This is a genomic window from Phyllobacterium sp. 628, assembly GCF_014189505.1.
Classification (GTDB): domain Bacteria; phylum Pseudomonadota; class Alphaproteobacteria; order Rhizobiales; family Rhizobiaceae; genus Phyllobacterium.
Genome location: NZ_CP050301.1, coordinates 2,125,150 through 2,238,828, shown reverse-complemented (window position 1 = coordinate 2,238,828; position 113,679 = coordinate 2,125,150). Strand labels below are relative to the sequence as shown.

Annotated in this window: 115 protein-coding genes, 3 tRNA genes and 2 pseudogenes (2 of these 120 cut by a window edge); 47 read left to right on the top strand and 73 right to left on the bottom strand. The window is 53.9% G+C overall.

Annotated features, from left to right (window positions below; all coding sequences use genetic code 11):
* Window positions 1–922: the 5' portion of an MFS transporter gene (locus tag HB779_RS12615; RefSeq protein WP_371823848.1), read on the bottom strand. Its footprint begins 143 nt before the window's first position; the window shows 922 of its 1,065 coding nt (coding positions 1–922); the start codon lies at window positions 920–922; its stop codon lies beyond the left edge, outside the window.
* Window positions 923–1,019: 97 nt separating this feature from the next.
* Window positions 1,020–2,117, bottom strand: a complete 1,098-nt coding sequence (locus HB779_RS12610; RefSeq protein ID WP_188342733.1) for a COX15/CtaA family protein — start codon at window positions 2,115–2,117, stop codon at window positions 1,020–1,022.
* A gap of 182 nt (window positions 2,118–2,299) precedes the next feature.
* Here HB779_RS12610 and HB779_RS12605 point away from each other — a divergent pair, with 182 nt between their 5' ends.
* Window positions 2,300–2,515, top strand: a complete 216-nt coding sequence (locus tag HB779_RS12605) for a DUF2842 domain-containing protein (protein WP_188342732.1) — start codon at window positions 2,300–2,302, stop codon at window positions 2,513–2,515.
* A 2-nt stretch (window positions 2,516–2,517) separates the two neighbouring features.
* On the opposite strand, the gene HB779_RS12600 is transcribed toward HB779_RS12605, so the two are convergent.
* The gene (locus tag HB779_RS12600) at window positions 2,518–3,534 is read right to left on the bottom strand and encodes a polysaccharide deacetylase family protein (protein ID WP_244642630.1); all 1,017 of its coding nucleotides are present in this window, start codon (window positions 3,532–3,534) and stop codon (window positions 2,518–2,520) included.
* 169 nt (window positions 3,535–3,703) lie between these two features.
* On the opposite strand from HB779_RS12600, the gene HB779_RS12595 reads away from it, so the two are divergent.
* Window positions 3,704–4,834, top strand: coding sequence for a GNAT family N-acetyltransferase (locus tag HB779_RS12595; RefSeq protein WP_188342730.1), 1,131 nt, complete (start codon window positions 3,704–3,706; stop codon window positions 4,832–4,834).
* A gap of 3 nt (window positions 4,835–4,837) precedes the next feature.
* Here HB779_RS12595 and HB779_RS12590 read toward each other — a convergent pair whose 3' ends face one another.
* Window positions 4,838–7,048 (bottom strand): GumC family protein, encoded by a 2,211-nt coding sequence (locus HB779_RS12590; RefSeq protein WP_188342729.1) that lies wholly within the window; start codon window positions 7,046–7,048, stop codon window positions 4,838–4,840.
* Between the two features lie 257 nt (window positions 7,049–7,305).
* Between HB779_RS12590 and HB779_RS12585 the strand changes: the two genes are divergently transcribed.
* From HB779_RS12585 to HB779_RS12575, 3 genes are all read left to right on the top strand, one after another.
* A complete protein-coding gene (locus HB779_RS12585; RefSeq protein ID WP_188345907.1) occupies window positions 7,306–7,827 on the top strand; it encodes a polysaccharide biosynthesis/export family protein in 522 nt (173 codons plus the stop codon).
* 9 nt (window positions 7,828–7,836) lie between these two features.
* Window positions 7,837–8,979: a glycosyltransferase family 4 protein gene (locus HB779_RS12580; protein WP_188342728.1), complete on the top strand. Its 1,143-nt coding sequence runs from the start codon at window positions 7,837–7,839 to the stop codon at window positions 8,977–8,979.
* 159 nt (window positions 8,980–9,138) lie between these two features.
* On the top strand, window positions 9,139–10,047 hold the full coding sequence (locus tag HB779_RS12575; protein WP_188342727.1) for a helix-turn-helix domain-containing protein: 909 nt from the start codon (window positions 9,139–9,141) through the stop codon (window positions 10,045–10,047).
* A gap of 12 nt (window positions 10,048–10,059) precedes the next feature.
* Here the strand turns inward: HB779_RS12575 and HB779_RS25605 are convergent, their stop codons facing one another.
* On the bottom strand, window positions 10,060–10,194 hold the full coding sequence (locus HB779_RS25605; RefSeq protein WP_256440600.1) for a hypothetical protein: 135 nt from the start codon (window positions 10,192–10,194) through the stop codon (window positions 10,060–10,062).
* Window positions 10,195–10,708: 514 nt separating this feature from the next.
* On the opposite strand from HB779_RS25605, the gene HB779_RS12570 reads away from it, so the two are divergent.
* The 3 genes from HB779_RS12570 to HB779_RS12560 all read left to right on the top strand — a co-directional run bounded on the left by HB779_RS12570 (window position 10,709) and on the right by HB779_RS12560 (window position 14,048).
* Complete coding sequence (locus HB779_RS12570; protein WP_188342726.1) at window positions 10,709–12,250, top strand: undecaprenyl-phosphate glucose phosphotransferase; 1,542 nt, start codon at window positions 10,709–10,711, stop codon at window positions 12,248–12,250.
* A complete protein-coding gene (locus HB779_RS12565) occupies window positions 12,247–13,527 on the top strand; it encodes an O-antigen ligase (RefSeq protein WP_188342725.1) in 1,281 nt (426 codons plus the stop codon). The genes HB779_RS12570 and HB779_RS12565 overlap by 4 nt, the downstream gene beginning before the upstream one ends.
* Before the next feature lie 308 nt (window positions 13,528–13,835).
* Window positions 13,836–14,048, top strand: a complete 213-nt coding sequence (locus tag HB779_RS12560) for a hypothetical protein (RefSeq protein ID WP_188342724.1) — start codon at window positions 13,836–13,838, stop codon at window positions 14,046–14,048.
* Here the strand turns inward: HB779_RS12560 and HB779_RS12555 are convergent.
* From HB779_RS12555 to HB779_RS12540, 4 genes are read right to left on the bottom strand one after another with little or no spacing between them, the layout of a single operon-like run.
* Window positions 14,026–14,826 carry an ABC transporter ATP-binding protein gene (locus HB779_RS12555; protein ID WP_188342723.1) on the bottom strand — a complete coding sequence of 267 codons (801 nt, stop codon included), beginning with the start codon at window positions 14,824–14,826 and terminating at the stop codon, window positions 14,026–14,028. The genes HB779_RS12560 and HB779_RS12555 overlap by 23 nt on opposite strands.
* A 10-nt stretch (window positions 14,827–14,836) precedes the next feature.
* Complete coding sequence (locus HB779_RS12550; RefSeq protein WP_188342722.1) at window positions 14,837–15,535, bottom strand: ABC transporter permease; 699 nt, start codon at window positions 15,533–15,535, stop codon at window positions 14,837–14,839.
* Between the two features lie 9 nt (window positions 15,536–15,544).
* Complete coding sequence (locus tag HB779_RS12545) at window positions 15,545–16,267, bottom strand: ABC transporter permease (RefSeq protein ID WP_188342721.1); 723 nt, start codon at window positions 16,265–16,267, stop codon at window positions 15,545–15,547.
* A 29-nt stretch (window positions 16,268–16,296) separates the two neighbouring features.
* Window positions 16,297–17,136 carry a transporter substrate-binding domain-containing protein gene (locus tag HB779_RS12540; RefSeq protein ID WP_188342720.1) on the bottom strand — a complete coding sequence of 280 codons (840 nt, stop codon included), beginning with the start codon at window positions 17,134–17,136 and terminating at the stop codon, window positions 16,297–16,299.
* A gap of 241 nt (window positions 17,137–17,377) precedes the next feature.
* On the opposite strand from HB779_RS12540, the gene hutC reads away from it, so the two are divergent.
* Entirely contained in the window at window positions 17,378–18,112 is a 735-nt protein-coding gene (hutC, locus tag HB779_RS12535) for a histidine utilization repressor (RefSeq protein ID WP_244642358.1), read from the top strand.
* A 3-nt stretch (window positions 18,113–18,115) separates the two neighbouring features.
* Here the strand turns inward: hutC and HB779_RS12530 are convergent, their stop codons facing one another.
* The 5 genes from HB779_RS12530 to HB779_RS12510 all read right to left on the bottom strand — a co-directional run bounded on the left by HB779_RS12530 (window position 18,116) and on the right by HB779_RS12510 (window position 23,105).
* Window positions 18,116–18,940, bottom strand: coding sequence for an SDR family oxidoreductase (locus HB779_RS12530; RefSeq protein ID WP_188342718.1), 825 nt, complete (start codon window positions 18,938–18,940; stop codon window positions 18,116–18,118).
* A gap of 21 nt (window positions 18,941–18,961) precedes the next feature.
* Entirely contained in the window at window positions 18,962–19,717 is a 756-nt protein-coding gene (locus HB779_RS12525; protein WP_210302590.1) for an SDR family oxidoreductase, read from the bottom strand.
* A gap of 9 nt (window positions 19,718–19,726) precedes the next feature.
* Window positions 19,727–20,800, bottom strand: a complete 1,074-nt coding sequence (locus tag HB779_RS12520; RefSeq protein WP_188342717.1) for a phosphotransferase family protein — start codon at window positions 20,798–20,800, stop codon at window positions 19,727–19,729.
* A gap of 43 nt (window positions 20,801–20,843) precedes the next feature.
* On the bottom strand, window positions 20,844–22,076 hold the full coding sequence (locus HB779_RS12515) for an acyl-CoA dehydrogenase family protein (RefSeq protein ID WP_188342716.1): 1,233 nt from the start codon (window positions 22,074–22,076) through the stop codon (window positions 20,844–20,846).
* A gap of 75 nt (window positions 22,077–22,151) precedes the next feature.
* Complete coding sequence (locus HB779_RS12510) at window positions 22,152–23,105, bottom strand: LysR family transcriptional regulator (RefSeq protein ID WP_188342715.1); 954 nt, start codon at window positions 23,103–23,105, stop codon at window positions 22,152–22,154.
* Between the two features lie 361 nt (window positions 23,106–23,466).
* Here HB779_RS12510 and HB779_RS12505 point away from each other — a divergent pair, with 361 nt between their 5' ends.
* A complete protein-coding gene (locus tag HB779_RS12505) occupies window positions 23,467–24,468 on the top strand; it encodes an NADP-dependent oxidoreductase (RefSeq protein WP_188342714.1) in 1,002 nt (333 codons plus the stop codon).
* Between the two features lie 85 nt (window positions 24,469–24,553).
* On the opposite strand, the gene HB779_RS12500 is transcribed toward HB779_RS12505, so the two are convergent.
* A tRNA-Pro gene (locus tag HB779_RS12500) sits at window positions 24,554–24,630 on the bottom strand.
* A 294-nt stretch (window positions 24,631–24,924) separates the two neighbouring features.
* Here HB779_RS12500 and HB779_RS12495 point away from each other — a divergent pair.
* Window positions 24,925–25,389 (top strand): hypothetical protein, encoded by a 465-nt coding sequence (locus HB779_RS12495; protein WP_188342713.1) that lies wholly within the window; start codon window positions 24,925–24,927, stop codon window positions 25,387–25,389.
* A gap of 58 nt (window positions 25,390–25,447) precedes the next feature.
* Here HB779_RS12495 and HB779_RS12490 read toward each other — a convergent pair whose 3' ends face one another.
* A complete protein-coding gene (locus tag HB779_RS12490) occupies window positions 25,448–26,050 on the bottom strand; it encodes a hypothetical protein (protein WP_244642357.1) in 603 nt (200 codons plus the stop codon).
* Between the two features lie 744 nt (window positions 26,051–26,794).
* Between HB779_RS12490 and HB779_RS12485 the strand changes: the two genes are divergently transcribed.
* The 3 genes from HB779_RS12485 (at window position 26,795) to HB779_RS12475 (ending at window position 29,537) form a co-directional block, all read left to right on the top strand.
* A complete protein-coding gene (locus HB779_RS12485) occupies window positions 26,795–27,445 on the top strand; it encodes a glutathione S-transferase family protein (protein ID WP_188342711.1) in 651 nt (216 codons plus the stop codon).
* Window positions 27,446–27,761: 316 nt separating this feature from the next.
* Window positions 27,762–28,868, top strand: coding sequence for a porin (locus HB779_RS12480; RefSeq protein ID WP_188342710.1), 1,107 nt, complete (start codon window positions 27,762–27,764; stop codon window positions 28,866–28,868).
* Window positions 28,869–29,357: 489 nt separating this feature from the next.
* Window positions 29,358–29,537: a hypothetical protein gene (locus HB779_RS12475; protein WP_188342709.1), complete on the top strand. Its 180-nt coding sequence runs from the start codon at window positions 29,358–29,360 to the stop codon at window positions 29,535–29,537.
* Between the two features lie 87 nt (window positions 29,538–29,624).
* On the opposite strand, the gene HB779_RS12470 is transcribed toward HB779_RS12475, so the two are convergent.
* Entirely contained in the window at window positions 29,625–30,116 is a 492-nt protein-coding gene (locus tag HB779_RS12470; protein ID WP_244642628.1) for a fasciclin domain-containing protein, read from the bottom strand.
* Window positions 30,117–30,363: 247 nt separating this feature from the next.
* Here HB779_RS12470 and HB779_RS12465 point away from each other — a divergent pair, with 247 nt between their 5' ends.
* Both HB779_RS12465 and HB779_RS12460 read left to right on the top strand, forming a co-directional pair.
* On the top strand, window positions 30,364–30,615 hold the full coding sequence (locus tag HB779_RS12465; protein WP_188342707.1) for a DUF883 C-terminal domain-containing protein: 252 nt from the start codon (window positions 30,364–30,366) through the stop codon (window positions 30,613–30,615).
* 17 nt (window positions 30,616–30,632) lie between these two features.
* The gene (locus tag HB779_RS12460; RefSeq protein ID WP_188342706.1) at window positions 30,633–30,938 is read left to right on the top strand and encodes a hypothetical protein; all 306 of its coding nucleotides are present in this window, start codon (window positions 30,633–30,635) and stop codon (window positions 30,936–30,938) included.
* Between the two features lie 148 nt (window positions 30,939–31,086).
* Here the strand turns inward: HB779_RS12460 and HB779_RS12455 are convergent, their stop codons facing one another.
* From HB779_RS12455 to HB779_RS12430, 6 genes are all read right to left on the bottom strand, one after another.
* Window positions 31,087–31,644, bottom strand: a complete 558-nt coding sequence (locus HB779_RS12455) for a MerR family transcriptional regulator (protein WP_188342705.1) — start codon at window positions 31,642–31,644, stop codon at window positions 31,087–31,089.
* 129 nt (window positions 31,645–31,773) lie between these two features.
* The gene (locus HB779_RS12450) at window positions 31,774–32,094 is read right to left on the bottom strand and encodes an integration host factor subunit alpha (protein ID WP_091883889.1); all 321 of its coding nucleotides are present in this window, start codon (window positions 32,092–32,094) and stop codon (window positions 31,774–31,776) included.
* 124 nt (window positions 32,095–32,218) lie between these two features.
* Complete coding sequence (locus HB779_RS12445) at window positions 32,219–33,190, bottom strand: beta-ketoacyl-ACP synthase III (RefSeq protein ID WP_188342704.1); 972 nt, start codon at window positions 33,188–33,190, stop codon at window positions 32,219–32,221.
* Window positions 33,191–33,199: 9 nt separating this feature from the next.
* Window positions 33,200–34,279, bottom strand: coding sequence for a phosphate acyltransferase PlsX (gene plsX / locus HB779_RS12440; protein ID WP_188342703.1), 1,080 nt, complete (start codon window positions 34,277–34,279; stop codon window positions 33,200–33,202).
* 222 nt (window positions 34,280–34,501) lie between these two features.
* Complete coding sequence (locus HB779_RS12435; protein WP_188342702.1) at window positions 34,502–35,065, bottom strand: DUF177 domain-containing protein; 564 nt, start codon at window positions 35,063–35,065, stop codon at window positions 34,502–34,504.
* Window positions 35,066–35,078: 13 nt separating this feature from the next.
* Window positions 35,079–35,639 (bottom strand): ubiquinol-cytochrome C chaperone family protein, encoded by a 561-nt coding sequence (locus HB779_RS12430; RefSeq protein WP_188342701.1) that lies wholly within the window; start codon window positions 35,637–35,639, stop codon window positions 35,079–35,081.
* A 123-nt stretch (window positions 35,640–35,762) separates the two neighbouring features.
* On the opposite strand from HB779_RS12430, the gene HB779_RS12425 reads away from it, so the two are divergent.
* Window positions 35,763–36,269: an outer membrane protein assembly factor BamE gene (locus HB779_RS12425; protein WP_188345905.1), complete on the top strand. Its 507-nt coding sequence runs from the start codon at window positions 35,763–35,765 to the stop codon at window positions 36,267–36,269.
* 80 nt (window positions 36,270–36,349) lie between these two features.
* On the opposite strand, the pseudogene HB779_RS12420 reads toward HB779_RS12425, so the two are convergent.
* From HB779_RS12420 to HB779_RS12370, 11 genes and pseudogenes are all read right to left on the bottom strand, one after another.
* Window positions 36,350–38,504: pseudogene (locus HB779_RS12420) on the bottom strand (sodium-translocating pyrophosphatase).
* Between the two features lie 573 nt (window positions 38,505–39,077).
* Complete coding sequence (gene nusB / locus HB779_RS12415) at window positions 39,078–39,584, bottom strand: transcription antitermination factor NusB (protein WP_188342700.1); 507 nt, start codon at window positions 39,582–39,584, stop codon at window positions 39,078–39,080.
* Between the two features lie 4 nt (window positions 39,585–39,588).
* On the bottom strand, window positions 39,589–40,065 hold the full coding sequence (locus HB779_RS12410; protein WP_188345904.1) for a 6,7-dimethyl-8-ribityllumazine synthase: 477 nt from the start codon (window positions 40,063–40,065) through the stop codon (window positions 39,589–39,591).
* Window positions 40,066–40,376: 311 nt separating this feature from the next.
* A complete protein-coding gene (locus HB779_RS12405) occupies window positions 40,377–40,991 on the bottom strand; it encodes a riboflavin synthase (protein WP_188342699.1) in 615 nt (204 codons plus the stop codon).
* Window positions 40,992–41,001: 10 nt separating this feature from the next.
* Window positions 41,002–42,111 (bottom strand): bifunctional diaminohydroxyphosphoribosylaminopyrimidine deaminase/5-amino-6-(5-phosphoribosylamino)uracil reductase RibD, encoded by a 1,110-nt coding sequence (gene ribD / locus HB779_RS12400; RefSeq protein ID WP_188342698.1) that lies wholly within the window; start codon window positions 42,109–42,111, stop codon window positions 41,002–41,004.
* Between the two features lie 5 nt (window positions 42,112–42,116).
* The gene (gene nrdR, locus HB779_RS12395) at window positions 42,117–42,599 is read right to left on the bottom strand and encodes a transcriptional regulator NrdR (protein ID WP_105735609.1); all 483 of its coding nucleotides are present in this window, start codon (window positions 42,597–42,599) and stop codon (window positions 42,117–42,119) included.
* Between the two features lie 325 nt (window positions 42,600–42,924).
* A complete protein-coding gene (glyA, locus tag HB779_RS12390; RefSeq protein WP_188342697.1) occupies window positions 42,925–44,235 on the bottom strand; it encodes a serine hydroxymethyltransferase in 1,311 nt (436 codons plus the stop codon).
* A gap of 181 nt (window positions 44,236–44,416) precedes the next feature.
* On the bottom strand, window positions 44,417–45,694 hold the full coding sequence (locus tag HB779_RS12385; RefSeq protein WP_188342696.1) for a murein L,D-transpeptidase: 1,278 nt from the start codon (window positions 45,692–45,694) through the stop codon (window positions 44,417–44,419).
* A gap of 321 nt (window positions 45,695–46,015) precedes the next feature.
* Entirely contained in the window at window positions 46,016–46,531 is a 516-nt protein-coding gene (gene ldtR, locus HB779_RS12380) for a transcriptional regulator LdtR (RefSeq protein WP_105735615.1), read from the bottom strand.
* Window positions 46,532–46,680: 149 nt separating this feature from the next.
* Window positions 46,681–47,109, bottom strand: coding sequence for a DUF6163 family protein (locus HB779_RS12375; protein ID WP_188342695.1), 429 nt, complete (start codon window positions 47,107–47,109; stop codon window positions 46,681–46,683).
* On the bottom strand, window positions 47,106–48,161 hold the full coding sequence (locus HB779_RS12370; RefSeq protein ID WP_188342694.1) for an enoyl-CoA hydratase/isomerase family protein: 1,056 nt from the start codon (window positions 48,159–48,161) through the stop codon (window positions 47,106–47,108). The genes HB779_RS12375 and HB779_RS12370 overlap by 4 nt, the downstream gene beginning before the upstream one ends.
* A gap of 179 nt (window positions 48,162–48,340) precedes the next feature.
* Between HB779_RS12370 and hemB the strand changes: the two genes are divergently transcribed.
* The 5 genes from hemB (at window position 48,341) to HB779_RS12345 (ending at window position 52,596) form a co-directional block, all read left to right on the top strand.
* On the top strand, window positions 48,341–49,378 hold the full coding sequence (gene hemB, locus HB779_RS12365; protein ID WP_188345903.1) for a porphobilinogen synthase: 1,038 nt from the start codon (window positions 48,341–48,343) through the stop codon (window positions 49,376–49,378).
* Between the two features lie 301 nt (window positions 49,379–49,679).
* Window positions 49,680–50,093, top strand: coding sequence for an RDD family protein (locus HB779_RS12360; RefSeq protein WP_371823924.1), 414 nt, complete (start codon window positions 49,680–49,682; stop codon window positions 50,091–50,093).
* 47 nt (window positions 50,094–50,140) lie between these two features.
* A complete protein-coding gene (locus HB779_RS12355) occupies window positions 50,141–50,590 on the top strand; it encodes a hypothetical protein (RefSeq protein WP_188342692.1) in 450 nt (149 codons plus the stop codon).
* A 75-nt stretch (window positions 50,591–50,665) separates the two neighbouring features.
* Window positions 50,666–51,412, top strand: a complete 747-nt coding sequence (locus HB779_RS12350; protein WP_188342691.1) for an arginyltransferase — start codon at window positions 50,666–50,668, stop codon at window positions 51,410–51,412.
* A gap of 284 nt (window positions 51,413–51,696) precedes the next feature.
* On the top strand, window positions 51,697–52,596 hold the full coding sequence (locus tag HB779_RS12345) for a DMT family transporter (protein WP_188342690.1): 900 nt from the start codon (window positions 51,697–51,699) through the stop codon (window positions 52,594–52,596).
* A 6-nt stretch (window positions 52,597–52,602) separates the two neighbouring features.
* Here the strand turns inward: HB779_RS12345 and HB779_RS12340 are convergent, their stop codons facing one another.
* The 4 genes from HB779_RS12340 to parC all read right to left on the bottom strand — a co-directional run bounded on the left by HB779_RS12340 (window position 52,603) and on the right by parC (window position 60,119).
* Window positions 52,603–55,755 (bottom strand): efflux RND transporter permease subunit, encoded by a 3,153-nt coding sequence (locus tag HB779_RS12340; RefSeq protein ID WP_188342689.1) that lies wholly within the window; start codon window positions 55,753–55,755, stop codon window positions 52,603–52,605.
* Window positions 55,752–56,954 carry an efflux RND transporter periplasmic adaptor subunit gene (locus HB779_RS12335; protein WP_188342688.1) on the bottom strand — a complete coding sequence of 401 codons (1,203 nt, stop codon included), beginning with the start codon at window positions 56,952–56,954 and terminating at the stop codon, window positions 55,752–55,754. The genes HB779_RS12340 and HB779_RS12335 overlap by 4 nt, the downstream gene beginning before the upstream one ends.
* A 60-nt stretch (window positions 56,955–57,014) precedes the next feature.
* Window positions 57,015–57,725 (bottom strand): TetR/AcrR family transcriptional regulator, encoded by a 711-nt coding sequence (locus HB779_RS12330; protein ID WP_188342687.1) that lies wholly within the window; start codon window positions 57,723–57,725, stop codon window positions 57,015–57,017.
* 111 nt (window positions 57,726–57,836) lie between these two features.
* Window positions 57,837–60,119 carry a DNA topoisomerase IV subunit A gene (gene parC, locus HB779_RS12325; RefSeq protein WP_188342686.1) on the bottom strand — a complete coding sequence of 761 codons (2,283 nt, stop codon included), beginning with the start codon at window positions 60,117–60,119 and terminating at the stop codon, window positions 57,837–57,839.
* 226 nt (window positions 60,120–60,345) lie between these two features.
* Between parC and HB779_RS12320 the strand changes: the two genes are divergently transcribed.
* On the top strand, window positions 60,346–61,545 hold the full coding sequence (locus tag HB779_RS12320) for a hypothetical protein (RefSeq protein ID WP_188342685.1): 1,200 nt from the start codon (window positions 60,346–60,348) through the stop codon (window positions 61,543–61,545).
* A gap of 106 nt (window positions 61,546–61,651) precedes the next feature.
* On the opposite strand, the gene aspS is transcribed toward HB779_RS12320, so the two are convergent.
* Complete coding sequence (aspS, locus tag HB779_RS12315) at window positions 61,652–63,442, bottom strand: aspartate--tRNA ligase (protein WP_188342684.1); 1,791 nt, start codon at window positions 63,440–63,442, stop codon at window positions 61,652–61,654.
* Window positions 63,443–63,678: 236 nt separating this feature from the next.
* Here aspS and rnd point away from each other — a divergent pair, with 236 nt between their 5' ends.
* Together rnd and HB779_RS12305 are read left to right on the top strand one after the other, a co-directional pair.
* Window positions 63,679–64,839 (top strand): ribonuclease D, encoded by a 1,161-nt coding sequence (rnd, locus tag HB779_RS12310; RefSeq protein WP_188342683.1) that lies wholly within the window; start codon window positions 63,679–63,681, stop codon window positions 64,837–64,839.
* Window positions 64,840–64,956: 117 nt separating this feature from the next.
* Window positions 64,957–65,878, top strand: a pseudogene (locus HB779_RS12305) (DMT family transporter).
* 8 nt (window positions 65,879–65,886) lie between these two features.
* Here HB779_RS12305 and ppx read toward each other — a convergent pair.
* Together ppx and HB779_RS12295 are read right to left on the bottom strand one after the other, a co-directional pair.
* A complete protein-coding gene (ppx, locus tag HB779_RS12300) occupies window positions 65,887–67,398 on the bottom strand; it encodes an exopolyphosphatase (RefSeq protein ID WP_188342682.1) in 1,512 nt (503 codons plus the stop codon).
* Window positions 67,395–69,599, bottom strand: a complete 2,205-nt coding sequence (locus tag HB779_RS12295) for an RNA degradosome polyphosphate kinase (RefSeq protein WP_188342681.1) — start codon at window positions 69,597–69,599, stop codon at window positions 67,395–67,397. Before HB779_RS12295 ends, ppx begins: the two co-directional genes overlap by 4 nt.
* Window positions 69,600–69,939: 340 nt before the next feature.
* Here HB779_RS12295 and HB779_RS12290 point away from each other — a divergent pair, with 340 nt between their 5' ends.
* Window positions 69,940–70,185: a zinc-finger domain-containing protein gene (locus HB779_RS12290; protein ID WP_188342680.1), complete on the top strand. Its 246-nt coding sequence runs from the start codon at window positions 69,940–69,942 to the stop codon at window positions 70,183–70,185.
* Window positions 70,182–71,462 (top strand): FAD-dependent monooxygenase, encoded by a 1,281-nt coding sequence (locus HB779_RS12285; RefSeq protein ID WP_188342679.1) that lies wholly within the window; start codon window positions 70,182–70,184, stop codon window positions 71,460–71,462. Before HB779_RS12290 ends, HB779_RS12285 begins: the two co-directional genes overlap by 4 nt.
* Here HB779_RS12285 and HB779_RS12280 read toward each other — a convergent pair.
* From HB779_RS12280 to HB779_RS12255, 6 genes are all read right to left on the bottom strand, one after another.
* On the bottom strand, window positions 71,423–72,154 hold the full coding sequence (locus tag HB779_RS12280; protein WP_188342678.1) for a TIGR02117 family protein: 732 nt from the start codon (window positions 72,152–72,154) through the stop codon (window positions 71,423–71,425). The genes HB779_RS12285 and HB779_RS12280 overlap by 40 nt on opposite strands.
* The gene (locus tag HB779_RS12275) at window positions 72,151–72,954 is read right to left on the bottom strand and encodes an amino acid ABC transporter ATP-binding protein (protein WP_188342677.1); all 804 of its coding nucleotides are present in this window, start codon (window positions 72,952–72,954) and stop codon (window positions 72,151–72,153) included. The genes HB779_RS12280 and HB779_RS12275 overlap by 4 nt, the downstream gene beginning before the upstream one ends.
* A 12-nt stretch (window positions 72,955–72,966) precedes the next feature.
* A complete protein-coding gene (locus HB779_RS12270; protein ID WP_188342676.1) occupies window positions 72,967–74,124 on the bottom strand; it encodes an amino acid ABC transporter permease in 1,158 nt (385 codons plus the stop codon).
* Between the two features lie 2 nt (window positions 74,125–74,126).
* Complete coding sequence (locus HB779_RS12265) at window positions 74,127–75,323, bottom strand: amino acid ABC transporter permease (protein ID WP_188342675.1); 1,197 nt, start codon at window positions 75,321–75,323, stop codon at window positions 74,127–74,129.
* Between the two features lie 110 nt (window positions 75,324–75,433).
* Entirely contained in the window at window positions 75,434–76,465 is a 1,032-nt protein-coding gene (locus HB779_RS12260; RefSeq protein WP_188342674.1) for an amino acid ABC transporter substrate-binding protein, read from the bottom strand.
* A gap of 231 nt (window positions 76,466–76,696) precedes the next feature.
* Window positions 76,697–77,368: a phosphatase PAP2 family protein gene (locus HB779_RS12255; RefSeq protein WP_188342673.1), complete on the bottom strand. Its 672-nt coding sequence runs from the start codon at window positions 77,366–77,368 to the stop codon at window positions 76,697–76,699.
* A 249-nt stretch (window positions 77,369–77,617) separates the two neighbouring features.
* Between HB779_RS12255 and HB779_RS12250 the strand changes: the two genes are divergently transcribed.
* From HB779_RS12250 to HB779_RS12240, 3 genes are all read left to right on the top strand, one after another.
* Window positions 77,618–78,793, top strand: a complete 1,176-nt coding sequence (locus HB779_RS12250) for a cystathionine beta-lyase (RefSeq protein ID WP_188342672.1) — start codon at window positions 77,618–77,620, stop codon at window positions 78,791–78,793.
* A 56-nt stretch (window positions 78,794–78,849) separates the two neighbouring features.
* Window positions 78,850–79,218, top strand: coding sequence for a hypothetical protein (locus HB779_RS12245; RefSeq protein ID WP_188342671.1), 369 nt, complete (start codon window positions 78,850–78,852; stop codon window positions 79,216–79,218).
* A gap of 61 nt (window positions 79,219–79,279) precedes the next feature.
* A complete protein-coding gene (locus HB779_RS12240; RefSeq protein ID WP_188342670.1) occupies window positions 79,280–79,669 on the top strand; it encodes a DUF305 domain-containing protein in 390 nt (129 codons plus the stop codon).
* 62 nt (window positions 79,670–79,731) lie between these two features.
* Here the strand turns inward: HB779_RS12240 and HB779_RS12235 are convergent, their stop codons facing one another.
* Window positions 79,732–80,079, bottom strand: coding sequence for a hypothetical protein (locus tag HB779_RS12235; protein ID WP_188342669.1), 348 nt, complete (start codon window positions 80,077–80,079; stop codon window positions 79,732–79,734).
* A 381-nt stretch (window positions 80,080–80,460) separates the two neighbouring features.
* On the opposite strand from HB779_RS12235, the gene HB779_RS12230 reads away from it, so the two are divergent.
* Entirely contained in the window at window positions 80,461–80,790 is a 330-nt protein-coding gene (locus HB779_RS12230; RefSeq protein ID WP_188342668.1) for a hypothetical protein, read from the top strand.
* A 64-nt stretch (window positions 80,791–80,854) separates the two neighbouring features.
* Here HB779_RS12230 and HB779_RS12225 read toward each other — a convergent pair whose 3' ends face one another.
* Window positions 80,855–81,652, bottom strand: a complete 798-nt coding sequence (locus tag HB779_RS12225) for a hypothetical protein (protein WP_188342667.1) — start codon at window positions 81,650–81,652, stop codon at window positions 80,855–80,857.
* 708 nt (window positions 81,653–82,360) lie between these two features.
* Here HB779_RS12225 and HB779_RS12220 point away from each other — a divergent pair.
* The 4 genes from HB779_RS12220 to HB779_RS25600 all read left to right on the top strand — a co-directional run bounded on the left by HB779_RS12220 (window position 82,361) and on the right by HB779_RS25600 (window position 84,090).
* A complete protein-coding gene (locus tag HB779_RS12220) occupies window positions 82,361–82,549 on the top strand; it encodes a Flp family type IVb pilin (RefSeq protein WP_188342666.1) in 189 nt (62 codons plus the stop codon).
* 245 nt (window positions 82,550–82,794) lie between these two features.
* Window positions 82,795–83,268 carry a hypothetical protein gene (locus HB779_RS12215; protein ID WP_244642356.1) on the top strand — a complete coding sequence of 158 codons (474 nt, stop codon included), beginning with the start codon at window positions 82,795–82,797 and terminating at the stop codon, window positions 83,266–83,268.
* A gap of 79 nt (window positions 83,269–83,347) precedes the next feature.
* Window positions 83,348–83,716: a hypothetical protein gene (locus tag HB779_RS12210; RefSeq protein WP_188342664.1), complete on the top strand. Its 369-nt coding sequence runs from the start codon at window positions 83,348–83,350 to the stop codon at window positions 83,714–83,716.
* Between the two features lie 245 nt (window positions 83,717–83,961).
* Entirely contained in the window at window positions 83,962–84,090 is a 129-nt protein-coding gene (locus HB779_RS25600) for a hypothetical protein (RefSeq protein ID WP_256440587.1), read from the top strand.
* Between the two features lie 13 nt (window positions 84,091–84,103).
* On the opposite strand, the gene hutH is transcribed toward HB779_RS25600, so the two are convergent.
* The 9 genes from hutH to HB779_RS12165 all read right to left on the bottom strand — a co-directional run bounded on the left by hutH (window position 84,104) and on the right by HB779_RS12165 (window position 92,969).
* On the bottom strand, window positions 84,104–85,582 hold the full coding sequence (gene hutH / locus HB779_RS12205) for a histidine ammonia-lyase (protein WP_188342663.1): 1,479 nt from the start codon (window positions 85,580–85,582) through the stop codon (window positions 84,104–84,106).
* Window positions 85,579–86,580 (bottom strand): ornithine cyclodeaminase family protein, encoded by a 1,002-nt coding sequence (locus tag HB779_RS12200; protein ID WP_188342662.1) that lies wholly within the window; start codon window positions 86,578–86,580, stop codon window positions 85,579–85,581. The genes hutH and HB779_RS12200 overlap by 4 nt, the downstream gene beginning before the upstream one ends.
* A 14-nt stretch (window positions 86,581–86,594) precedes the next feature.
* Complete coding sequence (locus HB779_RS12195; RefSeq protein WP_188342661.1) at window positions 86,595–87,917, bottom strand: LLM class flavin-dependent oxidoreductase; 1,323 nt, start codon at window positions 87,915–87,917, stop codon at window positions 86,595–86,597.
* Window positions 87,914–88,996, bottom strand: a complete 1,083-nt coding sequence (locus HB779_RS12190; protein ID WP_188342660.1) for an LLM class flavin-dependent oxidoreductase — start codon at window positions 88,994–88,996, stop codon at window positions 87,914–87,916. Before HB779_RS12190 ends, HB779_RS12195 begins: the two co-directional genes overlap by 4 nt.
* On the bottom strand, window positions 88,996–89,736 hold the full coding sequence (locus HB779_RS12185) for a DUF427 domain-containing protein (protein ID WP_188342659.1): 741 nt from the start codon (window positions 89,734–89,736) through the stop codon (window positions 88,996–88,998). The genes HB779_RS12190 and HB779_RS12185 overlap by 1 nt, the downstream gene beginning before the upstream one ends.
* 49 nt (window positions 89,737–89,785) lie before the next feature.
* Window positions 89,786–90,718: an ABC transporter ATP-binding protein gene (locus HB779_RS12180; RefSeq protein ID WP_188342658.1), complete on the bottom strand. Its 933-nt coding sequence runs from the start codon at window positions 90,716–90,718 to the stop codon at window positions 89,786–89,788.
* The gene (locus tag HB779_RS12175; RefSeq protein ID WP_188342657.1) at window positions 90,715–91,356 is read right to left on the bottom strand and encodes an ABC transporter permease; all 642 of its coding nucleotides are present in this window, start codon (window positions 91,354–91,356) and stop codon (window positions 90,715–90,717) included. The genes HB779_RS12180 and HB779_RS12175 overlap by 4 nt, the downstream gene beginning before the upstream one ends.
* A 10-nt stretch (window positions 91,357–91,366) precedes the next feature.
* A complete protein-coding gene (locus tag HB779_RS12170; RefSeq protein ID WP_188342656.1) occupies window positions 91,367–91,984 on the bottom strand; it encodes an ABC transporter permease in 618 nt (205 codons plus the stop codon).
* A gap of 103 nt (window positions 91,985–92,087) precedes the next feature.
* Window positions 92,088–92,969 (bottom strand): glycine betaine ABC transporter substrate-binding protein, encoded by an 882-nt coding sequence (locus tag HB779_RS12165; RefSeq protein WP_188342655.1) that lies wholly within the window; start codon window positions 92,967–92,969, stop codon window positions 92,088–92,090.
* Window positions 92,970–93,706: 737 nt separating this feature from the next.
* On the opposite strand from HB779_RS12165, the gene HB779_RS12160 reads away from it, so the two are divergent.
* Both HB779_RS12160 and HB779_RS25595 read left to right on the top strand, forming a co-directional pair.
* Window positions 93,707–93,898, top strand: a complete 192-nt coding sequence (locus HB779_RS12160; RefSeq protein WP_188342654.1) for a hypothetical protein — start codon at window positions 93,707–93,709, stop codon at window positions 93,896–93,898.
* 679 nt (window positions 93,899–94,577) lie between these two features.
* Window positions 94,578–94,706, top strand: a complete 129-nt coding sequence (locus tag HB779_RS25595) for a hypothetical protein (RefSeq protein WP_256440582.1) — start codon at window positions 94,578–94,580, stop codon at window positions 94,704–94,706.
* A 69-nt stretch (window positions 94,707–94,775) separates the two neighbouring features.
* Here HB779_RS25595 and HB779_RS12155 read toward each other — a convergent pair whose 3' ends face one another.
* Window positions 94,776–95,225, bottom strand: coding sequence for a thiol-disulfide oxidoreductase DCC family protein (locus tag HB779_RS12155; RefSeq protein WP_256440581.1), 450 nt, complete (start codon window positions 95,223–95,225; stop codon window positions 94,776–94,778).
* A 247-nt stretch (window positions 95,226–95,472) separates the two neighbouring features.
* Here HB779_RS12155 and HB779_RS12150 point away from each other — a divergent pair, with 247 nt between their 5' ends.
* From HB779_RS12150 to HB779_RS12140, 3 genes are all read left to right on the top strand, one after another.
* The gene (locus HB779_RS12150) at window positions 95,473–95,688 is read left to right on the top strand and encodes a hypothetical protein (RefSeq protein WP_188342652.1); all 216 of its coding nucleotides are present in this window, start codon (window positions 95,473–95,475) and stop codon (window positions 95,686–95,688) included.
* Window positions 95,689–95,784: 96 nt separating this feature from the next.
* A complete protein-coding gene (locus HB779_RS12145) occupies window positions 95,785–96,591 on the top strand; it encodes a Stf0 family sulfotransferase (RefSeq protein WP_188342651.1) in 807 nt (268 codons plus the stop codon).
* A gap of 114 nt (window positions 96,592–96,705) precedes the next feature.
* Window positions 96,706–97,083 (top strand): VOC family protein, encoded by a 378-nt coding sequence (locus tag HB779_RS12140; RefSeq protein WP_188342650.1) that lies wholly within the window; start codon window positions 96,706–96,708, stop codon window positions 97,081–97,083.
* A gap of 22 nt (window positions 97,084–97,105) precedes the next feature.
* Here HB779_RS12140 and HB779_RS12135 read toward each other — a convergent pair whose 3' ends face one another.
* On the bottom strand, window positions 97,106–97,426 hold the full coding sequence (locus HB779_RS12135) for a contact-dependent growth inhibition system immunity protein (RefSeq protein WP_188342649.1): 321 nt from the start codon (window positions 97,424–97,426) through the stop codon (window positions 97,106–97,108).
* Between the two features lie 2 nt (window positions 97,427–97,428).
* A complete protein-coding gene (locus HB779_RS12130) occupies window positions 97,429–98,286 on the bottom strand; it encodes an RNase A-like domain-containing protein (RefSeq protein ID WP_188342648.1) in 858 nt (285 codons plus the stop codon).
* Between the two features lie 293 nt (window positions 98,287–98,579).
* Here HB779_RS12130 and HB779_RS12125 point away from each other — a divergent pair, with 293 nt between their 5' ends.
* Complete coding sequence (locus tag HB779_RS12125) at window positions 98,580–99,290, top strand: hypothetical protein (protein ID WP_188342647.1); 711 nt, start codon at window positions 98,580–98,582, stop codon at window positions 99,288–99,290.
* A 325-nt stretch (window positions 99,291–99,615) separates the two neighbouring features.
* Here the strand turns inward: HB779_RS12125 and HB779_RS12120 are convergent, their stop codons facing one another.
* A complete protein-coding gene (locus tag HB779_RS12120; RefSeq protein ID WP_188342646.1) occupies window positions 99,616–100,236 on the bottom strand; it encodes a response regulator transcription factor in 621 nt (206 codons plus the stop codon).
* A 386-nt stretch (window positions 100,237–100,622) separates the two neighbouring features.
* On the opposite strand from HB779_RS12120, the gene HB779_RS12115 reads away from it, so the two are divergent.
* Together HB779_RS12115 and HB779_RS12110 are read left to right on the top strand one after the other, a co-directional pair.
* A complete protein-coding gene (locus tag HB779_RS12115; protein WP_188342645.1) occupies window positions 100,623–101,138 on the top strand; it encodes an AAA family ATPase in 516 nt (171 codons plus the stop codon).
* Window positions 101,139–101,382: 244 nt separating this feature from the next.
* Window positions 101,383–102,393, top strand: coding sequence for a PAS domain S-box protein (locus tag HB779_RS12110; protein WP_244642355.1), 1,011 nt, complete (start codon window positions 101,383–101,385; stop codon window positions 102,391–102,393).
* A gap of 122 nt (window positions 102,394–102,515) precedes the next feature.
* Here HB779_RS12110 and HB779_RS12105 read toward each other — a convergent pair whose 3' ends face one another.
* Window positions 102,516–102,989 (bottom strand): VOC family protein, encoded by a 474-nt coding sequence (locus HB779_RS12105; protein WP_188345902.1) that lies wholly within the window; start codon window positions 102,987–102,989, stop codon window positions 102,516–102,518.
* 451 nt (window positions 102,990–103,440) lie between these two features.
* Here HB779_RS12105 and HB779_RS12100 point away from each other — a divergent pair, with 451 nt between their 5' ends.
* Both HB779_RS12100 and HB779_RS12095 read left to right on the top strand, forming a co-directional pair.
* Window positions 103,441–105,159, top strand: coding sequence for a Hint domain-containing protein (locus tag HB779_RS12100; RefSeq protein WP_188342643.1), 1,719 nt, complete (start codon window positions 103,441–103,443; stop codon window positions 105,157–105,159).
* Window positions 105,160–105,282: 123 nt separating this feature from the next.
* On the top strand, window positions 105,283–105,759 hold the full coding sequence (locus tag HB779_RS12095) for a hypothetical protein (RefSeq protein WP_188342642.1): 477 nt from the start codon (window positions 105,283–105,285) through the stop codon (window positions 105,757–105,759).
* On the opposite strand, the gene HB779_RS12090 is transcribed toward HB779_RS12095, so the two are convergent.
* The 7 genes from HB779_RS12090 to HB779_RS12060 form a co-directional block, all read right to left on the bottom strand.
* A protein-coding gene (locus HB779_RS12090) for an IS5 family transposase (RefSeq protein WP_371823908.1) occupies window positions 105,718–106,484 on the bottom strand; the annotation gives its coding sequence in 2 pieces (ribosomal slippage) (window positions 105,718–106,163 and window positions 106,163–106,484; 768 coding nt in all). The two genes, HB779_RS12095 and HB779_RS12090, sit on opposite strands and share 42 nt — an antisense overlap.
* Window positions 106,485–107,122: 638 nt before the next feature.
* Window positions 107,123–107,199, bottom strand: a tRNA-Arg gene (locus HB779_RS12085).
* Between the two features lie 56 nt (window positions 107,200–107,255).
* Entirely contained in the window at window positions 107,256–107,561 is a 306-nt protein-coding gene (locus HB779_RS12080) for an ETC complex I subunit (protein WP_188342641.1), read from the bottom strand.
* Between the two features lie 74 nt (window positions 107,562–107,635).
* Window positions 107,636–107,712: transfer RNA gene (locus HB779_RS12075), tRNA-Pro, on the bottom strand.
* A 128-nt stretch (window positions 107,713–107,840) separates the two neighbouring features.
* Entirely contained in the window at window positions 107,841–108,533 is a 693-nt protein-coding gene (gene hdaA, locus HB779_RS12070) for a DnaA regulatory inactivator HdaA (protein WP_188342640.1), read from the bottom strand.
* 34 nt (window positions 108,534–108,567) lie between these two features.
* Window positions 108,568–109,743 carry an AI-2E family transporter gene (locus tag HB779_RS12065; RefSeq protein ID WP_188342639.1) on the bottom strand — a complete coding sequence of 392 codons (1,176 nt, stop codon included), beginning with the start codon at window positions 109,741–109,743 and terminating at the stop codon, window positions 108,568–108,570.
* Window positions 109,724–110,272 (bottom strand): CDP-alcohol phosphatidyltransferase family protein, encoded by a 549-nt coding sequence (locus tag HB779_RS12060; RefSeq protein ID WP_188342638.1) that lies wholly within the window; start codon window positions 110,270–110,272, stop codon window positions 109,724–109,726. Before HB779_RS12060 ends, HB779_RS12065 begins: the two co-directional genes overlap by 20 nt.
* A gap of 417 nt (window positions 110,273–110,689) precedes the next feature.
* On the opposite strand from HB779_RS12060, the gene purM reads away from it, so the two are divergent.
* Together purM and purN are read left to right on the top strand one after the other, a co-directional pair.
* Window positions 110,690–111,751, top strand: coding sequence for a phosphoribosylformylglycinamidine cyclo-ligase (purM, locus tag HB779_RS12055; protein ID WP_188342637.1), 1,062 nt, complete (start codon window positions 110,690–110,692; stop codon window positions 111,749–111,751).
* Window positions 111,748–112,371 carry a phosphoribosylglycinamide formyltransferase gene (purN, locus tag HB779_RS12050; RefSeq protein WP_256440575.1) on the top strand — a complete coding sequence of 208 codons (624 nt, stop codon included), beginning with the start codon at window positions 111,748–111,750 and terminating at the stop codon, window positions 112,369–112,371. The genes purM and purN overlap by 4 nt, the downstream gene beginning before the upstream one ends.
* 5 nt (window positions 112,372–112,376) lie before the next feature.
* On the opposite strand, the gene HB779_RS12045 is transcribed toward purN, so the two are convergent.
* From HB779_RS12045 to HB779_RS12035, 3 genes are all read right to left on the bottom strand, one after another.
* Window positions 112,377–112,682: an addiction module antidote protein gene (locus tag HB779_RS12045; protein ID WP_371823847.1), complete on the bottom strand. Its 306-nt coding sequence runs from the start codon at window positions 112,680–112,682 to the stop codon at window positions 112,377–112,379.
* Complete coding sequence (locus HB779_RS12040) at window positions 112,679–112,984, bottom strand: type II toxin-antitoxin system RelE/ParE family toxin (RefSeq protein ID WP_188342636.1); 306 nt, start codon at window positions 112,982–112,984, stop codon at window positions 112,679–112,681. Before HB779_RS12040 ends, HB779_RS12045 begins: the two co-directional genes overlap by 4 nt.
* Before the next feature lie 80 nt (window positions 112,985–113,064).
* A protein-coding gene (locus tag HB779_RS12035) for a molybdopterin oxidoreductase family protein (RefSeq protein ID WP_188345899.1) crosses the window boundary here: on the bottom strand, window positions 113,065–113,679 show its 3' portion. 1,497 nt of this gene lie beyond the right edge of the window; the window shows 615 of its 2,112 coding nt (coding positions 1,498–2,112); the start codon falls outside the window, past its right edge; the stop codon is at window positions 113,065–113,067.

Below are 113,679 nucleotides of genomic sequence, written 5' to 3'. Positions count from 1 at the left end.
ATGGCATTGGTGTGGGCACGATCAACATCAGAAATGACAGCGGAATCAGAGCCGTCGACAATATCGCAATCGACATCGCCGAGAGCTTGTCGCCAAAGACCATATTCACTAGACGCGCAGCGAACTGCGACGGGCCGAAAAGTCCGCCAACCAGCACAGCCGAGGTGCCGACCCCCACGGCCGCAAGCACCGGCACCAGATGCACCAGCATGGCTGACAGCGAAAAGCTGGCGAAGGAAAAGGCCGTCATGATCAGCAGCAATGCAGTACGCCTGCTTTCCAGCGGCAAAGACCCGCCGATGACCTTTGATGGTTCTTCCACTGGCTCCCCGTGCAGTTTGGGCGAGCGTCGCGTCAGCCGCGACAGCCAAAAATGGATCGGGAAACAGATGAAAAACTGCAGCCCGGCGTAGAAGATGTAGATGTCACGCCAGCTCAATACAGTCAGCATGCGGGTTGCCAGCGGCCAGAACAAGGTCGAGGAAAATCCGGCGATCAGTGTCAGATAGGTGATACGACGCGGCGCCATCTGCGGGTCGATCTGGACGAGCACCGCAAACGCCGTGTTGTAAAGAATGAAGGGCGTTGCCATGCCGGTCGTCACCAGAGCCGGAGCGAACCACAACCAGTTCTGCGACAGGACACACAGGAGAAGGGACAAAGTGGCGGCCAGCGAGCCAAAAGTCATGACGCGCCCTGCCCCGAACCGATCAGCCCAACGGCCGGACCATGGGGAGACGATACCACCAATCAGGAGCGTGCCCGAGAATGCCGCATAGAGCCATTCACGCGACTGGCCGAACTCCTGCGCCATGGCGGGCTCCAGGATGCTGAAGCTGTAATAGAGTGTGCCGTAGCTGACGATCTGCGTGACTGCCAGACCTGTCACAGCGGCCGTGGAGCGTCTCGCACTTAAGATCATGGGTCTGGCTTTCGATACGGCGGGAAGCCGCGCCGACCTTAGTCAGCGAAGCTCTCAAATCACTACACCGAGTCTCGATGCAAATACAGATTGAGCATTACCGGCCTGAACTGATTTGCGTTTGCAAGGGATAGGCGCCCTTGGTGGCACGCCAATGCGCGACCGAGAAGCCCAGAATGACGATGGCAAAACCCTGATGCAGCAGGCCAAGGCTCATCGGCACCTGCATCAGCAAGGTTGTAATGCCGATTGCCGCCTGCAGAAGCACCAGCACAACCAGAAATATGGCCCGGCGGGCATGGGTTGTGCCGGGCGAACGGCGCACCGTGGAGATGGCCTGCAAGAGTGCCGCCAGCAATACGAAATAGGCAAAGCAGCGATGGATAAACTGGACGGTTTTGGGATTTTCGAAGAGATTGTGCCAGATCGGCTGGATAGGAAACAGGTCGCCCGGAATGACTGATCCATCCATTAGCGGCCATGTATTGTAGGAAAGCCCGGCATCAAGTCCGGCGACCAGCGCACCGAGATAAATCTGGATGAAGACGAAAACCACGAACCAGCCGGCAAAGCGCTGCGTGCTTTTGTCGGCGGATCGTTCAGAATAAACGGCCAGCCCCCGCGCCACATACATGACTGCGGCAAAGATGATGCAGGCCAGCGTCAGATGTGTCGCCAGTCGGTATTGGCTGACATCGACGCGTCCGGACAGGCCCGAAGCCACCATCCACCAGCCAACGGCACCCTGCAGGCCGCCAAGCGCCAGGATAGCGATCATGCGGGGTTTCAAAAGCTGTTCAAGACGGCCGGTGGCCCAGAAGAAGATCAGCGGAATCGCCACGAGAAAGCCAACGCCCCGCGCCAGAAAGCGATGTGACCATTCCCACCAGAAAATCCGCTGGAATTCGCCAAGGCTCATGCCCTTGTTCAGTTGCTCGTACTGGGGAATTTGCCGGTATTTGTCGAATTCTTCCATCCACTGATCATAATTCAATGGAGGAATGATGCCGTGAATGGGTTTCCACTCAGTAATGGAGAGGCCCGAGCCCGTCATACGCGTTGCACCGCCAACCAGTACAATCGTTGCAAGCACGATCAGCACCAGATAGAGCCAAAGGCGGATCAGCTTGCGATTGCGGGCTTCCTGATCTCGGGCGGAGGACACAGCCCCTTCGGACAATGTGTGGGCGGCCATTCAAAACACTCCTGTAGGGTGGCCGGATAGGTGCAGCATTAGCGCCGGGATGACAAGCCGGACTTACGCGACAAGCCGTCGCGTTTTCGGGGCCTCAAGGGCTTTTTTGCTTTTCGCGTGTAGTTTTACCGATTAGATGAGTACTTCAAATACATTGGAACTCGCATCTGGAATGGATTGATATGCCTGTAAGGCTCAAGAAACTCATCGGAACATTCCTGCTGGTCACACTGGTTTGCGTCTATGCCATCGTCGCTACGCTCTTCGCCGTTGTGCTTCTGGCCAATGCCAGCCCTTGGATCCATCTTCTGTATTTTCTGGGAACGGGCCTGCTTTGGGTCATTCCGGCCATGTTCATCATCAGTTGGATGGAAAAGGCGCCCAAAAAGAAGATTTGAGTTCAAGCCTGTATGACGCGCCGTCCCGCATTGGCGATCGGCGTTGTGACGCCGCTCATCATCGTCTGCGCATAAATCAGTTTCTGAAAACGTCCATTGATGGAAATTCGCGGCAGAGCATGCAAATTGTTGCGGTGCTCCGCATGAATGGTGCCATGCCGCGTGGTTACACCAGAAAGAAAGCCTTCGCTTGCGGCGATTTCTGCCTCGCGTCGTGCGGCTGCCTTGGCTGAACCATAGGGATAGGCAAAATGCTGCGGCCGTGCGCCAAGCTTGTCCTCGAGCATATCCGCTGACAGCTGCATCTCCTGCGCCACCATATCCGCGGTCAGTTTCTTCAGATTATAGTGGTGAACCGTGTGAGCGCCGATGGTGCATAACGGGTCGCTGTTGATCTGGCGAACCTCATTCCAGCTCATCACGTCACGATCCTGCGCCACGCCGCAAACGACACCATGCACCTCGCACAGATGACGCAGAACCGGCATCTGCTCCAGTTCGGTCAATGTATAGGAGAAATAGCGCATCATGGCATGAAAGGCCGCGCGCTTTTGAAAGAGCGTTCCGCAGCGCCATTCAGGACCGTTCGGGATCTTGATGTGATCGGCTTTGACGATAATGCTCTCGACAACTTCCCACCAAAGGACCGTTGCGCCCTCGATAAAGCCCGGCGCAACATAGACGGTGAATGGAACAGAATGTTTCTGGAACACGGGATAGGCGTGGTTCAGATTGTCGTTGTAGCCGTCATCGAGGGTAACAGCGACAAAACGCCGGTCTGAACGCTTTCCGGTTTTGACGTGTTCAACCACTTCATCCATGGAAATCAGCTCGGTTCCTTCGGCTTTCAGCGCGAGGATGATCTGTTCCAGAAATGCAGGTGTGATCGAAAGGGAGCGGGTTACGCCGAGCGGGCTGATACAATCCGGGCGTACACGATGCAGCATAATGACAGACCCGAGCCCACCGAAATGGTCGCGCGCAGTGGTGGCGAAACCGGTGTGCCACGCCAGTCGCATCACGGCCTTTCGTATCAAGTCGGCCGCGTGGACCATTCCTTCACCAATTCGCGCTATTCAAGCATTATGAGATAAGGTTATGACTGCCATTTCTTGCAGCCTAAATGTTTATATATGGTTGATCAACGTATCCCAATTGTCTGTAACGCTTCTTTCAATGGAACCAGCAATGCCGCTCCCGCAGTTTGAAGCAAAAATTGTTGCTGAGCCCATTGAGGCAGCGAAATCGTGGCAGGCGCTTCCAGAGGGATATGTTTGCGGTCCGGCACAAACGGCCGACTGGTTTTCCCTGTGGCAGGCCAATGTCAACCGGGACTGCCTGGTCGCGGTGCTCTCTTCGGCGGAAACAGCGGCTTTTGTTCTGCCGTTGGAGATCAGCCGGTCTGGACCGTTTTCCATCGCGACCTATCCCGGTGGACCCCATGCCAATTGCAATTTTCCTGCCGTTTCCCCTGCCCATCCGATCAGCACAGACGACTTGAACCGGTTGTTTGGTGCCCTGCATCAGGTGCGACCGGATATCGATCTGGTGGCTCTGGGGCGGCAACTTCCTCAACTGGGTGATTGCAGAAATCCACTCCTGCAACTTCCGAGCGGTAAAAACGCCAATGTCAGTCTTGCTATCGCGCTGGGTGGGGATTTCAGCACGGTACTTGAGCGCCACAGTGCCAAGCGCAAGAAAAAGAAACACCGGAGCAGCGCCCGGCAATATGACGAAGCTGGCGGTTTCCAGATTATCACCGCGGCCTCATCTGTTGAAACAGATGCGATGCTTGAAACCTATTTCACCAACAAAGCGGAACGGTTGGCCAAGGCCGGGATCAGCAACACCTATGAACCGGCGGGGATCAAGAATTTCTTCCAGCAACTTTTTGCCCGGCACGTGGACGGCAGACCTTCCCTTTTTCAGCTGAAAGCGCTGGAAGTTGCGGGGCGGCATCGCGCGGTGCTGGGAAAATCCTATGCCGGAACCCAGACATTCATCGATTTCATCGGCATTGTCGAAGACGAGTTGGTCAGTGCTAGTCCTGGCGAGTTCCTGTTCTATGAAGATATAGAAGACAGCTGCGCGACTGGTCGTGCCATTTACAGCTTCGGCATCGGCGATGAACCTTACAAGCGCGGCTGGTCCGATATCGAGACACCCACCTATGATACGCAGGTGAATCTTACAGCCAAGGGAAAGGCTTATGCCCTTTACCTCACTGCGCGCAGAACTGCGGTTCGAAAGATCAAGAGCAATGACAAGGTTTGGGCTGGCGTGAAGAAGCTGCGGTCCCGTATGTTCGGGCGGCGCTGATTTCTATGAATGAAGCGGCGCTCGCACATCTGCACGGCTGATCACACCGTCATCCAGAAGCAGAGCCCCGTCCTTGAATGGCGTCAGCAATTCGGGCTTGAACATTCCGGCGTCAAAAATTGCCATGGACGTATCTTTGACGTCTTTATCGTCGGGATCGACCAGACTGAGTATGATCTCAGTGCTGTCATTGACCAGATGATCCAGCTCGGCAGCCGTTGCCGGACCACTATCGACCATGACGAGATCATAGGCGGATTGCAGGGCATTGAGGATCATGGGCAGCCGCCCGATGGACTTCATCGCCTTTGCCGGATCGTAAATGCCGAGAGGAATGACTTCCGCCTGGGAATAGTGATCCGCATGGATGACGTCGCTGAATTGCTTTTCCGCAGCGAGAAGATCCGTAACACCCGCGAGATTCTGGCCATCGAGCATTGATTTGCCGATTTCGCCGGAACCGGTCATATCCAGCAGCACAATGCGCACCCCGCGATCCGCCAGTTCACGCACTAGAAGAATGGTCAAGGCAGATGCTTCATCACCTTCCGGCGAGACAACGACAGCCCTGGCTGCGCCGCTTGCCATCAACTTGTCGGCAACGGCGGATATGCCCGAGTGATCCGCGTGGTGGTCATGGCTTTCAGCGGCAGCTGTAAACACCGGTGTTGGCATAACAGGCAGCGGCTGCGGCTCTACTCTTGGCGCCATTACCACGACTGCTGGTGCGATGTTCTCCTCTGCAACAACCGTCGCCGGCTTTGTGGCAACAGGTCCTGTATCCGCCTTGATAGCTTTGACATCGGCAACATGAGCCGGGCGCAATGCGCGGCCACTGAACAATGCACTCAAAAGCGTGCCGATGCTCAGGGCCAGAAGCGAGGCGACGAAAGCTGCGATTGTCATCGGCAGTACTTTGGGGAAATAGGGCTCAACCGGCTTATCGGCACGAGAGAAGATACGGACATCCGCTGGCAGATACCCACGATCCGTGCGCGATGAAGCTTCGCGATAACGGGTGAGATAGGATTCGAGCAATTGACGCTGAGCGGCGGCCTCCCGTTCCAAAGCACGCAGTTCGACTTCTTCTTCGCCTGCTTTTGAAGACTGTGCCTTCAAACCATTCAAGGAGCGATTCAATTCAGTTTCACGCGCACGCGCGGTCTCTGCTTCGCTTTCCAGACCCGCAAGCACTTTACGCGCTTCCAGGCGTATCTGCTGGTTGAGATCAGCGAGCTGCGAGCGCAGCGCCTTGATGCGTGGGTGACCATCCAGCAGAGACGCAGACAGGTCAGCAATATCATTGTTGAGTTGTACCTGACGCTCGCGCAACCGCTGAATCAGCGGTGACGCCATGACGTCAGGCAATGTTTCGACCGGCGCGCCTTTGGCGAGCGCCGAGCGCACGCTTGCCGCCTTGGCTTCGGTGGCCGCCTTGTTGGCGCGCACGCGGGAGAGTTCCGACGAGAGTTCGGACAGTTGCTGGGTTGCCAGAACCGCATTGTTCTGGCCGATCAACAGGTCGGAGGAGCTCCGATAGGCGGCAACCTTGCCTTCTGCATCCTTTACCCGCTTGCTGAGATCAGCAATCTCCGGCTCCAGCCAACCTGTGGCATCGGCGTTCGATTGCGATTTCGATGCCTGCTGCGTTGATACATATTCATCTGCAATGGCATTGGGCAAGGAAGCTGCCAGTACGGGATCCTTGGACGAGAACTGGATAACAATGACGCGGGAGTTTTGGACGCTGTAGACAACGAGACGGTCACGTACAGCCTGCAGGATATAATCGTCACGGGCAGTCGCATCGGGATCCTTGGCAAGCCCAACACTGGCTAATATGCGCACGAGGGTCGATGGATCGGCATTCGCGGTCAGTTCGGGTTTGTTGCCCAGATCAAGCTTGGCAATCACCCGCTTTAAAAGATCGGACGAACCGATAAGCTCTACCTGGCTCTTAATTCCCTCCTGATCGAGAATTGGCCTGTCATCACCCTGATCGCCGCTCGGACGAGTGAAGACAGATTCGCGGGTCTCGATAAGAATACGGGTCTCCGCACGATATTTCGGCGAAATCAGCGTCAGAATGAGAAAAGCGACCAGCGTCAGAACAATGGCGCCGAGAAGAACGCGCACTCTGTTCTGCCATAGGCTGGCGAAAAGAGCACCGATATCAATATCTACGTCGCTATCGACAGAGCCAGCCCGAGGCATTCGTCACTCCACTATGAATGCCGCAATGGTAAAGACCTATGGTAACCAGCGGGTTAAAATATGCAAAACGATGCCAGCCCATGGTGCACACAACATTATAAACGCCTCGCAGCCGGCGATTGCTGCATGGTTTACCAGCCATTAACCCTAATGAACTGATAATCCCGCACAGAGTCGAGCAAATTCGTCGCAATTGTTGCAAGGGTTTTACGGTGTTCAGCAAGCAAATCTTCCTGGTGGCGATCAGTGTTGTGTCCATGACGCTTGGCGGCTGCGCTAGTTATCGCCCTGCCCCTGCTGCATTTCACGAGGCGCTCAACAAGCCTTACCTACTTGATGCCGGTGACCGGGTGCGCCTCACGGTGTTCGAACAGGAAGGGTTGACCAACACCTATAGTATCGATCAGGCCGGTTATATTTCTGTGCCATTGATTGGCAGCGTGCCTGCCCGAGGCAAGACCATCCAGCAGATCGAAGCGCAAGTGGCGGCGAAACTGCGCAAGGGTTATCTGCGCGATCCCGATGTTGCCGTTGACGTTGACCGCTACCGTCCGATCTTCGTCATGGGCGAAGTTGGCGCAGCGGGCCAGTATTCCTACGTGCCGGGATTGACTGCTCAAAAGGCCATCGCGATTGCCGGTGGCTTCAGTGCCCGCGCCAACCAGAAGGACGTGGATATTACACGCCAGTTCAACGGCGAAAGCCTGACAGGCCGCGTTACAATTTCCGATCCGGTGCTTCCTGGCGATACTGTCTATGTACGCGAGCGTTTCTTCTGATCGCTGGAGATGAGCGACAAACGATCCCTTCGTATCGTTCACTGCTTTCGCGCTCCGGTCGGCGGAATATTTCGTCATGTGCGTGATCTTATCGAAGCGCAAGTAAAGGCCGGACATCGGGTCGGCGTCGTATGCGATGCATCCACGGGCGGGGATTTTGAAGAGGCCTTGCTTGCGGAGATGGAGAGCAAGCTCACACTGGGATTGAAACGCCTTCCCATGCAGCGGCGGATTGGTCTCCGCGATATTGTCACAGCTGTTCGCACCTACCAGACAATCAAGCAAATGCGTCCTGACGTTTTGCACGGTCATGGGGCAAAGGGCGGCGCCTACGCCCGGATGTTCGGCTCGATCGTGCGGATGCGGGGAATACGGGTTGCACGATTCTATTCCCCCCATGGCGGCAGCCTGCACTACGATCCGGCGACCACCGCGGGACGTGTGATTTTCCAGATCGAGAGAATCATGGAGCGGATGACTGACCGCATCATCTTTGTATCGAAGTTCGAACAGGATACCTACAAGCGCAAGATCGGCGAGCCGCGTTGTCAATCAACTCTCATCTATAACGGTCTGGCGGATAGCGACTTCGACCCGGTAGTTCCCGGCGAGGGAGCTGCAGATTTTCTTTTCATCGGCGAACTGCGCGACCTGAAAGGCCCTGATATTTTTATCGATGCCCTGAAAAAAGCTAGCAATGCAGGCGGGCGAATCCTGACGGGCATTATGGTTGGCGATGGCAAGGAGCGGTCCGCCCTCATTGCACAAGCTGAAGCGCTGGGTATAAGCGAGCATATACGCTTCCTGATGCCCATGAAGGCCCGGGAAGCCTTTCGCCTCGCCAATATCGTTGTCATTCCATCCCGCGCGGAGGCCCTGCCCTATATCGTGCTCGAAGCTCTTGCCGCCGGGCGCCCTGTTATCACCACGCGAGTCGGCGGCATTCCGGAAATATTGGGCGAGACTTCGCCTGCTCTTGTTCAACCTGAGGCAAACCAGCTCTGCGAACGAATGATAGCTGTTCTCAGTGCCCCTTCGACCTTTAAAGAAGCCCTCCCCGACGTGGATATACTCAGGCAAAAATTCAGCATCGAAACGATGGCAGCCAAGCTGGAAGCGGAGTATTTTGCTGCACTGAACAAACCAGCGTAGCAGCAAAGCGCAGTAGCAAGCGATTAGTTCTATTCGCTCTGGTTATAGTTGCCAGAAATTAAAGTCATTTTCCACGGCGCGTGTTTGCATCTATTTCCACGTGACCTGTCGGTTTCCTGGAAATCTCGATGCGTAAACCTCTAGCATTTTGAATGACATATGGCTGTTGAAGCACAATTCGAAGGTAACTGGGTTTCAGGCGGTGCTCACGACAGCAATGGGTCCGGCATCCTTTCATGTGACGTTTGCAATCTCACGCAGACCAGCATCACCTATGCCGAAAACATCGGTTACGTTGAGATAACGGCCTGCGGGCAAACGGAGATGCTCAATGTCGTCATTCTCATGAATGGCGCACTGACCGTTTGTTTTAATGAGGACGTCCTCCACACGCTTGCTCCCGGAAACGCAGCTTGTTTGCCAAACCATGCCGGGATGAAAATCAAGATTCATCCGGGAAGCCGTTGGATTAACTTTACGATTCCAATCAATGCCTTACGCAAGACTTTTGAAGAATGGACACAGAAGCCACTGCCAAGAGAACTCTATGTGCCATATTTCTACACATTCTCAAAAAATACTGTTTTAGAGCTTGGCCAGACATTCCAGCAGGCTTGCAATGAAGTGCGCAATGCCCAACGAGCCGAACGGAAGGCACTTGCGGACGTTTATGAGCGGTTGCTTCTCATAAAACTGTTCGCCTCAAGATCAGATGGTGAGGATATCGACGCTGGTCTACCACCTTCAGTAGAGCGCGCAGAGACATTTATGCGCGCTAATCTCTGCAACCCGATTACCATTCACGACGTTGCAACAGCGGCGCGCTGCAGTCCGCGAACACTGCAACGGCTTTTCATGAAATATCGCGGCACACACCCAATGAATACTTTTCGTTATCAGCGGCTCTCGGCTGCCTACGAGGCCATTATGCGTGGTGAGCTGTACAGTACCGCCGCAATTGCCGGACGGTTCAGGTTTTCCAGTGTCAGTCGCTTTTCTGCTCTTTTCCGTGAAGCTTACGGCACGACACCGTCTGAAATGATCCGGTTTTACCGTACCAGAAACTAGGATTAGGCCCTATTAAGCTTTCCATTCAACAAGTGCACGCTGCACGCTTTCCGCAATCGAGATGATTGCGGACGTAATCTCTCTATCCTCCCACCCGGCAATGGATGCTTCGCATACCAGATCGAGCAGAGTGTCCTCCACAGCCATCTGGCATTCTCTCACTCTCCGCGGATCATTCTTCAAATGTCTTGGTTTTGGTACAGCCATATTTGTCCCCGTGTCCTGTTTGACCAATTGCAATTGAAAATCAGAGGTCCTCAAGTGCCATTTGGCATTACTCAAAGGAACAACCGCCGGCGGGTACTCTGGGTCCAATTGCTCTTTAAAATCGCAAGCAATTTAAAGCCTTTGTCGCCTCTCCCGGGTAAAATCCGGCAGCGACGTGTTTTAGCAATCGCGTGTGAAACAAAGTGTTCGCAGCCCTCCACGCTTAAAAATACGACAGCACACAAGACCAAAGTCTAATGCCACCGTTGTTGCCAAATAGGCACAATCACGCGCCTGTGAAAAATGATTTTAAGTTATAGAAATCATAGCTTGAGGGAATAAACCTTAAACGCGAGAGCAACACGCGCCGCTCCCTCGTAAGTTGTATTTTCACGCAAGCCTTTTTTAGCTCATCCGTGTTATGACAAATGAATAGAATTCATTAGGGTGGAGCATGAAAGACCGAAAAGGCGAATCCAAGTTTTCGCGCGATGTTGTTCGCAACCTCGCAGCCGAATCTGCGTCCAAACCGGTGCAAAAGGCTACCCTGAGCCCTGTTGCCCATCAGATTGCATCGCAATATGCGCGCAACAGCAATTCGCCTGTCATGGTCAGCGGCACCATGCGCATCCTCGAGTTCCTGATCATCGTCCTGACCGGTATTGCAGTTTTCCTGATCTATGTGGGTCCGACATCGACCGCTATCTTGAGTTACTCCGTGGGAATCCTCGCAACTGCAGTTGTGGGCGTGCTGATTCTTGAACTCACCGACAGTTACCAACTCTCGGTGATGCGCAATCCATTCGCCAAGTTCGGACGCCTGCTGCTTGCCTGGTCGAGCACTTTTGCGCTGATGGCGCTGGCCGCATTCTTCATGAAGATTTCCGAAGCCTATTCGCGTGTCTGGCTCGTCGGCTGGTACGTGTCAGGCCTCGTTCTTTTCGTTGTATTTCGAGTCATCATGTCCCGGCTCATTCGCCGCTGGGCCAGAAATGGCAAGATGGAGCGGCGCGCAGTGATTGTCGGCGGCGGCAAACCCGCTGAAGATCTGATCCGTTCCATCGAACAGCAGCCATACAACGATATCCGCATCTGCGGCGTGTTCGACGATCGCGACGCCAAGCGTTCGCCGCCGATTGTTGCAGGCTATCCAAAGCTTGGAAACATTTCGGAGCTGATTGAATTTGCGCGCATCGCCCACATCGATATGTTGATCGTATCACTGCCGATTACTGCTGAGGAACGCGTCCTGGCGCTTTTGAAGAAGCTTTGGGTGCTGCCCGTGGATATCAGACTGTCGGCGCACAACAACCATTTGCAGTTCCGGCCACGCGCCTATTCCTATATCGGCTCGATTGCCATGATCGACCTGTTCGACAAGCCGATCAATGATTGGGATTCGGTTGCCAAGCGGGCATTCGATATTTTCTTCAGTCTGTTCGGCATCATCGTTTTCAGCCCGGTCATGCTGGCCACGGCCCTTGCAATCCGATTGGAAAGCAAGGGTTCGGTCATTTTCAAACAGCAGCGGCACGGCTTTAACAACGAAATCATAGAGGTCTGGAAATTCCGCTCGATGTATACGGAAATGTGCGACCCGACTGCCCGCAATGCGGTGGTAAAAAACGATCCGCGCGTGACCCGAGTCGGGCGCATCATCCGCAAGACTTCGCTCGACGAACTACCGCAATTTTTCAACTCCTTGATGGGTACGCTGTCGCTTGTGGGGCCACGGCCGCACGCTATTTCGGCGCATACGCACAATCTTCTCTATAACGAAGTTGTGGATGGTTATTTTGCCCGTCACAGGGTCAAACCCGGCGTTACAGGCTGGGCGCAGATCAACGGCTGGCGCGGTGAAATCGATACGGAAGACAAGATCAAGATGCGCACGGAATTCGATCTTTATTATATCGAAAACTGGTCATTGTGGTTTGATCTGAAGATCCTGTTCCTGACGCCGGTGCGCTTGCTCAACACGGACAATGCCTATTGAGCACCGCGGTCCAAAGTACCGGTTTGAATGGAGTTGGCGGGGCCGAAAGAAACCGCGCGTTGGGCAGGCTTGCCTCATCAGCCGCCGTAGCATTCGGCATCTTTCTCAGCGGCTTTGTCATCAATGAACCCGCACCCTACGACCTCTTCATGGCGGGGCTTATCGTTATCTGGGCGCTGTTTGGCCTGCGTTTCTCCCGAACGGGCGTTGTGCTGCTCGCTATATTGATTGTCTTCAATCTGGGCGGCTGGTTATCCGTGGCACAGATGCCGGATCTGAAGACAGCGCCGATGTATATGGCAGTCTCGCTGTTCCTTGCGTTCACATCGGTCTTTCTCGCAGCCATTATCGAGAGTAATCACCGGCTTTTGCCCGTGATTTTCAATGCGTATGTTGCCGGTGCCGTGGTAACGGCGCTGCTCGGTATTCTTGGCTATTTCAATGCGTTTCCCGGTGCCGAGGTGTTTACGCGCTATGGGCGTGCCATGGGCGCCTTCAAAGACCCCAACGTTTTCGGGCCGTTTCTCGTTCTTCCCATCGCATGGCTCGTACACGGCATATTGGCGGGCAATCTGCGGGCATTGCCCGTCCGCCTGATCCCTACCCTGATCCTCACTCTGGGTGTTTTTCTTTCGTTTTCCCGCGCCGCATGGGGAATGGTGGTTATTGTTATCGCAGGACTCGCGCTGGCGCTTTTTATTAGAAGCTCCAGCCGCATTTTCCGCCTGAGGATTATTCTTCTATCCGGGCTTGCTGTTGCTGTTCTTCTGGTTGCCATTCTGATTGCCCTGCAAATCCCGAGTGTCGCGGAGCTGTTTACGGCGCGCGCGCAACTGGTGCAGGACTATGATGATGCGCAGTTTGGCCGGTTTGCCCGCCACTGGTATGGCCTGCTCATGTCCATCGACCATCCGCTTGGCATTGGTCCTTTGGAATTCGGACCGATCTTCGGTGAAGACACGCACAATATCTGGTTGAAGGCCGCGCTGGATTATGGCTGGATCGGCTTCATCAGCTATCTCACACTGACTATGCTGACACTTGGATTGGGATTACGCATCCTCTTTCGGGAGCGACCGTGGCAACCCTTTCTCCTCTGCGCCTATCTGACGTACGTGGCACAGGTTGTGATCGGTAATGTCATTGATACGGACCATTGGCGGCATTTTTATATTCTCGTTGGAATCATATGGGGCTGCGCTGCACTGGAGGCACGCCATGGCCTGCAACCATCATTCGCCATCAATAACACTTCTACTAAACCGCCGATTGAATAAATGTCGCAAAGTGTTCTGCATCGCCGGAATTCGATATAGTTATTCTCATCCATCTATTCATCGCCGATAAATTTTATTCATATAAGAAAAGAAGAAGCAATCCATAATATAGATTTAATATACTCTCCCTGTGCGCATTGAAAACCCACCGCTCTCCATGTAAGATCATGTCATTATTAGAAAAACTCATCCCAATATGAGTTTTATTCTATTGGTATGTCACTGCACTGGAGAAGAATGGGTGGAAATCGTAGTTGACATTTTTAGATGCCGATAATCCCAATTATTCGAAAGCCGATGGAGAGCTCATGCAGCAGGCGCTGGATGAGGCGGCGAAAAAACTGAAAATTAACAATGAATCGGATCCGGAGCGCAAAGTACTTGCCCGGTTTATCCGCGCAGCTTTCATTATCGGCAACAGAGATGCGGAAGCTATGGCGAGTTTTGCGGCAGATGCGGTTCTGGTCAGACGCAGGGCGGCCGAAAGCAGCAGCCGGTTTAACCTCGGAAGCTACCGATAAACTGACGAAACGCCGGGGATGCAGCATCGCTAAACATTGTTTCCGGCGCGCCATCGCTGTCGATCTGGCCTTCCCGCATAAAGATCACACGGTTTGAAACGTTGCGGGCGAAACTCATCTCGTGCGTAACCACAAGCATTGTCATGCCTTCTTCGGCCAGTGAGCGCATCACCCTAAGCACCTCGCCAACCAGTTCAGGATCAAGTGCCGATGTTGGCTCGTCGAAGAGCATGACCTTGGGCTTCATTGCCAGTGACCGGGCTATGGCGGCCCGCTGCTGCTGACCGCCAGAGAGATGTGCCGGATAGGCATGGCGTTTCTCGGCAATCCCAACCTTTTCGAGGAGCGCTTCAGCTTCGGCGATGCATTCAGCTCTCGGCCGCTTCAGGACATGCACCGGTCCTTCAATCAGATTTTGCAGGATGGTCATATGCGACCAGAGATTGAAGGACTGGAACACCATGCCAAGTTCAGCACGGATATGATCCACCTGCCTGGAACTGACAGGGATATTCTTTCCCTGCTTCTTGACCATCTGGATTTGCTCGCCATCCACCCAGATTTCGCCTTCATCCGCAATTTCAAGCAGATTGATACACCGCAGGAATGTGGATTTTCCCGATCCACTCGATCCGAGAATGGAAATGACATCGCCATCATGCGCTTCAAGAGAAATGCCGCGCAGAACTTCCAACTCACCAAAGCTCTTGCGGATATTGCGAACCGAAAGCCGGTTGGCAGTTGCTGTCGCGTTGTCGATCTGCTGGTCTTGCAACATGGTTTAATCCTTACGGCAAACGCGGAGCGGCGCGCCGGTGGCGGGAAAGACGGTGCTCCAGCAGCGCTGTCGCCTGCAGGATCAGAAAATTGAGCACGAGATAGATTGCTGCAGCACAAAGAAATACTTCCATGGTGCGATAGGTCTGTGAGATCAGCCGTTGGGCTACACCTGTCACTTCCCAGACAGTAACAAGGCTGGCTAGCGCTGTCGATTTCACCATCATTACAATTTCGGTTGAATAGGCCGGAAGCGCATGCCGGAACGCAATCGGTCCGATGATGCGCCTAACAAGAAGAAAGCCTGACATGCCAATAGATCGGGCGGCTTCGATTTCCCGCGCTGGCACCGCCCGCAAACCGCCGCGGAAAATTTCGGCGGTATAACCACCGGTGCATAAAGCCAGTGAGAGGACAGCACAGACAAATGGCTCACGCAGGAAAGGCCAAAGAAAACTGTAACGAATGAAACCAAACTGCCCGAGACCGTAAAATACCAGAAACATCTGGATCAGCAGCGGCGAGCCGCGAAACACGAAGATATAACCCTTGGCGAAATTGCGCACGACCGGGTTTTTGGCAACACGCATCCAAACGATCAGGAGTGCCAGCAATCCGCCGAAAAAGATCGACAGAAAGAACAGTGCCAGCGTCATCGGCACCGCCGCCAGCAAAGTCTTCATGGTTTGAAAGAGGAACGCAAAATCCATGACCGTGCCTCAGGCCTGACTGAATGAGGAAGGCATGCTGCGATTGGCACGCCTTTCAGCCCCGGTGAAGAGACGATCAGAAAGGGCAGTCAAAACGAGATACAGGCAGCCACCGACGACGAAGAACAGAAGGTATTGCCGCGTTGAGCCTGCTGCGACTTGGCTCGTGCGCATAAGATCGGCCAAGCCTGTCACCGAAACCAGAGCCGAATCTTTGAGGCTTAGCTGCCAGACATTGCCTATGCCGGGAATAGCAAACCGTAGCACCTGTGGTGCGATGATACGCCGGAAGCGCAGGCCGCGATGCATGCCGATAGCTTCAGCCGCTTCCAGTTCGCCTTTTGGGATGGCCAGAAACGCGCCGCGATAGACCTCAGCCTGATAGGCGCCGGAAATAATCCCCACCGCCAGTGCACCTGCGGCAAAGGATGGCAGGCCGAGAAAGCCTTCGTAGCCGAGGTAACGGCCTATTGCCGTGACTGCACCTGAGCCCCCGAAATAGATCAGGTAGATGATCAGGAGCTCAGGAACACCACGAAAGACCGTCGTGTAGATATTTCCCAGCGTTCGGAGAAACTTGTTGCCGGAAAGCTTAGCGGCAGCAACCATCGTACCAAGGATAGCCCCGATGATAAGGGCAACCGTCGTTACACAAAGCGTCATCAGGGCAGCGACGATCAACAGACCGCCCCAACCCTTTTGACCAAATCCGAGCACTTCGAATATCCACATCAGCAGACGTCCTGTCTCGCGACCAGCGGTTACGGGCTAACGTCCGTCTTGAACCACTTCATCGACAGGGTTTTGACGGTACCGTCGGCGAGTGCCGCTGTAATGGCCTTGTCAAACATTGCCTTCAAATCCGTATCGGCTTTGCGCAACCCGAGACCTTCACCAATACCGAAGATCGTACCGCCGAATTCAGGGCCTGTGAAAACCAGCGCACCATTGGCTTTTTCGAATGTGGTGCCGAAATACACGGCATCATCGAAAGCCAAATCAATGCGGCCGGACTCAAGGTCCAGATCGCGTTCCGCGCCGGTCTTGTATTCACGTACAGTCGCGATACTGCCGAAATTGTCATAGATGAACTTGGCATAGACCGTGGCAGCCTGAATACCGATGGTCTTGCCTTTGAAGGCGGTCTTCATTGCTTCAACTTCCGCAACACCGGTCTGGCCCGGGGTAAGCTTCAGAACTGACCCGGTTCCGGCAGCATTGGCCAGCGGACTGTCTTTTTGCGTAGCGAAACCCGCATGGGTATTGGCATAAGGAATTGAAAAATCGATGACCTGTTTGCGCTCTTCCGTTACCGAGAGCGCATCCATGATAACGTCAAACTTACCGGCATTAAGCGCTGGAATCATGCCGTCCCAATCGGAAGCGACGAGTTTGCACTCAACCTTCATCTGGGCGCAGAGATACGCTGCAAGCTCAGGCTCAAAACCGCCGAGCGTTCCATCGGGATTGGTAACATTCCATGGCGCATAAGCGCCTTCGAGCGTGATGGTGACGGTTTTCCATTCTTTTGCGTCAGCAGCAGACATGGAAAGTGCAGAGAGCGCCAGCGCTCCCGACAGCAAGAGCTTGTACAATTTCATCAGCCTTCTCCTCTTGAGGTTGGCATTAATATGAATCCCATGTTCCCGTGCCACGCTCCGGTGGCTTCTGGATTTTCCTGTCCAATATTGCTGGCTGGAAAATCGCTTTTGTCTGTGCTCAAGTTGTATATGGTACCTTATGATATCCCTTGTGCTGTGCAAGAGGGAAAGTCACGACAGAGGCAAAATTTAATCCTGCACAAGGAATGAGCATATGAAAGGCAGTGCGATGACAAATGCCATGCTCAAGCGACGACCTGCTTTCGATGATCATGCGCCGGTTTATGCCGGTGTGAAGCAGATGATCCTCAGCCGTATTCACAGTGGTGAATGGCCGCCGGAACATCGTGTCCCCTCGGAAAATGAGCTTGTTGCTGGGTTGGGCGTCAGCAAGATGACGGCCAACCGCGCCTTGCGGGAACTCGCCAATGAGGGCGAACTGGTGCGTATTCGCGGGGTTGGCTCCTTTGTTGCTGCGCGCAAAGGGCATTCAACATTGTTTGAAGTGCGCAACATCGCCGACGAGATCACCGAGCGCGGCCATGTTCATCAGGCAACAGTCGTTCTTCTGGCAAAGGTCCGGGCTTCATGTGCCGTAGCCGATGCGCTGGAATTGCCGGTCGACGCTCCCGCCTTCCACTCGCTGGTGGTGCATAGCGAGAATGGCATTCCGGTGCAGATCGAGGACCGTTTCGTCAATCCTGCGGCGGCACCGGAATATCTCATGCAAGACTTTACCGCATCGACACCCAACGTTTATCTCTCGGCCAATGCGCCGCTCAGCGGATCAGAACATATTGTCGAAGCAGCCATGCCAACATCCGAGGAATGCCGGTTGCTCGATATTTTGCGGACCGAACCGTGCCTTGCCATCCGCCGCCGCACCTGGTCGGGAAAAACCGTGGTATCCTTGGTTCGGCTGATCTATCCGGGAAAACGCTATCGGCTGGAATCGCGAACGGGCAAGACCGGTTAGCATTCACTTTGCCTGTTGTGACGACCCGAGCTGGCGGAACCCGCGGGTCTTCTTGGTCATGAACTTGAGGTAGGAACCCACTGGCATCAGCCGCTTGAACCAGTACGCCTTGCGATCACCGGAATGCGGCAGGACGAGGTACTGGTTTCTCTCGACCGCGCGATAGATGCGATCAGCAATTTCAGCGGCAGTGATCGGCGCTTTTTCGAACAGCCGTTCAATCTTTTGCACAGCGGCTGGGCTGTTGCTGCGCATGGATTCGGTAAGGTTTGTGCGAAAGAATGACGGACACACGACCGTCACACCGATGTTATTGGAGGCAAGTTCGATACGCAGCGTTTCGGAGAAGGCGACGACGGCAGCCTTAACCGCGTTATAGCTGCCCATCATCGGCGGATGAACAAGCCCGGCCATGGATGCAGTATTGACGAAATAGCCCTTACCCTGCGCCTTGAAAACGGGAGCAAAAGCCTGACAGCCGCGCACGATGCCCAACAGGTTGATGTCGAGCACCCACTGCCATTGTTCGATGGGTTCACTTGCAAGCGCACCGGCGGTGGCAACACCAGCATTGTTGAACACGATATCAACGCCGCCCCACGTGTGCTGCAACTCTTCAGCGACTGCCTGTAGGTCCCGCATCTTCGTCACATCGCAATGACGATAGATGCCCTCGCCGCCGACCGCGGAAATCAGAGCAAGCGTTTCCTGCCCTCGTGCATCATTCAGATCCCCAATGCAGATGAGTGCGCCTTCACGTGCCCAGCGCAAAGCAATCTCCCGGCCGAGCCCTGACGCGCCACCAGTGACAAAGATACGCTTTTTCATGGATTTCATCCTTTGCTGCAATCAGGTGAGTTTGACGACGACGCTCAATGGCAGAATGCGCATGAGAAAGCCCATGGGTCCCCATGGCCACCAGGGAACGGATGCTTTGGCCGGTTCGCGTTCGATTGCCTTGACCAGCAATTGGGAACCGGTCTTGGCGTCGACTTCAAACGGCAGTTTCGGTGCGCCTTCGTTGATTTCTGTGCGGATATAGCCGGGGAAAATCGTGCTGACCTTGATCGGCGTCGCCATCAACTCCGCATGGATACCCTCTGAGAGTGATGCCAGACCGGCCTTGGTCGCAGCATAGGTGGTCAAATGTTTAGGCAGTCCCCGCACGGCGCTCATCGATGAGATGGTAACGAGATGACCGCTGTTCTGCTTGCGAAAAATTTCGACCGCAGCTTCGCATTGCGCCAAAGCAGCGACGAAATTTGTCTGGGCCGTCTGGACATTCTGGCTGAAATGGCCGGTGCCGATGCGCTTGCCCTGCCCTACACCTGCATTGACGATAATGCGATCAATCGATCCGAACTCCTCCTGCACCTCGCGGAAAATGCGGAACACTGTGTCATATTCATTGACGTCGAGCGCCTTGACGATGACCTTTATGCCCGGATGCTTGCTCTCCAGCTCGGCTTTCAAAGCGTCCAGCCGTTCCGTACGCCGGGCACAGAGGGCGAGATTGCGTCCCATCGCGGCGAACTCCCGTGCCATGCCATCACCCAAGCCGGAACTGGCACCTGTGATCAAAATCGTTTTGCGTATGCCCATCATGAACAGCCCCTAATTTCCGCTCTGGCGGATAATGCGCCGGCATCGCCAATCAAAATAATTCACCATGATCCAGATGTTCTTGAAGGCCGGATTGCGTGTCTGGCGGTGGTAATAGCGGTAATAAATCTGCTGCGCGATGACAGCCAGCCGGAACAGTCCGAACACTTCGTAGAACGCAAAATTGCTGACATTCAAACCGCTCTTGCGCAGATAATAGTCAACGACTTCGGTACGCTTCATCATGCCCGGCATAGCCGTTGGCTGGCGTTGCGTCATCTTCATGAAGTAGCCGTCCCCCGACTCCACCCAATAGGCGAGCATGCCGCCAAGATCCATGAGCGGGTCGCCCAACGTCGCCATTTCCCAATCGAGCACACCGATAATGTTGGTCAGGTCCTGCGGATCGAGCACGAGATTGTCAAAACGCCAATCATTGTGGATCAGGCATGTGCCGGTATCCTGCGGGATATTGGCTTTGAGCCAGGCTCTGACATAGCTGAAGGATGGCGTGTTCCACGTATGCGCCTTGACGCATCGTTCCGACCAGCCAAACACCTGTCGTTGCACATAGCCATTGCCTTTGCCGAGTGAGCTGAGGCCAGCCGCCGGCACATCGATCCGGTGAAGCTCGACGAGTTTGTCCAACATGTTCTCGCACAAATACCGGGTGTCGGTTGCAGCAAGCTTGACGCCATCGGGCATCCTGCGGCGCGGGATAATACCTGCGATACGCTCCATGACATAGAATTGCGCGCCGATGACACTTTCATCGTCGCACAGGCCAACCATTGTAGGCACAGCGGGGTAAAATGGCTTCAACGATTTCTGTACGGTGTATTCACGCCCCATATCGTGGGCGGATTTCGCCTTGGTGCCCGATGGCGGTCGGCGCAGGATCAAATCATGCTGTGGATATTGAAGCCGGTAGGTCCAATTCGATGCGCCGCCGGAAAACTGTGTCACCTCCGGCACACCCTCTACGGGCACGCCAAGCGATTGCAACCAGAGGCTCACTGCTTCGGCGTTCAGTTCCTCACCCGCACGCACCTTGCCCGCATGATCGACAGCACCTGAACCTGTCATAGGGGCCTGTGGTTATATTGGAGGCCTGAGATTACTTTTTCAGTCATTTCACAAATCCGTGCTTGGCCAGTTCAATCCGTGCAATCAACCCCTTGTGCACCTCATCCGGCCCGTCCGCGAGGCGCAATGACCGGGCCTGAATGAAGAACTGCGCCAGCGGTGTATCGCGAGATACACCCGTTCCACCATGAATCTGTATGGCGTTATCGACAACACTTTGTAGCATGTTGGGCGCAATCACCTTGATAGCGGAAACTTCGGCCATGGCTCCCATCGGTCCCAGCACATCGAGTTTCCATGCGGCGTGCAGGGTTAGAAGCCGGGCCTGATCAATCGCGATGCGGGCATCAGCCAGACGTTCGCGGTTGCCACCCAGATTGATGATCGGCTTGCCGAATGCAACCCGCGACATGCCACGGGCGATTGTCAGGTCAAGCGCCGCTTCGGCGGCTCCGATACAACGCATGCAATGGTGAATGCGTCCGGGGCCGAGACGTCCTTGGGCAATTTCAAACCCTGCACCCGGCGCCTTGACGACATTGGTCAGCGGCACCTTCACATTGTTGTAGTGCACCTCGCCATGCCCATGCGGTTCGTCAAACTCGCCAAATACCGATTGCATACGCACGATCTCGACACCGGGCGTATCCAGCGGCACCAGCACCATGGAATGTTGATGATGACGATCTTTGGTATCATCCGGCGTCCGGGCCATGGCGATAGCGACCCTTGAGCGCGGATCGCCAAGACCGCTGGACCAGTGCTTTTTGCCGTTTACGACGATCGAATTTCCATCGACGATGGCTGTCGCCTGCATATTGGTCGCATCACTGCTGGCAACATCAGGTTCGGTCATGCTGAACACCGAGCGTATTTCCCCGGCCAGCAATGGCTTCAACCAAAGCTCCTGCTGGTGTTCGGAGCCATATTTCCACAACACTTCCATATTGCCGGTGTCAGGCGCATTGCAATTGAAAATCTCGGGCGCCATGAAGCTGCGCCCGGTCTCTTCGGCCACAAGCGCATATTCGAGGGTCGAAAGACCAGCGCCGAGCTTTTCGTCAGGCAGGAACATGTTCCACAGGCCTTCGGCCTTGGCCTTGGCTTTTAGCTCCTCAACGACAGGTGAAATCTGCCACCGCTTCCAGTCATTGCCATGACCAGCGGAAGCAATATCGGCCCAATATTGTTGCTCGACAGGCTGGATATGCGTGCGCATGAACGCCTTCACGCGCTTGACGAAATCCTGAGTTTTGGCGCTCGGCGTGAAATCCATCGATAATCGGTCCCGTCTTTTCTGACACGAGACTATCGCCATGCAACACATCAAACAAATTATATGTCTTTATGATCAATCATGAACTGCACTTATATCTTTGGAGAGGGATGCTCCGCCGCCGTACTTGCTCATCACCTCGGCAAAGAGATCCCGCATCCAGCGATGGCCCTGATCCTCATCGCGTGCGGCGTGCCAATACATGACAAGATCAATCGGCGGGATAGCCAAGGGCGCAGCCAAAACATCAACGGCAAGTACCGCCGACAGTTCAAGCGCATAGGTACGCGGCATGGTCAAAACCCAGTCGGTTTCGGCAATTACCTTGCATGCTGCAAAGAAATGCTGACAGCGCAGACCCACCTTGCGGCCCTGCCCCTGTTCCGCGAGAATATAGTCGATGGGCTCCATGCCTTCGATGTGCGTCACAAGCACATGGGTGGCAGCAACATAGTCCGCCTGCGTGATTTTGCGGCTGGAAAGCGCATGGCCTTGTCTGACCACCACCGCATTGGGTTCACGCAGCAACGTCTTTTGCCGGATATGCGGGCCAACCTTGATCTTGCGATCAATTGCCAGATCAAGACTGCCCGACGCCAGCTCTTTCTCGAAGATTTCGCGCGCCACACGCCGGCTGACCACACAAACACCCGGCGCTTCGCTCGCAAGCTGGCGGATCAGCGGCGAGAACGTCGCCGATTCAAGCACATCGCGCAGTGCAACCTTGAAATCCATGCTGAGCCGCGCAGGTGAAAAATCCGTGGCGGTCTCAACGGCGGCATAGAGACCGTGCAGGCTGCGGCGAACGTCGGCGATGATGCCGCGTACCCGCTCCGTCGCGACCATCCTGTTGCCCTGACGCACAAACAGCTGATCGCCAAACATGTCACGCAATCTGGCGAGGGAATGGCTGATAGCAGGTTGGGTCAGATGCAATGCACGCGCTGCACCGGAAATGCTGCCATTGGCATGAATTGCATCCAGAACGCGGAACAGGTTCAGATCAAGACGGTTATCAAAATTGTTCATAGGCAGACATTAGAACTGATCATATGATTTATACTAGGTCGTACACTTATAAATCTGATTGAAATGGTATGCGGCCATTTGTTCGGATACAAGGAGCAAAGGCGATGGGAATGTTTATCCATTCTCAAGCCTTTGCGACGCAGTAGCCGGGCAAATGGACCATATCCTCTGGACGCCGAAACGGTTGCAAGCTGCAGTGTCGAGCCGCTCAGCCGGGGGAAGGGCCCCGCCCTTCGCGTCTCTCCTCGCATCTTCTTGCCGTTTCAGGCGCCATTTCGATCATATTTATAAGTGTACGACCTAGGCCGTACATTTATAAATCCGTGTTTTGACACCGATAAGACATCAATGGAGGCACCCCATGAGCGCGACCAACAACCGCCAGATTATTTTGCGCGAAAAGCCCTCAGGCAAACTTCAGCCGGACCAGTTCGGGCTCGTCGAGAACGCGCTCCCCGAACCGCAGGATGGGGAAATATTGGTGCGGGTACTCTACATTTCGCTTGATGCGGCCAACCGGGCCTGGATGCAGGGCGCGACCTATCGCGCGGCGGTCGAGCCCAATTCTGTCATGGCAGGTGCCAGCATCGCCGAGGTTGTAACGTCAAAGGCGCCGAATTTTGCACCCGGTGACATCGTTTTTGGCGATACAGGCTGGCAGGATTTTGCCGTGTTGCCAGCAAAACACCTGCTCAAGATGCCGCGGATAGAACCCCTCACCCATCTTCTCAGTGTCTATGGCATTGCAGGCCTGACGGCGTATTTTGGCCTGCTTGACATAGGCCGGGCGCAAGCGGGCGAGACTGTCGTGGTTTCAGCTGCGGCAGGTTCCGTAGGCTCACTCGTCGGCCCGATTGCAAAGATCAAGGGCTGCCGCGTCGTTGGCATCGCAGGCGGACCCGAAAAATGCGACTGGCTTACATCGCATCTCGGATTTGATGCGGCGGTTGATTACAAGGCCGGTAATCTCTTCCACAATCTGCGCGCGGCTGTTCCCAGCGGCATCGACGTTTATTTCGACAATGTCGGCGGCGATATTTTCGAAGCCTGTCTGGCGCTTATGAACAATCACGGGCGGATTGCCTGCTGTGGGGCTGTTTCGCAATATGACGGCTCGCCATCGGCCAGCGGACCACGGGGGGTGCCGGGGCTCATCGTGGTCAAACGTCTCACCGTGCAGGGCTTTGTTGTCATGGATTATTTCAACCAGCGTGAGCGGGCCCTTGCCGACCTGCAAGGCTGGGTCGCATCGGGCAAACTGAAGGTTGAGGAAGACATTATCAATGGGCTCGAGAACACGCCCGCCGCGCTGATCGGACTGTTGGCCGGTGAAAACCGCGGCAAGCGCATCGTGAAGGTTTAGCGGCCCGCAAACAAAAAAGCCAGACCCGTGAAGGCCTGGCTTTTCCGTCAGAGAGTTCCAACTGAATGGTGATCCAGCTGGTTTTTGGTCGGAGTGGCCGGATTCGAACCGACGACCCCTTGACCCCCAGTCAAGTGCGCTACCGGGCTGCGCTACACTCCGTCATCTCTCTTCCGGTGCCGAACCCCTAAATTACCGGGGTTTTTTTGGCAATAGTCCGATCGTTAGAAAAAAAGAAACTGCACACAAATGCATGACAGCGAAGCTTTTCGGCACTCCTCCGCGAATGGGGATGGCAGCGACGGTCAATCGTTACCGGGCGGAGACGTCTCCCAGCAAAGTGGCAATTGTATCAGGACGCCAATAGGGACAAGACCGGCCCTATACGGGTGTTGGTGATCACTATATTCTTCCTGAAAAGTTCGCGGATAAAACCGTGCATTTAGGGGAAACAGCATGACCGGGAAGGTTCAAGACAATAACAGAGCCCTGATAAGGCTGGTCTACGAGAAAACACGCAAAGGCGGGCCGGAATCAACCGCGCCGCTGCTTGACAGCGAGTTCGTCGCCCGCATCGGTGACAGCGTGCCCTGGGGCGGTATTTATCAGGGACCGGACAATTATCTCGGCCCTTGCGTGCACAAATATTCGCTTTATCTCGATCCGACTTCCGTTGTCTATGAAACGCTGAATTGCGAAGAAGATGAGGTGCAAGCGCTTGTGCATCTCAAAATGCATGACGGTGGTAAAACGGTGCCGTTTCTTCACACCTGGACGGTGCGGGGTGAAAAGGTAATCCGTCTCAATTCGGTATGCTTACAGCCCGGCCTGCTTTCAGTCCTGCCTCTGCCTAGCAGGCAAAAACGCCCCAAACGCCTCAAATTCTATGAGCATCTCATGTTGATGCGGCGCCCACGCTGACAGAAAGGGCTTATGCCTACGTTTCTTGGAATGGTACAATGGTGCTGTTAGCGTTCCGCTAGTCAATCACAATTAGGCGGCCGGTTTCAACCTTGCTTTTCACCCACTGCTGTTCGTCGGCCCAGGCATGACGTTTCCAGCCTTGCCAGCTGAATCCACAAACTGAAATGTCCCAGTTGGCGAACTGCTTGTGATTGAGGACATAGTAAATTCCGAAATATCCGGTGCTGGGAAAAACCTTACCCATCTGAGCTTCGGGCAATCCCAATTCCCTGCATCCATTCAAATAAAACTGTACGGGGAGAATTGTATTGGCTTTCCCAACGGCGCCGAGAGCTTTCACAGTTTCCATGGTCCAGTCTGAACGGCGTCCCTTGATTTGCGACAGGGGATTGGGTTTTGGAAAATACCGCGCGATGATGTGCGGATGGTAGGCCAAAATGACCTGTTCCGCCGCCTGCAGGATAGGCGATTGGAGGAAAAGGGGGTCTGACAAACGCCGTTGCATAGGCTTGCCGGCGTTGCACATGAACAGAATATCGGTCCTTGTACCCGACATGCCGATAGAACATTTGGGTTCGTTGAAACGAACGACAAAGTCCGAGGCATCTATCGCGGCCGACAGATCTGCGGCAATCGGTCCATTGCCAACGATGTGCATCTTTTGATTCATGGCATACTGGTTTTGAATGATGAGATTGATATCAACGAAAGCGTCCGTCAGGTTGTATTCGCACCCCGGGACATTACTTTCTGCTACCTCAAGCTGAAATAGAGGTCAAACGATATCAAGCTCCAGATATTATCGCGCAAGGTCAAAAAAGCTCGCGTAGCCGATCAAGGACGATCTATCTATTCAAATAAAAAAATGTCAGAAGACCCTGCCCGCAAGGGCACGGCGCGACTGCTATCAGCTTTAGGATAGGGTCGGGTGGGCTGATTGACGTCTCTCCCGCTGCCACGAAAGGACGTGGCCGTCTTTAATTCCCATTCTCGAGCAAATGCTCGCTGCTAGGAAACGTCGCTTAGCATCTGGCCGCTCGGCATCCATTTTAACAAAATCGGAACAGCGTAATTACCTTGCAATCTACGTTTGGCAATTTCCGGCCGAATTGTCGAAAATGGTCAAGAACGTCATGCGCAGTGATACAAGCAGGAAAAGTTTAAGCGGAATCACAGTGCTTGTTCTGTGGTTCATTGCGTTGGGAGAACTGCTGCTTTTCTCTCTCTTTGATATTCTGAATTAAACAGAGCCGGTTCTGAAACGCTTTAACTGATGTCCAACAACAGCGGAGACGCCTCGTTGAACTACGTTTGAAGTGACCACGGGAATTTTCTCGAGCACAGAATGTCGGATTCCCGCTTAGCCAATCGTCTTCAATGCAGCAAGCTATGGAGAACAGCGATGACGATTACCATTACAGTCTTTGAACGCTCCCCCGATCAAGGCAAAGGTCTGGCGCGTGACATGCGCGTTCGCTGGGCGCTTGAAGAAGTGGCTCAGCCCTACGATGTCCGTCTTGTATCCTTCAAGGCAATGAAAGAACCCGCGCATCTGGCGCTGCATCCTTTCGGGCAGATCCCGACCTATGAGGAAGGCGATCTCACTCTGTTCGAGTCGGGGGCGATCGTATTCCATATCGCACAGCGCTATGCGGGCCTGTTGCCGGACGATGCCAATGCGCGGGCACGCGCGATCACATGGATGTTTGCCGCAGTCGGCACCGTGGAGCAGCCGATCATTGAGCGTCAAGTTGCCATGTTTGCGGAGGGAGACAGGAGCTGGACCGCTGAGCGCCTGCCTCTCATTGACGACCGCATCAGGGATCGGCTGGGCGAACTTTCCACCCGGCTCGGTGATGCCAACTGGCTCGACGGCACGTTCAGCGCCGGTGACCTCATGATGGTTCACGTGTTGCTCAGGCTGAGACGATCGGGAATATTGGCGGAATATCCAAATCTTGATGCCTACGTGGCACGCGGCGAAGCACGGCCCGCATACAAGCGCGCCTTCGCGGCTCAGCTGGAGGTTTTCACTGCGGAATCTACCCGCTGAGAAAAGCTCGCACCGGATCGACAGCTAGCGTTCAGCGCACCCTTGGCCGCATTCTAAACAGCGGAACAACATGGGAAGTTTTTCGGTATATTTTAAATGTTCATCACATTTTTGTTACAATACCGTGATATATCTACTTATTTAAGTACTCTTGTATAATTACTTTATATTTACTTGAACTAATCTTACAGTTGCAAATTCGCAACAATAATAAAACGTTCGTTGCCAACATTACGGATTTGTAATTTGACGTTTGACTCTACGACCAAAGTCGCGGAATACCAAATTGTCACTACCAATCTCATGGAGAGCAACAATGAATATCAAGAGCCTTCTACTCGGCTCCGCTGCAGCCCTGGTTGCAGTAACTGGCGCACGCGCTGCCGATGCAGTTGTCGTCGCTGAACCAGAAGCCGTCGAATATGTTCGCGTTTGCGATGCATACGGCAAAGGCTTCTTTTACATTCCAGGCACCGAAACCTGCCTGAAAATCGGCGGCTATCTGCGCGCTGACGTCAAGGGCGGCGACAGCGTTTATACTGGCGGTCACGTCAATCAGGGCAGCGATCCTGAGAGCGATGGCACTTACTACTTCCGCACACGTGCGACAGTACGTTTCGATGCCCGTTCGGAAACCGAACTCGGCACATTGCGTTCGTACATTGAAACCCGCTTCCAGTACACGAACGGTGCCAATGCAACAGAACTTCCGCAGGCTTACATTGAGCTCGGCGGCTTCCGCATCGGCGTTAGCGATGCACTGTTCGGTTCGTGGACAGGCGCTGCTGGCAAGGTCATCAACGACGACGTGATCAACTACCAGTCTGGCGTAAGCAATCAGGTCAGCTACACGTTCAATGCTGGCAATGGTTTCTCGGCAATCATCGGCGCTGAACAGGGCCGTGTACAGGATGCCAGCTATTTCAGCTACGACTATCGTATCGACGACTACATGCCACATGTTCTGGCAGGTGTGAAGTTCGAGCAGGCTTGGGGTGCAATCTCCGCTGTTGGCGGTTATGACTCCGTTGTTGAAGAATTCGGCGGCAAGGTTCGTTTGGATGTGAAGTTCACAGACACCGTTTCTGCCTTCGTCATGGGTGGCTATCAGTCCAACTACGACGATGCACCACGCGGCAAGCGTAACTGGTACGGCACCTGGGAAGGTGATTGGGCTGCTTGGGGTGGTCTCTCCGCCAAGGTTTCGGACAAGGCAACTGTCAATGCACAGGTCGCCTACGAATCCGAAGGCACCTACGCTGCGACAGCAAACGTTGCATACGAACTGGTTCCTGGCTTCGTTATCACGCCTGAAATCAGCTACACCAAGTTCGATGGCGCCCGTAAGGACTTCGCTGAAAGCCGCATCGGCGGCAAAGACGATGCATTCGGTGGCATGATCCGCTTCCAGCGCAACTTCTAATCCTTTTGGGGATTTGAAGACAGATCCGGGGGCCTGCCCCCGGATTATCAGGCCTTGGCCCAACAAACATTTTGTTTGGTAATGGAGAAGGACTGCATTGCCAAACTGGGATGATGAGATCTCCAGTCACGTCATTTTTTAAACGGTGAGCTTAACGGCTCACCGTTTTTTATTTTGCGATCACCCAAAACCGCCGCTCTACATGTTGTGATTTGGATAGAGGCATATTTTACGATAAGCTCCCATGAGAATGCAGGAGGTTACGGATATGCGTGATCTTGATATCTTGCTTGCAGTCATTGCGATCATCTTGCTGGCATACCAAGCGAAACATTCGCACTGAGTTTAAAGCCCGGAAGGCCCGACTGACACTCTATCAAATGCGCTGCACAAGCTTTTAAGCATCGTACAATTTGGACACGCCTGCAAAATACCCATCGAGTCTTTGGCACAAGCCAAAGGCGGTTGGCCGTCAGGGAGTGACAGACTATGGGAGAAGCGATTCTTCATCATACCCCACACCATGCAAAGCCTGCTTCGCCAAAGACGATGCAGAAGGTGAGCGGACAGATTCCAAAGGCCGCTTGCGATCCAACAAAACTCTCTTCAATCCTGCGTCTGGCCAAGGGTGGTTTCAGCCACAGGCGCTTCAAGGAGCACGTCAAGTAACGAAGAGTTTCAATGAAAAAGCCCGCCACCGTTTCTTCGGCAGCGGGCATTCGTTGTGACATGCTCTTGGCAGCGTTCTGCGCCGTCTTATTTTGGCAGAAGAACCTTGTCGATGACGTGAATTACGCCGTTTGACTGCTTGACGTCGGCAATCGTGACGTGAGCCACGTTGCCCTTTTCATCCTTGATGGAAATCTTTCCACCCTTCTGGCTGACTGTCAGGACACAACCGCCAACAGTCTTTACCTTGTGTGCCCCACCATCATCCTTGATCATCTTCTTGATGGTTGCTGACATGGCATCAGCAGCCACCACGTGGCAGGTCAGGACCTTTGTGAGCGTTGCCTTGTTTTCCGGCTTCAACAACGTATCAACGGTGCCCTTGGGCAGCGCGGCGAAAGCTTCATTTGTTGGTGCAAAAACTGTGAAAGGGCCCTTCCCCTGAAGGGTTTCAACCAGTCCTGCAGCCTTGACCGCTGCAACAAGCGTTGTGTGGTCCTTCGAATTAACAGCGTTCTCGATAATGTTCTTGTTGGCATACATAGGGGCGCCGCCAACCATCGGGTTGTCCTTCGCCATTGCAGTTCCGCCCAGCGCTGTCAGTGCCAATAGGCCAGCGAAAATACCTGCAGTCAATTTACCCATTTTTTTGCTCCGCGTTTGCCTCCCCGTCCTGGGGAATGCAAACAATTACGAAGGCTGGAGCGTGAAAGTTTCTCTTGGTTGAATTTATTATTATCCGATGCGGAGATTTTCGCAAAAAAGCATAGGAACATAAGCAGCCCCTGCCCGTTGTAGTCCTGTCCCATTTACAGGAGCATTCAGAATGGCACTATTTTCCAAGAACGCAGATGATATCCAGGGTGATGTTGAGGAGCAGATCGCAGCCTTGCGCAAAGAGATATCGAAAATTACCGCTTCTCTCTCAGACTTGGGCAGCGAAAAATTCGACGATGTAAAGCGCGTCGCAACCAAACAGGTCCGCTATGCGGCAGATACCGCCAAGGAAAACCCGCTGGTTACGCTGGCGATTGTGGCAGGTGCCGCATTGCTGATCGGCCTGATTTCCCGGCGTTGAAATAAAGGATGTTTGACATGGATAATGCAGAAGCAATCCGCAATGAAGACGATCAAGCGCGATTGAAGCGTGAAATTGAAGATCTGAAACAGGATCTTGCTGCGCTTACCAAGTCACTCTCAAATAAAGGCGTCCAACTGCTCGATGATCTCACGGATGATGATAATTCGACATTCGACGCCATCAAAGACGGCGGGCGCAGAGCAGCGCGCGCTGTGGGACATCAAGCGAAGAAGGTTGGCGATATACAAACACAGAATTCAGTGTCCACACTGATGATCATCGCAGGGCTCGGAATCGTCATCGGCATGCTGGCCCGCTAAAAATATTTTTATTTTAGCGGCGGAACTTTTATCAAACAGCGCCGTTATTAATGCACTGGTCCCCCAACCAGCTAGGCTGAACCCCACAGCCGACCCCAAATCCCAGCTTTCATTTCGGTGAAAGCTGGGTTTTTTGTTATAAAAAAGCTTATCTTACCTGGTCCAACAGGCGCTTGCATTCCAAAAGGTCGAAAAGCGTTTCCTGAAGCAATGTCCGGTTATCTTTTGAAAGACGTTTTCCGTCAGCTGCAACCGGACCTTCATCATCTCCCTTGAGCAATCCAAAGAGCCGGCGCCCATGCGGCGCAGATTTGCCGGAGCCCATGACTGCGGCTTCTTCGGCAGCATCAGCGCGGTCTTGCTCAGCCGATATAGCCTCTTCTTCGCGTACGGCCGCCTGCTTTTGCTGGCTGATGGCTTCTGCCGCAGCCGTATCGCCGCTGCCAAGCGCGATGATAAACTGCGTGCCGTTTTCCCGTAGAAGCCGCTGTACGCCCTTGATTGTATATCCCTGATCGTACAGGAGATGACGGATGCCCTTGAGGAGATCGACGTCCAAAGGCCGGTAATAACGCCGGCCGCCGCCACGTTTCATTGGCTTAATGTGAGTGAACCGTGTTTCCCAGAAACGCAGGACATGCTGGGGAAGATCGAGGTCTTCTGCGACTTCGCTGATAGTTCTAAAGGCGTCGGGACTCTTGTCCATGTTTTCACCCTTTCAGGAGAAAATCTGATTCGACCCCCATTTCAGCGGTTTATGCAGTGATTTTCAAGTACAACGCGAGATTGCCCCACAGCAATCTCGCTGACAAAGCCTGTCAGGCCATGCAATTCACTAGGCTGATTTCTTTTTTCTCGCCTGATGAGAGCGCAGAATGCGCTGCTTGAGCACATTGGACGCTTTGAACGTCATGACCCGGCGCGGCAATATAGGCACCTCTTCACCCGTCTTCGGGTTGCGGCCAATGCGTTCGTTCTTGTCTCTCACCTGAAACGTGGCGAAAGACGACAATTTCACTGTCTCGCCACGAACAATTGCATCACACACTTCGTCAAGAATGGTCTCGACAAGTGAAGCTGACTCTGTTCGCGAAAGCCCTACCTTACGATAGACTGCTTCGGCCAGATCAGCGCGCGTAATGGTCTTACCCCCCATACGATCTCTAAGCTCTCGTTTGTTGCAAAACTATCAAGGTGGAAGCGGAAGTTATAGGATCAAATCCGATAGGGCAAGCAGGTAAAAACAGTTGATAAAACAATCTGCTGACCCAACCGGACCATCACCACCGTAGCAGAACTGCACCCCACGTAAAGCCCCCGCCCATCGCTTCAAGCAACACAAGATCACCTTGCTTAATGCGCCCATCGGCAACAGCTGTTGCCAGAGCAAGCGGCACAGAAGCCGCCGAGGTATTACCGTGCTGATCGACGGTGATGACGACTTTCTCTTCCGCCAGGTTCAATTTTTTGGCCGAAGCATCAATGATGCGCTTGTTGGCCTGATGCGGCACAAACCAATCAATATCTTCGGCCGTAATACCAGCTTCAGAGAAGGAAGCCTCGATGACATCGGTGATCATTCCAACCGCATGTTTGAAAACCTCACGGCCCTCCATGCGCAAATGACCGACCGTTTGTGTGGTCGATGGCCCACCGTCCACATACAATTTCTGTTTGTGAGAACCGTCGGAACGCAAATTGGCTGTCAGGATGCCGCGATCAGACGTCAGACCTCGTCCCTCGTCGCCCTCAAGCACAACAGCACCGGCGCCATCACCGAAGAGCACGCACGTCGTACGGTCATTCCAGTCGAGAAGACGTGAGAACGTTTCGGAACCGATAACCAACACGCGCTTGGCCATGCCACCGCGAATATACAAATCAGCTGTCGTGATCGCATAAACGAAGCCGGAACAGACCGCCTGCATGTCAAACGCGAAACCATGCGTCATGCCGAGGCGCGCCTGAATATCCACCGCAGATGCCGGAAACGTATTGTCCGGTGTCGATGTGGCCAAAATGATCAGGTCTATATCATCGGGTGTCATGCCCGCATTGTCGAGCGCGGCGCGCGCGGCAGCCTCGCCAAGCGATGCGGTCGTTTCCCCCTCGCCTGCAATATAGCGCTGGCGGATACCCGTACGCTGGACGATCCATTCGTCGGACGTTTCGACAATACCCTCGAGATCGGCATTTTTAACAAGACGTGCTGGCTTGGCAGCCCCTACACCTCTGACAACGGACCGGATCATTTATTTTTCCTACGCCTGTGGTTCTATCTCAGCTTCGGTATCGTTCTCGGCCTCGCCTTTGAATGCGACGCCGACCGGGCTTTTGTGAAAATGACTCAAATCGGCAGCGATCTTGTCCAAGAGCCGGTTCTTGGCCATATCATAGCCGACATCGATGGCTGCAGCGAAACCGAGCGCATCCGTGCCGCCATGGCTTTTGATAACAATGCCATTGAGGCCGAGGAAAACACCGCCATTGGTCTTGCGCGGGTCCATCTTCTCGCGCAAGCGATCAAACGCACCCTTGGCGAAAAGATAGCCAATCTTGGCCATCCAAGTGCGGTTCATGCCGTCGCGCAGATACTGGGCAAATTGCTTCGCCGTACCTTCGGCCGCCTTCAGCGCAATATTTCCGGTAAAGCCTTCGGTGACCACTACGTCAACGGTGCCCTTGCCAATGTCATCGCCCTCGACGAAACCGTAATATTCAAGGCTTGGCAACGGAATTTCGCGCAAAATGCGTGCCGCGTCCTTCACGTCATCCTGACCTTTAATTTCCTCGACGCCGACATTGAGCAAGCCAATTGTGGGGCGCTTTATCTCAAACAGCGAACGCGCCATAGCCGCACCCATAACGGCATAATCGACAAGCTGCTGGGCATCGGCGCCAATCGTCGCGCCGATATCAAGGACAATGCTCTCGCCGCGCAATGTTGGCCAGATACCGGCAATGGCGGGCCGTTCAACATTGGCCATGGTGCGCAAACAGAACTTGGACATTGCCATCAGAGCACCGGTATTGCCCGCTGACACACAGACATCGGCCTCGCCGGTCTTTACCGCTTCGATCGAACGCCACATGGAAGACTTCCAACGGCCATTGCGCAGGGCCTGGCTGGGTTTCTCATCCATACGCACGGAAACATCGCAGTGATGGAATATGGAGCTGGAAAGCGCGGGGTGGCGGTCAAGAACGGGCTTTACTTCTTCTTCACGACCGAAGATCACGAACTGGATATCAGGATGGCGCTCCAGCGCCGTTGCCAGGCCGGGAATGACGATCTCAGGACCGAAATCACCGCCCATGGCATCAATGGAAATTCTGATCACTCTTGATTGTCCTGTTCAGTGAGTAGGCTTGCTGGGTTTATCAATTGCTCAAAGACTCGGCGAAAATAGTCAATTTCCGCCGCTGTACAACCGGAATCTGCCAATACGCGGGCACATAACTCGGAATCATCGTGAAAACTTTGCCCCTGCACCTGTTATTTTCGAACTCTTATAGACCATCCCAACGTCATTTTGATAGCTGCTACGAGGAATTCGTCAGGATCAAGGCTTTTGCTTCCAATCCTTCAGGCTTGCGAAAGGGTTGACCGGCTTTTCCGTCTCATTATCCTCGCCAAAAGTAACTTCGATAGGCTGATCCGGCACGCCTTCCTTACGTGGATATGGATCAATTGCGAGCTCAAAGAACTCTTCAGCAATCGCGCCTGCATCCAGCATATCGCCAGAAAATGTCTCCGGTATATCAGGACCGTCGGCGCTGATGATCAGTTCGCCGTTTTCATCGACTGGAAGACGCGCCAGTTTAGAATGTTCAGGAACAAAGAGCGTATCAACCTCCGCGTCGATAATTGCATCGACGGGTTCCCACGTTACAATGCATGACTGAACAATCGCCGCCTTCACCGTGCCGCGCACACGCACACCATCCTTCTTCCAGGGAACGATCTGAAGATCGGCTTTGAAAGATGTGACATCCTGCAACTCATGAAAATCGCGCAGCGCAATGCGCTCGCGCTCATCGGCTTCAATTTTGATCGTAAGGCCCTTCTGCGGCAGCCGCTTCACCGAAACCGGGAAGCTCAGTGCGCCATCCAAATTGCGTGTCATCAAGCGCCCTTTCTCAATTCTGTTGTGGTTCGACGCCAGCCTCAGCGTCAGGGAATAGTACCTGGCCGCCGGCAATATCCTCATCGGCTTGTGTTTCCAAGAGCAGAACCACCCGAATAACATAATCCGCCAAAGCAACCGCGCCTGCCCAATCCGCGCTGTCAGGCCGGACATTGCGTGCCAGAGCGGCAGCCAGAGCCGGACGGTCGTTATCCTGCAACGCCTTGTCGTAGGACTCAACCCGGCCATAAAACATGCGTGCAAGCTTTTTCATGCGTTTGGGAATGCCTGAATCGCCAATTCCAAGTTCCCGCAGGGAATGATCGACATCGCGAAAGAACTCGTCCGTTACTTCCTGCCCCACGATTTTCAAAGCTGGCGTTCTGCCCTTGATCCTGCGAACGAACAGAAAAACGTGCAAAGACAGCATTTCATAGCGCCCCAACGGGGAATCCGGCACCTCAAAGTCAGAATAGAAGTGTGGCTGCCGCGCCGCCGCCACGATCGCATCGTAGAGGGCAGTGGTAATAGCCTCATTTGCTTTGGCCTTACGGCTGAATAAACTGAGAATCATATATGTGCTTTCACTTGGGTCAGGTCGCAACACGAGTCGCCAGTTGCATCGGACTTCAAGGTGGTTTACCGAAGTTCTGCGGGCAGCGAAAGACTTGCGCCCACTATTGAAATGGAGATGTCGTTGTTGCAGCGGATTTTCAAGACCGATCGTTCACGGGAATATCTTCTCGCTGGAGCTCTGGTTTTTGTCGTGGGGCTTGCTGGCTGTAAGACCGCCGATCTCAATCCATCCGAAACATTCTCGGAAGGCTATGTTCTTGACGAGAAGGCGCTCGAGTTTGTACCGGTCGGCTCCAGCCGCGAACAGGTCATGCTGTCGCTTGGCAGCCCCTCATCAACGGCAACCTTCGACAACGAAGTTTTCTATTATATTTCGCAGAAGCGGAAACGCAGTGTCGCCTTCATGCAGCCCAAGGTGACCGAGCGGCGCATTCTGGCCGTGTATTTCGACAAGAACAGCAAGGTCGCCAACATTTCCAATTACGGATTGCAGGACGGCAAGGTCTTCGACTTCATTTCACGCACCACGCCGACAGGCGGCAAGGATCTTTCGTTCCTTGGTCAGCTGCTTGCGGGCGTCGGCAAGGCACCTGGCTCACTTGCAGGCTCTGCTCCTCCCGGCCAATAATCATTCGGTCAACCCGGCCAAGAATGAAAAAACCCGCGAAACCATGTTTCGCGGGTTTTTGTTGGTCGCTTTACCAATTGCTAGTGTGCAAGCACAGCCAGCAGGAGCAGCGCGACAATGTTGGTGATCTTGATCGCCGGATTGACCGCAGGGCCTGCAGTATCCTTGTAGGGATCGCCCACCGTGTCGCCTGTGACCGAGGCCTTGTGTGCTTCTGATCCCTTCATGTGACGAACACCATCCTTATCGACAAAACCGTCTTCAAAGGACTTTTTCGCATTATCCCATGCACCGCCGCCTGACGTCATCGAGATGGCAACAAAGATACCATTGATGATAACGCCGAGAAGCGAGGCACCCAGCGCCGCAAACGCCGAAGCCTTGGAACCGGAAATCAGCAGCACGCCGAAATAAACGACAAGCGGAGCCAATACCGGCAGAAGCGACGGAATGATCATTTCCTTGATTGCCGCACGGGTGAGAATATCCACCGCACGCGCATAATCAGGGCGCTCGGTACCAGCCATGATGCCCGGTTTTTCGCGGAACTGCCTGCGCACTTCTTCCACGACCGACCCTGCTGCACGGCCAACGGCTGTCATCGCGATACCGCCGAAGAGATAAGGGATGAGGCCACCGAAGATCAGGCCGGCCACCACGTAAGGATTGGAAAGTTCGAAGGATACGGAACCCATTCCCTTGAAGTAGGAAAAGAGTGTCGAGCCGTCCTTGTTTGCTTCCGTGATGAAGAACTGCAGATCGTTGGAATAGGCCGCGAACAGCACCAGAGCACCAAGACCGGCAGAACCGATGGCATAGCCCTTGGTGACTGCCTTGGTGGTGTTGCCAACCGCATCCAGCGCATCGGTGGACTTACGCACTTCCGGATCAAGACCCGCCATTTCCGCAATACCACCGGCATTGTCGGTAACCGGACCGAAAGCGTCCAGCGCAACAATCATACCCGCAATACCCAGCATGGCTGTCACGGCAATACCCGTGCCGAAGAGCCCTGCAAACTGATAAGTGGAGATGATGCCGCCAACGATGACCAGAGCCGGAAGTGCTGTGGATTCAAGCGAAACCGCAAGGCCCTGAATGACGTTGGTGCCGTGGCCGGTGACCGATGCCTGAGCAATCGAATTGACCGGGCGTTTGTTGGTGCCGGTATAATATTCGGTAATGACGACGATCAATCCGGTTACGACAAGCCCAACTAGGCCGCAATAAAACAGATTGATCCCTGTGATCGACTTGCCGGCGACAACACCAACTTCACCCCAGCCGATGGTCAGCGATGTCGCTGCGGCAAGGCCGACGATGGAAAGCAGGCCCGTGACGATCAAGCCCTTATAGAGAGCGCCCATGATCGAATTGTTGGCGCCCAGCTTGACGAAAAACGTACCGGCAATCGACGTGATGATGCAGGCGCCGCAAATGGCCAAGGGATAGAGCATGATATTGCCCAGGACAGGCGTGGCGGCAAAGAAGATCGCCCCCCAGAACCATGGTGGCAACGATGGTCACCGCATAGGTTTCGAACAGATCAGCGGCCATACCGGCGCAGTCACCAACATTGTCACCAACGTTGTCAGCAATGGTTGCCGGATTGCGTGGATCATCTTCCGGTATTCCAGCTTCGACTTTGCCAACGAGATCGCCGCCAACGTCGGCGCCCTTGGTGAAAATACCGCCGCCAAGACGGGCAAAGATCGAAATGAGTGACGCACCGAACCCGAGGGAGACAAGCGCATCAATGACAACGCGGTCCGCAGGCAAATAGCCCATGGGACCGGTCAGAATATAATAATAAACCGAGACGCCGAGCAGCGCGAGGCCCGCCACGAGCATGCCCGTGATGGCGCCGGATTTGAACGCGATTTCAAGACCGGCAGCAAGACTGCGCGATGCGGCTTGTGCTGTGCGCACATTGGCCCGAACAGAAACGTGCATGCCGATGAAACCGGCCAGACCCGATAAGACCGCCCCGATCAGAAAACCAATCGCGGCTGTTGAAGACAAGAGATACCAGACTGCGAGAAAGACAACGACGCCAACAATGGCGATCGTCGTGTACTGACGTGTGAGATAAGCCTGTGCTCCTTCGCGGATAGCACCGGCGATTTCTTGCATGCGCGCATTGCCTTGATCCGCTGCGAGCACCGATTGGGTGGCCCAGAAAGCGTATATGACAGAAAGCAGACCGCAGGCGATGACGAGAAACAGTATAGTCATGCCACTCCCTCAGATTTTGACCCGAAAAATAACCCCTCCCCGGATCAGGTTCGGTACGGCACGCAAAATCTGCCAGGCCGGCAGAAACGCGACCGTATGCACTAGGAGTAGCGAAGCGAATGTGAAAAGGTCAAGGCCTTTCGCTGAGACGGCTTAGGGTTGGCGCAAGCTCTGAGAATTCAACCAATATTGTCCATGGTTTGTGGCAGGCGGTGCGTGGTACGACAAGCTCACCATGAGGGAGATTGATGCTGGGTTGGAACCTCGGCGCTTTCCAATCCGTCATCCTCGGGCTTGACCCGAGGACCCATAACTGACGAGCATGGGCAACAATGGGCTTCAGCTGAGCAGATTTCAAATTTAACTTCACCGGGTACTCCAAAATCTGGAATACATTGAACCAATTGAGGTAGCGGTGCCTCTTAGCCTTGGGTCCTCGGGTCAAGCCCGAGGATGACGGAGAGAGAGGCGCACAAAAATGCAATCCGCACTATCCCTCATGGTGAGCTTGTCGAACCACGCACGATAGGAATGCAGTAATCCATGGGATTTGCTGAATGCTTTATCGAAAGCTCAGCTGTGCGTGTTCTTCGTGCCGCGGCTTTCACCGCGAAGCTCGAATGCCAGACGGTCGAGAACGGCATTGACGAGCTTGGGCTCTTCGTCCGTGTAAAAAGCCTTGGCGATGTCGATATATTCCGACACGATAACAGCAGTCGGCACATCGGGGCGGTTCTTCAACTCCCAGATACCAGCGCGCAGAATGGCGCGCAGCGTCGAGTCGAGACGGGACAGCGGCCAGTCTTCGGTCAATGCCTGACGGATCATCGGATCAAGCGCTGTCTGTTCGGCGACAACACCGGCGACAATGGCACGAAACCACTGGGGATCAGCATCAAGATATTGCGTGCCGTCGACTTCTTTGCCAAGACGGTGCGCTTCATATTCTGCTACCACCTCAAGTACGCCGGTACCGGCTACGTCCATCTGATACAGGGCCTGAACTGCAGCCAGACGGGCAACACCGCGCTTGTTTGCGGTCTTTACAACGGGACTTTGCCCATCTTTGGAAGAAGGCATCCGGTCAGGCTCCAAGTTTTTCCTTAAGGGCAATCATGGTCAGTGCAGCACGTGCTGCAAAGCCACCCTTGTCCTTGTCTTCACGGCGGGCACGTGCCCATGCCTGCTCTTCATTCTCAACCGTGAGAATGCCATTGCCAATGGCAATGCTCTCATCAACGGCCAATTCCATCAGTGCGCGGCAGGATTCGTTGGCAACAATATCGAAATGATAGGTCTCGCCGCGAATGACAGTACCAAGCGCCACAAAGCCATCATACTCTGTTCCGCCATCTTCCGCTGCATCAAGTGCAAAGGAAATGGCAGCAGGCACTTCAAGTGCGCCGGGAACAGTAACGACGTCATAGCTCGCCTTGCCTTCGTCAAGCGCCAGTTTGGCGCCGTTCAACAAGGCATCGGACAAATCGTCATAGAATCGCGCTTCCACGATCAACAGATGTGGCGCATGCGCCTTTTTTTGGACATGGAAAACTCCAAGGATCAATGGGATTGGCGGAGCTGCTCCACCTTAGAGCCTTTCTTGTTTAAATAGAAACAGTTCTGTTTCTCGGATGGCGAGACAATCCACGCGGAAGGTAGCGAGGCCGATGTGCATCCATCGGACGAAGCTGCCTGACAAAGTGGTTGGCCGCCAGCCGGAAACCAAAGGGCCGGGTGAATTTGAGCCAATTCCTGCGGGCTTTGACTTCGCCCGATGGATAAACATCGGTCTCGCCAAACCCCTTGGCCTTGTCCACAAATTCCCTCCGGCAGAACGATTCTATTTAAGCAAGAAAGGCTCTAGATGTGGTCCTAGGCTGATTTCGGATATTCTGCAAGCCGTGCTGCGTATCTCGCCATCTGATCGATCTCGATATTGACCTTGTCGCCCGCCTTGCGGTCACCCCATGTGGTGACTTCAAGCGAGTGACGGATCAGCAGAACGTCGAATTCATTGTCATTGACACTGTTGACCGTCAAGGACGTCCCATCGAGCGCCACCGAACCCTTTGGGGCAATGAATCGCGCCAGGACTTCCGGCACACGCAAGGTGAACCGAACAGCATCGCCCTCGTCTTCGCGCTTGATGATGTCAGCCATCGCATCGATATGGCCGGAGACCAGATGACCGCCCATTTCATCACCGAGCTTCAATGACCGTTCGAGATTGATACGGGTCCCGTTTTTCCAGCCGGCAATGCTGGTCAGGCGCAAAGCTTCTTCCCAGGCTTCGACTTCGAACCAGCGGGCATTCGAGCCCTTTTCGGGCAAGGTCACGACGGTAAGACAAACGCCGGAACAGGCTATGGATGCACCGATCTCGATGGTCTGCGGGTCGTAACTGGTTTCCACCCGCAAAAGCACGCCCTCGTTCAACGGCTTTATATGACCAATCTTGCCGATATCCGTAACAATTCCCGTGAACATTTCTGCTTCCTTAGACGATGGGGCGTATATATTCGCGATATTGATCGTCACCGAAACGATCATCACGCAACAATGTGAAGTCACGAGCGATATGGGAAGCAAGCTCGGGAACTGCAACCCCGGCCTCATTGCCGATTGCAACCGGTCCTTCAAAAAGCGCCAGACGATCAACGAGACCATCCTGCAGAAAGGCCGAGGCCACGGCAGCGCCCCCCTCCACCATCAGCATGCCAATGCCCTGCGCGGCCAAATCATCGAGCAGTTCCGGCAGCGCTGTGGCACCGCAATCGGTTTCGGTTGCCAGCATTCGGCACCCTGCTGCAACTAGCGCTTGGCGTTTTACCGGATCAGCTTGTGCACTAGCGGCAATCCATACGGGAACACTGGCGGCGCTTTGTACCAGTTTGCTGTGCAACGGCAGCCGCAACTGGCTGTCGAGCACAATGCGAAGCGGTGAGCGATCTGTCAGTCCCGGCAAGCGGCAGGTCAATTCGGGATCATCAGCCAGCGCCGTGCCGACCCCGATGAGAATGGCATCGGATTCGGCCCGCATCATATGCACCTGTGCACGCGAAACTGCACCGGTTATAGCCAGTTGGCCAAGACCGGATTTGCCAATGTAGCCATCACTGGAAAGTGCAAGCTTCAGAGTCACTTCCGGACGTTTTTTCGATGATCGAATCAAGTAACCGGCGAGATAATCCGCCGCTTCAGCGGCCAGAATACCGGTCACAACCTCAACGCCTGCATTACGCAAAATGGCATAGCCTTTGCCTGCAACGCGATCATCCGGATCATTGGCGGCAGAAACCACGCGCGTAACGCCAGATGTCACCAGCGCATCGGCGCAGGGCGGTGTCTTGCCATGATGCGCGCATGGTTCGAGCGTCACATAAGCGGTGGCACCCCTCGCCTTTTCGCCCGCCTCGGCCAGTGCTTGCGTTTCCGCATGCGGACGACCGCCAATGGCAGTCACGCCGCGGCCGACAATCACGCCGTCGTTGACGATCAGCGTTGCTACCGACGGGTTTGTGCCGGTCAGGCCCTTATGGCTGCGCGACAGACGAATGGCTGCAGCCATGAAACGCCGGTCAAGCGCGCTCTGCTCCGATTGGCTCATGGAATTCACTCATCCTCGACCGGATCGGAAGCGACGTCACCAGCCGTGATTTCGTCGATCACGTTATGGAAGTCTTTTGCCTCGCGGAAATTGCGGTAAACCGATGCAAAGCGGATATAAGCGATGTCATCAATCCCTTTGAGCGCATCCATGACCAGACGGCCGATTTCATCGGACGAGACTTCAGGTTCACCCGAACTTTCCAGCTGGCGGACAATTCCTGATACGGCGCGCTCAACCCGCTCCGGATCGACCTGCCGCTTGCGCAACGCCACTTCGACGGAACGCATCAGCTTGTCGCGATCAAACGCGACCTTGCGGCCGCTCTTCTTGATAACGCTCAGGTCCCGCAGTTGCACCCGTTCAAAAGTCGTGAACCGTCCGCCGCATACGGTACAAATACGCCGTCTGCGGATCACCGCCCCATCTTCGGCTGGGCGGGAATCTTTCACCTGAGTATCCTCAGACTGGCAATAGGGACAACGCATCGTTCGGCTTTCTGGAGATGATTCTGAAATCGATGAGAAGATAGTGTCTTTCGGTACGATATAAAAGCACTCTCACCGCGACGATGTGTCAAAGAAACGGTTGGGACGGTTGGATGTAGGCGGCAAAGTCATTGTGCGTGGTTCGACAAGCTCACCATGAGGGACATGGAGGACTGCAGGAAGGGATACTTCTGCAACATCGCAGAATGGGCGTTGCAATCCTCACTCTCCCTCATGGTGAGCTTGTCGAACCACGCGCGATCTTCCTGCAACTGCAAACAAAAATGGCGGCACAAGGCCGCCATTTTTCAAAAACAATCAATGCTTACTGGCCGAGATAGGGATAGAGCGGGAAGCGGTCAGTCAGGGCGACAACCTTCTGCTGCACGGCCTTTTCAACCGCTGCATTGCCCTCGTCGGAATTGGCAACCTTCAAACCATCCAGAACTTCCGAAATCAGATTGCCGATTTCGGTGAATTCTGCCGGGCCGAAGCCACGCGTTGTTCCTGCCGGTGTGCCGAGGCGAACACCTGATGTTACGAATGGCTTTTCCGGGTCAAAAGGAATGCCATTCTTGTTGCAGGTAACGTTGGCGCGGCCGAGAGCAGCCTCCGCACGCTTGCCTGTTGCATTCTTTGGACGCAGATCAACCAGCATCAGGTGATTGTCAGTGCCGCCGGATACGATGTTAAGACCGTTTTTCTTGAGCGATTCAGCCAGCGTGCGGGCGTTGGTGACAACATTCTCGCCATAGGTCTTGAACTCCGGCTTCAGCGCTTCGCCGAAAGCCACGGCCTTGGCTGCGATGACATGCATCAGCGGGCCGCCCTGCAGGCCGGGGAATACAGCCGAATTGATCTTCTTGGCGATATCCGCGTCGTTGGTCAGGATCATGCCGCCACGCGGACCGCGCAGGGATTTGTGCGTTGTCGTTGTGGTCACATGCGCATGGGGTAGCGGCGATGGATGGACACCGGCAGCAACGAGGCCGGCGATGTGCGCCATATCGACCATAAGATAGGCACCAACGGCATCGGCGATCTGACGGAAACGTTCAAAATCCCAGACGCGCGAATAGGCAGTACCACCGGCGATGATCAGCTTTGGCTTGTGCTGATGCGCCAGACGTTCGATTTCGGCCATATCGAGCAGGTTGTCGTCCTGACGCACACCGTAGGAAACAACATTGAACCATTTGCCGGACATGTTGACCGGCGAACCGTGCGTGAGGTGACCGCCGGAGTTGAGATCGAGACCCATGAATGTATCGCCCGGCTGCAGAAGAGCCAGGAAGACCGCCTGATTCATCTGGCTGCCCGAATTCGGCTGAACATTTGCGAATTCGCAATTGAACAGCTTCTTGGCGCGCTCAATGGCCAATTCTTCAGCAATATCAACAAACTGGCAGCCGCCATAGTAGCGCTTGCCCGGATATCCCTCAGCATATTTGTTGGTCATGATCGAGCCCTGTGCTTCAAGCACGGCGCGCGAAACAATATTTTCCGAAGCGATCAGCTCGATTTCATGGCGCTGACGGCCAAGTTCCTTGCGGATGGAGCTGAAGATTTCCGGATCGATGTCTTCGAGTGACGCGTTGAAAAAGGTATCTGCAACGGAAGCGCTTGCATTCGACATGGTGTCTTGACCCTCATTTGCCGGTAAGTGAGTAGGTATTCCGGCGCATTATCATACTTAAATGATCAAGGCCAATGGCCGGTGGGCGAAAAGCACTAGCCCGAAACCGCCATCCACGGTTCAAATGCAAAAAGACCGCCCGAAGGCGGTCTTTCCAATGGAAAATCTCTAAAAGCGAAGATCAGGTGTTGGTGCCAATCGACAGGGCCTGCTGACCATCACGCTCGTAAATATCGTCGCGCAGCTGGACAACACCGTCGCCGGTTGACCAGGCAGACACGTAAACGAAGTGCAGCGGAACCGGATCGGTAACCGCAATCGGCGTGTTGACGCCGGATTTGATCGTCGCATCCATGGTCTGACGGTCCCAGCCCGGCGTGTTGCGCAGCAGCCATACATTCAGATCGCGAACATTCTGGACGCGCACGCAGCCGGACGAATCAAAGCGCATGAGCTTGTTGAAATTGCCCTGCTGCGGTGTGTCATGCATGTAGACAGCATACGGATTGGCGAAGTTGATCTTCGTGGAGGACATGGCGTTGATCTTGCCCGGATCCTGACGGAACATCAGCTTGACTGCATCATCCGTATTCCAGTCAACGCTTTCCGGCGGTACTTCCTGGCGCTGTTCGTTGAACAGGCGGATCTTGTTGCGCGTGAGGTATGTCGGGTCCTTGCGCATCAGCGGAATAATATCTTTCTGGATGATAGACTTTGGTGCCGTCCAGTAAGGATTGAGGATGACCTCGGAAATCTTGGAGTCGAGAATCGGCGTCTGACGGTCGATCTTGCCGACAATGGCGGTATGGCGCTGAACGACGCGGCCACCTTCGACAGCTTCAATCTGGGCAGCAGGAATGTTGACCATGACATAACGGCCACCCTGATTTGCACCGGCGAGCGTGCGTACGCGTTCGAGATTGGTCTGCAACTGGCCAAGGCGAATGTTGGCAGGAATATTCATGGCGGCAATGGTGAACTGTCCCATAACGCCGTCGGCAGGCAGACCATGACGGGTCTGGAAACGCTTCACCGCCGCATCAACATAGGTATCAAATGAATTGGAAACACCGGCGCTCGCCGACAGATCGCCTGAAACCATCAGGCGCTTGCGCAAAATAGCGACCGATGGATCGACAACGCCCAGCTGCAATTTGGTCGTGACAGGCACATTGGGCCAGCCGCCATTGGCGACGATCTGGCTATACGAATTGATGGCGGCCTCAACGAAGGAGACTGTTTCAGGGCTGGCGATTGGCTGGAAACTGGCAACTTTGGCATGCGCGCTTGAACGCGCATCAAACTGATCGTCCCAATTGCCGCGGCGTGGAGAGGCAAGGATATCATTGATTGCCGTATCATCGGCCCAGGCGGACGATGTTATGGCAGCCAAACCAGCAGTGGCCACTCCCGTGAGGAACGCGCGGCGATCAAGCCCTGATGATTTAAAATTCTTCATAATAATGCCCAACCCAATTGGAAGTTCTGCAGCCAGCCTGCCGCCTGTAACGCATAGCGGCGACTATGGTTTCCAAAATTATCAGGAACACCCTTAACAAACAGCAACTTTCGCACCGATAGCGTAATCGTGATGGTTCAAACGCCGATCAGCCCGTGCGGAGCCAACATGAGAGCTTCACTGAAACTGGAATAACTCTTGCCGCATTTTCACGGCATTATGGCGGATTAATGACTGTAAAACCAGTGATTAAAGCAACCCACAGCAAAGCCGCCTTCGCATGGTGCGAAGCCGGGCTTTTGTTTGCAGAATGGACTGAACTTACATGCGGTAGGCGATTGTATCATTCCAGAAGCGATCAAGACGCTGCAACGCCTTGTTCATGGACTGGAACTCTTCAGCCTTGATGCCACCGACATGTTCAATCGAAGCTACATGGCGCTCGTAGAGACCTGCAACCAGTTCGGCCACTTCGTTGCCCTTCTCGGTCAGGCTAACCCGGACCGAACGGCGGTCGGTGCGTGAACGTTCATGGGAAATGAAGCCGAGTTCGACCAGTTTCTTCAGATTGTAGGAAACGTTTGAGCCGAGATAGTAACCGCGGCTGCGCAGTTCACCAGCGGTCAATTCAGCATTACCGATGTTGAAAAGCAGCAATGCCTGGATCGCATTGATGTCGCTGCGGCCATTCCGGTCGAATTCATCTTTGACAACGTCAAGTAAACGACGATGCAAACGTTCGACCAACTGGAGTGCTTCAAGATAAAGAGTCCGCAATGCTGTATCATTGACGGTTGCATGCGGGCTCGTTCCAGACTTTCTCTGTATGTTGTTCATAATACCTGCCTCACTGTTGTTTCGGTGTATTTTTCTCACCGTTGAGGCAACACTATCCAATACGCATAAAATTCGAATTAAAACTCAGACTTAACAGTATCTTACCATGAAGGATGCAATTTCAGGCTTAACGAAGACTTACCGCCCTGTCAGCGCACAGGCATGGCCTGTTGACGTTTCTGCAGGAAAAGTACAATGCGGAAGGCAATATAGAGCAGCGCCACACAGCCATGAATGACGGCGATAATCGGCCTATAAAAGAAGTACTCCGAGAACACCGTGAACATCAGTGTTTCGCCAAGCGCGGCGACGAACCAGATGACCGGACCCCATGATACCATCATCCAAAGGCCGGTGGATGCGACCGGAAACAGCATGGCAAGCGAAACGGAGGCCACCTTCCATTGCCAGGGCATCAGATCAAAGCGCCAGAGCAGGCCTTCATAATAACCCATGATCTGCACCCAATAGCCGACACCTGCCACAAGGCAATAAATAGACACCACGCGGAGCAACCAGATGAAGCCGGTCTGGGCCAATGTTGCGTCAAATGGCAGATGAGTGGCTTTCTCGATCATGTAAGCTGCAGTTCCCGCTCACCCAGTGGCGCAAAATAGGCATCAATCATTTCAGGTGTGACATCTTCAATGGTTGCCGGCTGCCACGCGGGCGCATTGTCCTTATCGACGAGAAGCGCGCGGACACCTTCATAAAAGTCATGGTTCTCCAGCATTCTGGACAGGATGCGGTATTCCATTTGCATGCATTGATCCATGTCGAGATCACGCCCTTCTTCGATCTGCCTGAACGTCACATGCAGGCTGGTTGGAGAGCGCGTCCTGACAATATCCAGAACCCGCTGCGCATCTTCGTTTTCATTTACTCCGGCAGCGGCCAAGCGAATAAGACAGCCGCCCAGAGTTTGCGGATCGAACAGAACGCCGATCATATCGCGTATTTTCTCGCTGGTTTCATAGTCCGGATTGATCGTTTTATCGCGCAGGGCTTCAGCAGGGTCACCGGTTTTGATCAAAGCGTGGCGGATAGCTTCCTTGTGTTCAGCCCGAATTGCATGGGTAGCGATACCGCTCTGCAGACAATCTCCCTGGCGAATTCGATTGCCGGTCAGGGCGAGATATGTGCCAAAATGCTCAGGCAAATGCGGCAGGAAGGCGCTACCACCCACATCCGGAAAGAAACCGATTCCGACTTCCGGCATGGCGAACATGACATTCTCGGTGACGATGCGGTGCGAGCCGTGGACGGAAATCCCAACGCCGCCGCCCATCACAATTCCGTCGATCAGCGATATATAGGGTTTGGGAAAGTGTCTTATAAAAGCGTTCAACCGGTATTCGTCATGGAAGAAGTCGTAAAGTGGTGCTCCGGCTTTTCCCGCACGATAGACCGCAAGAATATCGCCGCCAGCGCAAAAGGCCCGCCCCTCGCCCTCGACAACCACGCAGTGAATTTCAGGATCAGCGGCCCAGGCTTGCAAGGCGCGGTACATGGCCCTGACCATGACAGGCGTCAGCGCATTCAGGGCCTTCGGGCGGGTCAGGCGAACCAACCCGGCCTTCCCCCTGGTTTCAAATGCGATTTCGCCCTCGCCGCCAAAATCGATTTCCATACACCCCTCCTTGTTCATTATCGTGAGGTTAGGAAACTCCGGCATACCGCGTCAATGGATCACATCTCTTGCCAAGCATCTTGGTCCACGGGGTGAAGCCTGTTAAAACCGTTTCCAATATCTGGAAACGTTCCAAACAACAGGAAGAAAGTCCGCCTCATACGGACAGGGCAGCAATGATGAACAAAGTTTCGCCTTTTCACGCCAGCACCGGCAGGACCGTCGATGAAATCACGCAGAGCCGCCGTCTGCGCCGTATGCGCAAAGCGGACTGGTCGCGCCGGCTGGTTCAGGAGAACCAGCTGACGGTCAACGATCTCATCTGGCCAATCTTTTTATGCGAAGGCACGAATCGGCGCGAAGACATTGCTGCCATGCCCGGCGTTCAGCGTTTTTCCGTCGATATGGCGGCGCGCGAGGCAGAGCGTGCCGCGAAACTTGGTATTCCGGCCATTGCAACCTTTGCCAATATCGATCCAAGCCTGCGCGACCAGACCGGCTCCGGTATTCTTGACGCGGACAATCTGATCAACCGTGCCACGCGGGCGATCAAGGACGCAGTGCCGGAAATCGGCATTATCACCGATGTGGCTCTCGATCCATTCACCAGTCACGGTCATGATGGCATTTTGCGCGATGGTATCATCGTCAATGACGAGACAGTGGCGCAGATCACTCGCGGTGCGGTGCTACAGGCTGCCGCTGGCGCCGATATCATTGCGCCATCGGACATGATGGACGGCCGCATTGGCGCTATTCGCGAAGCACTGGACCAGAACGGTTTTCAGGATGTTGCTATCATGGCCTATGCCACGAAATTCGCGTCGGCTTTCTATGGTCCCTACCGCGAGGCCATCGGCACGTCCGGCCGTCTCAAGGGTGACAAGAAGACCTACTACATCGACCCGGCCAATACGGATGAAGCCATTCGCGAAGCGGAACAGGATCTGGCGGAAGGTGCGGATTCCCTGATGGTCAAGCCGGGCCTGCCCTATCTCGATATCATTCACCGCCTCAAGGAAACATTCTCTGTGCCGACATTCGCCTATCAGGTGTCGGGTGAATATACGATGATCAAGGCTGCGGGTGCCAATGGCTGGATCGACGAAGAGCGGGTGATGATGGAAACACTGCTCGCATTCAAGCGTGCCGGTTGTGATGGCATCCTGACTTATTTTGCCCCTTTGGTTGCAGAGCGTCTGAAGGCTGGGCTCTGATTGCATAAATTTTGTAAGTGGTTCGACAAGCTCACCATGAGGGAAGGTGAGGATTGCAGGGAGCTAGTTCTGCAAAATTGCAGATTGGCTTTGCAACCCATCCCACTCCCTCATGGTGAGCTTGTCGAACCACGCACAAGGCCACGTGCAACCCTATTCGACAGAAACTCCTTGAATTTCTATTCTAGAATTCCCAACTGCAAGAGCACGGCGCTGTGTCCGTGTGTTTGAAACGGGAAACGAAATGAATACGAGCGCGCTTGACGGCGAAATAATCACCAACCGCCTGGACGACTGGCGGATGTATCAGGGCGTGCGGTCCAGCCGCGTTTTCGCGTTCCTGATGGATTACGTCATCGTGTTTTTCCTATGCATCCCCGTCGCTATTGTGATCGCCATTCTTGGCGTTGCGACGCTGGGCCTTGGCTGGATGCTTTATGGCATCATGTTCCCGGCTGTGGCGCTTGCTTATGTCGCGTCCACACTCGGCGGCTCGCGTCAGGCAACCAAAGGTATGCAGATGATGGGCTTGAAGCTCGAGCGTCTGGATGGACAAAAGGTCGATGGTCTGCTTGCCATCGTCCATACGGTGCTTTTCTGGGGATTGAACGTGGTACTGACACCGTTCATTCTCCTTGCGACATTCGTTTTGGACCGCAAACGCACGGTCCACGACCTGCTTCTAGGTACGGTTGTCGTACGCGCATACAATTAATCCGAGGGCTCCCGATCGGGAGCCTTCTTCATTTACCGGTCATAACCATGACACATCTCAGGCTTTACGCCTTCGCCTTCATGGCGCTCTTTTTCTACAGCCTCGGTATTGGCAATAGTCTGGCTGCATCTCCTGCCGGACGGTTTTGTGGCGAAGTGATTTCAAACGGCGACTATCAGGATATTGAAACTATTCTGAATGTCGGCAGGGACGGGCATGTTTTTGGAACGTACCAGATCGATGCTGCAGACGGGCTCGTCATGGGCACGCTGACCGAAAACGAGATCGAAACCGGGCCTGAGCGCACAATGATCTGGACTGACAAATATGGCTCCGGGCTGCTGACCGTGCATTTCGCCCAGGATTTTCTGTCGTTCAATGGCCGCTGGGGCCATTCCACAGGCGGGGCACACGATGCCCCCAGCCATTCATGGAACGGTTCACGGTGCTATGGTTTGAATTCAAAAATAGAACGGGATGACGACATTCACGACTGAATACAATATAATTGAATTGACGTTATCAGTGGTCTTACGATTCTATAGGAGTTGCATACCGTTCCAGGATGACGAATGACGCATCAACCGCAGCAATCACCGCAGTTTTTTCTGACAGCACCCTCGCCCTGCCCATATCTGGAAGGGCAACTGGAGCGCAAGGTTTTCACACATCTTGTGGGTGGGCGCGCAAGTGAACTCAATGATCTGCTCACGCAAGGCGGTTTCCGGCGCTCGCAAAACATTGCGTATCGGCCCGCCTGCGAGAATTGCAGAGCCTGCGTCTCCGTTCGTATTCTTGCCGGCGAGTTCAAGCAGGAGAAATCCATGCGCCGGGTCTGGAACCATAATCGGGACCTGATCGGCAATATCCATCAGGCAGAACCTTCCACGGAGCAATATAACCTGTTCCGCCGCTATCTCGATGCGCGGCATAACAAGGGCGGCATGTCGGAAATGACGGTGCTCGACTATGCAATGATGGTTGAGGATACGCACGTTCCCACACAGATCATTGAATATCGCCGTCGCGGACCTGACTCGTTCATCACCAAGAAGGGCGAAGGCGAACTGATCGCTGTCGCACTGACAGACATCATGGGCGACGGGCTATCGATGGTCTATTCCTTCTTCAACCCTGATTATGCGGACCGCTCACTCGGTACCTTCATGATTCTCGACCATATTCAGCGCGCTGCGGCGGCAGGCCTGCCGCATGTCTATCTCGGCTATTGGGTCGAGGGCTCACGCAAGATGCAGTATAAAATCCGCTACAAGCCTCAGGAACATCTGGGACCAAAGGGCTGGGAACGTCGCGATTAGGCTGTGTTCGGGTGGTAGTTCAATGGTGCGTGGTTCGACACGCTCACCATGAGGGAGAGTGAGGACTGCAGGGAGCCAAGTTCTGTACTATCGAAGGGTGGCGTGCAGCCAAACCCTCTCCCTCATGGTGAGCGTGTCGAACCACGCACGCCAGAATTGCCATCTCCCCATTTGAAACTGATTTGTACTTACCTGACCTAGAATAAGCCCATTCTTCCAGCTAAAGCTCTTGGCTTAAATTATAAAAAGACTTGATCTTAAAAGACTTGGAAAGCCCCGAGGAAATGTCCCAACCGCATCTTGATCACCGCAAGGGCCTGCTCATCACAGGCATTGGCGGTCTGATACTCTCCGTCGATATTCCGTTGCTGCGGCTTGGTCAGGGCGAAACATGGTCAACGCTGCTGCTGCGTAGCGGCACGACATTCATCTGTGCGCTGATCATCTGGGCGATCTGGAGCGTAGCGACCGGAAAAGCGCGGACGATCCTGCCGGGACGTATCGGTTTTGCCGTGGCCGGGCTTTACGGGATGGGTTCCATCGCTTTCATGGTCGCGGTCTATAATACGACGACGGCCAATCTCGTGTTCATCCTCGCTTTCAATACCGTGTTTGCGGCGCTGTTTTCATGGATTTTCCTGAAAGAGCGGCCAAGGACCGCCACGTTCATTGCAATGTTTTTCATGCTGATCGGTGTCGGCATCATCGTTCGCGAGGGTCTGTCTTCCGGTCATCTGTTCGGCAATCTGATCGCGTTGCTATCGACCTTTTTCCTTGCCTCGGCCATTACCGTGACCCGCGCCTCGAAGAAAGACATGAGTTTCGCCGCGATCATCGGTACGGCTCTGCCCATGCTGGTCGCCGCTTTCATGGTGTCGCAGCACGGGTTTACTGTCGCGGTTCCCGGTTGGATCATCTTCAATGGCGCTGTTGTGACCACGATTGCTTTCGCCTGTCTTGCAACGGGACCCAGATTTCTCTCCGGTCCCGAAGTGGCGATGTTCTATCTCCTGGAAACAGTCCTTGCACCAATCTGGGTCTGGTTTGTTTTTTCAGAGCGGCCCACCGACCCCACCCTGCTTGGCGGGATCATCATTATCACGACGCTTGTCTGTCACTCGCTTTGGCAGATGCGCAGCGCGCTCAAGCGATCACGGACGGCGGCAATCCGCCACCCCATCTGAAGCCGTCTATTCTGCGGCTTCAGTGATCAGGCCAGGTGCCGGATAGGCTGGAACCGTACGAACGCCGTGTTTGGCTGCACCTTCCGGAGCTTCGTCCGGAATATTGGGGCGGAAGCTCCATTTGAACGCCCGTGCCATCCAGCGGCTCAAATCATCCATGATCGTGTAGAACGACGGCACGAACACCAGCGACAGCACTGTCGAGATCAGCAGCCCACCGATCACCGCAATCGCCATCGGAGCCCGGAACTCGCCGCCGTCACCGAAGGCCATGGCTGCGGGCAACATGCCTGCGGACATGGCAATCGTGGTCATCACAATCGGACGAACGCGCTTGCGGCCAGCGTCAATGATGGCCTCGTTGCGCGGTATGCCGTGCTTGACCTCTTCAACAGCGAAATCGACGAGCATAATGGCATTCTTGGTGACGATACCCATCAACATCAGGATACCGATGACCACGGCCATGGATACGGAGTTGTTTGTGAGCAGCAGAGCTGCCGCCACGCCGGCAATGGAGAGGGGCAGAGACATCAGAATGGTGAAAGCATGAAAGATACTGCCAAAGAGCAGAATCAGCACCACAAACACCAGCATCAGACCCATGATCATGGCATCGCGGAAGCCGGCAAAGACTTCGCCCATAACCTCGGCGTCTCCGGTTTCCTGAATACGCACACCTTCCGGCATGGATTTGACCTGCGGTAAGCCTTTGACGATGGAAAGTCCCTCGCCGATCTCTTTGCCGCCGGCCATATTAGCGCCGACGACGACACGGCGTTCACGGTTGAAGCGTTCGATCGATGACGGGCCCTGCCCGAAACTGACATTGGCAATCGAGGCAAGCGGCACAACCACGCCAGACGGTGCCGTCACCGTCAGCGTGTTCAGAACTGTCAAATCGCGGCGTGATTCTTCTGTCAGCTGAACACGGATCGGTATCTGGCGGTCACCAACTGTATATTTGGCAAGATTGGCATCAAGATCGCCGAGTGTTGCAACACGAAGCGCATCAGAGACACCTGATGTGGACAAACCAAGCTCGGCCAGTTTGTCCATGCGGGGCGTGACAATAATCTCCGGGCGGTCCAATGCAGCACTGGATGAAACAGCCTGGAAACTGCCGGTTGCCATCATGCCGCTCTGCATGGCACGTGCCTGCTCGCTCACCTTCTGACCGTCCGGGCCAATAACGCCGATAGCAAATTCACGCTCGCCGCGATCATTGACGAAATTGGCACGTATATCCGGCACTTCAGACAGCTTTGCGAAAATATCGGTTTCTATCTGTTTCTGGGTACGGTTGCGCTCGCTCTTATGGCTGAGCTTGACGATCATCGTAGCGCGGCGCGTATCGACCTCGCCTTTGGGTGACGATCCGCCAACCACATAGGTCTGCTGCACTTCCGGGATTTCCCGAACACGTGTAGCGGCCAGATCAGTCACACGGCGCGTTTCATCGATGGGCGAGCCCGGTGTCAATTCCAGATTGACTGCAACACGCGCCTCATCCTGCGCAGGCACAAAACCTGAAGGCAGAAAGCCCATGGCCCAGATTGCCGTGGCGAACAGAAGCACACCACTGATCAGGGTCAGCCAGCGATAACGCAGCGTGACCACGAGAAAGCGGGTGTAAGCGCCAACCCAGCCGCCGTCATTTTCCTCGTGAAGCAGGTTCTTCTTGTCGCGCAGGAGATAGGCCGTCATCATCGGCGTGATCAGACGCGCTACAAGCAGCGAGAAAAACACGGCAACCGCAACCGTCAGACCGAACTGTTTGAAATATTGCCCGGCAATGCCGCTCATGAAGCTGACCGGCGCAAACACCGCAATGATTGTCACCGAAATAGCGATAACAGCCAGTCCAATTTCGTCTGCTGCCTCCAGCGAAGCGCGATAGGGTGATTTGCCCGAACGCATATGCCGGACGATATTCTCAATCTCCACAATCGCATCATCGACAAGAATACCGGTCACGAGCGTGATCCCGAGCAAACTGATCAAATTGAGCGAGAACCCGAGCATATCGATTGCCCAGAATGTCGGTATGGCTGACAGCGGCAAGGCTATGGCTGCAATTAAAGTCGCCCGCATGTTACGCAGGAAGAGGAAGACAACGATGATCGAGAGGATCGCGCCTTCGACGAGTGAACTCATCGCCGCTTCGTAATTGCCGTAGGTATAGTTCACCGCATTATCGATGATACTGAACCGCGCATCGGGATATTTCTGCTTCAACAGTTCCATGCGGTCCTGAACCCGCTTGAAAACGTCGGCATCACTGGCACCTTTGGCGCGGAATATGCCCAGCGACACAATCGTCTGGTTGTTCACGCGGGCAAAGGATTTCGGCTCCTGAAACGAGTCCGTGACACTGCCGATAGCGTCAAGCCGGACGGAACGGCCGCCAGCGAGCGGAATTTCCACGCTACGCAGGTCATCGAGCGTGCGCGATGCGCCCAGCGTGCGAATGGTCTGCTGTGTCGTCCCAAGATCACCCCGGCCCCCGGTCAGATCCGTGTTCATCGCCTTAAGCGCGCGATTTACATCGGCGGCGGTTACGCCCAAAGCCGTCAACCGGTCCGGGTCAAGCGCAACCCGGATTTCGCGGGTCACGCCGCCATAGCGTTCCACCCGGCCAACACCTTTGACGCCCTGGATATCGCGCAGAATCTTGTCATCGACAAACCACGAGAGTTCTTCGGATGTCATGGTCGGCGCGGAAACCGCGTAGGTCAGAATAGCCGAACCCTCAACATCCACCGAACTGACAATCGGCTCCTTGATGGTTGCGGGCAGATCGCTGCGAATGCGGGTAACCGCATCCTTGACGTCGTTCAGGGCTTTTTGCGTATCGACTTCGAGCCGGAACTCGACAAGCGTTGTCGAAATGCCTTCAGTGAGCGTCGTGATAACATTCTTCACGCCGGTAATGTTGGCAACCGAATCCTCAACCCGCTTGGCGATCTGGGTTTCAAGCTCGCTCGGTGCAACGCCAGGATCAGTCACCGCGACTGAAATGAGCGGAACATCAATATTGGGAAAGCGGGTAATCGGCAGCTTGGCAAAGCTCATCAAGCCCAGAACAACGAGCACGACAAACAACAGGATCGATGGAACCGGATTGCGGATCGACCAGGCAGAAATGTTCCAGTTCATTTGACCGCCCCCGTTGTTTCCTCTGCAACCCGAACAGGGGTGACACGATCACCATTAGCGACAAAAGTTCCGGCGCGGGCCACAACGTCCTCACCATCGGCCAGTCCACTCAGGACTTCGACCGACCGGTCATTGCGAATGCCAAGCGTGACTTTGCGGGTATCAATCACCCCGTCCTTGACCACTTGCACGAGCGCCGTGGACCCGTGATAGACGACGGCGGACAGCGGAACGCTGACACCATTGCGCCGGGTCAGCTCAACAATTGCACGGGCGAAATTACCGGGGCGGATCGCATCGTTGCGCTCGAGTGAAATTTTGACTGAACCGAGCCGCGAGTTGGCAGTGATCTCCGGCGAAATCAACCGGATACGACCGGCAACGGGCTCATCCATGCCGGAAACACGAACAGACACGGGCATGCCCTGCTTGAGACGCGGCAGATCGGCTTCGGGAATATTGGCGGAAAGCTCAAAATCGCGATCGCGGGCGATACGAAACAAAGGACCAGCATTAACAGACACAATACCGCCGAGCAGTGCGTTACGGCTGAGAACTACGCCATCCGTTGGCGCTTTGACATCCGCCTTTTCGATCCGCAGCAAAACATCGCGTTTTTGCGCGGCTACGAGCTGCAATTGGGACTGGCTGGCGACCAGTGCCTGCCTCGATGTATTCAGCCGCGCATTGGCGCTGTCATGCGCGTTGGTTGCATTGTCAAAATCCGCCTTGGAGGTGATCCCCTTGGCTGACAGGGCCCGGGCACGATCCAATGCTTCCTGCGCCTGACGCACGGCAATCTGTGCATCGACGATCTGCGCTTCCGATTGAGCAATAGATGCTTCAGCCTGCGCCCGCTGCGCTTCAATCTGGGCCAGCTGAATTTCAAGTGATGATTTATCGAGACGGGCAATAATCTCGCCCTCCTTGACCATATCGCCCTGATCGGCAGAGAGTTCGAGCACGATCAATCCGGCGACGTCTGTTCCAACGGCCACCTCCTGCCGGGGAACAATCGTGCCGGTAACAGTGATCGTCGCGACCATCTCCGCTTCGGCGGCTGGAATGACATTGATAACGGGTGGCTTGACGGTCTGGGTCACTGGTGTGTCCGCAGCATGACCGCCGGAAACAAGCGTGGATGACAGGCCGAAGGCCAGAGCGAGGGATGTCAGAACTGTGTTGCGGCGGTTGCGCATCGGATGACCTGATCAAAAGAGTGAAATGCGGATCTGTATGTCAGTAGCTATGCTGATGCTTTATTTCTGGACGGGCCGCAAAATCGCGACCGCAAGCGCACGGAACATCGGCTCCAGTGCTTCGACAGGCACGCCTTGTGCCGGGAAATTGCGCATGACGACGCCCTCGCCCATGGCAGCGAGCGTCGCGACCACAAGCTCCAGATCGCCAACCGGATTGATCTCGCCTTTGGTCTTGGCGGCGCTGACAACCGACAAAAGCTTTTCACGCATCTGTCCTTCATAGAGTTCGCATTGGGCAGCAACGGCTTCATTGCGCATGGCTTCGGCACGCACTTCCGAGAAAAGCAGCGCGCTTCTCTCATCCCAGCTGGTTCCTGCCGCGTCGGCCGACTTCTTGCGGACGTGGTCGACACCTACCATCACAAGCGCATCGATGATGTTGTCATATTCATCCATGCGGTTGAGGATTTCAGCGCTGGCTTTGCGGTGCGAAGCCACGATGGTCTCGATAATGGATTCCTTGGACGGGAAGTACCGATACAAAGCGCCGGGGCTCATACCCGCTTCCGAGCAGATATCATTCATCGACGCGCCACGGAATCCGGCGCGAACAAAGCAGTTGGTCGCCGCTTCAAGAATGCGCGCTTCCTGCACCTCGCGGTTCTGTGCACGCTTGCCAAACAGTTTGGCGACAAAACAATGCGATTCATGATCCGATTTCTCGTCGGCCATGCCCGTCAATTGTTTCGGCAAAATGTGGTCAGCCATGCAACACCATAAAAAGAGCGAACGTTCGTTCTCATTTATAGTGAAGCACAGATACCGTCAATACGAGAATGAACGTTCTCGTTTATTTTTTCAAGTTAACAGAGACAGCTATCAAGAAAATTTGCCCGAACGCGGGAAACCTTTCGGTACCATGCGGCCAGCGGTTGCCCTCGGGCCAATCCATTCAGCCAATTCTTCCTTGCTGCGCGTGAACGTCCGGTCCGCCGCATCCTGCCATGTGAGCCCGTGCTCCATGGCAAAGACACGGATATCGGAGACTCCGCCGTCCTTGTAGCGTTGCAGGCGCACGCCCTTACCGCGTCCAAGTTCCGGGACTTCCGCCAGCGGGAACACCAGCATCTTGCGGTTCTCGCCAACGATTGCCACGCTGTCGCCGGTAACGGCCACGCAATGCCGCGCTTCATCCGGCGCCTTGATGTTCATCACCTGTTTGCCCTTGCGGGTATTGGCGATGATATCCGCCTCCGGCACGAGGAAACCATTGCCGTCATGCGATGACAAAAGCAGCTTGCGCTCAGGGTTATGAACAAAAGCGGTGACGATATCCTGATCGTTTTCCATGTCGACGATAATACGGATCGGCTCGCCATGGCCCCGGCCGCCCGGCAGGCTGTTGGCGCCGATAGTGTAGAACTTGCCGCCTGTCGTCAAAACCAGAATCCGGTCTGTCGTTTCCGCATGGAATGCGAGCTTCAGCTTGTCGCCTTCCTTGAAGGTCAGGGCGGCAAAGTCAGGCAGATGGCCCTTCATGGCACGCAACCAGCCTTTTTCCGAGACCACAACCGTCACCGGCTCTTTCTCGATCATGGCATGGTGCATATCCGTCAGATCATGCTGAGGCGCGTCGGCGAAGGTCGTGCGGCGCTTGCCCAACGGCGTATCGGCCGCATATTTCTTCTGCATTTCCCCGATCTGCCAGGAAATTGTCGACCACTGTTTGACATCAGAAGCCAGCAACTGCTCGATTTCACCTTTTTCGGCAGTAAGTCCATCGAATTCCTTACGGATTTCGAATTCTTCCAACTTGCGCAGAGCACGCAAGCGCATGTTGAGAATAGCTTCAGCCTGAACGTCGGATAGCTCGAAACGGGCCATCATCACCTGTTTGGGCTCATCTTCCTCACGAATGATGCGGATGACCTCGTCAAGGTTTAGGTAGGCAATCAGATAGCCGCCCAGAATTTCCAGCCGCCGTTCGATTTCGGCCAGGCGGTGACGCGAGCGACGGATCAGAACGTCCTTGCGGTGTTCGAGCCATTGCTTCAGCACATCGCGCAACGAAAGCACGTTCGGCACTTTGCCGTTAGACAATACGTTCATGTTCAACGGGAAACGAACCTCAAGCTCGGTGAGCTTGAACAGGGATTCCATCAGAATATCCGGATTGACACTGCGGCTCTTCGGTTCAAGCACGACACGCACATCTTCCGTCGATTCATCGCGAACATCATCGAGCAATGGAATCTTCTTGGCGATCAGCAGTTCAGCGATCTTTTCGATCAACCGGGACTTCTGCACCTGATACGGAATCTCGGTGATGACGATGATCCAGGTACCACGTCCCTGATCCTCGACCTCCCAGCGGGCACGCAGACGGAAACCGCCGCGCCCCGTCTTGTAAGCCTCGAGAATGGCATCCTGACTTTCGACCAGCACGCCACCGGTGGGGAAATCCGGACCGCGCACCTTGGTCTTTGAATGGTCTTCCGGATCGTCGGTCAGAGACATCATGTCTTCAACCGATGCGTCCGGGTGCTTGATCAGATGCAGTGCCGCTGCGCAAAGCTCGGATACATTGTGCGGCGGAATCGAGGTGGCCATGCCAACCGCAATGCCTGACGAACCATTGGCCAAAAGGTTTGGAAACGCGCCGGGAAGAACAATCGGCTCTTCGTCTTCCTCATTGTAGGTTGGACGGAAATCGACAGCGTCTTCGGTGATACCTTCCAGAAGCAGCATGGCAACGTCGGTCATCCGCGCTTCGGTGTAACGCATGGCAGCCGGATTATCGCCGTCAATATTGCCAAAATTCCCCTGCCCGTCGACAACGGGGTAGCGAACGGCAAAATCCTGTGACAGGCGCACCAGCGCGTCATAGATCGACTGATCGCCATGCGGGTGGAATTTACCCATGACCTCGCCGACAATGCGGGCGCATTTTGCATAGGATTGATCAGGCGAAAGACGCAGCAAACGCATGGCGTGCATGATGCGGCGATGAACGGGTTTCAGTCCGTCGCGCACATCCGGCAAGGCACGGTTCATGATCGTCGAAAGCGCGTAGGCCAGATAGCGTTCTTCCAGCGCGGCCTTCAGATCAACCGGTTCAATATTATCGTCGCCATTGTCTGGCGGAATCAGGCTTTTTCCCATGTCAATGGGTTATCAACTCACTGAATCCCGAGCAAGCGATGATTCGCCAAGATCACAGGCTGTTGTTTGCCCTGATGGCTTTAAAACAACCAAAGCTTGCGTCCATCATGCAAATCTGACTTTGTAGCGCCCGAATTGCCATTTTTGCGCTTTGATTGGCGTCTGTCACAGTTTTGCCGCTCATCATGCAATAGGTACGATTATTACTGTCAACGAGGATCACACTATGCACTCAATGCGTTCACTGAAATCCGGCTTGCACCTTATGGCTGCGACCACTGCTCTTGTCGTTGTCTTTGCCGGTTCAGCCTATGCGGTTGATGGCAATGCGGTGGCAGCCCGTTTGAAAGCTGTTTACGTCGAACAGGGCGGCACACTTGAATACTCGAATGTCGAGACCAATGGCTCAACGATTATCCTCAAAGATACGAAGATTTCTTCTGCCGGAGTGAAGGAAAGCTTCAATGCCGGTGACGTGACACTGAGCAATGTCAGCGACGTATCGGGCGGTGGCTTCAAGATCGGTTCCTTGACTATCCCGGATATCAAGTTCAGCCCGGAAGGCGAAGCGGACAGCAAGATTACTGTTGAAGGCATAGAGCTTGATGGCCTCACCCTTCCTGCTGAAGGCGCAACAGAGCCTTTGGCCAAGATGCTGCAGTACGAAAAGGGCGCTGTGAAGCACCTCACCCTCAACGCCAAGGGCAAGGACGTTTTCGCCGCCGATAATATGACTGTTACAGTCTCGCCATTGACTGCGTCAGCGCCTGTAACATTCACATCCAATGTTGAAAGTTTCAAAGCCGACCTGTCCGGTGTTGAGGATCCAAAGACCAAGGAAGCACTCAAGACACTCGGCTATCAGACTGTTTCGGGCAAGATCGACTTTAACGGCTCGTGGAATATCCCTGATGGCCGCCTGAATGTCGAAAAATTTGATTTCATTGCCGACAATGCCGGTACCCTTGGTCTGAAGCTTGATATTTCCGGCTACACGCTCGATTTCATCAAGGGCATTCGCGAAGCAGTGAAAACCGGCGAAGGAAAGCCAAGTGAAGCTCAGGGCATGGCCATGCTCGGCCTGATGCAGCAGTTGAGCTTCACCGGTGCTTCTGTCCGCTTTGACGATAATTCAGTTACCAACAAGGCACTGGATTATGCTGCCAAGCAGCAGGGTGGCAAGCGTGCCGATCTGGTCGGTCAGGGTAAGATGATTATCCCAATGATGGCGGCGCAGCTTGGCAATGCGGAATTTGCGCAGGCACTCAGCACAGCTGTCAACGCTTACCTTGATAATCCGAAGAACATTGAGATCAAAGCAGCGCCTGCCAAGCCGGTTCCGTTCGCAATTATTGCTGCCGGTGGCATGGCTGATCCAAAGTCGCTGATCAAGACATTGGGCGTCACAGTCAACGCCAACCAGTAATACTTTCAGGCGCCGTCCTCCTCGCAGGGCGGCGCTGCAAGTCAACGAAAAAGCCCGGCATCACTGCCGGGCTTTTTGTTTATCCAGAATCGGATAGCGGAGGTTTTTAAACCTCTTTCTTGATAGGCGCGAGGCGGATGCTGAGGTCGCGCAACTGCGCCTGCGAGACGTCCGACGGCGCGTTCATCAACAAATCGTAAGCCTGCTGGTTCATCGGGAACATGGTGATCTCGCGTAGATTTTTTGCACCCACGAGCAGCATCACAATGCGATCGATACCGGCAGCCATGCCGCCATGCGGCGGAGCGCCATACTGGAACGCACGATAAAGACCGCCAAAACGCTCTTCCACGGTTTCACGCGAATGTCCGACGGACTCGAAAGCCTTGACCATGGTTTCCGGCAGGTGGTTACGAATACCGCCGGAGGCGATTTCAAAGCCGTTGCATACCATGTCGTACTGGAACGCCTTGATGGTCAGCGGATCCTGATTTTCCAGCGCATCCATGCCGCCCTGCGGCATGGAGAACGGGTTGTGGGCGAAGTCGATCTTCTTCTCGTCTTCCAGCCATTCGAAGAACGGGAAGTCAACAATCCAGCACAGCTTGAACTGATCGCGATCAACAAGGTTCAATTCCTCACCAGCGCGGGTGCGGGCGGCACCGGCGAACGAGACGAACTTCTTGGGATCTCCGGCCACGAAGAATGCCGCGTCGCCATCACCAAGACCGAGCTGAACCCGCAGCGCTTCGGTGCGTTCCGGACCAATATTCTTGGCAAGCGGACCGGCACCCTCAAGCGCTTCGCCTTCCTTGCGCCAGAAGATATAGCCGAGGCCTGGCTGGCCCTCGCCCTGTGCCCAGGAGTTCATGCGATCGCAGAATGCGCGCGAACCGCCTGTTTTGGCAGGGATTGCCCAGATTTCGACCTTCGGATCGTTGGCAATCATATTGGCAAAGACTTTAAAGCCCGAACCGGCAAAATGCTCGGTCACAGCCTGCATTTCGATGGGGTTGCGCAAATCTGGCTTATCCGAACCGTATTTGCGCATGGCATCATCATAGGCAATGCGCGGGAATTCCTGTGTCACTGGCTTGCCTTCAGCGAACTCTTCGAACACGGCGCGCAGAACGGGTTCCATGGTCGCCAGAACATCATCCTGTTCGACAAAGCTCATTTCGATGTCGAGCTGGTAGAATTCGCCCGGCAGGCGGTCGGCACGCGGGTCTTCGTCACGGAAACATGGAGCAATCTGGAAGTAGCGGTCGAAACCGGACATCATGATCAGCTGCTTGTACTGCTGCGGTGCCTGCGGCAGGGCATAGAACTTGCCGGGATGAATGCGGCTCGGCACGAGGAAGTCGCGTGCACCTTCGGGCGATGAGGCCGTCAGGATTGGCGTGGAGAACTCGGTGAAGCCGATATCGGTCATGCGCCGACGCATCGCAGCGATGATCTTGGTGCGCGACATGATGTTCTTGTGCAGCGTATCGCGGCGCAGATCGAGGAAGCGGTACTTCAGGCGGATATCTTCGGGATAATCGAGTTCGCCGAACACCGGTAGTGGCAATTCCTTGGCTGCAGAGAGAATTTCGATCTCGCGCGCGAACACTTCGATTTCGCCGGTGGGCATGTTTGCATTGACCGTATCATCCGTGCGGGCCTTCACTTCACCATCAACGCGGATCACCCACTCGCCGCGCACGGTCTCGGCAAGCTTGAAAGCGGGCGAGTCGGGGCTGGCAACGATCTGGGTCAGACCGTAATGATCGCGGATATCGATGAAGAGAATGCCGCCATGATCGCGGACGCGGTGAACCCAGCCGGAAAGACGAACTGTCGAACCGACGTCGGATTTCCGCAGGGCGGCGCAGGTATGGCTGCGGTAACGATGCATGATATGTGCCTCTGAGATGCTTGATACGTATTGCCGGAAGGCCGTGAATAGCCTCGGCTATGATCAGGAATTTGCGCGGACAAGCGCATTTTGACGGCGATTTGTCAAGATTGCGAATTGCCGGAAGCGGCATTTGTCAGGCGGGATACATCATATAGCAGTGATGGTACACGTAGAGGTAACGAAGAAAAGCAGACAAGCGAGACAAATGCTTTTGCATTCGCTATAGAAAATTCATGACCATGATTACAACCACAGATCAGCTTGACCAGGCTGTAGCCGCCCTTTCGCAATCCGATTTCGTCACTGTCGATACGGAGTTTATCCGGGAGACAACGTTCTGGCCGGAACTTTGCGTTATCCAACTGGCCTCGCCTGATCACACCGCCATTGTTGATGCCCTCGCCCCGGGTCTCGATCTCGCGCCGTTTTTCAAGCTGATGGCGGATGAAACCATCGTCAAGGTTTTCCACGCAGCACGGCAGGATATCGAAATCATATTCCATCTCGGCAATCTGATCCCGCATCCGGTGTTCGATACACAGGTTGCCGCCATGGTTTGCGGTTTTGGTGACGCTATTGCCTATGATCAGCTGGTGCAGCGGGTGAACGGTGCACAGATCGACAAGTCGTCACGCTTCACCGACTGGCGCCGTCGCCCGCTCTCGGACAAGCAGCTGGATTATGCGCTCGCTGACGTCACCCATCTGCGCGACATCTATCTCTATCTCAACAAGAAGCTTGAGGAAGAGAACCGCAAGGATTGGGTTCTCGATGAGATGAAGGTGCTCACCGCACGCGAAACCTACGACATGCACCCGGACGATGCATGGAAGCGCTTGAAGATGCGTTTGCGCAAGCCGCAGGAATTGGCCGTGCTGCGCAGTGTGGCCGCATGGCGCGAACGGGAGGCACGTGAGCGTAATGTGCCCCGTGGCCGCGTTCTCAAGGATGACGCGATTTATGAAATCGCCCAGCAGCAGCCACGGGACGCGGAGGCAATGAGCCGCTTGCGTACGATTCCAAAGGGCTGGGAGCGTTCCAGCATGGCAACAGGTCTGATCAATGCGGTGAATATCGCTCTCGATCTGCCGAAAGAGGACATGCCACGCCTGCCGAAATCCGTGCAATCTCCGGAGGGAGCCGGTGCAGCGGCGGAACTATTGAAAGTCCTGTTGCGGCTCGTAACTGAAGAACACGGCGTTGCCGCCAAGGTTGTGGCGACCACCGATGAGATCGAGCGTATCGCTGCGGAAGGTGATGCAGATGACATTCCTGCCTTGCAGGGTTGGCGCCGCGAAGTCTTCGGTGAAAAGGCGTTGCAGTTGATCAATGGCGAGCTGTGTCTCAAATTCGAGAACAAGAAAATCCGGGCTGTCCCCTGCGCTGACCAGTAAGACAGCCTCAAAACACTGCTTTCATTGTTGCGCGATAGTTCGGCCTGCACCGAAGTATCAGCCTGCCAAACCCGGCTAGCATCGGCACATTGAAACCCATGTTGATGCGAGGCAATGATGTCCGACACCCCGAGCCAAACCCTTTCACTGACAAGGGAGCTTCTTCTGCTTGCGATTCTCGCAACGCTATGGGGTGCGTCCTACACATTCATCAAAATCGGCGTGGAGACGATCCCGCCAATCACGTTCATCGCCGCACGGACGTTGATTGCCGGTGGCCTTCTGCTTGCCGTCATCAAGATGCGTGGTCTTTCGCTCCCGCGAGATCCGGCAATCTGGAAACGCTTTCTCATTCAGGCCTGCATCAACAGTGTCATACCCTTCACGCTGATTGCCTGGGCCGAACAGACAGTAAATGCCGGTCTCGCAACCATCCTCAATTCAACAACGCCGATCTTCGCTTTTCTTTTAACCGCGCTGATTACGCGGCATGAGCCTGTCACATCACGCAAAGTTTTTGGTGTGGCGGCAGGTGTGATCGGCATTTCGCTGATCATCGGGCTTGAAGCATTCAACGGCGTTGGCAAGGAACTTTTGGCGCAGCTTTCCATTGTGGCCGCGACAATTTCCTACGCTGCCGCTGCCATCTTCGGCAAAGGTTTCAAAGGGCTCGATCTCGATGATGCCGGCGGCTGGTTCGATGATCTGCGGTGCAATCATCCTGATCCCGGTCAGCCTCGTCGTCGACCAGCCATGGACATTGGCGCCTTCCGCGCACTCGCTTCTGGCTCTGCTTGGCCTGTCAGTGTTTTCGACCGCCCTCGCCTTCGTGATCTATTTCCGGCTGATTCATACGCTGGGTACCGTGGGAACGACAGCACAGGCCTATCTGCGCGTGCCTATTGGTGTTGGCATTGGCGTCCTCTTTTTGGGCGAAAGCCTGACATCGACGGCGTGGATCGGCCTTGTCTGTGTGATTATCGGCGTCGCCGCAATGACCTTGCCCGGACGCAAACAGGCGGCTGTTACAGCCGCCTGATACAGCGATTATTTGCCAATCGCCATTTTCAGAGTCTTTCCCGTGAGCTTGGCCAATTGTTGCAACCGGCCCTCCGGCACATCGCCGATAAGGTCAGCATTCTTGGCCGCCACTTCCAGAAAGATGCCGTCCGATCCCTGTCTCCAGGAAAGATTGGGTACAACCCCAGCCATGGACGCGGAGAATGGGTAGACAATCCGCATGATCGCCGCGAGGATTTTGGAATATTCGAGCAATCGTGGACTGGCGAGCGATGCGAGTTCCGGATCAGCAGTGCTGTTGGCAACACCTTCATGGCGAAAAAAATTGGCCAGCGCGATATAGGCACGGCCCGGATGATCAATGCCGACAAAGGCCGCGTTGGAGATCATGTTCAGCGCCTGCGACCCGCGATAATCGGGATGCGCACGCCAGCTGATATCGGCGATCAGGCAAGCAGCACGACGATAGCGTTTCTCGTCTTCGGTCTCGCTGTATCCGAGTGCTGCGAAAGCCTCACCACTCCAGTCCGCTAATTCACGGGCATAGGCGGGTGAGCGGGCACGCAACACGGCAAGTTCATCGGCGGCCGAAATAAGCGGATCTTCCAGTCGCTCGCTTTCGGAAAGCAGCGAGAAAAGAAAGCCTTCACGCACACCCAGCGCCGAGAAAACAACCTTGGACGGTCGCATCTTGCGGATCGTCTCCAGCAAGGCGATGGCGCCATAAGACAGAAGCGCACGGCGGTTCTTCGAAACATCTTCGATGCCGCGCATATTGTCGAGATTGCCGTCCGCAACACGTTTGAGGAAGCGCTGGGCTTCCTCAAACGGTATTTCATAATGGTGCATCACGTGCAGCGGATAGTGCTCGGCACTCATATGCAGCTTGGCAAGATTTCGCCATGTACCGCCGACAGCGTAAAAGGCGCGGCCCTTGCCCTTGACGAGCAGCTTGGCCGATTCCAGCGTTTTCTTGGCAATGACTTCTGCCGCAGCGAGATCGCCGTTGGACATGTCCTGCAGACGCAGACCGCCGAGCGGCAGGGTGATACCGTCGCCGATGGTACGGCCCTTCACATCAACAAGTTCTAGGCTGCCGCCGCCAAGATCGCCCGCGATACCATCAGGGTCATGAAAGCCTGAGATAATGCCGAGCGCGGAATAATAGGCTTCTTCCCGGCCAGACAGAACCTTGATCGGCTCGCCGAGGACGATTTCGGCCTGTGCGATAAAGTCTGGACCATTCTCGGCTTCGCGGGCTGCGGCTGTTGCCAGAACATCGAGCGAGCGAGCACCCGCCTGATCCGCGAGCGCACGAAAGCGGCGCAGAGCCCGCAAAGCGCTCTGCACGGCCTTTTCATTCAACTTGCCAGTTTTCACCAGACCCTTGCCAAGGCCGCACAGAATCTTTTCATTGAAAAGCACCGTGGGCGAGCGGGTCACACCTTCATAGACAACCAGACGTACAGAGTTCGAGCCGATGTCGATGACACCGGCCGGATGACGCCCCTGCACGCGTCCTTGTGCTGCGGATATCATGCAGTCTTGTTTTTCGCTGCTTTGGATCGCTTACGGTGGGCGATCAAGCGTGGTGCTGAAGACTTCAGCGACTTGCCGCGGCCGGACAGGCTGGGATTTGTCATGAAATATTCCTGCGCGTTAAAAGCATCTTCTCCGTCTGCCGGTGCGATCCGGCGTGACGTACCGTCTGCTAGTAACTCGTAACTCTGCTGATTGTCGAGGAGGTTAGCCAGCATAATCTGTGAAAGAAGCTGTTGATGCACAGTTGGATTGGTGATCGGAACCAATGTCTCGACACGGCGATCGAGGTTGCGCGTCATCATATCGGCGGAACCGATATAGACGAGCGCCTTGTCTGAGGGCAGTCCTGCGCCGTTACCGAAACAGAAAATGCGGCTGTGTTCAAGGAAGCGGCCAACGATGGACTTGGCGCGGATATTATCGGAAAGCCCCGGCAATTGCGGACGCAGGCAGCAAATGCCGCGCACGATCAAATCAATTTCCACGCCATGTGCGCTGGCTTTGTAGAGTGCATCAATGATTTGCGGATCGACCAGCGAATTCATCTTCATCCAGATCGATGCTGGCCGGCCAGCCTTGGCGTGTTCGATTTCCTCATCAATGTGCTGGAGGATACGCGGGCGGAGTGTCGTCGGTGACACGGCAATGCCCATTTCGCCAGATGGCTGGGTATAACCGGTGATGAAGTTGAAGATTTGCGCCACGTCACGGCCAATGGACGGCTCGCACGTGAAGAACGACAAATCGGTATAAATCTTGGCCGTGATCGGATGATAATTGCCTGTTCCAAGATGCACATAGCTGCGCAGCTTCTGTTCCTCACGCCGGACAACCAATGACATCTTGGCATGCGTCTTCAATTCGATGAAACCGAAGACAACCTGTACACCGGCACGCTCCAGATCGCGGGCCCAGCGGATATTGGCTTCTTCGTCAAAGCGCGCCTTCAACTCGACCAGCGCTGTTACGGACTTGCCGGAATCGGCAGCGTCAATCAGGGCCCGGACAATCGGGCTGTCATTGGATGTGCGATACAGCGTCTGCTTGATGGCAACCACTTCCGGGTCACCCGCAGCCTGACGCAGAAACTGCACGACGACATCGAAAGATTCGTAGGGGTGGTGAACAACAATGTCCTTTTCGCGGATCGCAGCGAAACAATCGCCGCCATGCTCGCGTACCCGCTCGGGGAATCGCGGATTGTAAGGAACGAATTTCAGATCGGCGCGCGGAATGCTGACGATTTCGGAAATGGTGTTGAGTGCCAGCAATCCGCCCAGAACGCTGATACGGTTATCGGGAACACCGAGTTCCGTTGCCACGAAGGCGCGCAGGGCTTCCGGCATTTCATCGTCGAACTCGATGCGGATCACCTGGCCGCGACGGCGGCGCTTCAAGGCGCTTTCGAACAGGCGAACCAGATCTTCAGCTTCTTCCTCGACTTCAATATCGCTGTCACGAATGATGCGGAATGTACCGGCACCCTTGACCTCGTAGCCGGGGAACAGCCGCCCTGTAAACAGGCTGATGGCATCTTCCAGCGTCAGGAAGCGGAAACGTCCGGCATCATCAGGTATCTGGATAAAACGCTTCAAGGCCTGCGGCAAACGCAGCAATGCAGTCATCGGACGGTTGTCGATACTCCGGCTCAACAACATGGCAATGGTAAAGCCAAGATTGGGAATGAATGGAAATGGATGGGCCGGATCGATGGAGAGCGGCGTCAACACCGGATAGATCGTTTCAAGGAAGTGATCTTCCAGCCACAGACGTTCAGTTTTGGTCAGCTTGTCGGGGCGAACGATCTCGACATTTTCTGCCAGCATTTCAGTGCGCAACTCACTCAAACGAAGCTGCTGCGCCGCCTGAAGCTTGCTGACTTCATCCAGAACAAATTCCAGCTGTTCCTGTGGCGTGCGTCCATCTGGACTGCGCGTGGCAACACCGGCACGGACCTGCCCGGCAAGGCCGGCAATGCGCACCATGAAAAACTCATCAAGGTTGGCGGCGGAGATGGACAGAAACCGCAAACGTTCAAGCAAAGGCTGGTGGAGATTGTGGGCTTCTTCCAGAACGCGGCGATTGAACTGCAGCCAGGAAAACTCGCGATTGACGAAGCGATCGACACTCGTGTGCAGATCAGGCAGGTCGATGATGGCTTCGACCGCATTCGTGATGGCGGGTGACTGATCGTTCATTGTCATTCTCCGATTAGAATAGTCCCGTCAAACGCGGAATCACAGGGCACCTTAAAGAAGTCTTTTGACAGTTTGATAGCAGTCCTGCGGAAAACATGCGTATGGAATAAAAATCAATGCCACTAACAACTTACACCGGAATGGAATGGTTCTGCGAGGGAAATTCTGAACTGGGGTGAAATGGCCGGAGGAGAGCCGATCAGTGGTTTTCCGGCTGAAGAAGCAAACACTTGTGTCAGATTGCCTCGCTTTGGAGTGACGGAACCGATTTTCTTCGGGCGGAAATTGCTCTATGAGAGGTCAACACAAGGCGCATCGAGCAAGAATTCAGGAGCGACACATGGCCGGACACAGCATTCCTCATTTCCAGAACAGCGCTGGTCACGCAACCATCAGCATTGGCGTCAAGGAATTCATGTGCGTTGGGGCCAATGCACCATTCGATCATCCGCATGTGTTTCTTGATCTGGGCGATGACAATGAAAAAGTCTGCCCCTATTGCTCGACGCTGTATCGCTATGATGCATCGCTCTCTGCCAATGAGACTGTGCCTGCCGGTTGCACCTATGTGGACAAGGCCGCTTGATTGCAACTCCCGTCATCGATCTGAAGACGGCTCGCAACAGGCGAACTCCCAACCCTGACCAGATTATCATTGCCGGTGCCGGCATTGCCGGCCTGACGCTGGCACTTGCATTGAGCGCCAAGGGTTTTGCCGTTCAGATTTTCGAAAAGAGTGCGGTGCTGGCAGAAGCTGGCGCCGGTCTGCAGCTTTCACCCAATGCCACACGCCTTCTGGACCGCCTCGGTGTGCTTGAACGGTTGATCTCGTCGGCGGTGCAACCCGATGCCATTTGCCTGCAGGATGGTGTAAGTGGTGCAAATCTGTTGCATTTGCCGATAGGTAGCGCTGCCGAAAAGCGTTGGCATGCACCTTACATCGTCTGTCACCGTGCTGATTTGCAACGCGCCCTGCTGACCGAAGTGCGCAACCGTGCCAATATTGCGATGCAGCTTGAATCTGCGGTCACCCATCACAAAGACGATGGTCGCGGCGTATTGGTTCGCGTTCAATACAATGATCGCATTGAAGAACATCGGGGCGGTCTTCTGGTGGGAGCCGACGGTGTCTGGTCCAATATGCGTAACGCGATGTCAGACATGGACCGGGCCCGCTATACCGGTTCCATCGCATGGCGTGCGTCGGTTGCCATGAAACAATTGCCGGCATCCTTCAAGGGGCTCTTACCCTCAGGAATCAACGTGGTTGCATGGGCCGGCGCAAACGCCCACCTGATCGCTTACCCGATCCGCTCGGGCGAAACGATGAACTTTGTTGCTGTCGCACGCGACCGCAGACATAGCGGGCGCTGGGATGTCGAAATCAACCCTGATGCGCCAAGCCAAAACTTCGCAAAGGATTTCGACAACTGGCATCCCGGCATTCGCGAGATGGTGGCATCCGTTGGCCAATGGACGCCGTGGCGATTGTTCGAGATGAAGCGGTGCCGGTATCTGCTAGAGGACCGGCTTGTGCTGATCGGCGACGCAGCACATGCGATGACACCCTATGCAGCGCAGGGTGCAGCCATGGCCATCGAGGATGCCTGTGCGCTGGCGGACGTCCTTGGCGACGACCACCAGGCATGGCCGGCAGCATTGGCGCGTTACGCCAAGGGCCGGACCAAACGGATCGAAGCGGTCGTGCGGCGCGGTGCACTCAATCATCTGGCTTACCATGCCAGAGGACCTGTCGCCCTTGCCCGCAATCTATTGTTGCGAAACCGCCCGGCGGAAAAGTTCATCGCCGGTTTTGATTGGCTTTATGGTTTTGACGCAGAAAACCCCGATGGAAAAATCTGATTACCCTGAGCGGTATTGAACTGCTTCAGCGACCAGACAAGACTTTGCGGCAGTGGATTCCACAGTCCGGTCCGCAGATTGCCGGAGCGCAACACGGCGCTTGTCCAGGTATTGCAACCCGCAAGTGCGGTGAAATAGCCATTGGCTTCGAAGAACCGGTCATTGAGACCATAACCGGCGCCTTCGATCATCATGGCTTTCCCGTTTGTGTCCATCTGAAAACTATCAATCGTATGCTGGAGCATCGCGTCGAAGGCGGCGGGATCGACGGACAGTCTTTCGATCTGCGGCTGGTTTGTGTCAATCGCGCCGATGGGTTCGACATGCATCGTCGAGCGATCGACGGTTAGCCCTCGCATCAGCGGCATGAATTTGAGATCCGCCCAAGTTGGCGTTTCAAGATAAAAACTGCGCCCTCCCCAGCCGACAATAATCCAGGCAATACGCGGATCACTAAGCTGGAAGGTATCATTCGATAAGATTGAGAAACGGGCGAGAACGTCAGGATCAGCAGGAAACGCAATGTCCGTATGGATGGGATTGGAGAGCAATAAGACCGTCCGCCGGAGCGATGATTGCGTTTGCTCCGGAAAGGAACTCGGACGCGGAATCAGTGCACCACCCGTAAACAGCAAAACAGCGGCCACCAGGGCCGCTGCAATGGTTTTCAAAATGACGCGCAGAGTTCTCAATGCAGAATCTGGCTGAGAAACAGCTTGGTGCGCTCGTGCTGCGGGTTATCAAAGAAGGCAGCCGGTTCGTTCTGTTCAACGATCTGGCCCTGATCCATGAAGATGACCCGGTTTGCCACCTGACGGGCAAAACCCATTTCGTGGGTGACGCACACCATGGTCATGCCTTCTTCGGCAAGCTGCACCATGGTGTCGAGAACTTCCTTGATCATTTCCGGATCAAGCGCGGAGGTCGGCTCATCGAACAGCATGATACGCGGATTCATGCACAGCGAACGGGCAATCGCCACGCGCTGCTGCTGACCACCGGAAAGCTGACCCGGATACTTGTTCGCCTGTTCCGGAATCTTGACGCGCTCGAGATAGTGCATTGCAATCTCGTCCGCCTTCTTCTTCGGCATCTTACGCACCCAGATTGGAGCGAGCGTGCAATTTTCGAGAATGGTCAGATGCGGGAACAGATTGAAATGCTGGAATACCATGCCCACTTCGCGCCGGACCTCATCGATCTTTTTCAAATCGTTGGTAAGCTCGATGCCATCAACCAGGATCTTGCCGCTTTGATGCTCTTCAAGCCGGTTGATGCAGCGGATCATGGTGGACTTGCCGGAACCGGATGGTCCGGCAATGACAATGCGTTCGCCACGCATCACCTTGAGGTTGATGTCTTTCAGGACATGAAAATCACCATACCACTTGTTCATGCTGGTGATCTCGACGGCGACGTCTGTCTTGGAGACATGCATCAACGAACGGTCTACATGAATTTCGGATGGATCGACAACGTTTTGGGTCGTCATGAAAAATACTCCTTAGTGTTTATGTCCTGTGTCCAGCCTGCGTTCCATGAAAATGGAGTAACGCGACATGCCGAAACAGAAAATCCAGAAGACGAAACCGGCGAAAATCAGACCGGAAATGGGGGTTTGCGGCGATGCCCAATTGGCATCGTTAAAGTGCTGACGCACGGTTCCAAGCAGATCGAACATGCTGATGATGGAAACCAGCGATGTATCCTTGAACAGACCGATGAACGTGTTGACGATGCCCGGAATGACCATTTTAAGCGCTTGCGGCAGGATGATCAGGCCGGTTTTCTGCCAATAGCTTAATCCAAGCGGATCCGCGCCTTCATACTGGCCCTTTGGAATCGCCTGCAGACCGCCGCGCACCACTTCCGCCATGTAAGCGGATGCGAAAAGCGCCACACCGATCAGCGCACGTAGAAACTTGTCGAATGACACACCCGGCGGCAAAAACAAGGGAAGCATATAACTGGCCATGAACAGCACTGTTACCAGTGGAATGCCACGCACCATTTCAATGAAAATGACACAGAGCATCTTGATGACAGGCAGTTTGGACCGGCGTCCCAACGCAAGGACAATGCCTAGCGGCAGTGACACCGCAATGCCGGCGAAGGCAATAACCAGCGTGACCAGCAATCCGCCCCATGTAGCGGTTTCCACGTAGGTAAGGCCAAACCAGCCACCTACCAGCATGAAGAATGCGAAGAACGGGAAAACAAGGAAGAAAGCGATGGCGTTGGGAACCTTGAACGGCGCCTTTGGAATCAACAACGGTATCAAGAGAATGATAAATATGATGCCAACAAGGTTGACACGCCAATGCTGGTCAAGAGGATAACGGCCATACATGAACTGGTTGAAATTGGCATTCACATAGGCCCAGCACGCGCCCGACCAGCCGTCCGGCATCACGCCCCCTTGCGCAACCGTTGAGCAGACAGCGCGATCTGCCCCGGACCAACTTGCTTGAATAAACAACCAGTTGATCATTGGAGGCACGAACCAAGCCAAGAGGAAGATGGCGAAGATCGTCAAGATGGCATCGATCGGCGTTGCGATCAGATTAAGGCGTATCCACCTGACAATGCCGCGTTCCCCTATTGGCGGGGTTTGGCCTTGCAGCATTTCGGTACGAACGAAACTCAGATTGTTGTCAGCCATGGTCAGCGCTCCACCAATGCCATTTTAGCGTTGAACCAGTTCATGAAGAGCGATGTCGCCACACTCAGGCTGAGATAAACGATGATGAAAATAGCAACCACTTCGATGGAACGGCCGGTTTGATTGAGGATCGTTCCGCCGACAGCAAACAGATCCGGATACCCGACAGCGACAGCCAGTGACGAATTCTTCGTCAAGTTCAGATACTGGCTGGATAGAGGCGGAATAATGATGCGCATGGCCTGCGGCACAACAACAAGACGTGTTGTGGTTCCGGCCCGAAGCCCAAGGGCATGGGCGGCCTCACTTTGTCCCCTGCCAACCCCGCGAATACCGGAGCGCACAATCTCGGCAATGAACGATGCCGTGTAGAACGACAAGGCAAGATAAAGCGACATGAACTCAGGACCCACCAGCGAACCGCCGCTCAGATTGAATGCGCCGAGAACAGGACGGTCGAAGGTCAGCGGAAACCCTTTAAGGCCAAATGCCAGCAATGGCAGGCCTATAATCAAGGCAGCAGCCGTCCAGAGAACAGGGAACTGCTGGCCCGTTGCCATTTGTCGCTTGTAGGCCCAGCGGCGGACAAAAAACGTGCCGATCAGGGCAACGACAAATGCAACACCTGCCAACCAGGCGCCTTCCCCGAAGACTGGCACTGGAAAGAAGAAGCCGCGATTGTTCAGATAGGTACTGAATGGCAAAGCAATACTCTGCCGTGCCTGAGGCAAGATCGCCAGAACGCCGGAATACCAGAAGAAGATAACCAGCAGCGGCGGGATATTGCGGAAAACCTCGACATAAACAGTGCAGAGCTTACGGATAAGCCAGTTATGCGACAGACGGCCGACACCAATGATGAAGCCGAGAAATGTCGCGGTAATAATACCGGCAACGGCAACCAGCAATGTGTTCAAAAAACCGACATAGAGCGCGGTTATGTAAGTTGAGTCACTGGAATAATTGGTGAACGGATGGGAACTGATGTCAAAACCCGAACGTCCATCAAGGAAACCGAAACCCGACGCCAAGTGGGCGCGCTGCAAATTGGCAATAGTGTTGTTAACGACCCAGTAGCCCACTCCAAAGATTACAGCCAGAACGACGGCCTGGTATATATAACCACGGATTCTTGGATCGTTCAGTAGCGAAACTTTAGCGCTATCCGCGCCGACAGGCGTAATATCCTGCGATGCCATTGACCCCTCATTTCTTCTAAACGTTTATTTTTATCATTATTTTTATAATTGCTTGTTGGAAAAAGGAGGCATGGCCCCCTTCCCCTATTTCAAACTGATCGATTCAGAGATCAGCGGATCGGCATTGCGTACTGGAGACCGCCTTTGCTCCACTGAGCATTGATGCCGCGAGCAATCTTGAGCTTGCTGCCTGCGCCGACATTGGACTCGAACAGTTCGCCATAATTGCCGACGGCCTTGACGATATTGACAACCCAGTCATTGGTCAGACCGAGATCCGTACCGAGCTTGGTGTTGGCTTCCTGACCAAGCACGCGCTTGATTTCAGGGCTATCGCTCTTGGTCAGTTCTTCAACATTGGCCTTGGTGATACCGAGCTCTTCAGCAGTCAGCAGCGCAAAATGCGTCCAGCGGACAACGTCAGCCCACTGGCTGTCACCCTGACGAACGACCGGGCCGAGTGGCTCCTTGGAGATGATTTCCGGCAGAACAACGTGATCATCCGGTGCAGAAAGCGTCAGACGGATGGCATAAAGGCCGGACTGATCGGTCGTGTAAACATCGCAACGGCCTGCATCATAAGCTGCGTTGACCTCTTCCAGCTTCTCAAACACAACCGGGTTGTACTGCATCTTGTTCGCCTTGAAATAGTCGGCGAGATTGAGTTCCGTGGTTGTACCGGCCTGAACGCAAACTGATGCGCCAGAGAGTTGCAGTGCGGAGTTGATGCCCGACAGCTTCTTCGAATTGATCATGAAGCCCTGACCGTCATAATAATTGACGCCCGGGAAATCAAAGCCCTGTGTATCGCGGCTCAAAGTCCATGTGGTGTTGCGGATCAGAACGTCGATTTCACCCGATTGCAGAGCTGGAAGACGGTCCTTGGCCGAAAGCGGCGTGAACTTTACCTTGGTTGCATCGCCAAAAACGGCGGCAGCAACAGCGCGGCAATAATCGACGTCAAAGCCTGACCATTCGCCTTTGTCATTTGGCGCAGCAAAGCCGGCGAGACCGGTATTGACGCCACATTGTACGAAGCCTTTTTTCTTGACGTCATCAAGCGTACCAGCCGAAGCGGCTGCGGTCGCCAGCAGGACCAAAGCAGATGCTCCCAGAACGCTCTTCAAAACCAGATTTTTCATCACTACAAAACCCTTTAATTGTTGCCCGTGGTTCCCAGAGGGAAAACTTGCACATTGGCGGGTGCCCCCCGTGCCTTTTTATGGCTCCAATATGTCTCCCATTCACTCCCGCATCGAAGGGCATTCTGCGTGTTTGGTCAAGGGATAATCTTTGCTCAATAATTCGGCATAAACAGCAGAATGACTGCTTCTCAATTGTTTTTTCGATTATTTCTTATTCAAAAATTCAGTTTATCGCCAAAAATGATCGCGAAACCGCAAAATCGGGAAGAATCGGGTGCCATCAAACAGAAAGGCTGTCCGGTGTCCTGCAAGAAATCTGGCGAGAGCAACGGAAAAGAGGAAGCCGACACTGTAACCCGCAACCACATCGGTCGGGTAATGCGCCTTTGCAATAATCCGCGTAAATGCAATCACCATAGTTGCAAGGATAATTGGCAATCGCCAGCGCGGAAACCAGAGAGCCAGAACGGCCCCAACCGCCCCCATCGTTGTTGAATGCCCAGATGGAAAGCTGGCAAAGTCATATCCAGCCTGAAACGGTGAAAAGCCATTGGCACCGAGCGAGTCTATGAACTTCGGCCGGGCCCGGCCAATGCAGAATTTTGCGATGTTGGTGAGAATTCCCGAAAGCGCCAAAGCCCAAAAGGCAAATGTCGCTTGAGAATAGATAAGGCCGAACCGCACCCGTCTTGAATGGGGCAGCTTTCGCCAGTCGATGCCAATCAGACAGACCGCAATGAAGAAGGCGGGAACCAGATACCATTGCGACAGACCTATATCCGTCAAGGCGCGCATCGAGCTTAATGGCCCCTGATGCGACGAAAGACTGCTTGAAAGGACTTCGTCAAAAGGATGCAGCAGCAAAATACAGAAGAAGATCAGCACAGCCGCCATGGACATGCCGTTTGTCCAGGCTGGGGGCGTATTGGGACGCGGACGGGCTTTTATCCGGCGCAGAAAATTCGCGATAGATTGCCCGGAGCGCCTTATTACAGATAGGGATTGAGTGGTGTGGCTATCCGTCATCACATCTTTCGTTCTAGGCTGCTGGTCATACCGCATGCTCTGCTGTTGCAACGGGAACGCGGTGGCATTATCGACTTCTCACAACAGTTACAATTGTCATGCATCGTAATGCGGAGATTATCCATGGGTAAAGTGTCGGACAAAATGGCAAAATTCGGGATCAATACGCGCCTGGCCCACGGCGGCTATGATCCGCGCGATTATCATGGTTTTGTCAACCCACCCGTGGTGCACGCTTCCACCGTGCTTTTCCCCGATGCCGAAATGATGGCAAGCCATAAGCAGAAATACGGCTATGCGACGCATGGAACGCCGACAACCGATGCGCTTTGTCAGGCAATCGACGAGCTGGAGGGCTCATTCGGCACTCTTCTGGTGCCATCCGGCCTTGCGGCGGTGACGATTCCTCTTCTCGCTTTTCTAGCGCCCGGTGACCATTTGCTGATGGTTGATAGCGTCTATGGCAATACACGCTATTTCTGCAACACGATGCTGAAGCGGCTGGGCATTGAGGTGGAATATTACGATCCACTGATCGGGGCTGGCATTGAAACCCTCATACGCGCCAATACGAAGGTTGTGTTTACAGAATCGCCCGGCTCCAACACGTTCGAGATTCAGGACATTCCGGCAATCGCCGAGAAGGCGCATGCGGCTGGAGCCATCGTTATGATGGACAATACCTGGGCAACACCGCTCTATTTGAAGCCATTGGACTTCGGTGTTGATATCTCCATCCATGCTGCCACGAAATATCCGTCGGGACATTCGGACATCCTCATGGGTTCGATTTCGGCCAATGAAAAATGCTTCAAGCGTCTGGATGATGCCTATACGGCAATTGGTCTATGTGTGAGTGGCGATGATGCGTACGATGTCCTGCGCGGTCTGCGTACCATGGGTCTTCGCCTTGCACGTCACGGTGAGAATGCGCTTGAAATTGCGCGCTGGCTGGAAAAGCAACCCGGTGTCATGGAAGTTCTGCATCCGGCACTGGAAAGTCATGCGGGCCATACATTGTGGAAGCGGGATTTCACCGGATCTGCCGGCGTGTTCTCTATCGTCATTGATGGCGAGACAAAGCAGGCACGGGCCTTTTTGAATGCGCTTGATATTTTTGGACTTGGATATTCATGGGGTGGTTACGCAAGTCTGGCGCTTCAGGTCAATCTGACTGACCGCACTCTCACCGGTAAAAACTATAAAGGCGCGCTTATCCGGTTGCAGATCGGCCTTGAAGATGTCGCGGATCTTGTTGCTGATCTGGAAAAAGCGCTTGCCGCGGCCAAGGCGGCATGAACGCAATAAACAGAAGGTGATTATGTATCCTCGCCTGTTCTTGTTATGAGAGGCGCATGAGCAGGCTCGCCATTCTTCTGACATTTCTGACGGCGTTTTCGGTTGGCTGGGTGCCTGTGTTTGCAGCGCCTGCCCGTCTGGCAACAGAAATGACTGCTGATTCAAAGCTGCAGACCCACGCCATGAACAGCCATGCGCACGGGTGTGCCGGTGTTGAAAACCATTGCGCGGATACGGGCAAGCTCCCGCACCCTGCGCTTTGCTCCGCATGCATTGCCATCCCTGCCCTTGCAATCACCCCCATTGTCACACCATCGAGCAGGATGTTCGTTCCCCTCGGGGAAGAATTGCCTTTGGTTGCGCAAACCAAAGCGCCGCTCTCTCCACCTCCCAAATACCCGGTGAATACTTTCTATCCATCTTAAAGCGCAGGACAAAGGGTCTAATCCTGTGTCTGTCTGATTGACCTATGGAAAGATCACTTCAATGAAAACAACACTTTTTTCTACCGCAGCACTCGCCTGTCTGATTGGCTTGGCATCTCCGGCCTCGGCTCAGGATGCAAGTTCACACAAGATGATGAAACACGATGCCATGGACATGAAACCGGCAGGCGATCAAAGCGCCTCATCCAAGGCTTTTGTCGACGCCAATGCCAAAATGCACAAGGACATGGCCATTAAATTCAGTGGAAATGCCGACAAGGATTTCATGCGCGGCATGATCGCCCATCATCAGGGCGCGATCGATATGGCAAAAGTCGAACTGAAATACGGTAAGGATGAAGAAACGCGCAAACTTGCGACGGGCATTATTGCCGCGCAGGAGGGCGAAATCAAACAGATGAAAGCCTGGCTGCTCAAGAACGGCGGCTAAAATCAAAAAGAATGCCCGCCGCGGTCAGTCCGGCGGGCATTCAATTGGTTCAATTGGTCAGTTCAAGAAGCTTTTGGACGCATCTCGTAGGATGCCGCGCGCTTTTGTAAACTAAGTTCCCAAAGGCTATGAGCGGCATCCGCATAAGTTGATGTTCCAACCTTGAATTCGGCCGAACGTAGTGGCAGCAGGTCCTCGACGACGCCCAGCGTTCTGGCTGGAAGAATATCAGTACAGGTCCAAAGACGCCGGAACATGGCGCTGATGAGAACCTGCCTGCCATTCACCTCGATTTGAGGCTCGTCATTTCCGAGCTGCCAGTCCTCCAACGCGTCAATGGCGTCCTGAAAGGCACTATGCAATATGACGGGCGCGTGGCCCTCATGAAGTGGGTGCAGCAAACCAGGCATTCCTGTCTCCTCACTCTTGTGTTGCACTTGCACGGGGGCTCCCGGCAATCGAATCATAAGGGCGAGTGGATGCAATCAGCAAGCCAAAACTTCAATACAAGACCAATTAGCTAGAGATTTATGATTAAATTGAGTTTTCTCTACAGTTTTAAATATCAATATTGATATTTTTATTACGGAAATCGAAGCAATATATTGATATAGATAAACAATAGTGACTTCTGTAATACGGCGTATGCCTTCAATTTACCACCATACAAACGGAATTCAATAATGCAGGGTTGTGTTAGATAGATTGCAGCAGATTCCCGGTTCCATCTTGCCAAAACCGCGCCGTTGGCCCATTCATGTCCCGCTGTTCGTGATCGAGGATATTGGCACATGACGACAAAACACCTTCAGGTGATCATTCTTGCTGCGCTGCTTGCCGGCTGCGGTAATATACAGGGACAGCTTGACCGCGAGAAAATTTCGTCATTGCACTATGACACAACTGAATGTCCTGCCCTTCTGGCCCAGAGAAACGCAGCGATGACACAGGTCAGCCAATTGACCAATGGCGCAGGCTATCGGGAACCGCAGGTGATTACTGGGTTCGGCCCTATCCTGCCGGACTATCGCACAGCCAACCAGAAGAAGGCCGGAGCATTGCAGGGGCAAGTTGATTCAATGAACCGCTCTATCCAAAGACGGAAATGCGCGGGCGCGTGATTATTTGATCTTGCGCAGCAAAATGGCCCCTTTCGGGGCCATTTCTATTTCAAACAACAAGGTTTCAGCTACCGCGCAGCATCTTGCACAATTGCACGAGTGAAGTGTCATAACTCATCGCATTTGACGATATTTCCATGCAACGGATCTTTAGCTTCAAACGATCCTGGCTAGTCAATCCAGCCAACCGGGCAGAGATAACGTTCGAGTTGATACCACCGCTGGGCTTAACACCGCTCGGGTTTGTGCCACCACCTATGGTGATACCGCCTCCAGGCTTCGTACCGCCTGGATTGGTACCACCTGGGTTTGTCCCACCTGGAGTCGTACCACCTCCACCACCAATTCCGACACCAACGCCAACGCCGATTCCGCCCGGACCGCCGACATTTGCGCCAACTCCGGCACCGATACCGCCGGAACCAATTCCTGCGCCCAAGCCTGCGGTAACACCATTGCTGCCGCCAACGTTGGCTCCGACGCCTGCACCGATTCCCTTACTGCCAATACCGGCTCCAGCTCCAGCGGTCACACCGCCACTACCACCTACATTGGCACCGAGACCAGCATTGACACCGGCATTGTTGACCGAGGCTCCTGCACCGGCATTGATGCCACTGGCACCGCCTATAGACGCTCCCGCTCCAGCAGCGATACCTTTTGATCCGCCGATCGAGGCATCAGCACCTGCCTTAATGCCACCGAGGTTGGCGCCAACGCCAACGCCGAGTCCGCCATTCTTCGATCCGCCGACCGAAACACCGCCAACTGACAAGCCTCCAGCCAACGCAGACGTAGCAAAAGCTGCCAATAGAAGAGAACCGGCAACAATGTAACTCGTCCTTTTTTCAAACTTTTTCATTACATCCTCCCTACTCGTTTATTATTCTCACATCTAAACCAGATATAGAGATGTTTACTTTAATACTTAAAATAAAAAATTTCAAACTATTTGATAAAATCAAAAATACGAAAATCATTCTTACTTTCTTTAATAAATTTTCGACAAACACATAAGAAGACTAGAAACCTAATCTCTATATTAAACTTCAAATTTTATGCAACAATGATGAATTTTTGCATATATGCTTCGCGCAATAAAAATCACATTGCTTCATATGTTGCGTCTATAGACACGGTTAAACTCAATATAAGTTTCATATCTTCGAAGTTTTGATAAAACTGTGTTTTTCTCGATTATTATTTTGGATACCGAAATCAATACATAAAAATGTGCATACGCCAGCAAATGCGCATGAATTACCGAATTTGGAACCTCTGATCAGCAACTCGTGAGGATGTGCGCACCCCGCAAATCTCTTTCGGCACGAGAAAAAGCGAACTTGGATCAAGCACGCAAGACAGCAATGAATTGCCGCGGAACTATATCTATTCTTTTATGGACGATTTTATTCAAATTTTTAATGTAACGAAACAAGCAGTTAAGCATAAATATTGGTGACTATTTGCTAACCAGTTTCTTTAAGTCAGCCGAAATTGTTCGAAGCCTAAATTCACGACGGTTCAACGAAACCGCGTCAAACGTAACGCTTCAACAGGGATACACAACATGACAACTCTTTTCACACGCTTTCTCAAGGATGAGTCCGGCGCGACAGCCATCGAATACGGCCTGATTGCTGCCCTCATCTCCGTTGCCATCATTGCAGGTGCCGGCACCCTCGGAAACTCCTTGAATGCTGCCTTCTCCGGCCTCGGCACCAAGCTGAACACAGCCATCGCCAAGACTGCACCATAAAAAACACCCCAGATTCTGATTTGATACCAAACCCCAAACATTGGGGTTTGGTATTCAACTTATCTGATGAGGCACTATCATAATCCGGAATAACGGATCAGCGCCTTGATATTATAGTTGATTTATACATTCATATTTATTTAATAAACAGAATGATTTACATCCACCCGCAAACATTGTCATCTCATTCTGCTTAGGAATAAGCTTGAAAAAACTACCGCGGGGGCGACATCATGATCTTTGGCATGACATACTATACTTTCTTTCATGTTCTCATCAGTCTCGTCGGCATTGTATCAGGCCTTGCCGTGCTTTCAGGTCTGCTGAAATCAGACCGTAAAGATGGCTGGACATTGATCTTTCTTGTAACAACAGTCGCAACAAGCCTTACCGGATTCGGCTTTCCCTATCAGGGTTTTACGCCAGCCATTGGCGTCGGCATCATATCAGTTGTTTTCCTGGCTGCCGCGATTGTCGCGCGTTATAGCTTCCATCTCACAGGCGCGTGGCGATGGATCTATGTGGTGAGCGCCATCATTTCGCTTTACTTCAACGTCTTCGTTCTGATCGCGCAATCGTTCCAGAAAATACCGGCGCTTAATGCCCTCGCCCCAACCGGATCGGAGCCGCCGTTCGCGATCGCGCAGGGGATTGTGCTGGTGGTGTTTATCATCGCCGGATTTGGTTCACTGCGAAAGTTTCATCCAAACACCGACTAGCGACAGCACCTTCTTCGAAAGATACTCGACACCGTCAGGCCAGCGAACTAAACCTGACCGGAAATCGAGGGACATGTTCATGAAATCCATCTATCTTTCGACAGCATTCATGCTTGTCCTGCAAACTGCCAGCTACGCGCAACCGATAGACAGCTACACGGCGCGTCTCAGTTCTACGGACCACTTTAATTCAAATGGTCAGCGGCTCGACAGTGCTGCCGCAATCATTCGGCAGGACCGGGCAAATTACTATGTTTACGGAGAGAGAGATTCTGAAGATGCGGGTGACAGTTTTTTCCGCAGCAAGGAAAATCGTGCCCGTCTTGAGAGCATGCTCAATCACGGTAATTTCACGCAGGGAACGCGACGCGCAATCATCAATGGTACGCCGCTGATCCATGTTGATATCTATGAAGATTATATCGAAGTCGCTGTCGAATCTGACTGATGCATCCACTAAATCGTCCCCATACCCGCATGATTCAGGTCTTGAAGCCATGCGGGTGTGGCGATCTTTCAAATCAGATGAACTGAAATATTAAATCTCCCATCGCCCTTCACTCGGTGATATAATTCGCGTCATTGAATTGTTTTCGTATTGCCACGCTGGTTGAATGTGACTTGGTCCTCACACCTTCTGCAGGCTCAAAATCCGTTGACCATTGCCTGGCCAAGCTGGTGCGGGAGAAAGCAATGGATGAAGAAGAACGGAAAGAACGAGAGCAATATGCTCCCTATCTGACGCCCATATGGGGATACCTTATTCTGTTCCTCATTATCGTGCCAATCGTCTTGGTGCTTGGTCGCAAGTTTGGACGGTAATTCCCTAAAAAATCTATATTTCCAAACTTTCCAGCAGTTCGGCAAGCAGCAGCACATCATCACCAAGTGACCGGTCTTCCTCGAGCTTCGGCACCACGGAACGAACAAGTCTATACGTTTGCAGGGTGCCTTCGCCGCATCGGTGTTCTGGCCGCAAATCAACTGCTTGTGCTGCTGCAAGCATTTCGCAGGCGACCAGTTGCCGCCAAAGATCAATCATTTCTGCGCATTTGGTGATCGCCAGAAGCGTCTGCGTGGCATGATCTTCAACGCCTTCTGAAACCGGCAGGAAATCCAGCGTAACAGGGTTGGCCTTGTGGCGGATGGCGCCAATAAGGGCAGTCACAGTCTTTTGCAGTGGCACAAAACCCGCAGAGGCTCCGCCAACCGGCGAGAGATAGCGCGGGAGCCCATTGCGGCTCGAGCCTGTTAGCTGAATAAAACGGGCTGCACTGGCAAGTCCCGTCTGGGCAACAGCGAGCCCCAGTGTCTCGAACGCCAATGCGAGGGATGGCGTGTGAAAATTTCCTGTCGATAGCACTCGGCCTTCGTCAACGATAACCAAGGGATTGTCCGCAGCTGAATTGAGTTCGATTTCCACCGCTTCGATTGCTGCGGCCAAGGTTTGAGAGAGCGCTCCATGGATTGATGCAACGCAGCGCAGACTAAGCGGGTCCTGCAGGGCGGTTTTGGCTTCAAACAGCATTGAGCCTTGGAGGCGGGCGAGAAGTTTTGCAGCCTCCGCCTCTTGTCCTGCCGCCGGACGAGCCTGCTGGATGGCTGGGATCAGTATAAGCGGATTGCCACCAAGCCCTTCAAAACTGAGTGCCACGGCCTGCCTCTGCCATTCAAACACAGCGCCTGCGTCGACAAGGGCGAGAGCAGCTTGTCCCGCTGATACAGCAGAAGCATTGAGAAGAGACAGACCGTCTTTGGGGCCGAGCCTGGAAGGCAGCAGACCCGCCTTTGACAGCGCTTCAGCGGAAGTCAGAACTTCACCCTGATATTCCGCCTGTCCTTCACCAATCATGGTTCGGGCAATTGCGGACAAAAGAACGAGATCACCGGCGCCGATGGAGCCAATGGATGGCACGATGGGATGCACCTTGTTGTTCAACAATGCCAGCAGATCATCGAACACAGCCGGTGAGATACCCGAACCGCCAACCGCTAGCATGAACAATCTTGCCGCCATGACCGCGCGTGTCACGTCTCGTGGAAGCGACGGACCGATACCCGCTCCTCGCCCACGCACAAGCTGTTGCTGGAAAACACCTGTACTATCCGTGACCGATGTTTTCAGGTTGGCACCGAGGCCCGTATTCAACCCGTATATCTGTTGCCCGGAAGCCGCTGCCTGATCGAGGACGGCTCGAGCGCGAGTTAGTTTAACGGAAATATCTGGTCCCGCCTTAACCACCCAATCTTTGCGCGCGATCGCTGCAATATCCGCAACCGTTATCCCTGAGCCTTTGAGAACGACCGTGTTCATGCAAACCGCAATCGTTGGCCGATATTATTGGCTTTGGCTTTTTCCAGCATGGCATAGCCCAGCGCAATATCGCTGAGGGAAAGGCCGCGATGCCAGAACAGGATGGTTTCATTGTCATTTTCACGGCCGGTTTTATGACCGGCGACGATCTGGCCGAGTTCGGCGTGTAGAGTCTGCTCCGACAGTTTTCCTGCCTCGACATGGGCGCGAAGCGATCCAAACTTGCCGCCCTTGCACTGGCCCCAATCATCAACCACCAGTTTGTCCATGATATCGGTCAGCGACAGCTCGACTGCGCTCATGGTGCCGTAAGGCACGACAAAGGCACCTGGCTTGATCCATTCGGTCTTCAGCATGGGTTGCGGTTCGGGCAGGCGCGACGCTTCAACCACAATGTCAGCCCCTTCGACACAAGCCTGCCAGTTGTCGACAACGGTAATCTTCTTGCCAAGGTCGTTGGACAGTTTTTCAGCAAAGGCATCGCGGCTTTCCGGACGGCGCGAATGCACGCGGATCTCGTCAAAATCATAAAGAGAATCCAGGAGTCGCACATTCCAATAGGCCGTGCCGCGAGCCCCGATATGCCCCAGTACCTTTGAATTCTGACGCGCCAAATACTTTGCGCCTAACGCCGTAATAGCACCCGTCCGCATGTCGGTAATCACAGTTGCATCGAGAATGGCTTTCGGAGCGCCGGTGCGCGGATCGAACAAATTGAGCACACCAAATTCAGAGGGGTAGTTGAGCTTGTAATTATCAACGAAGTCGCCAACAATTTTCACTCCGGCAAGGTTCAGCGGCGCAACATATCCACGCAACACATTGAAATGCCCGTGAAAGGATGCATCGGGCTCAAGATGCACGCGCGGTTCGATGACCGTCTGATTGTTGCCTTGTGCCGCCAATGAAGTTTCGATCGCGGCGAGAATTTCCGCATTGGTGAGTTCCAGTGCCTCGATATCAAGGGCGTTGAGATAGTCGATATAGATCGGTTTCATGCTGTTCTTTCTGTTCATGCTGCACGCGCCGGTATTTTGATGCCAAGATTTTCCCGCAATGTGCGCCCTTCATACTCCGTGCGGAAGAGACCGCGACGGCGCAATTCCGGCACAACCAGCGTGACGAAATCGTCACGCCCTGTCGGAAAAAGTGGCGGCATGACATTAAAGCCGTCGGCGGCTTTGCCAAGGAACCGCTCTTCCAGCTCATCGACAATCTGGCCTGGCGTACCGATCAGCTGCCAGTGTCCCCGCGCTCCGGCAAAATGACGGGCCAATTCGCGGATCGACAGATTATCACGGCGGCCAAGATCAATGATGAGTTGCTGCCGGCTCTGAATGCCATCGGTTTGCGGCATTTCCGGCAAAGGGCCATCGAGGGAATGCTTCGATAGATCCTTGATGCTGAGATAGCTCGCAAGCAGGGCAACGCCGACTTCATCCGGGATCAGTTCCTGCAAGGCCTTGTATTTTGCCCGCGCTTCGCTTTCCGTACTGCCAACGATGGGTGAAACGCCCGGCATGATCTTGAGTTGATCTGCATGACGGCCGAATTTCGGCAATCGCGCTTTCAAATCGGCATAAAAAGCTTGCGCTTCACCAATGGTCTGGGCTGCCGAAAAGACAACATCCGCAGTCTTTGCGGCAAGATCCTTGCCGGCATCCGATGCGCCTGCCTGTACCATCAAAGGCCTACCTTGCGGCGAACGCTGGCTATCAAGTATCCCGGTAACAGTGAAATGTGCGCCATTGTGATCAACGGGATACAGCTTTGATGGATCGGCATAGATGCCGCGCTCGCCGTCGATCACATAGGCACCATCATCCACACTATCCCAGACCGCCACGGCTGCCTCGGCAAACTCCTGGGCCCGCTCGTAGCGCTGATGGTGTGGTCTCAAACCGCTTGAAACAAAATTCTCTGCCTCAAGCTCACTGGCCGATGTCACCAAATTCCAACCAGCTCGTCCGCCGCTGAGTTGATCCAGCGAGGCGAAGGTACGCGCCAGACCATAGGGTTCATTGTAGGTCGTTGATGCTGTGGCAACGAGCCCGATATGTGTCGTGTTGACGGCCAGCGCCGCCAACAGGCTAAGCGGCTCGAAGCTGGTCGAGCGTGCGGCTTGGCTGGCGATATCGGGATTACGTTCACGAATAGCAGCGGCGTCTTCGATAAAGACCATGTCGAATTTGGCCGCTTCAGCCATCTGCGCCAGTGCGATGAAGTGTCTGATATCACCACCGGCATTTGCATGTGCATCCGGATGACGCCATGCAGCGATGTGATGGCCGCCCGCCATGAGAAACGCTCCGAGTTTCATCTGTTGGCTGCTCATGACTCACGCTCTTTACGTGTCGCAGGATGAGGTGGATACGGAAGACCGAGATGATCGCGCAGTGTCTTTCCATCATAGGCATTACGGAAAAGACCACGCCGTTGGAGTTCCGGGACAATCGCGTCGACAAAACCTGTCACGCCCTCTAGAACAATCGGCGGCAGAATGATGAAGCCATCGATACCCAAGGTTTGGGTCCACAGCTGCAGCGTGTCGACAATATCGACGGCGGTGCCAATTGCCTGAAGTCCTTGAGGATCGGTATCGGGCAGGACCGGCTGTGAGCCGAGCCTATCGAACAGCGCCTGCGCGTCCTCGCTTGTCTTGCCGATATAAGGAACGGCGTTTGCGAGAATGCGGACATGCTGACGTTCGCGCCCCGCGATCTGCAGACGATGAAGAAATTCGCTGATCAGCACCTTCGCATCATCCAGCGAAGAGGCGGCGAGAAAAATCACATCGGCAGAGCGAGCAGCAAGTTCGATTGTTTCCGGCGTCAGACTTTGAGTGATGACCGGCCGTCCCTGCGGCGAGCGATTGACATTGAGCGGCCCGCGAACCGTGAAATACGTTCCCTTGTGATTGAGGACGTGCATCTTATCAGGCTCAAAGACACGCCCGCGCACCTTGTCATAGACAAAGGCGTCGTCTTCCCAACTGTCCCAGAGACCCCGTACGACCTCAAGATATTCGTGATCGCGGTCAAGCTGTTCCGATATGATTATGTTCCAGCCTGTCCGGCCCTCGCTGATCGAATCCATTGAGGCAAATCGCCGGGCGAGATTGTAGGGTTCGTGCTGGCTTGTCGATGCCGTTGCTACAAAGCCAATCCTGTTGGCGACTGTTGCAAGAGCCGCCACAAGCGTGGTCGGTTCGAAAGGAACCGCAAGCGGAGAAAGGCTGTTCAAAGGCCGATGGCCGAAACGATCTGCCAACAGCACAAAATCAAACCCGCCTTCCTCGGCGGCTTTCACCTGTGCAGCCAGATGCGTGAAGCCGAGCGCATGTGTATCGCCACTCATCTCGCGCCATGCTGCCGGATGATGGCCGAACGGCGACAGGGCGAGGCCAATATGCATCAGCCCGCATCACCGGCGCTGACACGTATCTCGTCGATCTTTTCATTATAGAAGGAGATCAGCCCCTTGATCCGGCTGCTTTCATGGAGAGGTTCTGGATAATACCAGACGATGTTCTCATGGCGTTTTCCGTCGAGATCAAAATGGTAATAGGATGCCCTGCCCTTATAGGGGCAATAGGTCGTCAGTGGACTATCGGTCAATGACCCGGCTATGAGGTCTTCGGCGGGGAAATAGTAGCGCGCGATGAGGTTCGTCTCAAACAGGAAGATCGCCCGGGTGGTTCGTGCCACCAGCTTGCCATCGACAAACACTTCGACAAGGCGGGAACTGTTGATAGTATCAACCCGCCAATGAACATTGCGCGGGTGGCCAAAGATTTCCTCATCTTCCTCAAACCAGCGCACGGCATTCCAGGCAACGGTCGTGTAACCGGAAAAGTCCGGCACTCCATCCGGAACAGTCTCGTAGCTCCACGCGCTGTCTTCAGCGCCTTCCAGCGACCAATAGCGCCTTGCCCCCAAAGCCGGTGACGCGCCTGTTTTGGACGATGGTTTGAGCGCGCCTTCGTGAAAATCGCTCTTGGGCAAGTAGTAGACCGGGTGTCCACCGTTCTCATAAATGACAATCGCGTGTATGGTATCGGCGATTGTCTGCTCACCGATTTTCAGGCGTATGCGGCGATGGGTTGGCTCAATCAGGACGGCTGGAATTTCCGAAGAACGATAGGCAATGGACATGTGACATCTCCAAAGTTGCATTTGTTTGGCTATGCCTGACCGGCTGAGGTCAGACTGAAAAAATAGCGTCCCGGGTCAGTTGCCCCTTCACCACTCCGGTTGCATCAACCACGGCAAGCAAGTCGCTGTTTGCCGCAACCATCAGCGCCAGCGCATCGCGCAGATTGCTGGCGGGCGCGACAGTATGTGCTCCATCCCGCGGTTTGTCTGACGTCATGGCATTGCTGACAGTAAACAGGCTCAGGCGCTTGATTGCCCGGTCTATGCCGACGAAGTTTTCGACAAATGCGTCAGCGGGACGTGACAGGATGGCGTCAGGCGTGTCGTACTGAACGATCTTGCCGCTCTTCATGATCGCAATCCGGTCACCAAGGCGAATGGCTTCATCAAGATCATGGGTAACAAGCACCACCGTTTTGCGGACACGCTGGAGAATCTGCCGGAATTCATCCTGCAGACGGGTGCGTGCAATTGGATCGATTGCGCCAAAAGGCTCATCCATCAAAAGCACTGGCGGATCAGCTGCAAGCGCACGCGCCACACCGATGCGCTGACGCTGTCCGCCCGAAAGCTGGCGCGGAAAGCGTTTCAGCATTTCAGCCGGATCAAGACCAACAAGATGCAGCAGTTCATCCGTGCGGTTTCTGATTTTTGCATCGTCCCAGCCAAGAAGTTTGGGTACAGCGGCGATATTCTGGGCAATGGTCATGTGCGGAAACAGGCCAACCTGCTGAATCACATAACCAATGTGGCGGCGCAGGATAACCGGATCAACTTTGGTGACATCCTCGCCATTGACGATGATTGTGCCCTCAGTCGGGTCAATCAGCCGGTTGATCATGCGCATTGTCGTTGTCTTGCCGCAGCCGGACGGGCCGATCAGCGCAACCGTGGACCCTTCGGGTACGATAAGGCTGAGATCGTCAACCGAAGCAACGCTGCCTTCCGTATAGCGCTTGGTGACGTGTTTCATATTGATCATGCGGTTTTTCTCTCTGCGAAGAAGACTTTTTCGGCAAAGCCAAGAGTGAACTCGGTGGCAAGTGCCAGCAGGGCGATGGGAATGGCTCCAACCAGAAGGCGCGACATATCCATCATACTGATGCCGACAGCGATAAAATCGCCAAGACCACCGCCGCCAATGAACGGCGCGAGCGTCGCCCCCGCAAGCACCTGCACTGCGGCTGTACGGGCACCTGCAAACATGGCCGGCGCGGCAAGCGGAACACGGATTTTACGCAGCACCTGTCCCCGGCTCATGCCCATGCCAATGGCTGCTTCCACTGCGTCAGGGTCGACATCGCGCAGGCCAATATACGCATTGAGCAAGATGGGCGGCAAGGCCAGAACGGTGAGCGCGACGATGGACGGCCACAGGCCTATGCCAAGCAATGGCATCATGATTGCAAGAATGGCAAGGCTGGGAATGGTGCGCAATGCGTTGATGGAATTGATGACCGTGAAAGCCAGCCCGCTCCGGTTGATAATGAGAATGGCGAGAGGCAGGCCAATGGCGAGCGCAAAAACCAGCGAAATACCGGACATCACCAGATGCTGGCCGAGCGCACGCAGAAATTCCGGCTGGTTGTTGACGATCCAGGTGAATGCGGTGATCAGCATGGTCACACCCTCACCGCCAGCGAACCAGAGCTTTTTCAGCCTGGCTCAGAACGAGATCGAAGAAGATGGCCATAAGTGCAGTCAGAATACCGCCAACGAGGATCTTTTCAGTGTAGCTTTGGTCAATGCCCATCAGAATAATCGTGCCAAGACCGCCGCCGTCGATAAAGGCCGCGACAGTGGCAATGCCAATAACGGTGACGAGTGCAATACGAATACCAGAAACGATCAGAGGCAAAGCCAGTGGGAGTTCAATGCGCACAAGGCGCTGCCACCCGTTATAGCCCATGCCGTCAGCTGCATCGAGTACATCGGCAGGAACACCGCGCAGGCCGGTCACCACGTTGCGCAACAAAATAAGCAGGCAATAGGACGAGAGCCCCACTAGTGCCGGCTTGGTGCCAAGTCCAAGCCACGGGATCAACAATGCAAACAATGCGAGGCTGGGAATGACGAAAATGATGCCCGTTATCGTGAGAACGAAGGCATAGAGTCTCTGCCGCCGGGCGCAAATGATCCCGAGAACCAGCGCAATGACCAGCCCGATCAACACAGAGGAAACCGACAACACCAGATGCTGCCAGGTTGCGTTGAGAATCTCAGGAATATGCTTGGGAGCCCAGTTCACTCTTATTGTTCCGTATCAATTGGAATAAAACAGCGGAGATGCAGTCATCTCCGCCGTATCGTCTGCAAAAGAGCGAAGGTCCAATGGCCCTGCCCCTATGACTTTAGATGCCTTTTTCCTTCAGGAAGGCTTCTGCAACTTCCTTCGGTTCTTTCTTGTCGCGCTCGACTGCGGCATTGAGTTCACGCATGTTCTCATTGGTCAGCAATGGACTGACCTTGTTGAGAACTTCGGCAATCTTCGGATTCTTGGCCAATGTGTCCTGGCGGACGACCGGCACCAGATAATAGGGCGGGAACAAGTGCTTATCATCATCCAGCACGACAAGCTTGTTGTCTGAAATCTGCCAATCAGTGCTGAACCCATAGGACACATCGATGTTCTTGCTGGTGAGCGCGCTGTAGCGGATGCCGAGCTTGGCGAAGATGCGGAAATCCTTGAACACAATGCCATATGTCTGTTTGAGACCCGGCAAGCCGTCCTTGCGCTCACCGAAGCCACCCTCTGCGCCAAAGCTCAGGTCTTTCGAAACAGGCCCCAGATCAGTCAGCGTCTTCAGTTTGTATTTTTCGGCAGTTTCCGGCAGCGTGATGATCGCATAGCCATTGTTGATCTTGGTGGGTTCAAGCAGCGTTAGCTGCAGGTTCTTCTCGTAATAATCCTTGACGTCCTTGTAGATCTTGTCCGCCGAGCCGGACAGATCGCCCTTCACAACGGCGGCAAGCGCAGTGCCAGTATATTCCGGGTAGAGGTCGATTTCGCCGTTCACCAATGCGGAATGGGCGATCAGCGTTGCACCAAGATTGGTGCGGCGTTCAACCTGAACACCGGCCTTCTCCAGGGCCTGCGCATAGATCTCTGCAACGACAAATTGTTCGGTGAAATTCTTGCTGCCGATCTTAACTGCCTGTGCAAAGCCCGGCGTTGCTGCCGCCAATGCCACCAACACCCCCAACCCCATGGAGGCTACGCTTTTCAAAATCATGATTTACCCTGCGAGCTGACGTAGGATTTTTACGTATCCTACTGGTTTCGTTGTTCATTTCGCATGCTAGCAATCCCGGGCGTCAAGTTCGTAGAACAAACTCCCAATATTTCCCGCCTAAGTAGAAATTATTTGCCACCCGATTGCAATCGGGGCATTGCTCTTTGAAAAAATTTATCAATTGTGGAGGCGGAGCGCCGCGCGTGTAAAACGAATAGGGCTGTCCTCGCCACCGGATTCCCACGCTTTGGATGAAACACCTATCGGTACCATGAGGATCAGAATCCCTATCCAAAACAGCCCGTGAAGCTCCGCCAATTTTTACCGAAATCCGGGCCCCGAGAAGAAATCTCCGCATTCGTTTTGTCTGATGAATCGATTCTGCCGGGCCTGATGGAATCAGCAAAAAATGTTTCAATTTTTTGAAATAATGCGACGAGATCATCCTCTCGCATGCCGCCGTATCTATCAGATTTCATGTGGTTTTGTGGCATTACAACGCTAAAGGCCCCGCACTTTTGGAAAAGTTTCAAGAATTGAGACTAAAGTACAAGTATGTGTCGCCGAACGGCTTTTTTTGGCGGATATCGTCTTGTGTTTCGCCCCCTCCTCCAATTTGCTGACATCAGACCTGCCATCGCTTTGGCTGAGAATGTTTGGAAAGGGCCGCTTGAGTGCTTACTTTGTACTTTTTGGAAGATTACCGAAATCCGGGCCATTCAAAACAAGAGAACGAAATGGCGACACATCATACTGAAAAGCCAGCCACCAAAAAGAAGACCGGAAAGACCACCACAACCAAAGCAGTTGCGTTGCCGAACTGGGATGAGCTTGCAGCGCGGCGTGTCAAGCTCGAGGACCGGCTTGTCAAAAAGCTGAAGTCGCGTCACATCGTGCGCAAACTCAAAGTCAAGATGCTCGCCAAGTAGTTTTGGCCTGCGCCAAACATGAAGCCGGAACGTCTCGACCAAGATTTTACAGGCAAAGTGGCCACATTCTCAAGGCATCCGGCAATCGCGCCGGATCAAATGGCTTAGCCTTATAGTCTCACTATATTTTTCATCTTGTTTCTGATCTGCTCGTGAATGGCGCAGCGTAAATATAGCTGCGGCGGGACGAAGATCACGACATTTTCACTTCTATAATTACAGATGTTCTGATTGCATATTCCCGTAAAAGTTGTATCTAATTTAATTCAGTTTTGTGCCAGCCTGGAACTCCAACATATGTCTGACGATAATAAACAACCCAGCGTATTTGCAGGCTCCTGGCGGCTTGCAATCATCATGCTTGTCATTCTGGTTATTGTCTGGATGATCGGCAGAGCTTACGCATTTCAATTTTAAGTTGAAAAAATGAATTTCAACCTGAACGCATCATTGAGTGCGCGCGGCTATATTTTTCCTTTGAAAAAAGCGCAATCCTTCTCCCGACCGTAGCATAAGCGCCAAAGTGAATCACCTCGCGCCACGGCTGATACGCGGCAAAATATTGTCACAGTCGGGAACTTTTTGTGCACGAAATGAATTAATTTCATGAATTAGCTTTGACATTTCTGTTTCATCTTGATGGAATGGGCATCTGCAGACGAATTCAGGGAACATTCGAATGTATGAAGATGATGAAGACGAACAGCACTTGCACTATAATACGCCAGCCTGGGCGCACTTACTTGTGTTTGGCTTTGCTCTTGCAATAGCCGTGCTGATTAGTCAGCTCTGCTCGTCCATGGCTTGACGAAACGTCTCATGCTTTTGAGCGGCGAAAAGTTTCAGCACTGATGCTCATTCCAATTTCAGACTTGTCCTAGATCAGGCGGTCCCGATCTGCTGGGTCCGGCAGCCAACATGTTTCGTGCCTGCCAAAAAGCCAATGCCGGTTCCGGGCAATCACCCGATACAAAGGATCGCGGATAAAGCGTGGCACCACGCGCAATAGACCGGCAATCCGCCACGGCCAGCCAAGCCCCGCATAAATCGCCAGAACCGCATCAGAATTTCTAAGCACTTGCTCCCGATCAACGAGAATCATTGTTTCCGGATCGTGGGGATCAATGCCACTGCGCCGATAAAGCGCTGCCCCTACCCCGTCCTGCATTGAAGCCAGACGAAAGCGGCGTTGATGATCATGACGAAGAATGAACTGTGCGTTCGTTGAACACATCACACAGAGTGCATCAAATACGACAATCGGCCCTCGCGAGATAATCTCGTTGAGCTCGACAGGCGATGGAATCGTCCCGGTGCTGTTCTTCAAGTCCATGCTTCACCATAACGTTGGGACATATCCAAATAAAATTCCTTACAGATATGTTCTGGACATAGGGATAAGCCTGCATTGTTGCAACTGCGGGAGGCAGCAAAGTCGACGGTCCCAGACATATCAGTGTGGGCCGTTGCGTTTGGTGATCATCCGACCCCTTGGTGTTCTATGCAATCTACCCGGACGCTCGCTTAACTGTTAACAATCACAAGCAGACACGTTGGCTCCAAGAGATCAAAAAATGATTGAGATACTCGAAACCGGCTTCTTTATCTCACTTGGCATCATCCTCGCCGTGCTCGTCGTTCGCGAATTTCTCTATTCTACGCCACGGGACACAGGCAAAGCTGACGCGAACGCCACTGGAGATAGTGGTGATAGTGCAGCGGGAGCATCCTGCGATACCAGTTCCTCATCCTGTGATAGCAGCGGCGGTGATGGTGGCGGAGGTGACTGAATAAAACGGTCACAGTTTGGGTTCAATATTATCGCTCACATCAGCCGTTGAGACTTACACTCTCTCCGGTTCAAGCTGAATGCACAGGCCAATACCATGTTTAGCGGATATATCATTTGCGGCACGCCGAGAACCGGCAGTACCCTGCTTTGCGATCTTCTCAAATCCACGAACGTCGCTGGCAATCCCAAATCATTCTTTCGCCGCCAGAGCATATCCCGGTGGGTGGAGCAATGGGGGCTGCCGGATGCGCAAACACTGGGAGAAACCGATTTCAAGAATGCATATTTAAAAGCCGTCATCAAAGCGGGAAAGGCCGGGACCGATGTTTTCGGCCTTCGTCTCATGAGAGAGAATCTTGACGAGCTTTCTGCATTTCTCGATCAGATTTTCCCGTTGCTTCCCTCAGATAAGATGCGTCTGGAGGCCGCTTTCGGTCATCCCCTCTACATTCACCTCACCCGTGAGGATAAGCTCGCGCAGGCCATCTCGCTGATAAAAGCTGAACAGACGGGCCTTTGGCATATTGCGCCGGACGGCACAGAAATTGAAAGGGTCGGCACACCAAAGCACCCTGAATACGACTTTGAACGCATTCATCGTGAAAGGACGGATCTGGAACGGTATGACGCGGCGTGGATATCAGGGTTTGATGATCAGAAGATCAAGCCACTTCATATTGCTTATGAGACACTCGCAGTCGAGCCCGCAGAAACGCTTGCCCGCATCTGTGATGCTTTGGGTGTATCGTCACCATCTGCCGATACAATAAAACCTGGTGTTGCAAAGCTGTCGGATGAAATTAGCGCTGACTGGATGCGCCGATACAGTTCAGACATTGAAAAAATGACTGAGCCGACGTTTCCCGAAGCACAGAATTCGGCAATCTGCGCGTCTCAATGAAGAGCTCTATGTCGTTCGGCTTTAACAAATGCTTGGCGCTGATTGGCATTGTATTTAACATAACAAGAAGGCAGTAACGGCAATATCCGGCGCCTGCTTACTTCAGGAGAACTCATGTTTGACCACGTGAAATTTGGCGTCAGCGACTACGCAGCGAGCAAAGCGTTTTATCTCAAGGCACTCGAACCGCTTGGCGTGGCCATTGTTGGAGAAGGTGTCCCCACTTACGGCGTCGAGCTTAGCCCAAAGGGCAAAGCATCCTTATGTCTGTACCAAACCGATGAGAAGCCAGCGCATCTTCACCTGGCATTTACAGCCGAGAAACGCGAGCAGGTCGACGCATTCTATCGCGCGGCTCTGCAGACCGGTGGCAAAGACAATGGTGCGCCTGGTCTGCGCCCGCGCTACCACGCGAACTATTATGCAGCTTTCGTCATTGATCCAGACGGGCACAATATCGAAATGGTGTGCCACGAACCTGATGTCTCGTGACTTCTACTTCTAGAACCGCTCGTTATTCAAATCGCCGGTAATCGTCCGGCTTTGTCAAAATGGCCCGCACCATATCAAAAAACTCGGGGACTGTTTGTTCGAGATCTTCAACGTTTATCTCTTGCCAGTATCGCTGTTTAAATTCCTGTTCGGCACTTCCTTTAAAAACAAGGAGGAAGCGGGCCATCTCCGCAATCAACTTTGCTTTTGTGCTTTCATCTGAAACCCTGGCATAGGCCGAGATTGCCTCGGGTACAGTCTCATGTTCCAAATCCATATCCTGGTGGAAATACCCGCCAATGAGTTGGAAAAGCTCCGGAAAATCCTGTGGTTCCTGTTTCATGTTCAAAGTGCCGGATACGCAGTCAGAATGAAATGAGTCAAACCGTTATACGTTTCCTTTTTCAAGACAACGCGCATTCCGGACATGGGAACGTACTGGCCGGTGGCACGAACTACACCACGGCCAACTGTCGTTCCGGCATTGAAATTGAGTACCATTTTTGCTCCTGGGCTCGCTGTTGTGGCCCAATTCGCGATGATCTGCTTGTTGACCTGAAGCGCTCTGGATATGTGCGTTTCAGCCGTCGCAAAGTCAGTGAATGAGGAAATGGCGGCAGGTGCATTGCGTCTCGTCGCAGTGTCGATAATCCGCTGACGCAGAAATCCTTCCGTCTTGCCGACGTGAAGGTCGATTGTGTGTCCACCGAGCCGGCTGCCCGCTGCAGCCTCATGCTGTGCCAGTGATATTCGACCTGCTCTAACAGCACTTGCGCGCAGCGCGCCGACCAGCGCCGCGGTGCCCAATGGCACGACAATCTCCGCAGCCATTCCAACATTGTCGGCGGTTGACGGTGATGCCCCCATCTGTCTGGCAAGGCTTGAGGCTCCGGAACTGAGGAGCGAACGTTCGTCACGACCTGTCCAGACCTGACGCAGTCCGGTCGAGCCCTGATCGGCAGCATAAGCGAGAAGCAACCCGCCACCAACCTTTGTAACCATGGTTGGTTCCGGAGCGGCAAAAAGAGCAGCGGCACCTGTAGCCTCCACGACGCAGCCTAAAATCCGTAAGCCGCCAATCAGCCGGTTTCCGATCGTTCCGTCTTGTTCAATGGTTTCCCGCTCAATAACAGCGGCCATCTGAACGGCAGACAGAATGATCGTAATCCCTACATCTGCATCATCTTCAATAGCACCGGACATTGGAACCTCGCCGTGTTGAGCGCTGATGTTCTTCAATCGCCACAATTTTGTCAACGGAGGATGAACTGCAGATTATCTCTCGTGCTTTCGTCGGTCACTGATCGAGCTTGAGGGATTCCGACAATGGAAAATTAGCCCGTATCCGTTCGCGGTTCAGGACCGCCGCTCCATCTCCATTTCGGGAGGAGCTTTCCAAGACTCGTAACTATGCCTGCATTTTATTCACTAGTAATGACTAGTTATTGTAGACACCGAGGAGCTGTGAGACATTACGGAAAAATTGGAATGGACGCATGCCAATACCCAAAATACTTATAGATGCAGCTTGTGGAACGTATCGAGCGGCCGGAGCAATTTCAGGACACTCCGAGACTTGGTCAGATTTAAAGATCGCAACTCTGGCTCGCGACACCCAAATGAAAAGAGGTGGGCGAGCCGAAAAATATCTCAATCATTATTTAGACGGATCCGGCGAGCCTATCCAGTTCTCCTTGCTTGAAATGTTTAAAGACGCAGAAAACGTTCGCGCAGTCGTTATTAAAAAGATCAACAGGGATGTGTCAGAAGCGGAGGGACAGAAGTCTCCAATCGTTGGCATGGTCGGGAACGTTCCTGTTCCGCAGGTTGAAATCGACTATACGGACTGGCGATACGCCACAGGATCCATAAATATTCAGTACAAGGTGCTTCAAGATACTGCCCGCAGTGGAGTAGCCCTGCTAGAAGTTGAGATATGGTGCGTTAACATTTATCGATGGCATCCAGAAGCAGATCGACACACACAATGTGTACATCGCAGTTTGGATCGTCTCAAAAACCCGCAATCAGAAACAACTTTAGATTTAAAGGGTTTGGGTGTACGGCTCTCTGCCCCGCCTGGAACATTGACGCTGGAGCAACGCCTGTCCGTTACGCAGGTTACGAAACGTAATCCCGCAAAGGAATACAAAATGTTCGCACCCAGGGTCCGAATTTTGATACCCAGAAAGACGTCATCAGTCTGAGACTTTCGGTTTGCGAGTCACATCCAAAACTTGCATAGCTTTCCATGGCGGGAAGCCCTGAAGCTCTTCCCATGCACTTGGTACTGTAAAACCCATGTTGCTCGCCTATCTCTGTATGGAGACTGGTTTGACGAGGAGCTTTGCTGACCAAGTGTGGATATTCCGCCTGTACTTCTTCGCTCTTTGTTTGGGACTTGTCGGTTTCGGCTAAATAGATAAAATTCCCATTTCAAGGATTGCTTTCCAAAGAGAAATTTCATGCCAAACTTGTGATAGTCTCCATAAGAATAGTGCATCCCACGCTATGCTTAGAACACGTAATCGCTCACACTATGTGGTTCTGTGATATGCCATTGCCAGCGGCTTTGGCGGCAGCGGCTGTCCGTGAGTCGACTTCAAGATAGCGCATGACGGCCGACACGTGGATACTCACTGTGAACGGTGAAATCTTCAGTTCGCGCGCAATCTCTTTGTTGGACATACCCCGTACCAGCAGGTCGAGCACACTCCGCTGCCGAGGCGTCAACCCCCAGCGTCCGTTTTCCTCCAAGACCAATGAGGAGGAACCGGCTTTTGTCTCCAACAATACAAGAGTTAGCTCTTCGTTCGAGACAAATTTGCTGACGTGACTATCGATACCATTTTCAAGAAGTGCGTCGATGACCTTGCGATCTTGCAGTGCCGCTAGCAAAATAATGAAAGCCGAAGGAAATTCACCGCGCAGCCATTTCGCTGTCATGATGGGATCATAGTCAGGACAATAGAAATCGATAATAATCAGGTCCGGATTAAACTCCCGACTTCCTGTCAAGGTCTCGAAGCCAAGCGCTTCTCTGATTTCCGCAGTAGGAAACACCTGCGCTACAAGCCGGTGCAATGCCTCTCTATAGAGATGCTGCCCATCAGCCAGAAGTATTCGTTGTGGTGCTGTGTTATCACTTTCCATGCTGACCTCGATGATTGAACTTCATGTGCGTAAACTTCAACACGCTCATTTGCAGTACACGGTCACTGCACCGCATTCAAAACAATCCATTCGTGCTAGTGCATCTGCACTATACCGCGTGCTATTGCGGCGCACATAAATCTCTCCGGCACGTACTCTGCGAACGAGCAGCTTGATCTAAATGATCTACTCATTGCGTGATACAGCCCGGATCAACTGTTCGGCTTAAACTTGACCGGCGTCGAGCGCTCAAACAGCGCCACCAGTGCCCTGATCTTCCCTGCCCGCCACATAATATGGAAAATGCTGGACAACTTATGTTGTGCTCCCGGTTGCCACGTTACAGTTTGGCGCATAGGTTTCATCGCATTCTGGACGAGGTTGCTATGCTGATCATTATGAGCGGACTGCCGGGCACCGGAAAGTCTACAATCGCGCGTGAACTTGCTCGACGCCTGAATGGGATGTTTCTGCGTGCCGACACAATCGCGCAGGCTCTCATCTCGGCAGAAATTCTCAAAGACGATGACAATCCGGCAGCGTACATTGTTGGATATGCCCTTGCAGAGGAAAACCTGCGCGCAGGAGCAACGGTCATTGCCGACTACGTCAATGGCATGGAGCTGACCCGTCAAGCCTGGCGAGACGTGGCAGCACGGGCCAACGTTCCCTTTCACGCGATTGAAGTTATATGCTCGGACGAGGTGGAGCATAGACGCCGGGTTGAGACCCGGGTTTCAGATATCGCTGGTTTAGAACTGCCTACGTGGAAACAGGTTGTCGATCGAACGTTTGAAAAGTGGGGTGCAGGAACGACGACCGTTGATACATCTATAACGAGTTTGGCAGACGCCATTTCTGGTTTGCTCCTTCAACTGGGAAAAGGCCGTGACGATCATTGAAGGGCGCTATGAATCGACCGCCTCCTGGATATGCGCCAAGTACGGGTCGTAGCTGTGCCGCTCAAACTCAATTTGTGAATAGTTTTTCATTGCGGAAGCCGTAACGCTCTTCTCCTGCGTCAGGCATTCAAATCAATTGACCGCAACCTGAGAAGGTTCAGTTGACAAGTGAAATTCCCAAGCAGGAAATTGGTTTAAATCTGGCTCCAATGATATTGCTTTTGAAAAGACATGGAGAATGGCAGTGGGTTCGGACAACGAAAATGATCATTTGGCCCAAGCGCAACTTGCTGCAATTGTGGATAACTCATTCGACGGGATCGTCAGTAAGGACCTCGACGGAAACGTCACCAGCTGGAATCGGGCGGCCGAAAGGTTCTTTGGTTACTCTGCCGGCGAAATGATCGGCAAAAGCATCAGAATATTGATTCCAGCCGATCATCAGGACGAGGAGGACACAATCCTCGCGCGCATCAGGCGGGGTGAGGTCGTGGAAAGCTTTGAGACGCAACGCGTTACAAAGTCCGGCGATCTCATTTCTGTATCGCTCACGGTTTCGCCGATCAAAGACGCCGCAGGCCGCATCATTGGGGCGTCCAAGATTATCCGCGACATAACGGCAGCGAAGGAGAACGAACGCAGAATCCGCGTGCTTCTGAGAGAGGTCAACCACCGGGTTAAAAACCAGTACGCTGTCATCCAGTCTATTATTCGCGAGACCGCAAAACGGTCCGAAAGCGTGGATTCATTCGCATATCAGATTAATTCCCGCATTACCGCACTCGCGACTTCTCACGATTTGCTTGTGTCGAGTGATTGGCGGGGCGCATATATGGGATCGCTGATTGAAGATCAGTTGCGGCCCTTTGGACATGATGGCCTGGTATACCTGTCGGGACCGCTTTTAAATTTGGCGCCTCATGCCGTTCTGAATATTGGAATGGCGATTCATGAACTGGCGACCAATTCTGCAAAGTACGGCGTATTTGCAACCTCCAAAGGTATGATCTCGGTTACCTGGCAGGTGGTGAAAGAGGACCAACCCTATCTTTTACTGAGATGGAGCGAAACGGACGATTCGCCGGATGAAGCGACAGAGGACAAAAAACAGAGAACCGGCTTTGGCAGTGTCGTTCTGTTGCGCGTGGCACCATCCTCACTCAGCGGCAAGTCAACGTTTTCCCGAGAAGGAGCGTTACGCATCTGGGAGCTTAAGGCGCCTCTGGACCGATGCCTCCGTGAGGATGACGAATGACATCGGCACGAGACTCGTAAAGCCTTTCCCATGTGGCCGGCTTATAATTCAAGGCGCCTACCCCTGTACCCCTGAGAGCGGCGCCGAGATCCGTCGAACATTGAAGTACCCGCATAGAACCGTCAGCCGCGCCGCGCCGCCTCGATTGCGGCGACGTCAATCTTCTTCATTTCCATCATTGCCTCAAATGCGCGTTTGGCTTCATCGCCACCAGTGGCCATAGCCTCAGTCAGCACACGCGGCGTGATCTGCCATGAGATACCCCATTTGTCCTTGCACCAGCCGCACACGTTTTCCTGACCGCCATTTCCGACAATAGCGTTCCAGTAGCGGTCGGTCTCTTGCTGATCATCAGTGGCAATCTGGAACGAAAAGGCCTCATTGTGTTTGATTGAAGGCCCGCCGTTGAGACCAAGACAAGGGATGCCTGCGACCGTGAACTCGACCATCAACGCGTCACCTTTCTTTCCCGACGGGAAATCGCTGGGAGCGTAGTGAACGGCTGTTACCGAACTGTCCGGAAAGGTTTCCGCGTAAAAATGGGCCGCCGCCTCGGCGTCCTTGTCGTACCATACGCATATCGTATTCTTGGCAATTGACATTCCTCGTCCTCCCTTTGCGGCCATTCTGCAATCCCTATAGAACGCGATCAACCGGCAAAAGGATGCGAAGCAGGATAATTATTGAGAATGATCTACCGCAAGCTGTGTGTTCAGACTGGGTTTGAGTGTTTACTATCCAAAGGTCTGTGCTGAACATCAAGTAATCCAGCCACAAATAAATACTGATTTTTAATCCCATCGAAAAATCTATTTTCCGTGCCGATAACCTTCCGGAGCATGTCAGCTCCGAGCCATCTGATACAGTTTCATTCCCATCAACACTATATGGGTTTCCGATAACTACACACTTGATAATAGCCAGCTATAAATATGATATCGCAAAATACTTGCTGTTTATTTTAAAATTATATTGAATGCCTTCTGCTCAACGTAAATTTTATACTAGTGCAAACACCTGCGGATATCACTCTTACGGAGAAAGATCGTGGTAACAACAACTTGGATTGGCCCCTCAGACAATATGCAGGGATGGGATAATCCGCGGGTCGATCCTGTAACAAACCCGTGGAGCGGTAATAACTGGGACGCGGGCGGACCCAATGGCTGGAATACAGCGGTACTCAACAACACGAGCACGACCGCCTATATTGTCACCGTAGGGAGTTTGATATTAAATAACTCCGCGCTGCTGGTTTATAATTCAATAACTGTTTCATGGGGATCTCCACCAGGAACCATCTCTGGCGGCTTGATATATTTGTATTCCGCCCGATTCATTGCTGGTCCTGGTACTATCGCAACGGGCACAGTCAAAATGGGGGAAGGTTCATCCTATGAATGGTATGGAGCGAACTCCGCTCAAATAATTCAAATGCCTGCTGGGAACTACCCTCATTCGAGCGGCGCAACCTTTACTTTCTACACGCAGTTTGACGGAATAATAGAGTCTTTTTATTTTCGTGACACCATCATATGCGCCATCAACGGCGCCACCATATCCGGGATGGATATAAACGGGCACACGTTAACATTCATAACAAATATGGGAAATTACACCCTCAATTTTGGCAATGGCGTCGACATGGCCGATCTGGCCTTCGACCCGCAAACGGGAAAGCTCACAACAACCCAGGTCGATCCAAATGCGCCTTGCTTTGCCTCGGGAACTCTGATCCGAACAGAGCGCGGCGATATCGCGGTCGAAACTCTCAAAGTGGGAGATATGGCGATTACGGTCTCGGGAGAGCACCGCCCGATTATCTGGCTGGGTCACTGCACCTTGGTCCGCGGTAAATCGCCAAACTTTGATACCGCCCGTCCGGTTCGCATTCAGGCTGGGGCCTTTGGCGAGCAGATGCCCTATGTTGACCTGTGGCTTTCTCCCGGCCATGCCGTCTGCGTGCGTCTTCTCGATGAAGTCCTTATTCCCGCCGGTTATCTGATAAATGGTGCCACCATTGCGCAGGTGAACGTCGATGAGGTCACCTATTGGCACGTCGAACTCGACAGCCACGATATTCTGATCGCCAATGGCCTGCCGACGGAAAGCTATCTCGATTGCGGAACACGGGCTTGCTTTGAGGGAACAGGGGATACGCTTGACCCAGAGCGCAAGCTTGCTACTCCAGAAGAATATTGCCGCCCTTTGATCCTTGACGGCTTGACTGTCGAAGCGGTGGCAAGGCGGCTGCGGGCCCGGGCGGAACAGCTTGGCTGGGTCAGAACCACCGATATGGATATCCATCTGGTGGCCGATGGCGTTCGGATCGACCCCGATCTTGACGAGGGCATGGTGCGATTTCTCATTCCGGCACGCACGCAGGACGTGCGGCTCGTATCGGAGACGTTCATTCCCTCGGAATGGTCCGACACCGGAGACGAGCGCAGGCTGGGCATCGCCGTTTATGGACTTCACATTGATGATGGCCTGCGCTGCAGCCGGGATATCAGCATCGATGATCCCCGGCTTGTGGATGGCTTCCATCATCAGGAGGCGGCAGACGGCAAGTCATGGCGATGGACGAATGGCTCGCTCAACGTGCCGAGCGAGCTCTGGGCCGATTGCAAATCCCATGTCTTTCTACGCGTGAACATGGATAACAGCGGCCATCCCCATTGGGTCGGATCATCAAAAACCAAGGCACAGCTTCCAAAACTGATCGATACCGGCAGGGCCAGCTTCGTGCCTCTGCGCGCCGCATGATCAAGACTTGTGGTATCTTTAAGTCAGGGGACAGCAGACGTTTGGCATCCCCTGATCTAACCTTACGCTGGCCTTCAAAGGCCTCCAGTTCGCGAATACTAGTACCATCCTTGAGGATTTCAGATGCTTGATGACCGGCTGTCGTATGGTGATTTCCGAAGGTATCTTTTATTTTGGTTTGCAGTGATGGTCGAGGGGGACCTCGACAGACCACGTCGTCCTAAAAATGCGTTGACTCTAATTACCGGTCGATACCACCCAAGTTGGACATTGCCGGGAGCAAAAAGGTTATGTGATCAGCACCTGCTCGTGGAGCAACTTCAGCAACGCTCCAGTATTTTGAATGATGGAGCGGATATATTCTATTCGTTAACTGAAGCGGGCTTAGAGGAAGCCGAAAGCTGGGGAAGACTTAACAATTTGGACCTTTATGTGGAAATCGATAAACTGATTTCAAGCAATGAACCTCTGGATGTGGGGAATGCGTTTCATCAAGAAGATGAGCATGTAATCACTTTAGATCGTTCTACTTCTGATTTTCGAGAAGTTGAGAAAAGCCTAGGAGGCGTTGACAAAGTGGCGCATCCACAGGCGGATTGAGACGATGTGGACGAAGCCGAGATAACTGTCGGCGGTTTTGTCGTATCGGGTTGCAAGCCTTCGAGCGTTTTTCAACTTGTTGAAGCAACGTTCGACCATGTTGCGCAGGGCATAGATAGCGGTATCGATGGGAAGCTGGACGAGCCTGTTGCGTTTGGTCGGCACCAAGGCGATACCACCGCGCTTTTCCATGTCCTGACGAATAAAATCGGCATCGTAACCCTTGTCAGCCAGTAGCACCTTTGGCGCGGGTCCGTCGGCGTCCATAACGGGCATGTATCCCTTGAAGTCCGAGACTTCTCCGCTAGTCAGTGTGAAGGCTATGGGCAGGCCCATCGCATTGATACGGAGATGGATTTTGGTCGTAAAGCCACCTTTTGAGCGGCCAAGACCCTGACGCGGAGTCCCCCTTTAGCGCCGGCTGAACAATGATGTGCCCGGATGATTGTGCTGTCGATCATTTGCAGGCTGGGATTACCGTCACCACTTTCGTTAAAGGCCTCAAGCAGCACATCCCACAAGCCCGACAGTGTCCAGCGCCGGAACTGGCGGTAAACTGATGACCATTTGCCAAAGTGTTCATGCAAGTCGCGCCAAGCGACACCTGTCCGTGCGATCCAAAATACCCCATCCAGAACAAGCCGGTGATCTCTTGGTCGTCGCCCACTGCGAGCGCCTCGTTCAATCACAAATGGTTCCAGGCAGGCCCATTCCTCATCGCTCATCAAACCTCGGATCAAGATAACCTCCGTGAAAGCTACCTTGAATCAAAACCTACGTGATTTGAAAACCCTCTTTGTCAACACGTCCTAAGCAAAACGATTGATATTCTTCGAGAAAATAATGAGCTACGCGCTGAACCCGAAGGAGAACGCAGGCTTGCCGAATTGGAAGCAGGCAAATTGTTGATGAGTGCAGAACACGTTAACGAGAAACTTTTGAAAATGACGTTGCTACCAGCCTTGCGGTGGGTCGCTAAAAAGCTTCGAGACGAAGGAGCTGCGACAGCAGTCAAAATTCTTGTAACAAAGCTTTTTAGTATTTTATTCTAGCAATCAACTAGGGACATCGCAGTTAACTGCCCTACCTAGCCAAGCTGCCGAGCGAGCTCTGAGCCGATTGCAAATCCCATATCTTTCTACGCGTGAACGTGGATACCAGCGGCCATCCCCATTGGACTGCATCATCGAAAGCCCAAGCACGACCAAAACTTGTCGATACCGGCAGGACCAGCTTCGTGCCTCTTCGCGCCGCATGATCAAGACTTGAGGTATTTTTAAATCAGGGAACGGTAGGCGTGACTTGGAGATTACGCGGTTTCTCGAAGCACATAATCAGGTGGACGAGGATATATTTGAAAGTATGGCGATCCCGACTGGATTCGAACCAGTGACCGTCGGCTTAGAAGGCCGGTGCTCTATCCAGCTGAGCTACGGGACCAGCATGTTGACCGGCGACGACAATATCGCCGGAAAATCCAAACAAACTGCAAATATTCAATGAGTCCAAGGCTGCTTGCGGTCAAAACGGAAGTTTTCCGAATAGGAAACCACGCGGCGCCGTATTTCCTTGGGCTCTTGCACCGAATAGGCAATGCCGTTCTTCTGCGCGTAAGCGATCGCCTCTTCCTTCGTTTCAAAGGACAGGTGAATCTGGCTCTTCATGTCGCGCGATGACGTATAGCCCATCAGCGGTTCGACCTTACGCGGCGATTCCGGCTCGAATTCCAGCGTCCAAGCTTCGGCCTGAGCCTTGCCTGACTGCATAGCGGTTTTTGCGGGGCGATAAATTCGTGCTGCCATAGAAGAAATCCCTTTGTCTGAAATCCCGATATATTACAGGCTTCGGTTCAGTACCAGCAGCATCATCGTTGAAATGGTCGGAGCGGAGAGATTCGAACTCCCGACCCTCTGGTCCCAAACCAGATGCGCTACCAGGCTGCGCTACGCTCCGTCATGTTCAACGGTTGCCTGACTAGAGTTTCCCGCGCCGAGAAGCAAGCTATAAATTGATAAAAACAGAAGAAAAAACAGAGAAGGACATGCTGTCGCAGGCAAACGCTTGTCTGGGAACGGACTTGCCTAAAGATCGAAAGCCGCCTGCCCCTCGTCGACAGCCGTGACAATGCTTGCAGCAAGCGCACGGGTAATCTTTGACTTTTTCTCAAGTGCCGCACGGTCAAGCTTGTCGACAATGCGATTGGCTGTGGAAAGAGAACGCTCAATGTGACTGACCAGAAAGCTGATAACATTGGGCTCTACGGCGACCTGCCGGTCTGCAAAAAGCTTATAGAGCACGCCTGACAGCAGAATATCGTCTGGCTCACCAATCTCCACCGTAGTCGCCGCTTTGAGGCGTGAGGCCAAATCCGGAAGCCTTACGGGCCAATTGGCTGGCCAGCGGCGGGACGTCATCAAAAGGCTCGATCCATTCTGGCGGACCGTATTGATCAAATGAAACAAACCGGCCTCATCAATCGGGCCATCGCCGATATCATCAATGAGGAAAGGGCCATTGGTTCCCGATGCGGTGGCAATATTGCTCGAATCAAGCACGGTAGCGCCTGATTCGGCCTTCCAGACAGCGGCAAGATGGGTCTTTCCCGATCCGGTCGGGCCAGCAAGAATAACCACAGGCGAAATCCAGCTCGGCCAGCGATCAACAATGTCCACAGCGGCCATATTGGACGCGGAGACAATCAGATCGTCGCGCGAATAACCCGGCTCATGGCCAAGATCGAGCGGCAATTGTCGCGGTGTGCTGGTATCGGTCATGGATCAGTGAAATACAGTCAATCCAACCGGGATGTCACCGAATTTCTTTTGGCTGCTCGCTTTTGGGATAATCCCCTGTGTAGAGCGGGGATTGCCGGTAGCGGCTGATGACAAAGCGCACGAGCACACCCATTGCCGCTGCGGTCGGTACGGCAATCAGCATACCCGTGAAACCCAGCAGCGAGCCAAACGCAAAGAGAGCGAACATCAGCCATACCGGATGCAAACCAACCGAAGAGCCAACGAGTTTGGGCTGAAGAATATTGCCTTCGAAGAACTGACCGATAAAGAACACAATCGCGACTGCTCCAACGTAAACGTAATCCGGCCAGAACTGCACCAGGGCCACGCCGAGTGCGAGGACCAGTCCAACCAGTGACCCTACATAGGGAATGAAGCTGATAAGCCCGGCGAAAAGGCCGATCAAAAGCCCGAAATTGAGGCCAACGATGGTGAGGCCCACTGCATAGATCATTCCGAGCAGCAGGCAGACAGTGCCCTGCCCGCGCACGAAACCGGCAATGGCCTTGTTCATGTCATTGGCAATATCGCGAACAGTCTGAACATGGTCGCGCGGGGTCAGATTGTCGATGCTTTTGACCATGCGGTCCCAGTCGAGCAGCATATAGAACGCCACAACGGGGGTGACCACGAAGAGTGCCGCGACATCGATCAACGTTTTACCGGAACTCCAGATCGATTGAAGCAGGGTTGTCAGGAAACCAGCACCCTGTTGCAGAAGCGAATCAAGACTGTTGCGGATGACCGAAGCATCAACGCCGATGAAATCCTTGAGCCATTGCGAATCCCGATTGGCGATCAATTCCTGCAGGCGCGAGACATAACTTGGCAGTTTGGCAATGAAATCGCTCATCTGCGAGGCAAGAATGGGCACGAGGATCATCAGCAAAATCGCAAATGTCACCACGAACAGGATGAGGATGACGATGGTGGCAAGCAGACGCGACATGCCGAGCCGTTCAAGCCGGTCGGCCACGGGATCAAGAAAGTAAGCAAGGACAAGTCCGGCCACAAATGGCAGTAGGATCGACGAGAAGATGTAGAGGAACAGCGCGAAAAACACGACCGCACAGGTCCAGAAGACAGCCTGGCGGCGCACGCTTGTCGCCAGCGTGTTGACCTGAACATCCACATGAATGTCGCGTTCGGCCGGAGGCGTCGTCTTGGTCTTACTTACGGTTTTGCTCATAGCCTGCCATATGTTTTGTCCACGCCAGGAGATAGGCAGTCGCAGACGCTGCGGTCAATAGTGCAACCACCCATACCAGAATCATTCGCCCATCGCCGAATGAAAATTCAAACCGCATGTCCGCCAGTGTAAAAACCACCAGCAATATCTGCAGGGCAGTGTTTGCCTTGGAGACAAGAAGCGGACGCATTTCCACCGGGTTGGCCATCACGGTCGAGAGAAGCACGGCACCTATAATGAGGATGTCACGCGAAACGACGATGACAACGAGCCAGACCGGCAATTCCTTCAGAAAGCCCAGAACCACGAACAGCGTGACCAGCAAGAGCTTGTCAGCAATCGGGTCAAGATAAGCGCCGAGTTCCGAACGCTGATCGTAACGCCGGGCAATATAGCCATCAACACCGTCGGAAACGCCGGCGACAATGAATCCGATCAAAGCGGCGCCGACGTAATTGGAAAGTAGAGCCATGACGATGAAGGGGACGAGGATGAAGCGGAAGATGGTGATGTAATTGGGAACTGTCACTTGGTCTGCTTCCTCCGCTTCCTCATATTATCGTGCGCTTGCACAATATTTGCTAAACTTATTTGCACTTCGCGTGGTGCGTGGTTCGACAAGCTCACCATGAGGGAGTTGGGTTGGCTGCAAGGTTAATCGCAACGATTGCAGAATATGGCTCCCTGCAATCCTCCCGCTCCCTCATGGTGAGCTTGTCGAACCACGCGCCGCCCTTCATGCATTATCAAAAACCTTTTGTGCCTCGAAATAATGTACCTCCACGTGACCAGTTCATGGCTTACATGGACAGAACAGCGGCATTGCTCAACCCCTTTGGGGCTGGCAATGTGTCGATAAGTGCTGTTTTCATGCCGCTTGCGGCACTCAGAGCTTGCAGCAAGGGCGGAGTCGTGCCATTTCGCCTGCAATAATCCGGAGCATACAATGACGATCAAAAATGGCCTCACCTATGCGCAGGCAGGCGTCGATATCGATGCTGGCAATCTGCTTGTTGAAAAGATCAAGCCGATTGTGCGCTCCACGCGCCGCCCCGGCGCCGATGGCGAGATTGGCGGTTTTGGCGGACTGTTTGATCTGAAGGCGGCCGGTTTCAAGGATCCGGTGCTGGTTGCAGCCAATGACGGCGTCGGTACAAAGCTGAAAATTGCCATCGATGCGGGCGTTCACGATACGGTTGGTATCGATCTTGTCGCCATGTGTGTGAACGATCTGGTCGTTCAAGGGGCAGAGCCACTGTTCTTCCTCGATTACTTCGCCACGGGCAAGCTTGATCCTGATCAGGGCGCTGCCATTGTCACGGGGATTGCTGAGGGTTGCCTGCAGGCTGGATGCGCACTGATTGGTGGCGAAACGGCCGAAATGCCTGGCATGTACCGGGATGGCGATTATGATCTCGCCGGCTTTGCTGTTGGAGCGGCGGAGCGCAACCAATTGCTGCCATCAGGCGATATTGCCGAAGGCGATGTCATTCTCGGCCTTGCTTCCTCTGGTGTTCATTCCAATGGCTTCTCGCTCGTGCGGCGCATTGTCGAACTATCGGGTCTTGGCTGGGATGCCGACGCTCCGTTCAAGCCGGGTACGACACTCGGACAGGCGCTGCTTACCCCTACCCGCATCTACGTAAAGCAGCTGCTCGCGGCTATCCGTGAAACCAATGCGATCAAGGCGCTGGCTCATATCACCGGCGGCGGCTTTCCTGATAATATCCCGCGCGTGCTGCCGAAGGATTTGACTGCCAGCATCGATTTGTCTGCGATCAAGGTTCCGGCTGTTTTCTCGTGGCTGGCAAAGGTTGGTGGTGTCGAGCGCGATGAAATGCTCCGCACATTCAACTGCGGTATCGGCATGATTGCCGTTGTGGCACCGGACCAGGTGGATGCAGTTCTTGCTGCGTTGAAAGCACAGGGTGAAGACGCTGTGCGTCTGGGCACCATGGTTGCCCGTGCGGATGCGGGTGTTATCTATCACGGCACCTTGGCGCTGTGAGCAGCGGGATACAGAAGAAGCGCGTCGCGGTCCTGATCTCGGGCCGTGGCTCCAACATGACCGCGCTGATCGAGGCCGCCAGGGCGGCTGACTATCCAGCAGAAATCGTCGCCGTGATTGCCAATAAGGCGGATGCTGGCGGGTTGGAAACGGCCAGAACGCACGGCATTGCAGCTCACGCTATTCCACATCGCGAATACCCAAGCAAACAGGCACATGAAGCAGCGGTGTCTGACGCCTTGCGAGCGGCCAAGGCTGAAATCGTTTGTCTTGCCGGTTACATGCGGCTGATGTCAGCTGAATTCGTTGGCGCATGGGAAGGCCGGATGATCAACATCCATCCATCATTGCTGCCGCTTTTCAAAGGCCTGCATACCCACGAGCAGGCATTGGACGCCGGCGTGCGCGTGCATGGTTGTACCGTGCATTTCGTGACCGCAGGCATGGATGAAGGCCCGATTATCGCCCAGACCGCCGTGCCGGTTCTCAATGGCGATACCGCCGACACTCTTGCATTGCGGGTTCTGTCCGTGGAGCACGAAACCTATGCTCGCGCCCTCGCACTGGTCGCATCAGGTAAAGCGGTCATGAAAGACGGACGGACGGTTTTCAGCGATTAATGAAGTCAGGCGGCGTCCTGCTTTTTTGGCGTCGCAGGCACCAAAGAGAGCTTTAATCCCAACGCGTCGGCCACCTTGGTGATTGTTGCCAATCCAGGATTACCCTCCCCGCTCAAGGCTTTGTAGAGCGCCTGACGTGTAAGTCCGGTTTTGCGTGCCAGTTCCGCAATGCCGCGTGCGCGGGCAATATCACCCAACACTCGCGCTATATGAGAGGCATCTCCACCTTCGCATGCGGCCAGCAGGTATTCCTCGATCATGTTTTCGGAATCGAGATATCGCGCCGGATCAAATTTTCGCAGCTTGATCATGATCTGTGCTCCTTGAATTCCCTCGCCAATATCTTTGCTCTTTTGATATCTCGATCTTGTGTAGCTTTATCTCCGCCACAAAGCAGAATAATTAAGATATTGCCACAATCCCAAAAATAGACCCGATAACCGGATCCATAATCAATTCGAAGCTCACTAACTCCTTCTCCAACGGCCTTAACATCTCCAGGGTTGCCACCTGAAAGCCGGCGCAATCTTTCGACTATTCTCACCCGCGCCCGACGATCCCGCAACGCGTCAAACCATTTGGTGAACGCCTCTGTTTCCAGAAATTCCTTCATTGTTTTTGTAAACCACAGTTGTCAAAATGTATAGATACTCAAAATGTGTATGTTCAAAATAATCAGGAAAAATCGGTAAATCAATTCGACGCAGGTCGTACCCAGACTTTACTGTCATGGAATGCTGCGCCGCCATAGGGTGCTGATGCGTCCGATCCGGTCAGGACATTGATGCCCTCGCCGCGTTCAAAAGCTGAATTGCGGAACAGGCCTTCGGAGATTACGACGCCGCGCCTGACACCCGTGTGCAGGCGCGCGTGGACTACGACTTCACCGCGCTCATTGCCAATTTCAACGCGCATGTCCTCTTCGATACCAAGACCGGCAGCGTCTTCGGGATGGATCAGCAATTCAGGACGACGTTCCTTGGCAACTGACGTTGGTGTTTCGGCAAAGGTAGAATTGAGGAAATTGTGCGCTGGCGACGTTCCCAGCCGGAACGGATGCTTTTCATCCGCAACTTCAATTGCTTCCCAGTAGTCCGGCCATTGCGGCAGGGTTTCGAACGGTCCCTGTGTTCCCATGGATTGCGGCGGGCGGTTCGGCGAAGGGCTGCCGGTCCAATCCGGCTTGAACCGGAACTTGCCATCCGGCCAGCTGAAACCCTTTTCGTAGTGTGCCGTTTCATAGTCCGGCTGCACGTCAAGCCAGCGGGCTTCCTTGAGAACGTCGTAGCCCGGCAGGTTACTTGCCGT

Bases quoted from the DNA above. Each gene is read 5' to 3' on its own strand.
- aspS (WP_188342684.1), bottom strand. From the start codon at position 63,442: ATGCATCGTTACCGCAGCCATACCTGCGCCGCCCTGCGGAAATCCGAC.
- HB779_RS12125 (WP_188342647.1), top strand. From the start codon at position 98,580: ATGCCAATACCCAAAATACTTATAGATGCAGCTTGTGGAACGTATCGA.
- hemB (WP_188345903.1), top strand. From the start codon at position 48,341: ATGAACAAAGTTTCGCCTTTTCACGCCAGCACCGGCAGGACCGTCGAT.
- HB779_RS12385 (WP_188342696.1), bottom strand. From the start codon at position 45,694: ATGAAGAATTTTAAATCATCAGGGCTTGATCGCCGCGCGTTCCTCACG.
- hdaA (WP_188342640.1), bottom strand. From the start codon at position 108,533: ATGACCGATACCAGCACACCGCGACAATTGCCGCTCGATCTTGGCCAT.
- HB779_RS12460 (WP_188342706.1), top strand. From the start codon at position 30,633: ATGGATAATGCAGAAGCAATCCGCAATGAAGACGATCAAGCGCGATTG.
- HB779_RS12095 (WP_188342642.1), top strand. From the start codon at position 105,283: ATGCTTGATGACCGGCTGTCGTATGGTGATTTCCGAAGGTATCTTTTA.
- HB779_RS12475 (WP_188342709.1), top strand. From the start codon at position 29,358: ATGGGAGAAGCGATTCTTCATCATACCCCACACCATGCAAAGCCTGCT.
- HB779_RS12215 (WP_244642356.1), top strand. From the start codon at position 82,795: ATGACATACTATACTTTCTTTCATGTTCTCATCAGTCTCGTCGGCATT.
- HB779_RS12480 (WP_188342710.1), top strand. From the start codon at position 27,762: ATGAATATCAAGAGCCTTCTACTCGGCTCCGCTGCAGCCCTGGTTGCA.
- HB779_RS12220 (WP_188342666.1), top strand. From the start codon at position 82,361: ATGACAACTCTTTTCACACGCTTTCTCAAGGATGAGTCCGGCGCGACA.
- HB779_RS25595 (WP_256440582.1), top strand. From the start codon at position 94,578: ATGTATGAAGATGATGAAGACGAACAGCACTTGCACTATAATACGCCA.
- HB779_RS12330 (WP_188342687.1), bottom strand. From the start codon at position 57,725: ATGGCTGACCACATTTTGCCGAAACAATTGACGGGCATGGCCGACGAG.
- HB779_RS12080 (WP_188342641.1), bottom strand. From the start codon at position 107,561: ATGGCAGCACGAATTTATCGCCCCGCAAAAACCGCTATGCAGTCAGGC.
- HB779_RS12160 (WP_188342654.1), top strand. From the start codon at position 93,707: ATGGCGACACATCATACTGAAAAGCCAGCCACCAAAAAGAAGACCGGA.
- HB779_RS12235 (WP_188342669.1), bottom strand. From the start codon at position 80,079: ATGCCTGGTTTGCTGCACCCACTTCATGAGGGCCACGCGCCCGTCATA.
- HB779_RS12610 (WP_188342733.1), bottom strand. From the start codon at position 2,117: ATGGCCGCCCACACATTGTCCGAAGGGGCTGTGTCCTCCGCCCGAGAT.
- nrdR (WP_105735609.1), bottom strand. From the start codon at position 42,599: ATGCGTTGTCCCTATTGCCAGTCTGAGGATACTCAGGTGAAAGATTCC.
- HB779_RS12210 (WP_188342664.1), top strand. From the start codon at position 83,348: ATGAAATCCATCTATCTTTCGACAGCATTCATGCTTGTCCTGCAAACT.
- rnd (WP_188342683.1), top strand. From the start codon at position 63,679: ATGACCATGATTACAACCACAGATCAGCTTGACCAGGCTGTAGCCGCC.
- HB779_RS12360 (WP_371823924.1), top strand. From the start codon at position 49,680: ATGTATCAGGGCGTGCGGTCCAGCCGCGTTTTCGCGTTCCTGATGGAT.
- HB779_RS12335 (WP_188342688.1), bottom strand. From the start codon at position 56,954: ATGCGCAACCGCCGCAACACAGTTCTGACATCCCTCGCTCTGGCCTTC.
- HB779_RS12450 (WP_091883889.1), bottom strand. From the start codon at position 32,094: ATGGGGGGTAAGACCATTACGCGCGCTGATCTGGCCGAAGCAGTCTAT.
- HB779_RS12575 (WP_188342727.1), top strand. From the start codon at position 9,139: ATGGCTGTTGAAGCACAATTCGAAGGTAACTGGGTTTCAGGCGGTGCT.
- HB779_RS12290 (WP_188342680.1), top strand. From the start codon at position 69,940: ATGGCCGGACACAGCATTCCTCATTTCCAGAACAGCGCTGGTCACGCA.
- HB779_RS12230 (WP_188342668.1), top strand. From the start codon at position 80,461: ATGACGACAAAACACCTTCAGGTGATCATTCTTGCTGCGCTGCTTGCC.
- HB779_RS12530 (WP_188342718.1), bottom strand. From the start codon at position 18,940: ATGAAAAAGCGTATCTTTGTCACTGGTGGCGCGTCAGGGCTCGGCCGG.
- HB779_RS12470 (WP_244642628.1), bottom strand. From the start codon at position 30,116: ATGGCGAAGGACAACCCGATGGTTGGCGGCGCCCCTATGTATGCCAAC.
- HB779_RS12350 (WP_188342691.1), top strand. From the start codon at position 50,666: ATGACGCATCAACCGCAGCAATCACCGCAGTTTTTTCTGACAGCACCC.
- HB779_RS12180 (WP_188342658.1), bottom strand. From the start codon at position 90,718: ATGATCAATATGAAACACGTCACCAAGCGCTATACGGAAGGCAGCGTT.
- HB779_RS12510 (WP_188342715.1), bottom strand. From the start codon at position 23,105: ATGAACAATTTTGATAACCGTCTTGATCTGAACCTGTTCCGCGTTCTG.
- HB779_RS12405 (WP_188342699.1), bottom strand. From the start codon at position 40,991: ATGTTCACGGGAATTGTTACGGATATCGGCAAGATTGGTCATATAAAG.
- HB779_RS12190 (WP_188342660.1), bottom strand. From the start codon at position 88,996: ATGCATATTGGCCTCGCCCTGTCGCCGTTCGGCCATCATCCGGCAGCA.
- HB779_RS12490 (WP_244642357.1), bottom strand. From the start codon at position 26,050: ATGCACATCGTTGGCAATGGACCGATTGCCGCAGATCTGTCGGCCGCG.
- HB779_RS12370 (WP_188342694.1), bottom strand. From the start codon at position 48,161: ATGGAAATCGATTTTGGCGGCGAGGGCGAAATCGCATTTGAAACCAGG.
- HB779_RS12270 (WP_188342676.1), bottom strand. From the start codon at position 74,124: ATGGCTGACAACAATCTGAGTTTCGTTCGTACCGAAATGCTGCAAGGC.
- HB779_RS25600 (WP_256440587.1), top strand. From the start codon at position 83,962: ATGGATGAAGAAGAACGGAAAGAACGAGAGCAATATGCTCCCTATCTG.
- HB779_RS12245 (WP_188342671.1), top strand. From the start codon at position 78,850: ATGAGCAGGCTCGCCATTCTTCTGACATTTCTGACGGCGTTTTCGGTT.
- nusB (WP_188342700.1), bottom strand. From the start codon at position 39,584: ATGCCTTCTTCCAAAGATGGGCAAAGTCCCGTTGTAAAGACCGCAAAC.
- HB779_RS12040 (WP_188342636.1), bottom strand. From the start codon at position 112,984: ATGAAGGAATTTCTGGAAACAGAGGCGTTCACCAAATGGTTTGACGCG.
- purM (WP_188342637.1), top strand. From the start codon at position 110,690: ATGACGATCAAAAATGGCCTCACCTATGCGCAGGCAGGCGTCGATATC.
- HB779_RS12260 (WP_188342674.1), bottom strand. From the start codon at position 76,465: ATGAAAAATCTGGTTTTGAAGAGCGTTCTGGGAGCATCTGCTTTGGTC.
- HB779_RS12595 (WP_188342730.1), top strand. From the start codon at position 3,704: ATGCCGCTCCCGCAGTTTGAAGCAAAAATTGTTGCTGAGCCCATTGAG.
- HB779_RS12495 (WP_188342713.1), top strand. From the start codon at position 24,925: ATGACCGGGAAGGTTCAAGACAATAACAGAGCCCTGATAAGGCTGGTC.
- HB779_RS12555 (WP_188342723.1), bottom strand. From the start codon at position 14,826: ATGTTGCAAGACCAGCAGATCGACAACGCGACAGCAACTGCCAACCGG.
- HB779_RS12345 (WP_188342690.1), top strand. From the start codon at position 51,697: ATGTCCCAACCGCATCTTGATCACCGCAAGGGCCTGCTCATCACAGGC.
- ppx (WP_188342682.1), bottom strand. From the start codon at position 67,398: ATGATATCCGCAGCACAAGGACGCGTGCAGGGGCGTCATCCGGCCGGT.
- HB779_RS12185 (WP_188342659.1), bottom strand. From the start codon at position 89,736: ATGTCCATTGCCTATCGTTCTTCGGAAATTCCAGCCGTCCTGATTGAG.
- hutH (WP_188342663.1), bottom strand. From the start codon at position 85,582: ATGAACACGGTCGTTCTCAAAGGCTCAGGGATAACGGTTGCGGATATT.
- HB779_RS12175 (WP_188342657.1), bottom strand. From the start codon at position 91,356: ATGCTGATCACCGCATTCACCTGGATCGTCAACAACCAGCCGGAATTT.
- HB779_RS12545 (WP_188342721.1), bottom strand. From the start codon at position 16,267: ATGTGGATATTCGAAGTGCTCGGATTTGGTCAAAAGGGTTGGGGCGGT.
- HB779_RS12485 (WP_188342711.1), top strand. From the start codon at position 26,795: ATGACGATTACCATTACAGTCTTTGAACGCTCCCCCGATCAAGGCAAA.
- HB779_RS12600 (WP_244642630.1), bottom strand. From the start codon at position 3,534: ATGCGACTGGCGTGGCACACCGGTTTCGCCACCACTGCGCGCGACCAT.
- HB779_RS25605 (WP_256440600.1), bottom strand. From the start codon at position 10,194: ATGGCTGTGGAGGACACTCTGCTCGATCTGGTATGCGAAGCATCCATT.
- HB779_RS12525 (WP_210302590.1), bottom strand. From the start codon at position 19,717: ATGATGGGCATACGCAAAACGATTTTGATCACAGGTGCCAGTTCCGGC.
- HB779_RS12540 (WP_188342720.1), bottom strand. From the start codon at position 17,136: ATGAAATTGTACAAGCTCTTGCTGTCGGGAGCGCTGGCGCTCTCTGCA.
- HB779_RS12355 (WP_188342692.1), top strand. From the start codon at position 50,141: ATGACACATCTCAGGCTTTACGCCTTCGCCTTCATGGCGCTCTTTTTC.
- HB779_RS12115 (WP_188342645.1), top strand. From the start codon at position 100,623: ATGCTGATCATTATGAGCGGACTGCCGGGCACCGGAAAGTCTACAATC.
- parC (WP_188342686.1), bottom strand. From the start codon at position 60,119: ATGGGAAAAAGCCTGATTCCGCCAGACAATGGCGACGATAATATTGAA.
- HB779_RS12580 (WP_188342728.1), top strand. From the start codon at position 7,837: ATGAGCGACAAACGATCCCTTCGTATCGTTCACTGCTTTCGCGCTCCG.
- HB779_RS12225 (WP_188342667.1), bottom strand. From the start codon at position 81,652: ATGAAAAAGTTTGAAAAAAGGACGAGTTACATTGTTGCCGGTTCTCTT.
- HB779_RS12135 (WP_188342649.1), bottom strand. From the start codon at position 97,426: ATGAAACAGGAACCACAGGATTTTCCGGAGCTTTTCCAACTCATTGGC.
- HB779_RS12295 (WP_188342681.1), bottom strand. From the start codon at position 69,599: ATGAACGATCAGTCACCCGCCATCACGAATGCGGTCGAAGCCATCATC.
- ldtR (WP_105735615.1), bottom strand. From the start codon at position 46,531: ATGAACAACATACAGAGAAAGTCTGGAACGAGCCCGCATGCAACCGTC.
- HB779_RS12560 (WP_188342724.1), top strand. From the start codon at position 13,836: ATGCAGCAGGCGCTGGATGAGGCGGCGAAAAAACTGAAAATTAACAAT.
- glyA (WP_188342697.1), bottom strand. From the start codon at position 44,235: ATGTCGAATGCAAGCGCTTCCGTTGCAGATACCTTTTTCAACGCGTCA.
- HB779_RS12550 (WP_188342722.1), bottom strand. From the start codon at position 15,535: ATGGATTTTGCGTTCCTCTTTCAAACCATGAAGACTTTGCTGGCGGCG.
- HB779_RS12150 (WP_188342652.1), top strand. From the start codon at position 95,473: ATGATTGAGATACTCGAAACCGGCTTCTTTATCTCACTTGGCATCATC.
- HB779_RS12255 (WP_188342673.1), bottom strand. From the start codon at position 77,368: ATGTCCATGGCGGCTGTGCTGATCTTCTTCTGTATTTTGCTGCTGCAT.
- HB779_RS12265 (WP_188342675.1), bottom strand. From the start codon at position 75,323: ATGGCATCGCAGGATATTACGCCTGTCGGCGCGGATAGCGCTAAAGTT.
- HB779_RS12130 (WP_188342648.1), bottom strand. From the start codon at position 98,286: ATGTCCGGTGCTATTGAAGATGATGCAGATGTAGGGATTACGATCATT.
- HB779_RS12250 (WP_188342672.1), top strand. From the start codon at position 77,618: ATGGGTAAAGTGTCGGACAAAATGGCAAAATTCGGGATCAATACGCGC.
- hutC (WP_244642358.1), top strand. From the start codon at position 17,378: ATGCTCAAGCGACGACCTGCTTTCGATGATCATGCGCCGGTTTATGCC.
- HB779_RS12165 (WP_188342655.1), bottom strand. From the start codon at position 92,969: ATGATTTTGAAAAGCGTAGCCTCCATGGGGTTGGGGGTGTTGGTGGCA.
- HB779_RS12140 (WP_188342650.1), top strand. From the start codon at position 96,706: ATGTTTGACCACGTGAAATTTGGCGTCAGCGACTACGCAGCGAGCAAA.
- HB779_RS12515 (WP_188342716.1), bottom strand. From the start codon at position 22,076: ATGGATTTCACGCCGAGCGCCAAAACTCAGGATTTCGTCAAGCGCGTG.
- HB779_RS12275 (WP_188342677.1), bottom strand. From the start codon at position 72,954: ATGACGACCCAAAACGTTGTCGATCCATCCGAAATTCATGTAGACCGT.
- HB779_RS12585 (WP_188345907.1), top strand. From the start codon at position 7,306: ATGACGCTTGGCGGCTGCGCTAGTTATCGCCCTGCCCCTGCTGCATTT.
- HB779_RS12145 (WP_188342651.1), top strand. From the start codon at position 95,785: ATGTTTAGCGGATATATCATTTGCGGCACGCCGAGAACCGGCAGTACC.
- HB779_RS12520 (WP_188342717.1), bottom strand. From the start codon at position 20,800: ATGACAGGTTCAGGTGCTGTCGATCATGCGGGCAAGGTGCGTGCGGGT.
- HB779_RS12445 (WP_188342704.1), bottom strand. From the start codon at position 33,190: ATGATCCGGTCCGTTGTCAGAGGTGTAGGGGCTGCCAAGCCAGCACGT.
- HB779_RS12045 (WP_371823847.1), bottom strand. From the start codon at position 112,682: ATGATCAAGCTGCGAAAATTTGATCCGGCGCGATATCTCGATTCCGAA.
- HB779_RS12340 (WP_188342689.1), bottom strand. From the start codon at position 55,755: ATGAACTGGAACATTTCTGCCTGGTCGATCCGCAATCCGGTTCCATCG.
- ribD (WP_188342698.1), bottom strand. From the start codon at position 42,111: ATGAGCCAATCGGAGCAGAGCGCGCTTGACCGGCGTTTCATGGCTGCA.
- HB779_RS12505 (WP_188342714.1), top strand. From the start codon at position 23,467: ATGAGCGCGACCAACAACCGCCAGATTATTTTGCGCGAAAAGCCCTCA.
- HB779_RS12240 (WP_188342670.1), top strand. From the start codon at position 79,280: ATGAAAACAACACTTTTTTCTACCGCAGCACTCGCCTGTCTGATTGGC.
- HB779_RS12430 (WP_188342701.1), bottom strand. From the start codon at position 35,639: ATGATTCTCAGTTTATTCAGCCGTAAGGCCAAAGCAAATGAGGCTATT.
- HB779_RS12320 (WP_188342685.1), top strand. From the start codon at position 60,346: ATGCACTCAATGCGTTCACTGAAATCCGGCTTGCACCTTATGGCTGCG.
- HB779_RS12590 (WP_188342729.1), bottom strand. From the start codon at position 7,048: ATGCCTCGGGCTGGCTCTGTCGATAGCGACGTAGATATTGATATCGGT.
- HB779_RS12065 (WP_188342639.1), bottom strand. From the start codon at position 109,743: ATGAGCAAAACCGTAAGTAAGACCAAGACGACGCCTCCGGCCGAACGC.
- HB779_RS12605 (WP_188342732.1), top strand. From the start codon at position 2,300: ATGCCTGTAAGGCTCAAGAAACTCATCGGAACATTCCTGCTGGTCACA.
- HB779_RS12200 (WP_188342662.1), bottom strand. From the start codon at position 86,580: ATGAAACCGATCTATATCGACTATCTCAACGCCCTTGATATCGAGGCA.
- HB779_RS12435 (WP_188342702.1), bottom strand. From the start codon at position 35,065: ATGACACGCAATTTGGATGGCGCACTGAGCTTCCCGGTTTCGGTGAAG.
- HB779_RS12375 (WP_188342695.1), bottom strand. From the start codon at position 47,109: ATGATCGAGAAAGCCACTCATCTGCCATTTGACGCAACATTGGCCCAG.
- HB779_RS12570 (WP_188342726.1), top strand. From the start codon at position 10,709: ATGAAAGACCGAAAAGGCGAATCCAAGTTTTCGCGCGATGTTGTTCGC.
- HB779_RS12120 (WP_188342646.1), bottom strand. From the start codon at position 100,236: ATGGAAAGTGATAACACAGCACCACAACGAATACTTCTGGCTGATGGG.
- HB779_RS12195 (WP_188342661.1), bottom strand. From the start codon at position 87,917: ATGAGCAGCCAACAGATGAAACTCGGAGCGTTTCTCATGGCGGGCGGC.
- HB779_RS12455 (WP_188342705.1), bottom strand. From the start codon at position 31,644: ATGGACAAGAGTCCCGACGCCTTTAGAACTATCAGCGAAGTCGCAGAA.
- HB779_RS12465 (WP_188342707.1), top strand. From the start codon at position 30,364: ATGGCACTATTTTCCAAGAACGCAGATGATATCCAGGGTGATGTTGAG.